General features: G+C 47.8%; 116 protein-coding genes, 1 tRNA gene and 1 pseudogene (2 of these 118 only partly in view). 85 read left to right on the top strand and 33 right to left on the bottom strand.

The window, feature by feature from the left end:
- Together CZ360_RS13575 and CZ360_RS13570 are read right to left on the bottom strand one after the other, a co-directional pair.
- A protein-coding gene (locus CZ360_RS13575; protein ID WP_143530265.1) for a hypothetical protein crosses the window boundary here: on the bottom strand, positions 1-880 show its 5' portion. Its footprint begins 191 nt before the window's first position; the window shows 880 of its 1,071 coding nt (coding positions 1-880); the start codon lies at positions 878-880; its stop codon lies off the left edge, out of view.
- Positions 881-1,092: 212 nt separating this feature from the next.
- Positions 1,093-1,440 (bottom strand): Hpt domain-containing protein, encoded by a 348-nt coding sequence (locus CZ360_RS13570; RefSeq protein ID WP_077534741.1) that lies wholly within the window; start codon positions 1,438-1,440, stop codon positions 1,093-1,095.
- Positions 1,441-2,054: 614 nt separating this feature from the next.
- Here CZ360_RS13570 and CZ360_RS13565 point away from each other — a divergent pair.
- The 7 genes from CZ360_RS13565 to CZ360_RS13535 all read left to right on the top strand — a co-directional run bounded on the left by CZ360_RS13565 (position 2,055) and on the right by CZ360_RS13535 (position 11,877).
- A complete protein-coding gene (locus CZ360_RS13565) occupies positions 2,055-3,689 on the top strand; it encodes an EAL domain-containing protein (RefSeq protein WP_159438312.1) in 1,635 nt (544 codons plus the stop codon).
- Positions 3,690-3,716: 27 nt separating this feature from the next.
- On the top strand, positions 3,717-4,358 hold the full coding sequence (locus CZ360_RS13560; RefSeq protein ID WP_077534739.1) for a DapH/DapD/GlmU-related protein: 642 nt from the start codon (positions 3,717-3,719) through the stop codon (positions 4,356-4,358).
- Between the two features lie 107 nt (positions 4,359-4,465).
- Positions 4,466-5,845 carry an MATE family efflux transporter gene (locus tag CZ360_RS13555; RefSeq protein WP_229408065.1) on the top strand — a complete coding sequence of 460 codons (1,380 nt, stop codon included), beginning with the start codon at positions 4,466-4,468 and terminating at the stop codon, positions 5,843-5,845.
- A gap of 98 nt (positions 5,846-5,943) precedes the next feature.
- Positions 5,944-7,608: a glycoside hydrolase family 32 protein gene (locus CZ360_RS13550; protein WP_229408064.1), complete on the top strand. Its 1,665-nt coding sequence runs from the start codon at positions 5,944-5,946 to the stop codon at positions 7,606-7,608.
- Positions 7,609-7,851: 243 nt separating this feature from the next.
- On the top strand, positions 7,852-9,576 hold the full coding sequence (locus CZ360_RS13545) for an ABC transporter ATP-binding protein (protein WP_077534861.1): 1,725 nt from the start codon (positions 7,852-7,854) through the stop codon (positions 9,574-9,576).
- Between the two features lie 72 nt (positions 9,577-9,648).
- Complete coding sequence (locus tag CZ360_RS13540; RefSeq protein WP_229408075.1) at positions 9,649-11,409, top strand: ABC transporter ATP-binding protein; 1,761 nt, start codon at positions 9,649-9,651, stop codon at positions 11,407-11,409.
- Positions 11,410-11,430: 21 nt separating this feature from the next.
- A complete protein-coding gene (locus CZ360_RS13535) occupies positions 11,431-11,877 on the top strand; it encodes a hypothetical protein (RefSeq protein WP_077534737.1) in 447 nt (148 codons plus the stop codon).
- A 37-nt stretch (positions 11,878-11,914) separates the two neighbouring features.
- Here the strand turns inward: CZ360_RS13535 and yaaA are convergent, their stop codons facing one another.
- The 15 genes from yaaA to CZ360_RS13460 all read right to left on the bottom strand — a co-directional run bounded on the left by yaaA (position 11,915) and on the right by CZ360_RS13460 (position 22,452).
- Positions 11,915-12,661, bottom strand: coding sequence for a peroxide stress protein YaaA (gene yaaA, locus CZ360_RS13530; RefSeq protein ID WP_159438311.1), 747 nt, complete (start codon positions 12,659-12,661; stop codon positions 11,915-11,917).
- Positions 12,662-12,764: 103 nt separating this feature from the next.
- The gene (locus tag CZ360_RS13525) at positions 12,765-13,007 is read right to left on the bottom strand and encodes a hypothetical protein (protein WP_229408063.1); all 243 of its coding nucleotides are present in this window, start codon (positions 13,005-13,007) and stop codon (positions 12,765-12,767) included.
- Between the two features lie 76 nt (positions 13,008-13,083).
- Positions 13,084-14,616, bottom strand: coding sequence for an oligosaccharide flippase family protein (locus CZ360_RS13520; protein WP_077534735.1), 1,533 nt, complete (start codon positions 14,614-14,616; stop codon positions 13,084-13,086).
- Positions 14,617-14,770: 154 nt separating this feature from the next.
- The gene (nadA, locus tag CZ360_RS13515) at positions 14,771-15,685 is read right to left on the bottom strand and encodes a quinolinate synthase NadA (protein ID WP_077534734.1); all 915 of its coding nucleotides are present in this window, start codon (positions 15,683-15,685) and stop codon (positions 14,771-14,773) included.
- 99 nt (positions 15,686-15,784) lie between these two features.
- A complete protein-coding gene (locus CZ360_RS13510; RefSeq protein WP_077534733.1) occupies positions 15,785-16,366 on the bottom strand; it encodes a zf-HC2 domain-containing protein in 582 nt (193 codons plus the stop codon).
- Positions 16,366-16,848: an RNA polymerase sigma factor gene (locus tag CZ360_RS13505; protein WP_077534732.1), complete on the bottom strand. Its 483-nt coding sequence runs from the start codon at positions 16,846-16,848 to the stop codon at positions 16,366-16,368. Before CZ360_RS13505 ends, CZ360_RS13510 begins: the two co-directional genes overlap by 1 nt.
- 148 nt (positions 16,849-16,996) lie before the next feature.
- Positions 16,997-17,431 (bottom strand): RrF2 family transcriptional regulator, encoded by a 435-nt coding sequence (locus CZ360_RS13500; protein ID WP_077534731.1) that lies wholly within the window; start codon positions 17,429-17,431, stop codon positions 16,997-16,999.
- Positions 17,428-18,321 carry a 4Fe-4S binding protein gene (locus CZ360_RS13495; RefSeq protein ID WP_077534730.1) on the bottom strand — a complete coding sequence of 298 codons (894 nt, stop codon included), beginning with the start codon at positions 18,319-18,321 and terminating at the stop codon, positions 17,428-17,430. Before CZ360_RS13495 ends, CZ360_RS13500 begins: the two co-directional genes overlap by 4 nt.
- Positions 18,314-18,460 carry a CD1871A family CXXC motif-containing protein gene (locus tag CZ360_RS14280; protein WP_077534729.1) on the bottom strand — a complete coding sequence of 49 codons (147 nt, stop codon included), beginning with the start codon at positions 18,458-18,460 and terminating at the stop codon, positions 18,314-18,316. Before CZ360_RS14280 ends, CZ360_RS13495 begins: the two co-directional genes overlap by 8 nt.
- Positions 18,457-19,011 (bottom strand): TlpA family protein disulfide reductase, encoded by a 555-nt coding sequence (locus CZ360_RS13485; RefSeq protein ID WP_077534728.1) that lies wholly within the window; start codon positions 19,009-19,011, stop codon positions 18,457-18,459. The genes CZ360_RS14280 and CZ360_RS13485 overlap by 4 nt, the downstream gene beginning before the upstream one ends.
- Positions 19,012-19,148: 137 nt before the next feature.
- Complete coding sequence (locus CZ360_RS13480) at positions 19,149-19,853, bottom strand: phosphoesterase (protein WP_205411128.1); 705 nt, start codon at positions 19,851-19,853, stop codon at positions 19,149-19,151.
- A complete protein-coding gene (locus tag CZ360_RS13475; protein WP_077534727.1) occupies positions 19,850-20,185 on the bottom strand; it encodes a DRTGG domain-containing protein in 336 nt (111 codons plus the stop codon). Before CZ360_RS13475 ends, CZ360_RS13480 begins: the two co-directional genes overlap by 4 nt.
- A gap of 11 nt (positions 20,186-20,196) precedes the next feature.
- Positions 20,197-21,534, bottom strand: coding sequence for a [Fe-Fe] hydrogenase large subunit C-terminal domain-containing protein (locus tag CZ360_RS13470; protein ID WP_077534726.1), 1,338 nt, complete (start codon positions 21,532-21,534; stop codon positions 20,197-20,199).
- 38 nt (positions 21,535-21,572) lie between these two features.
- Positions 21,573-21,998, bottom strand: a complete 426-nt coding sequence (locus tag CZ360_RS13465; protein ID WP_077534725.1) for an ATP-binding protein — start codon at positions 21,996-21,998, stop codon at positions 21,573-21,575.
- A gap of 115 nt (positions 21,999-22,113) precedes the next feature.
- Positions 22,114-22,452 carry a DRTGG domain-containing protein gene (locus CZ360_RS13460; RefSeq protein WP_077534724.1) on the bottom strand — a complete coding sequence of 113 codons (339 nt, stop codon included), beginning with the start codon at positions 22,450-22,452 and terminating at the stop codon, positions 22,114-22,116.
- Positions 22,453-22,887: 435 nt separating this feature from the next.
- Between CZ360_RS13460 and nuoE the strand changes: the two genes are divergently transcribed.
- The 7 genes from nuoE (at position 22,888) to CZ360_RS13425 (ending at position 29,888) form a co-directional block, all read left to right on the top strand.
- A complete protein-coding gene (gene nuoE, locus CZ360_RS13455) occupies positions 22,888-23,385 on the top strand; it encodes an NADH-quinone oxidoreductase subunit NuoE (protein WP_077534723.1) in 498 nt (165 codons plus the stop codon).
- Positions 23,386-23,426: 41 nt separating this feature from the next.
- The gene (locus CZ360_RS13450; protein WP_456085456.1) at positions 23,427-23,981 is read left to right on the top strand and encodes an ATP-binding protein; all 555 of its coding nucleotides are present in this window, start codon (positions 23,427-23,429) and stop codon (positions 23,979-23,981) included.
- Positions 23,982-24,116: 135 nt separating this feature from the next.
- The gene (locus tag CZ360_RS13445; protein WP_077534721.1) at positions 24,117-24,488 is read left to right on the top strand and encodes a (2Fe-2S) ferredoxin domain-containing protein; all 372 of its coding nucleotides are present in this window, start codon (positions 24,117-24,119) and stop codon (positions 24,486-24,488) included.
- 12 nt (positions 24,489-24,500) lie between these two features.
- On the top strand, positions 24,501-26,294 hold the full coding sequence (gene nuoF, locus CZ360_RS13440) for an NADH-quinone oxidoreductase subunit NuoF (protein ID WP_456085455.1): 1,794 nt from the start codon (positions 24,501-24,503) through the stop codon (positions 26,292-26,294).
- A gap of 12 nt (positions 26,295-26,306) precedes the next feature.
- The gene (locus CZ360_RS13435; protein ID WP_077534719.1) at positions 26,307-28,049 is read left to right on the top strand and encodes an NADH-dependent [FeFe] hydrogenase, group A6; all 1,743 of its coding nucleotides are present in this window, start codon (positions 26,307-26,309) and stop codon (positions 28,047-28,049) included.
- Between the two features lie 325 nt (positions 28,050-28,374).
- Positions 28,375-29,220 (top strand): putative RNA methyltransferase, encoded by an 846-nt coding sequence (locus tag CZ360_RS13430; protein ID WP_077534857.1) that lies wholly within the window; start codon positions 28,375-28,377, stop codon positions 29,218-29,220.
- The gene (locus CZ360_RS13425) at positions 29,217-29,888 is read left to right on the top strand and encodes a uracil-DNA glycosylase (RefSeq protein WP_077534718.1); all 672 of its coding nucleotides are present in this window, start codon (positions 29,217-29,219) and stop codon (positions 29,886-29,888) included. The genes CZ360_RS13430 and CZ360_RS13425 overlap by 4 nt, the downstream gene beginning before the upstream one ends.
- Positions 29,889-29,964: 76 nt before the next feature.
- On the opposite strand, the gene CZ360_RS13420 is transcribed toward CZ360_RS13425, so the two are convergent.
- Positions 29,965-30,780: a transporter substrate-binding domain-containing protein gene (locus CZ360_RS13420; protein WP_077534717.1), complete on the bottom strand. Its 816-nt coding sequence runs from the start codon at positions 30,778-30,780 to the stop codon at positions 29,965-29,967.
- Positions 30,781-30,995: 215 nt separating this feature from the next.
- Here CZ360_RS13420 and CZ360_RS13415 point away from each other — a divergent pair, with 215 nt between their 5' ends.
- Positions 30,996-33,608, top strand: coding sequence for a cation-translocating P-type ATPase (locus tag CZ360_RS13415; protein ID WP_077534716.1), 2,613 nt, complete (start codon positions 30,996-30,998; stop codon positions 33,606-33,608).
- Positions 33,609-33,615: 7 nt separating this feature from the next.
- Positions 33,616-34,857 (top strand): transglutaminase domain-containing protein, encoded by a 1,242-nt coding sequence (locus CZ360_RS13410; RefSeq protein WP_077534715.1) that lies wholly within the window; start codon positions 33,616-33,618, stop codon positions 34,855-34,857.
- A 54-nt stretch (positions 34,858-34,911) separates the two neighbouring features.
- Here CZ360_RS13410 and CZ360_RS13405 read toward each other — a convergent pair whose 3' ends face one another.
- Positions 34,912-35,544, bottom strand: coding sequence for an HAD family hydrolase (locus tag CZ360_RS13405; protein ID WP_159438310.1), 633 nt, complete (start codon positions 35,542-35,544; stop codon positions 34,912-34,914).
- A 250-nt stretch (positions 35,545-35,794) separates the two neighbouring features.
- Here CZ360_RS13405 and CZ360_RS13400 point away from each other — a divergent pair, with 250 nt between their 5' ends.
- The 3 genes from CZ360_RS13400 to CZ360_RS13395 are packed head-to-tail and all read left to right on the top strand — an operon-like array spanning position 35,795 to position 37,609.
- Positions 35,795-36,895: a coiled-coil domain-containing protein gene (locus tag CZ360_RS13400; protein WP_077534713.1), complete on the top strand. Its 1,101-nt coding sequence runs from the start codon at positions 35,795-35,797 to the stop codon at positions 36,893-36,895.
- 16 nt (positions 36,896-36,911) lie between these two features.
- Positions 36,912-37,046, top strand: a complete 135-nt coding sequence (locus CZ360_RS14300; RefSeq protein WP_267872688.1) for a hypothetical protein — start codon at positions 36,912-36,914, stop codon at positions 37,044-37,046.
- Between the two features lie 2 nt (positions 37,047-37,048).
- A complete protein-coding gene (locus CZ360_RS13395) occupies positions 37,049-37,609 on the top strand; it encodes a FumA C-terminus/TtdB family hydratase beta subunit (RefSeq protein WP_077534712.1) in 561 nt (186 codons plus the stop codon).
- Between the two features lie 132 nt (positions 37,610-37,741).
- On the opposite strand, the gene tnpA is transcribed toward CZ360_RS13395, so the two are convergent.
- Positions 37,742-38,203 (bottom strand): IS200/IS605 family transposase, encoded by a 462-nt coding sequence (gene tnpA / locus CZ360_RS13390; protein WP_077532218.1) that lies wholly within the window; start codon positions 38,201-38,203, stop codon positions 37,742-37,744.
- Between the two features lie 293 nt (positions 38,204-38,496).
- Between tnpA and CZ360_RS13385 the strand changes: the two genes are divergently transcribed.
- From CZ360_RS13385 to CZ360_RS13365, 5 genes are all read left to right on the top strand, one after another.
- Positions 38,497-39,372, top strand: a complete 876-nt coding sequence (locus CZ360_RS13385; protein WP_077534711.1) for a MurR/RpiR family transcriptional regulator — start codon at positions 38,497-38,499, stop codon at positions 39,370-39,372.
- Complete coding sequence (locus CZ360_RS13380; protein ID WP_077534710.1) at positions 39,326-40,591, top strand: BaiN/RdsA family NAD(P)/FAD-dependent oxidoreductase; 1,266 nt, start codon at positions 39,326-39,328, stop codon at positions 40,589-40,591. Before CZ360_RS13385 ends, CZ360_RS13380 begins: the two co-directional genes overlap by 47 nt.
- 185 nt (positions 40,592-40,776) lie before the next feature.
- A complete protein-coding gene (gene cmk / locus CZ360_RS13375; protein ID WP_077534709.1) occupies positions 40,777-41,448 on the top strand; it encodes a (d)CMP kinase in 672 nt (223 codons plus the stop codon).
- Positions 41,449-41,472: 24 nt separating this feature from the next.
- The gene (locus tag CZ360_RS13370) at positions 41,473-42,087 is read left to right on the top strand and encodes a lysophospholipid acyltransferase family protein (protein ID WP_229408072.1); all 615 of its coding nucleotides are present in this window, start codon (positions 41,473-41,475) and stop codon (positions 42,085-42,087) included.
- Entirely contained in the window at positions 42,084-44,114 is a 2,031-nt protein-coding gene (locus CZ360_RS13365) for a bifunctional 4-hydroxy-3-methylbut-2-enyl diphosphate reductase/30S ribosomal protein S1 (protein WP_077534707.1), read from the top strand. Before CZ360_RS13370 ends, CZ360_RS13365 begins: the two co-directional genes overlap by 4 nt.
- A gap of 40 nt (positions 44,115-44,154) precedes the next feature.
- Here CZ360_RS13365 and CZ360_RS13360 read toward each other — a convergent pair whose 3' ends face one another.
- Positions 44,155-44,712, bottom strand: coding sequence for a DUF4364 family protein (locus CZ360_RS13360; RefSeq protein ID WP_077534706.1), 558 nt, complete (start codon positions 44,710-44,712; stop codon positions 44,155-44,157).
- A gap of 139 nt (positions 44,713-44,851) precedes the next feature.
- Complete coding sequence (locus tag CZ360_RS13355) at positions 44,852-45,394, bottom strand: DUF3592 domain-containing protein (protein ID WP_077534705.1); 543 nt, start codon at positions 45,392-45,394, stop codon at positions 44,852-44,854.
- Between the two features lie 144 nt (positions 45,395-45,538).
- Between CZ360_RS13355 and CZ360_RS13350 the strand changes: the two genes are divergently transcribed.
- Positions 45,539-46,819 carry a hemolysin family protein gene (locus CZ360_RS13350; protein WP_407656985.1) on the top strand — a complete coding sequence of 427 codons (1,281 nt, stop codon included), beginning with the start codon at positions 45,539-45,541 and terminating at the stop codon, positions 46,817-46,819.
- A gap of 82 nt (positions 46,820-46,901) precedes the next feature.
- Here the strand turns inward: CZ360_RS13350 and CZ360_RS13345 are convergent, their stop codons facing one another.
- The gene (locus CZ360_RS13345; protein ID WP_143530260.1) at positions 46,902-47,108 is read right to left on the bottom strand and encodes a hypothetical protein; all 207 of its coding nucleotides are present in this window, start codon (positions 47,106-47,108) and stop codon (positions 46,902-46,904) included.
- Between the two features lie 127 nt (positions 47,109-47,235).
- On the opposite strand from CZ360_RS13345, the gene CZ360_RS13340 reads away from it, so the two are divergent.
- The 7 genes from CZ360_RS13340 (at position 47,236) to CZ360_RS13310 (ending at position 54,413) form a co-directional block, all read left to right on the top strand.
- Positions 47,236-48,408, top strand: coding sequence for a bifunctional 2-C-methyl-D-erythritol 4-phosphate cytidylyltransferase/2-C-methyl-D-erythritol 2,4-cyclodiphosphate synthase (locus tag CZ360_RS13340; RefSeq protein ID WP_077534703.1), 1,173 nt, complete (start codon positions 47,236-47,238; stop codon positions 48,406-48,408).
- Positions 48,409-48,505: 97 nt separating this feature from the next.
- Entirely contained in the window at positions 48,506-48,712 is a 207-nt protein-coding gene (locus tag CZ360_RS13335; RefSeq protein ID WP_077534702.1) for a putative Se/S carrier protein, read from the top strand.
- 20 nt (positions 48,713-48,732) lie between these two features.
- Positions 48,733-49,890: an aminotransferase class V-fold PLP-dependent enzyme gene (locus tag CZ360_RS13330; protein WP_324612714.1), complete on the top strand. Its 1,158-nt coding sequence runs from the start codon at positions 48,733-48,735 to the stop codon at positions 49,888-49,890.
- A 93-nt stretch (positions 49,891-49,983) separates the two neighbouring features.
- Complete coding sequence (cdaA, locus tag CZ360_RS13325; RefSeq protein ID WP_077534700.1) at positions 49,984-50,841, top strand: diadenylate cyclase CdaA; 858 nt, start codon at positions 49,984-49,986, stop codon at positions 50,839-50,841.
- The gene (locus CZ360_RS13320) at positions 50,838-52,115 is read left to right on the top strand and encodes a CdaR family protein (protein ID WP_077534699.1); all 1,278 of its coding nucleotides are present in this window, start codon (positions 50,838-50,840) and stop codon (positions 52,113-52,115) included. Before cdaA ends, CZ360_RS13320 begins: the two co-directional genes overlap by 4 nt.
- Before the next feature lie 118 nt (positions 52,116-52,233).
- Positions 52,234-53,823, top strand: coding sequence for an NAD(P)/FAD-dependent oxidoreductase (locus CZ360_RS13315; protein WP_077534855.1), 1,590 nt, complete (start codon positions 52,234-52,236; stop codon positions 53,821-53,823).
- 83 nt (positions 53,824-53,906) lie between these two features.
- Entirely contained in the window at positions 53,907-54,413 is a 507-nt protein-coding gene (locus CZ360_RS13310; protein ID WP_077534698.1) for a hypothetical protein, read from the top strand.
- 61 nt (positions 54,414-54,474) lie between these two features.
- Here CZ360_RS13310 and uxaC read toward each other — a convergent pair whose 3' ends face one another.
- A complete protein-coding gene (gene uxaC / locus CZ360_RS13305) occupies positions 54,475-55,878 on the bottom strand; it encodes a glucuronate isomerase (protein ID WP_077534854.1) in 1,404 nt (467 codons plus the stop codon).
- Between the two features lie 257 nt (positions 55,879-56,135).
- On the opposite strand from uxaC, the gene CZ360_RS13300 reads away from it, so the two are divergent.
- The 4 genes from CZ360_RS13300 (at position 56,136) to CZ360_RS13285 (ending at position 62,226) form a co-directional block, all read left to right on the top strand.
- The gene (locus CZ360_RS13300) at positions 56,136-56,996 is read left to right on the top strand and encodes a shikimate dehydrogenase (protein ID WP_077534697.1); all 861 of its coding nucleotides are present in this window, start codon (positions 56,136-56,138) and stop codon (positions 56,994-56,996) included.
- 116 nt (positions 56,997-57,112) lie between these two features.
- A complete protein-coding gene (locus CZ360_RS13295; RefSeq protein WP_077534696.1) occupies positions 57,113-59,476 on the top strand; it encodes an ATP-dependent helicase in 2,364 nt (787 codons plus the stop codon).
- 327 nt (positions 59,477-59,803) lie between these two features.
- Positions 59,804-61,102 carry an MATE family efflux transporter gene (locus CZ360_RS13290; RefSeq protein ID WP_077534853.1) on the top strand — a complete coding sequence of 433 codons (1,299 nt, stop codon included), beginning with the start codon at positions 59,804-59,806 and terminating at the stop codon, positions 61,100-61,102.
- 68 nt (positions 61,103-61,170) lie between these two features.
- Complete coding sequence (locus CZ360_RS13285; RefSeq protein WP_077534695.1) at positions 61,171-62,226, top strand: Rv1352/Rv1906c domain-containing protein; 1,056 nt, start codon at positions 61,171-61,173, stop codon at positions 62,224-62,226.
- 80 nt (positions 62,227-62,306) lie between these two features.
- Here the strand turns inward: CZ360_RS13285 and CZ360_RS13280 are convergent, their stop codons facing one another.
- On the bottom strand, positions 62,307-63,119 hold the full coding sequence (locus CZ360_RS13280; protein ID WP_205411127.1) for a hypothetical protein: 813 nt from the start codon (positions 63,117-63,119) through the stop codon (positions 62,307-62,309).
- Positions 63,120-63,304: 185 nt separating this feature from the next.
- On the bottom strand, positions 63,305-64,471 hold the full coding sequence (locus tag CZ360_RS13275; RefSeq protein WP_077534694.1) for a zinc ribbon domain-containing protein: 1,167 nt from the start codon (positions 64,469-64,471) through the stop codon (positions 63,305-63,307).
- A 392-nt stretch (positions 64,472-64,863) separates the two neighbouring features.
- Here CZ360_RS13275 and CZ360_RS13270 point away from each other — a divergent pair, with 392 nt between their 5' ends.
- From CZ360_RS13270 to CZ360_RS13260, 3 genes are all read left to right on the top strand, one after another.
- The gene (locus tag CZ360_RS13270) at positions 64,864-65,733 is read left to right on the top strand and encodes a sigma-E processing peptidase SpoIIGA (protein ID WP_077534693.1); all 870 of its coding nucleotides are present in this window, start codon (positions 64,864-64,866) and stop codon (positions 65,731-65,733) included.
- Positions 65,734-65,749: 16 nt separating this feature from the next.
- Positions 65,750-66,463 carry an RNA polymerase sporulation sigma factor SigE gene (sigE, locus tag CZ360_RS13265; protein ID WP_077534692.1) on the top strand — a complete coding sequence of 238 codons (714 nt, stop codon included), beginning with the start codon at positions 65,750-65,752 and terminating at the stop codon, positions 66,461-66,463.
- An 84-nt stretch (positions 66,464-66,547) separates the two neighbouring features.
- Positions 66,548-66,623, top strand: a tRNA-Thr gene (locus tag CZ360_RS13260).
- 207 nt (positions 66,624-66,830) lie between these two features.
- Here the strand turns inward: CZ360_RS13260 and CZ360_RS13255 are convergent.
- Both CZ360_RS13255 and CZ360_RS13250 read right to left on the bottom strand, forming a co-directional pair.
- Entirely contained in the window at positions 66,831-68,357 is a 1,527-nt protein-coding gene (locus CZ360_RS13255) for a response regulator (RefSeq protein WP_077534691.1), read from the bottom strand.
- A gap of 13 nt (positions 68,358-68,370) precedes the next feature.
- Positions 68,371-70,155 (bottom strand): sensor histidine kinase, encoded by a 1,785-nt coding sequence (locus CZ360_RS13250; protein ID WP_159438309.1) that lies wholly within the window; start codon positions 70,153-70,155, stop codon positions 68,371-68,373.
- A gap of 187 nt (positions 70,156-70,342) precedes the next feature.
- Here CZ360_RS13250 and CZ360_RS13245 point away from each other — a divergent pair, with 187 nt between their 5' ends.
- The 7 genes from CZ360_RS13245 to CZ360_RS13215 all read left to right on the top strand — a co-directional run bounded on the left by CZ360_RS13245 (position 70,343) and on the right by CZ360_RS13215 (position 78,490).
- Positions 70,343-71,656: an ABC transporter substrate-binding protein gene (locus CZ360_RS13245; RefSeq protein WP_077534689.1), complete on the top strand. Its 1,314-nt coding sequence runs from the start codon at positions 70,343-70,345 to the stop codon at positions 71,654-71,656.
- A gap of 59 nt (positions 71,657-71,715) precedes the next feature.
- Positions 71,716-72,591, top strand: a complete 876-nt coding sequence (locus CZ360_RS13240) for a carbohydrate ABC transporter permease (RefSeq protein ID WP_077534688.1) — start codon at positions 71,716-71,718, stop codon at positions 72,589-72,591.
- Positions 72,588-73,412, top strand: a complete 825-nt coding sequence (locus CZ360_RS13235) for a carbohydrate ABC transporter permease (RefSeq protein ID WP_077534687.1) — start codon at positions 72,588-72,590, stop codon at positions 73,410-73,412. Before CZ360_RS13240 ends, CZ360_RS13235 begins: the two co-directional genes overlap by 4 nt.
- Before the next feature lie 22 nt (positions 73,413-73,434).
- Positions 73,435-75,339, top strand: coding sequence for an alpha-galactosidase (locus tag CZ360_RS13230; RefSeq protein ID WP_077534686.1), 1,905 nt, complete (start codon positions 73,435-73,437; stop codon positions 75,337-75,339).
- Positions 75,340-75,411: 72 nt separating this feature from the next.
- Entirely contained in the window at positions 75,412-76,341 is a 930-nt protein-coding gene (locus tag CZ360_RS13225) for a dihydrodipicolinate synthase family protein (protein WP_077534685.1), read from the top strand.
- Positions 76,313-77,347: a zinc-dependent alcohol dehydrogenase gene (locus CZ360_RS13220; RefSeq protein WP_159438308.1), complete on the top strand. Its 1,035-nt coding sequence runs from the start codon at positions 76,313-76,315 to the stop codon at positions 77,345-77,347. The genes CZ360_RS13225 and CZ360_RS13220 overlap by 29 nt, the downstream gene beginning before the upstream one ends.
- 24 nt (positions 77,348-77,371) lie before the next feature.
- Positions 77,372-78,490, top strand: coding sequence for a mandelate racemase/muconate lactonizing enzyme family protein (locus tag CZ360_RS13215; RefSeq protein ID WP_077534683.1), 1,119 nt, complete (start codon positions 77,372-77,374; stop codon positions 78,488-78,490).
- Positions 78,491-78,719: 229 nt separating this feature from the next.
- Here CZ360_RS13215 and CZ360_RS13210 read toward each other — a convergent pair whose 3' ends face one another.
- On the bottom strand, positions 78,720-78,947 hold the full coding sequence (locus CZ360_RS13210; protein ID WP_077534682.1) for a hypothetical protein: 228 nt from the start codon (positions 78,945-78,947) through the stop codon (positions 78,720-78,722).
- 240 nt (positions 78,948-79,187) lie between these two features.
- Here CZ360_RS13210 and CZ360_RS13205 point away from each other — a divergent pair, with 240 nt between their 5' ends.
- The 23 genes from CZ360_RS13205 to CZ360_RS13100 all read left to right on the top strand — a co-directional run bounded on the left by CZ360_RS13205 (position 79,188) and on the right by CZ360_RS13100 (position 98,729).
- Positions 79,188-79,910 (top strand): LytR/AlgR family response regulator transcription factor, encoded by a 723-nt coding sequence (locus CZ360_RS13205; protein WP_077534681.1) that lies wholly within the window; start codon positions 79,188-79,190, stop codon positions 79,908-79,910.
- A gap of 271 nt (positions 79,911-80,181) precedes the next feature.
- Complete coding sequence (gene putP, locus CZ360_RS13200) at positions 80,182-81,717, top strand: sodium/proline symporter PutP (RefSeq protein WP_077534680.1); 1,536 nt, start codon at positions 80,182-80,184, stop codon at positions 81,715-81,717.
- A 150-nt stretch (positions 81,718-81,867) separates the two neighbouring features.
- Positions 81,868-82,530 (top strand): lysoplasmalogenase family protein, encoded by a 663-nt coding sequence (locus CZ360_RS13195; protein WP_077534679.1) that lies wholly within the window; start codon positions 81,868-81,870, stop codon positions 82,528-82,530.
- A gap of 52 nt (positions 82,531-82,582) precedes the next feature.
- Complete coding sequence (locus CZ360_RS13190) at positions 82,583-83,950, top strand: aldehyde dehydrogenase (RefSeq protein WP_077534678.1); 1,368 nt, start codon at positions 82,583-82,585, stop codon at positions 83,948-83,950.
- A 30-nt stretch (positions 83,951-83,980) separates the two neighbouring features.
- Positions 83,981-84,136, top strand: coding sequence for a hypothetical protein (locus tag CZ360_RS14125; protein WP_159438307.1), 156 nt, complete (start codon positions 83,981-83,983; stop codon positions 84,134-84,136).
- Positions 84,137-84,222: 86 nt separating this feature from the next.
- A complete protein-coding gene (locus CZ360_RS13185) occupies positions 84,223-85,230 on the top strand; it encodes an aldo/keto reductase (protein WP_077534851.1) in 1,008 nt (335 codons plus the stop codon).
- 27 nt (positions 85,231-85,257) lie between these two features.
- The gene (locus tag CZ360_RS13180) at positions 85,258-85,542 is read left to right on the top strand and encodes a hypothetical protein (RefSeq protein WP_229408062.1); all 285 of its coding nucleotides are present in this window, start codon (positions 85,258-85,260) and stop codon (positions 85,540-85,542) included.
- Between the two features lie 12 nt (positions 85,543-85,554).
- Entirely contained in the window at positions 85,555-86,235 is a 681-nt protein-coding gene (locus CZ360_RS13175; protein WP_077534677.1) for an HD domain-containing protein, read from the top strand.
- A 299-nt stretch (positions 86,236-86,534) separates the two neighbouring features.
- Positions 86,535-86,855, top strand: coding sequence for a hypothetical protein (locus CZ360_RS13170; protein WP_077534676.1), 321 nt, complete (start codon positions 86,535-86,537; stop codon positions 86,853-86,855).
- Between the two features lie 18 nt (positions 86,856-86,873).
- A complete protein-coding gene (locus CZ360_RS13165; RefSeq protein WP_077534675.1) occupies positions 86,874-87,917 on the top strand; it encodes a V-type ATPase subunit in 1,044 nt (347 codons plus the stop codon).
- Positions 87,918-87,940: 23 nt separating this feature from the next.
- Entirely contained in the window at positions 87,941-89,887 is a 1,947-nt protein-coding gene (locus tag CZ360_RS13160) for a V-type ATP synthase subunit I (RefSeq protein WP_077534674.1), read from the top strand.
- A gap of 59 nt (positions 89,888-89,946) precedes the next feature.
- A complete protein-coding gene (locus CZ360_RS13155) occupies positions 89,947-90,378 on the top strand; it encodes an ATP synthase subunit C (RefSeq protein WP_077534673.1) in 432 nt (143 codons plus the stop codon).
- A gap of 165 nt (positions 90,379-90,543) precedes the next feature.
- On the top strand, positions 90,544-90,852 hold the full coding sequence (locus tag CZ360_RS13150; RefSeq protein WP_077534849.1) for a V-type ATP synthase subunit F: 309 nt from the start codon (positions 90,544-90,546) through the stop codon (positions 90,850-90,852).
- A gap of 33 nt (positions 90,853-90,885) precedes the next feature.
- Positions 90,886-91,485 carry a V-type ATP synthase subunit E gene (locus CZ360_RS13145; RefSeq protein WP_077534672.1) on the top strand — a complete coding sequence of 200 codons (600 nt, stop codon included), beginning with the start codon at positions 90,886-90,888 and terminating at the stop codon, positions 91,483-91,485.
- Positions 91,486-91,511: 26 nt separating this feature from the next.
- Positions 91,512-93,263, top strand: coding sequence for a V-type ATP synthase subunit A (locus CZ360_RS13140; protein WP_077534671.1), 1,752 nt, complete (start codon positions 91,512-91,514; stop codon positions 93,261-93,263).
- 113 nt (positions 93,264-93,376) lie between these two features.
- Complete coding sequence (locus tag CZ360_RS13135) at positions 93,377-94,786, top strand: V-type ATP synthase subunit B (protein WP_077534848.1); 1,410 nt, start codon at positions 93,377-93,379, stop codon at positions 94,784-94,786.
- 120 nt (positions 94,787-94,906) lie between these two features.
- Complete coding sequence (locus CZ360_RS13130; RefSeq protein ID WP_077534670.1) at positions 94,907-95,527, top strand: V-type ATP synthase subunit D; 621 nt, start codon at positions 94,907-94,909, stop codon at positions 95,525-95,527.
- Positions 95,528-95,701: 174 nt separating this feature from the next.
- Positions 95,702-96,022, top strand: coding sequence for a cell division protein SepF (gene sepF, locus CZ360_RS13125; protein ID WP_159438306.1), 321 nt, complete (start codon positions 95,702-95,704; stop codon positions 96,020-96,022).
- A gap of 173 nt (positions 96,023-96,195) precedes the next feature.
- Positions 96,196-97,665, top strand: a complete 1,470-nt coding sequence (locus CZ360_RS13120; protein WP_077534668.1) for a polysaccharide deacetylase family protein — start codon at positions 96,196-96,198, stop codon at positions 97,663-97,665.
- Between the two features lie 91 nt (positions 97,666-97,756).
- Positions 97,757-97,996: a hypothetical protein gene (locus CZ360_RS13115; RefSeq protein WP_143530258.1), complete on the top strand. Its 240-nt coding sequence runs from the start codon at positions 97,757-97,759 to the stop codon at positions 97,994-97,996.
- Between the two features lie 180 nt (positions 97,997-98,176).
- Positions 98,177-98,356: a spore coat associated protein CotJA gene (locus tag CZ360_RS13110; protein ID WP_077534666.1), complete on the top strand. Its 180-nt coding sequence runs from the start codon at positions 98,177-98,179 to the stop codon at positions 98,354-98,356.
- Positions 98,346-98,600: a spore coat protein CotJB gene (locus CZ360_RS13105; RefSeq protein WP_077534665.1), complete on the top strand. Its 255-nt coding sequence runs from the start codon at positions 98,346-98,348 to the stop codon at positions 98,598-98,600. Before CZ360_RS13110 ends, CZ360_RS13105 begins: the two co-directional genes overlap by 11 nt.
- A gap of 3 nt (positions 98,601-98,603) precedes the next feature.
- Positions 98,604-98,729, top strand: coding sequence for a manganese catalase family protein (locus CZ360_RS13100; RefSeq protein ID WP_077534664.1), 126 nt, complete (start codon positions 98,604-98,606; stop codon positions 98,727-98,729).
- On the opposite strand, the gene CZ360_RS13095 is transcribed toward CZ360_RS13100, so the two are convergent.
- The 3 genes from CZ360_RS13095 to CZ360_RS13085 all read right to left on the bottom strand — a co-directional run bounded on the left by CZ360_RS13095 (position 98,714) and on the right by CZ360_RS13085 (position 101,335).
- The gene (locus tag CZ360_RS13095; RefSeq protein WP_229408069.1) at positions 98,714-100,105 is read right to left on the bottom strand and encodes a recombinase family protein; all 1,392 of its coding nucleotides are present in this window, start codon (positions 100,103-100,105) and stop codon (positions 98,714-98,716) included. The genes CZ360_RS13100 and CZ360_RS13095 overlap by 16 nt on opposite strands.
- A gap of 119 nt (positions 100,106-100,224) precedes the next feature.
- Positions 100,225-100,947, bottom strand: a complete 723-nt coding sequence (locus CZ360_RS13090) for an ImmA/IrrE family metallo-endopeptidase (protein WP_077534662.1) — start codon at positions 100,945-100,947, stop codon at positions 100,225-100,227.
- Complete coding sequence (locus tag CZ360_RS13085; RefSeq protein WP_159438304.1) at positions 100,940-101,335, bottom strand: helix-turn-helix domain-containing protein; 396 nt, start codon at positions 101,333-101,335, stop codon at positions 100,940-100,942. Before CZ360_RS13085 ends, CZ360_RS13090 begins: the two co-directional genes overlap by 8 nt.
- 385 nt (positions 101,336-101,720) lie before the next feature.
- Between CZ360_RS13085 and CZ360_RS13080 the strand changes: the two genes are divergently transcribed.
- The 14 genes and pseudogenes from CZ360_RS13080 to spoIVA all read left to right on the top strand — a co-directional run bounded on the left by CZ360_RS13080 (position 101,721) and on the right by spoIVA (position 112,320).
- Complete coding sequence (locus CZ360_RS13080; protein WP_077534660.1) at positions 101,721-101,969, top strand: hypothetical protein; 249 nt, start codon at positions 101,721-101,723, stop codon at positions 101,967-101,969.
- Complete coding sequence (locus tag CZ360_RS13075; protein ID WP_077534659.1) at positions 101,966-102,148, top strand: hypothetical protein; 183 nt, start codon at positions 101,966-101,968, stop codon at positions 102,146-102,148. The genes CZ360_RS13080 and CZ360_RS13075 overlap by 4 nt, the downstream gene beginning before the upstream one ends.
- A gap of 180 nt (positions 102,149-102,328) precedes the next feature.
- Positions 102,329-102,499: a hypothetical protein gene (locus CZ360_RS14120; RefSeq protein WP_159438303.1), complete on the top strand. Its 171-nt coding sequence runs from the start codon at positions 102,329-102,331 to the stop codon at positions 102,497-102,499.
- A gap of 104 nt (positions 102,500-102,603) precedes the next feature.
- Positions 102,604-102,999 (top strand): DUF1492 domain-containing protein, encoded by a 396-nt coding sequence (locus tag CZ360_RS13070; protein ID WP_159438302.1) that lies wholly within the window; start codon positions 102,604-102,606, stop codon positions 102,997-102,999.
- A 96-nt stretch (positions 103,000-103,095) separates the two neighbouring features.
- Entirely contained in the window at positions 103,096-104,496 is a 1,401-nt protein-coding gene (locus CZ360_RS13065; protein ID WP_077534657.1) for a BppU family phage baseplate upper protein, read from the top strand.
- An 83-nt stretch (positions 104,497-104,579) separates the two neighbouring features.
- The gene (locus CZ360_RS13060; protein WP_077534656.1) at positions 104,580-104,987 is read left to right on the top strand and encodes a hypothetical protein; all 408 of its coding nucleotides are present in this window, start codon (positions 104,580-104,582) and stop codon (positions 104,985-104,987) included.
- Positions 104,956-105,264 carry a hypothetical protein gene (locus tag CZ360_RS13055; protein WP_077534655.1) on the top strand — a complete coding sequence of 103 codons (309 nt, stop codon included), beginning with the start codon at positions 104,956-104,958 and terminating at the stop codon, positions 105,262-105,264. Before CZ360_RS13060 ends, CZ360_RS13055 begins: the two co-directional genes overlap by 32 nt.
- A gap of 17 nt (positions 105,265-105,281) precedes the next feature.
- Positions 105,282-105,542, top strand: a complete 261-nt coding sequence (locus CZ360_RS13050; protein WP_077534654.1) for a phage holin — start codon at positions 105,282-105,284, stop codon at positions 105,540-105,542.
- A gap of 3 nt (positions 105,543-105,545) precedes the next feature.
- Positions 105,546-106,529 (top strand): peptidoglycan recognition protein family protein, encoded by a 984-nt coding sequence (locus CZ360_RS13045; protein WP_077534653.1) that lies wholly within the window; start codon positions 105,546-105,548, stop codon positions 106,527-106,529.
- A gap of 118 nt (positions 106,530-106,647) precedes the next feature.
- A complete protein-coding gene (locus tag CZ360_RS13040) occupies positions 106,648-107,568 on the top strand; it encodes a hypothetical protein (protein WP_077534652.1) in 921 nt (306 codons plus the stop codon).
- Between the two features lie 173 nt (positions 107,569-107,741).
- Positions 107,742-108,266: pseudogene (locus CZ360_RS13035) on the top strand (manganese catalase family protein); the annotation flags it as partial.
- A 130-nt stretch (positions 108,267-108,396) separates the two neighbouring features.
- On the top strand, positions 108,397-109,023 hold the full coding sequence (locus CZ360_RS13030; protein ID WP_077534650.1) for a lactate utilization protein: 627 nt from the start codon (positions 108,397-108,399) through the stop codon (positions 109,021-109,023).
- Positions 109,024-109,236: 213 nt separating this feature from the next.
- Positions 109,237-110,772, top strand: a complete 1,536-nt coding sequence (locus CZ360_RS13025; protein WP_077534649.1) for a DUF3794 and LysM peptidoglycan-binding domain-containing protein — start codon at positions 109,237-109,239, stop codon at positions 110,770-110,772.
- A 72-nt stretch (positions 110,773-110,844) separates the two neighbouring features.
- Positions 110,845-112,320, top strand: a complete 1,476-nt coding sequence (spoIVA, locus tag CZ360_RS13020) for a stage IV sporulation protein A (protein ID WP_077534847.1) — start codon at positions 110,845-110,847, stop codon at positions 112,318-112,320.
- Between the two features lie 466 nt (positions 112,321-112,786).
- Here the strand turns inward: spoIVA and CZ360_RS13015 are convergent, their stop codons facing one another.
- Positions 112,787-113,134, bottom strand: a complete 348-nt coding sequence (locus CZ360_RS13015) for a TIGR04076 family protein (protein WP_077534648.1) — start codon at positions 113,132-113,134, stop codon at positions 112,787-112,789.
- Between the two features lie 437 nt (positions 113,135-113,571).
- On the opposite strand from CZ360_RS13015, the gene CZ360_RS13010 reads away from it, so the two are divergent.
- Together CZ360_RS13010 and CZ360_RS13005 are read left to right on the top strand one after the other, a co-directional pair.
- A complete protein-coding gene (locus tag CZ360_RS13010) occupies positions 113,572-114,585 on the top strand; it encodes a zinc-dependent alcohol dehydrogenase (RefSeq protein WP_143530257.1) in 1,014 nt (337 codons plus the stop codon).
- Positions 114,586-114,598: 13 nt separating this feature from the next.
- On the top strand, positions 114,599-115,013 hold the start of the coding sequence (locus CZ360_RS13005; RefSeq protein WP_077534646.1) for a sugar phosphate isomerase/epimerase family protein. It continues 428 nt past the right edge of the window; 415 of the gene's 843 nt are visible here — the first part of the coding sequence; it begins with the start codon at positions 114,599-114,601; its stop codon lies beyond the right edge, outside the window.

Here is a 115,013-nt window from a genome sequence, read left to right as displayed (position 1 = left end):
CATCCCCGCCGTTATTCATGATCGTTTGGACTTCCAGAGCGATGCCGTCCGCAGCAACGGAAATGACCACAGCATGCTGGCTTTCGTCATAGGATACATCCCAATCAAATTCGTCTCCGCTGAATCCGGATTCCATTGCTGTTTTGACGATGGTCAACAGAGAGGTGACAGCGGAATTATCCGTTACGGGCTCATCCGGCTCATCTGCCGGCTCGCTGCTTTCAGGCGGATCGGGTTCCTCTTCTTCCAATTCAACTGTGACAGAAATTGGGTCTGACTTCACAGTACCGTCTGCAGACTGAGCATAGACCTGAGTAGTCCCTTCTCCCATTGCCGAAATGGTATACCACAAGGCACCTGCGGTTTTCGTTCCGGTGCTGATTGTGCAGACCGACTCATCTTCACTGACAAAGATAACGGCTCCGTCATCGAAGGAATTGGGCTTCACCTTGACCCAATTTTCGTTGCTGTCGCCGATCTCAGAAAACATAACAGGGGAAGGATCCTCCCAGTTAAGTGATTCAATGGTGTCGGAAGAGGAACCGACGAGGACTCCGAGTACTGTGCCGACAATACCAAGGCCCAAAATTGCCGCGACGACAATCAATGCGATCTGCCAGCCCTTGAGCTTCTGTTTTGGCGGTATAGGCGCACCCGGCTGTGAATACTGCGGATATCCGTTTGGCTGCTGACCGGCCTGGTTCCAGCTTCCTTGATTCCAGCCGTTTGGCGTCGGATTTGGGTTTGGACTTTGCGGCGCTCCATACTGATAGGGGCTCGCTCCCGATTCAAAGGTGTTCTGGCTGGATTCTGCGGCACTTTGCCCGCAGTTTGGACAGAATTTTCCGTTAAATTCTACTCCGCATTTTGTACATTTCACTGAATAATCCCCCTTTGTCATGTGTGATTGCCTGTTGAATATGCAGGGCTTATTTTACGTTGCTTTCATCGTAACATGAAGGCAGGGGATTTTCAAGGTGCTTTTTGAATGTTCTAACAAAGTTATGAAAGAAATTGTCGGACTTTGTAGCTTTTGCCCAGAACCAGTTCCCAAAATAAAAACAGGCTGGTTTCCAGCCTGTTTTTTTGAGCTCAGCGAATTACCTGCATGATCTTTTCATATGCTTCGGAAACAGATGGTATAAGCTGCTTTGCGCGTGCAAGATCATTGCTGCGCAATGCCTCAACCTGTTTGCAAATTGCAGTAAATAATTTTTTAAAGGATAGATTTCCGGAGACCCCTTTCAATGTATGGGCGGCCCGGAATGCATCTTCACAATTTTCGTTTTTTAACGCCGTTTGGAGATCGATAAAGCTTTGGTCAGCCGGAAACTTTTTTAGCATCCGCTCTAATAGATCTTCGTTATCCATAAATCGATGCAGCGCGTCTTCCAGATCCACCCCGGCGGAAATAAGCGCTTCTTTGTATTCTGTCGTCAAATGAATACCTTCTTTCTATGATTCCTTTTTGTCATATTGAACGGGATAAACAGAGGCCAAAAGCGTATTATTTATTCTGTAATTCTACGTTTCATTGTGAGTTTTTATATCATTTTAACTATAGCATAATTTTCCGGTTTGAGTCAATGACGAAACAGTAAATTCTCAGCATAACTTTTGTAAGAATATTTTCGACAATTTTTCCAAAGCTGGTGTCGTATACTGTAACTGATTACTGCGTGCCAATCATTTGATATGTTTATGGAAATATGTGGAAGTATTTTCTTGACGTGAAATAAGATATTTTGTATAATATACTCGTATATATCTTAGTTTTTCATGCAAAAATAAGGATCTCTGATTGTAGGAAAAAAACATCCGATACCGGGTGTTTTCTTTTACTTTACCAGAGAACGAAATCTTAAACGATTTCGTTCGGTACCGGAGGAGCAACAGTTTATATCCTCCGGTCTATGGCTATTGTGAATGTACTCAATTGTGAGAGCGCACCTGATGATAACCACATACAGCCGGACAGACCGAATGGCGGGAAAATGCTTTCCAACGGGAGGCAGAACACCAGCAGCAAGGCCAATAGAAAAGGAGGGCTGTATATGGAAGCATTCCAGGCGTTAGAGGCTTCATTTGGATCAATGCCTGTTGCCTTTACGGTCATTAAGGTAATACAGGACGAGAACGGACATACGGTTGACCTGAAATTCCGGTATCTTAACCAGGCTTTTGCAGATTTATACGGAAGAGTCAAGGAGGATCTTTTAGGAGCCTGCTTTTATGAGCTTTTCCCCCTAGAAGGGAAACAATGGCTCTCCTTGTTTGCCGCGGCCGCTTTTCAGGGAAAGAAGGATTCCCTGCATCAGTACAGCAGTGAATTGAAACGGCATCTGTTTCTTACCTGTTATCCGTGGAACGAAACAGGATATTGCGCTTGTCTGATCTTTGACGAAACAGAGTTAGTTGTTACCCAGAAGGAACTGGAATATACGAATTATCATGACCTGATGACCCGGCTTCGAAACCGGAACTGTTTTTTATCATACTGTGAGGATTTTCAGCAGCATCCAAAATGGTCTCTTGGCGCCGCGTTCCTGGATATGAACGGGCTGAAAGAGATGAATGACCGGTATGGACATGAATACGGAGACAGTAAAATTATAGAGCTGGCCTGTCTGATGAGGAGTCATTTTGAAGATGAATTGCTGTTCCGGATCAGCGGGGATGAATTTGTAGTCCTGTCTGAAAACTGTCAGGAAGCAGCATTTTTGAGCAAGGCCAGGGCGTTTCAGCAAAAATTGGCTGCGCAGGAAAATTGTCTGGCGTCCTGTGGATATGTCTGGGAAGAAAACCCTGTTTCTGCGGAAGCGCTGATCAGACGGGCCGACCAGTTGATGTATCAGGATAAACAACAATATTATCTGCATTCTCGAGTTTTTTCCGGTTCGCGGCCGAAACTGCTGCGCTCCTTGCTGGCCGATCTGGAGGCGGGAAATTATCTGATGTATCTTCAGCCTAAGGTGGATTTGAAAGCAAACCAGATTTGCGGTGCAGAGGTTTTGACCCGGTATCGGAGTACAGACGGAAACGTGATGCTACCGGCCGCTTTCCTAAAGCCTTTGGAGCAGAACCACTTGGTTTCCTATTTGGATTTTTATATGTTTGAGACTGCCTGCAAATGGCTTTCCGCATGGGAAGGGAAGGACAAAATCCTCCCGTTTCGTTTGACGGTGAGCTGTTCTATGGATACGCTGTCTGTCCTAGATCTGGCTGAACGTCTGGAAAAAATTCGGAAACGCTATCAGGTGTCTCCCTCGCTGCTAAGCATTGAAATTGCAAAGCCCCGAGATATGATGAAAAGGGAGCAGGCAGTAAGACATCTGGAGCTGCTTAGAAAGCTTCATTATTCGGTTGAGCTGGGCGGCTTTGGAGACCGGCATACGCCGGCTGAAGCATTGGCATGTCCGGCACTGCAGGATGTGAGGCTTTCACCGGCATTGACAGGCGGGGCAGCCGAATCGCGGCGAATGAAGATCCTTTTAGATGGAATGATCAGTGACTGTCACAAAATGGGTCTGCGTTGCCTGGCAGAAGGGATTGAAACAAAGGGGCAGCACGAATTGGTACTTTCTTTGGGGGCAGACTATGCGCAGGGGAATTATTATGCAGAGCCAATGACGGCGGCAGAGTTTGAGGACTGGAGTCAGTCCTGCCCTCAAATATGCTGTCTGGAATAATACACATTACAGAGGAGCTAAAGATTTATGTTGTTAAAAGAACAAATGAAACAGGGACTGTTATATTGCGAGTTCGGCCATGCTTCCGCAGAGGATCAAGCATACGAAAAGCTGATTGAGCATCAGAGGGTTCACTGCAAAGAAATGATGTTTGACTATAATCAGACCAGGCCGTCCGATACGGAGAAGAAGCAGGCGATTTTACGGGAACTGCTTGCAGAAGCAGGAGAGCATATCTGGATTGAATCGCCATGTAATATGGCATATGGCTGTAATACCCATATCGGGGAAAACTTTTATGCGAATTTCAACCTGGTGATTGTGGATGACGTAGAGGTCTTTATCGGGGATAATGTGATGTGCGGGCCAAATGTGACATTGAGTGTCACAGGCCATCCGGTGTATGGGGAATTCCGGCGGAACGGCACCCAGTTTTCTCTGCCGATTCGAATTGGGAACGACGTGTGGATTGGGTCAAATGTTGTAGTTTTGCCGGGCGTGACAATTGGGAATAATGTTGTGATTGGTGCCGGAAGCGTTGTAACAAAGGATATTCCGGATAATGTTGTGGCGTTTGGAGCACCCTGCCGGGTGATTCGGGAAATCACAGATTATGACAAGGAATATTACCGGAAGGGCTGTCCGATTAATCCGGATTTTGACAAATAATTTCTCCCCGCAGGCCAGGCTTGCGGGGCTTTTTTTGCCTCTTGCAAACGGGACAGAAGGTTGTTATAATAACTTTTATGACAAGAATAATTGGGAGGGCTCAGAAGGTGCGTGGAAATCGGAACCAACAGGACATAAATGGAATTACAGAGGGCGTAATTTGGAAACAGCTCCTCAGCTTTTTCTTTCCCATTGTATTAGGGACTTTTTTTCAGCAGCTTTATAACACGGTAGATGCTGTAATTGTTGGAAACTTTGTCGGCAAAGAGGCGCTTGCGGCTGTGGGTGGTGCAACCGGTGCGATTATCAACCTGTTGGTTGGCTTCTTCGTTGGGCTTTCCTCGGGAGCAACAGTTATCATTTCCCAGTTTTACGGCGCGGGCAGACGTGGAGAAACCAGTGATGCGGTACATACTGCAATGGCATTGTCTATTGTGGGCGGGATTTTTTTTACCATTGTTGGCATCGTATTTTCCCCGTGGGCATTGCAGGCTATGGGAACACCGGAGGACATCATGCAGCCATCGGTGCTCTATATCCGCGTTTACTTTGGCGGGATGCTCTTCTCGATGCTCTATAATATAGGCTCAGGAATACTTCGTGCGGTTGGGGATTCAAAACGGCCGTTATACTTTTTGATTGTCTGCTGCGTGGCGAACCTGCTGCTGGACTTGCTGTTTGTGGCGGTTTTCCATTGGGGCGTGTTGGGCGCCGCGCTTGCGACAACGCTGTCCCAGGCCATCAGTGCAGTGCTGATTATGGTTTCGCTGCTGCGTACTTCAGAGATTTACCGGGTCACAATCCGCAAAATCCGGTTCCATTATCAGATTTTAAAGGACATGATCCGAATCGGTTTCCCATCTGGACTGCAGTCGGTTATGTACAATATTTCCAATATTATTCTTCAGTCCGTCATCAACCAGTTCGGCACCGACGCGATCGCTGCATGGACGGCATTTGGAAAGATCGATGGAATTTTCTGGATGATCATGGGTGCGTTCGGCGTATCGATTACCACCTTTGCAGGACAGAATTTTGGCGCGAAAAAATACGACCGGATTCATAAAAGCGTCCGGGTATGCCTGGTGATGGCATTTCTGACCGCCGCAGTGATGAGTGTGGTGGTATTGGGCTTCGGGCAGTATATTTACCGCTTGTTTACCCCGGATCCCGCTGTGATTTCTTATGGCGTAGGCATGATGAAGGTCATCGCACCGTTTTATTTCACCTATGTTTGTACCGAGGTGCTGGCCGGCGCCGTCCGCGGAACCGGGGATGCCTTGATTCCAACGCTGATCACCTGTGTCGGAGTATGTGTGCTGAGGATTGTTTGGGTATTTGCAGTAGTGCCCTTCTCCCATAATATCCAGACGGTAATTGTCAGCTATCCAATTGCCTGGGCAATTAGTTCGATCATGTTTATTATCTATTATCTCCATGGCGGCTGGCTGCGGAGGAGAATCCGGAAAGCGGAATCAGGCTCATAAATCACCAAACCTTTCGAAGATTTTGCATTGTTTGTTTGCGCAAAACCGGCTATAATAAAAAATGGCCGAGCTGAAAAGAACGAAGGAGGATAACAGAGATGCGGTTTGATTCGGATATTTATCGTATGCTGGAGCTGTTTGCAATATCAGAGGAGGGACAGGAAGGAGAAGTCTGCCTGACCGACCCGGATGGAAACCGGTTGACAGAACCGGCCGGACAGGGATATCACCGGTGGATCAGGCTGCCGCTCCGGGAACAGGCCGGCTATCGGCTGGAATTGACCGGTTGCAGGGCGGAACTGATTTATTTAAGCGAATGTGACGATATATTGGACAAGGGGATAGCCTACCTGAATGATGCGGTTCCGGGGGAAAAGCTAAGCCGGGAAAATCTTGGCGGCTGGTATGATACCCCTTACCGGGAGCAATACCATTTTAACCCTTATTATGGCTGGATTAACGACCCGAACGGCCTTTGCTATTTCAAAGGTTATTATCATCTGTATTATCAGTATAACCCGTTTGGACAGAAGTGGGACAACATGTATTGGGGACACGCTGCCAGCAAGGATCTTCTCCATTGGGTACATCTGCCCGTATGCCTAGAACCGCAGGAGGAGCTTCGGGGGAACAGCCAGGCAAAAGGCGGTGCGTTTTCGGGCAGCGCGGTTGTAAAAGGAGATGAAATCTTCTTTTACCTGACCAGGCATTTCGGCCCGTTGGAGGACGGGGCAGACACAATAGAATACCAAACGTTTACCCGCAGCCGGGACAGCATCCATTTTGAACCGGAAGAAATAATTGTTCAACGTCCTAATCCGGAGGTATCTTATCATTTCCGTGACCCGAAGCTGTTTTTCGATGGCGGAAAATGGAACATGGTATTGGGATCTGCTGTAAGCGGCGCGCCTGCGTTGATAAACTTTACGTCCGAGGATGGAATCCATCACTGGGAATACCAGGGCCCCATCCTGACGGACACCCGGGGCGGAATAGAAACCATTGAATGTCCGGACTTTTTTGAGCTGGATGGGAAATATGTAGCGGTTGGAGACTTGATGTGGTACCATGACTCTTACGGCCGTTACCAGCCGCTTTGGTATTACCTCGGTGAATACCAGGAGGGACAGCTGCAGGTTGAGCAGGATCGGCTTTTGGATTTTGGTACCAATTTTTATGCGGTACAGTCCTTTGTTCATGACGGACGGCGGATTGCTATCGGCTGGGTATCCGATTTTTACGGCGAGCATAAAATAGCCGAACACGGCGCATATGGCAGTATGGCCCTTCCCAGGGAACTGCACGTCAAGGACGGGAAGCTCTATCAAACTCCCGTTAAGGAGGTATATACGCTGAAGGGAGCTTTGCTTGCCGCCGCGCCCAAACAGAATTTATCATTGGAGACCCTGCCAGGAAACCGTTATTTTGTAACAATGCGTTTGGACGGACAAACCGATTTTGATCTGCTCCTTGCCAAAACAGACGAAGCTTCCATCCGGCTGATGTGCCGCAGTGGAATCACGGAGATCAAGACGGAGGGTGTTCCAACCCAGTCTGTCCGTTTCCCGGCCGAAGTGGAATGCGTCCGGACAATAGAAATCTTTGTAGACCGCAGGACAATTGAGGTGTATCTCAATGACGGGGAAGCGGTTGGGACTAAGGTATTCTATTCGGAGGAAAAGGAAGGCTGCTTTAAGGCTGTTTTTGACCATCCGGAACTGGTTTCAACACTGGAGGTTTATCAGATGAAGTCCATCTGGTAACCGTAAAATATCACCGTAACAGTCTATCCGATCTTGGATATGCTGTTACGGTTTTTTGCATTTGATGAATGAGTTGAAGCGGCAGAAAGCATAAGCCAAACAGTCCGGTCAATGATAAGACTAGATGAACTGTTCTGACAAACTGCACCTGTCTCAGGACAGGCTTTCCTCTTGCGAAACAGCTCATATTGCGATATACTGGAAAAGGCAACCATTTGAATGGTTGGAAAAGGAGAAAGACGAATGACCAAATTATTGAGGTATTTAAAGGACTACCGGAAGGAAAGCATCCTCAGTCCGCTCTTTAAATTACTGGAAGCATCGTTTGAATTGTTCGTGCCGTTGGTCATGGCAAAAATAATTGACGTCGGAATCCCAAATCAGGATGTTTCCTATATCGTGAAAATGTGTCTGCTTATGGTACTGCTGGGTGTGGTTGGGCTGGTCTGCTCGCTTACGGCACAGTACTATGCGGCGAAGGCGGCCGTAGGCTTTGCGGCTTCCGTCCGGAGAGATTTGTTCGGCCATATCCAGAGGTTTTCCTATTCGGAGCTGGACACCATTGGCACTTCTACCCTGATGACCCGAATGACCAGCGATATCAACCAGGTACAGAATGGGGTGAATATGTTTTTGCGCCTCTTTATGCGCTCTCCGTTTATTGTGTTTGGTGCAATGGTAATGGCGTTTACCATTGATGTGCAGTCCGCTTCCGTCTTTGCGGTCACGATTCCGGTGCTGTTAATTGTGGTGTTTGCAGTACTGCTCATCAGTATTCCGCTTTATAAAAAGGTTCAGTCAAGACTGGATCGGGTACTGATGATGACAAGGGAAAATCTGGTTGGAGCCAGGGTGATCCGTGCCTTCAACAAGGAAGAGGATGAAATCAGTCAATATGAAAACGCGGGCAATGAGCTCAAGGGCGTTCAGCTGTTTGTAGGACGGATTTCTGCGCTGCTGAATCCGGTGACCTATGTAATGATTAATGTAGCGATTGTGGCGCTGATCTGGGTCGGAGGAATCCGGGTAAACCTGGGGTCAATCTCGCAGGGGGATGTGGTGGCCCTGATTAACTATATGTCCCAGATTTTGATCGAGCTGGTAAAGCTGGCGAATCTTATTATCACCCTGACCAAAGCGATTGCCTGCGGAAATCGGATACAGGGGATTTTTGATACAAAATCAGGGATGGCAGAAGGCAGCCGGGAACCAGTACAGGTACAGCGGACGAATAAAGTGGTGGAATTTGACCATGTTGGGTTTGCTTATCAGGGCGCGCAGGAGGAATCCTTGTCAGGCATCCATTTCACAGCGCTGCGGGGACAAACCATCGGAATTATCGGTGGGACGGGCGCGGGTAAAAGCTCGCTGGTCAATCTGATCGCGAGGTTTTATGACGCGACCTCCGGTCGGGTGCTGGTGGACGGCGTGGACGTAAAGGATTATCCATTTCATCAGCTTCGCGGTAAAATCGGGATGGTTCCGCAGAAAGCGGTCTTGTTCCAGGGCACGATTGCTGAAAATCTGCGCTGGGGAAAACGGGACGCAACGGAAGCAGAAATGTACCGGGCTCTTGAGACCGCGCAGGCAAGGGATTTTGTAGAGGCTAAGGAGAAAGGGCTGCAAACTGAGGTGCAGCAAGGCGGAAAGAATTTTTCCGGCGGCCAGAAGCAAAGGCTTACCATTGCGCGCGCAGTGATCCGGAATCCGGAAATCCTGATTTTGGATGACAGTGCCTCCGCGCTTGACTATGCGACGGACGCTCGTTTAAGAAAAGCGATCCGTAGGATGGATCCGGATATTACAGTATTCCTTGTGTCCCAGCGCGCGGCTACGATCCAGTATGCGGACCAGATTATTGTGCTGGATGACGGTGAGATGGCGGGACTGGGCACTCATCAGGAACTGCTGGAGCATTGCGAGGTTTACCAGGAAATCTACTATTCGCAGTTCCCGAAGGAGGCATGAGCGTGCATCGGCAATATGACCGGGCCGGGACTGGCTCGGGATTGAAAAGAAAGGAACACCTTGTTGAAAGGTGTGGTGATTACTGTGAAAAGCAATTCCGTTTCTAAGGGCACCATTCGGAAGGTGTTGGAATATATCAAAAAATATTGGGTGCTGCTGGGATTATCGGTTTTGTTTGCGGCGGTTACCGTTGTCCTCACCTTGTATGCGCCGATTCTGATCGGGGATGCGGTGGATGAGATTATCGGAAAAGGAAACGTGGATTTTGAAGCGCTCAAGAAAATTATAGCCGAGATTGTGATTGTCGTGGCCATCACAGCGGCTGCGCAGTGGGTCATGAACACCTGTAACAACCGAATTACCTATCAGGTGGTAAAGGATATCCGCAGCAAGGCGTTCCAAAAGCTGGAAATACTTCCCTTAAAATATATTGACAGCCATCAGTACGGCGACTTAATCAGCAGGGTCATCGCTGATGTCGACCAATTTTCCGACGGATTGCTCATGGGGTTTACCCAGTTTTTCACCGGCGTGATGACCATTATCGGGACGCTTTTTATCATGCTGTTTATCAACTATAAAATCGCGCTGGTTGTTATTCTGCTGACCCCGCTTTCTCTGTTTGTCGCCAACTTTGTCGCTAAAAAAACCTATTCTATGTTTCATCTCCAGTCCATAACGCGGGGAGAAATTACCGCGCTGATTGACGAGATGGTTGGGAATCAGAAGGTGGTCAAGGCATTCGGATATGAGGATCAGGCCATGGAGCGGGTAGAGGAAGTCAATGAGCGGCTGCGCAAATGCGGCCTTCGCGCGACCTTTTTCTCCTCTGTCACCAATCCCTCCACGCGGTTTATCAACGGCCTTGTCTACACCGGAGTTGGGCTGGTGGGCGCTATTTCGGTTATGTCCGGCGGCTTGAGCGTCGGGAAGCTGACCAGCTTTTTGAGCTATGCAAATCAGTACACCAAGCCCTTTAATGAGATTTCCGGCGTTGTCACAGAGCTGCAGAACGCGCTGGCCTCGGCGGCGCGAGTGTTTGAACTGATTGATGAGCCGCCCCAGGCGCCGGACGCGCCGGACGCGCGCCGTCTGGAAGAGGCGGACGGAACGGTTGGCCTGGAAAACGTATATTTTTCCTATCAGCCTCATCGTCCGTTGATCGAGGATTTAAACCTGTCCGTCCGTCCGGGGCAGCGGGTTGCAATTGTCGGCCCGACCGGATGCGGAAAAACTACGATTATTAATCTCCTGATGCGCTTTTATGATGTTGACCGGGGCAGAATCTGCGTTTCTGGGACGGACATCCGGGATATTACCCGGAAAAGCCTGCGGGAGAATTATGGGATGGTGCTTCAGGAAACCTGGCTGAAAACCGGAACAATCCGCGAGAATATTACCTTTGGGAAACCGGATGCTACAGAGGAAGAGGTGGTCGCGGCGGCCAAGGCTTCTCATGCGCACAGCTTTATTAAACGGCTGCCGAACGGATACGATACTCTGATTTCCGAGGACGGCGGCAGCTTATCGCAGGGGCAGAAGCAGCTTTTGTGTATCACCCGTGTGATGCTCTGTCTGCCGCCTATGCTGATATTGGATGAGGCGACTTCCTCAATCGACACCCGGACGGAGATTCGGATTCAGAAAGCATTTGCAAAGATGATGCAGGGACGAACCAGCTTTATTGTTGCGCACCGTCTGTCCACTATCCAAGAGGCGGATGTAATCCTGGTTATGCGCGACGGAAAAATTATCGAGCAGGGAACCCATGAAGAGCTGCTTCAGAAAAAGGGTTTTTATGCCGAGCTGTACAACAGCCAGTTTGCGGTTTAGAGAAAAGGGGAGAGACCGGATATGCCGGAAAAATTGTCAGATATCTTTGTAAAACAGCATGGGATATATGAAAATCATGAGAAGATCGAAACCGGGGAGCTGAGATTCCGGCTCTGCGGGCCGGACGGGAGCTCTTATATCCGATGCGAAAATCCGGGTGATGAGCTCTGGGAAAACAGCCACTGCCATCAAACTATTCAGGAAATGGTAATTGTACAGTCGGGCAGGATTATCTTTGCGGAATACCGAGACGGCCGGGCTTGCTTTCGGGAGCTGTCGGCAGGAGAATATGCGCTCACGGTTCCGTTTGTTCCTCATAATATCTGCATGGAGGCGGAAGCGGTCATCCATACAGTCAAGTTTGGCGACTGTTCGCAGAACGACTGGATTCCATCGCCGGAGCTTGATGAGGCAACAAGGCTGTTGTCCTATCAGGAGGCGAGGGCATTTTGCCTGGAAAATAAATAGAAAAACTCTGTTAGGCTTTCCCTAACAGAGTTTTTGATCAATCCTGTTTCAAAAAAACATATCTGTTATCAGTAGAAAGGCTGTCCTGGAACGAATAGCCATTGCGATGAAACGTTTTCAGCTCCTCCGGATTATGGAGCCGGTTACGTACGATAAAATCCGCCATTTCACCCCGGGACATTTTAGCCTCCGTCGACAGGGTGCAAAGCTTTCCTTTCCGCCAGATGACAAAATCGCAGGTAAGAAATCGGTTGTGGGGAAGAAGATATGAACGTACCAGCTTGGCATATTCTGCTGAGGCTAGATTCACTACGGTATCATCCTGCTGGTAAAGGGCGCGGTAAACCCGGTCGTTCCAAAAGGAATACAGGCTTTTCCCATAGGGCTTGATTTTACAGAGAAACTCCAGACGATAGGGCTTCATCTCGTCCAATGGACGAAGCAGGCCATAAAATGCGCTCAAAATCCGTAGGTGCTCTGCCGCAAAGGCAAAATCTCCGGCGTTCCATTCGCTGTAGGAGATATGCTGGTAGGCTAGTCCTCTGTAAGAAAGGAGAGCGGCTGTCCCGGGCTTAGCTTGGGAGAATTCCTGATGGTAGGAATAGGCTTTTAATGCCAGCGCGGGATTGATCCTCAAAAGGCTTTCCAGTTCCCAGGGGGAATATTGCTGAATCCATTGGTTCAGCTGCCGCGCCTGCTCTAAAAACCGAGGGACAGACAGTGGCTGGGACGGGATCTGTGTGCCGGACACCATCTGTTTTGCCGGCGAAAGAATTGCGATCATGCTGATTCCTCCAGACTGAGGTTGAGATTTATTATAAGAATACCATATCTTCTGTTTCAGAACAATAGTAAAAGACCGCCGTCCTGCCGGACAGCGGCCTTTTTTATTTGTGTTTTCTTTTCTTTTCAGACTGTAATTGGTTAGGCTGGTCATTTTCCGGCTTTGGAATCGGGTAAAGCTCGGTATAGGCTTCCGCTTCCGCTTCTGAGACAGGCGGTGTTGGAATCAAACCGGTACACTCGGTAGCGCTTGCAATGTCATCCAGATCAAAGTAAACATCCTCCACACTTTGCAGAGATTGCGGGTCGACTGGTATTTTTTTCTTTCCCTCATATGGGTATGGCATAATCGTCAGCTCCTCATTTTTCTTGGTAACTGTATTATGCCCGGATTTTTGCCGGCTTAATCCGATTGCTCAAAAATCAGCGAACCAAGGACGCGAACCATTTTAAGTCCTCTTTTTTAAGACAGGAAAACAAAAATAGAAATAAAACGTAGCAGCCAATTAAAAAAAGGACGCGCACCAGCAGCAGGTCAGGAAAATGGGCGTTCGTCCAGGAATCCGGGAACCAGAGAATTCCACAGGTTAGCGCGGTGCAGACAACGCACAGCAAGGGCTTGAGCACGATCTCCTTGACCGATATCCGCAGGCTGGTAATCTTCACCAGCCTGCCGAGGCTGAGGGAAAAATTGAGCACCTCAGATACCATGACAGTCATTACATATCCCTTGATTCCGAATACCGGAAGCAGGAAATATACCATACAGACACTGGCAAAGGAATCGATGACATTATATTTCATCGACTGGTACTGTTCCCCCAGCCCCTTTAGCATTCCGTCCACAATGGTATCCATATACATGATCAGTACCAACGGGGAGAAGAGCTTGACATAAAAGGCAACCTCGCTGCTCTGGTAAAAGGTCATGCCCAGTGACTCGGAAAAGTAGAAGAGTACGCCCATTACGCAGACGGCAAACAGAAAGCTGAGCTTCAATACCCGGGTGACAATCCAGTGTATCCGAACACGGTCATCCTGAACCTGACATTCGGTCAGCTCAGGGATGAGCAGCTCCGCAAGGGCGGTCAGCAGGGCGGCGGGATAAAGGACGAGCGGCAGTACCATTCCGTGGACTGTCCCATAGGCGGTGAAGGCCTGCTCCTGGGAAGCGCCCCATTTTTTCAGTCCGCGCGGAATCAGAATATTTTGCAGGGTGGACAGTGCGGAACGCGCATAGGCGCTCAGTGCAATTGGAATAGCGATTTTAAACATCCTTTTCTGTATTCCTTTTGCTTTTTTGTCGTCGGTCTTTCGCTTTTTCTGGTCATGCAGAACACAGAGAAACAGAAACAGGCAGGCGATCGCCTCCGCTAAGCAGGATCCTGCAACCATGGCAATACAGCCGTATTCCAGGCCCTTTGGGAGCAGAAGGCGCAGTCCGGTGATCGTGATGACAATCATCACAAACTGGTCGGCAATCTGGATCAGTGCGCACCGGTTTGCCTTGCGTACAGCGGTCAGGTATCCGCCTGCTACGGCAGATATGGCAATAAAAGGAAGTCCGATTGGGAGGATACGCAGGGAGGACACGGTTTGCGGATCATCCAGCCAGACCGTACCGATCCATTCCGCGCCGAAATAGAGGAGTACCGCAGTGGCAAGGCTAAACAGGACGGCATATCCCAAACAGGATTTGAGCGCCTTGCGCACCCCTGTCCGGTTATCCTTTCCCAGTTCCTCCGAGACAAGGCGGGTGGCGGTAAATTTGATTCCGGATGTCGCGAGGGTGATTGCCAACGCATAGACGGACATAATGAGCTGATAAATGCCAATTCCGACCGAACCGATCTTCCGGAATAAATATGCTGAAAAAATAACTCCCGCAGTGCGGATCAGCAATGCGGTCGCTGTCATAAGAATCATATTGTAGAATAATGCTTTTCCCTTTTTCATGCCATACACCTATTTCCTTCCGATAGAGTATATGCCGGTGAAAAAGGGAATAGTATTTTTTTAGCCTGGGACGCAGTATGGAATGGCAGTACTGCCGCATTCCATAAAAGCAGAAAAAAGGCTGCCGGTATTCCGGCAGCCTTTTGGTTTATCTTTATGCTTCTCCAAGACGGATCATTTCGTCGATGGTGCGTTTTGCTTTAAGGCGGATGTCCTCGTCCAGCTCAATCACCGCGCCGCCTTTGCCCAGCATCGCATGATACACATCCGCTAGGGTAGTGATCCTCATATCCGGACAGATCAGCCGTTTAGACAGCAGATAATAGTTACAGTCCGGCTTTTCAAGCTTCAGGGTGTCGACAATGCTTGTCTCCGTTCCGATCACACAATCCTCTTCGGAGCTGCGGGCATAAGACAGAATATCCGCGGTAGAACCGACCAGGTCAGCGTGGCGCAGCACCTCGGCAGGAAGCTCGGGGTGCATCAGCACCTTAGCATTAGGATGGGCTTTTTTGGCGGCAAGGCAATCCTCTTCGCTGACGCTGTTATGTACCGGGCAATAGCCGTCCCACAGCAGAATGTTCTTGTCTGGAAGATTTTGTTTGACATAGGAGCCCAGATTTTTATCAGGAATAAAAAGGATATTCTTTTCCTTTATCTTTCCAACGATTTTCAGTGCGCTGGATGAGGTGACGCAAACGTCGCAAACAGCTTTCAGGCTTGCTGTAGTATTGACATATGCGACGACCTTATAGTCCGGGTGTTCTTCTTTAAATTGCAGCACCCGCTCCGGCGTGATTTGCTCCGCCATCGGACAGGCAGCGTTTTCAACCGGAAGGATAACAGTTTTTTCCGGGGACAGCATCTTGACAGTTTCGGCCATAAACCTGACGCCGCACATGATCACGGTCTTGGCCGCAATATCCTTTGCGGCGACGGATAGGAAATAAGAGTCACCCTTACAGTCGGCGATTTCCAGAATGTCCGGGGACTGGTAGCTGTGTGCTAAAATGGCGATATCTTTTTCTTGTTTAAGCTTTAATATTTTGTCCTGCAATGTCCTTAACATCAAATCGAACCTTTCTGTTATCCCATATTTCTATTTTCCTTATTGTACCATGCCCCCCTATGGAAAGTCAATTTATAAAACATAGAAAAGCAGTAGGGATTACGGCCTGTTTTTGTGTTTCAGGACGAATTTGCGGATTAGTCCGCCGGTCAGGTTGCCAACCAGCGCCAGTATAGTATAGGGAATCACATAGATCCATGCGGAGGAATTATAATAAATCCAGATGGTGGGCAGGAAAAGTGCAGCGATTAAAAGCGGATAAAGCCACTGGATTCCGGCCAGCAGTCCGAACAGGAAGGCGGTCAGAAAACAGAAGGCCGGGATGAGGAGCAGCAGGGCAAACATTCCGCTCCCTGTATCGACAATTAGAAGCGGGAACAGATAGAAGGTTATTACGGTCAGGAGCAGTGCGGTGATGATCCCGATGTACAGCCCTTTCCGATAGGATTTTTCCCGGAATGACCTTAAAAACGAGCTGAATTCCATCACCTTTTTTTCCTCCTCTGTTTGGCCTTTCCTCTCAGGAATAATCAGATCGTTGGTGAGCTTCTGCAGTTCCTTTTGGCAGGCCGGACAGGTGTGCAGGTGTTCCTCAACCGCCTGGCGGCTTTCTTTGCTGCATACGTTGTCATAATATAGGGGCAGTAAATCCCGGATGATTCCGCAGGGATATTCATTCATTATGGGTTTTCTCCTTTCAACTGGTCAAGAAGGGTGGTTTTTGCCCGATGGTAGGTTACCCGTGCCCAGCTTTCTGTTTTCTGGAACAGGCGGCTGATCTCGGAAAAGGAAAGCTCCCCGAAAACGCGCAATAGAAATACTTCTTTGTAAGGCTCTTTAAGCTGATGGATCAGCGCATGGAGCTGCGCTGAGGTCTCACGGTCATAAAACCGGGCGGAAAAGTCATCCTGAGCTTGTTCTGCCGAAATTGTCCTTTGTTCCTTTTTCTGCTTGCGCCAATAGGAATAGCAGAGGTTTTTTGCGATTTGGCACAGCCATGTCCGTACAGTGCAGTCTCCCCGGAATTCAGAAAAGGAATTGAACGCCTTTAAGAAGGTTTCCTGGGAAATCTCTTCTGCAAGGTGCTCGTTCCGGCACAGGGAATACGCAAAGCGGTACACAGTGAGGTAATATTCCAGATATACGGATTCAAAATCCACCATCCTTTCACCGCCTTTCTATTTATATGACGCAATAAATCCGGATTCGTTACAGCGCCGGAGAATTTTTTATTTCCGTTAGCTCTATCATAGCACAGGAGAAGGGCTGGGACAATAAAAAGGCAGGCGATTAACACCTGCTTTTTTATGTTTATTCCTCCCTAGCAGAATCCGAATTCCGAAAGATCTGCCGGTCAATATCAGCCAATGTAATTTGTTCCAGCCGGCTGAGACAATCCTGGTTCAGCCGGGCGTAGATACCGTCCATAATCTGCGCCATTCCGGAGGCAACCAGACAGTCCTTGTCCTCGCTGCCGGAGTGCCAGGAAGCGGAAACAAACTGAGCATCCACCGCCTCTGCTATTTGACGCAGGGTGATGGACTGGACATTACCCTCAAAATGATACCCCCCGTCAATCCCTTCCTTGGTAGAAATCAATCCTGCGCGTTTAAGCTGGGACATCACCTTCCGGATACGGGCCGGGTTGGTACAGATATTTTCTGCCAGCATTTCGCTGGAGAGGGTAGTGGCTTTATGATTGAGATATACCAGGGCATGCACTGCCAGAGAAAACGCTCCTGTCATAATTGTTCCTCCTTGTGTTGATCCTCTTTCCGGTTTAATTGAAAGGCGGTGCAGACTGCGCCATGCGGGCAGGCTTTTTTGCAGTCGCCGCAGCGGATGCATTCCGGACTGTTGGGCGTCCGGTAAACCGGGATGTCAAGCTTGCAGGCCTTCTGACATTTTCCGCACTTTGTACATTTGGATTTGTCGATCTGAAACCGGTGAAATGCAATCGGGTTGAACAATCCGTAAATCGCACCCAAGGGACAGAGGTACCGGCAGAACGGACGGTATACCAAAATGGAAAGCAGGATTAATACCACCAGAATGACTATTTTCCAGGTGAACAGCCATCCCAGCACGCTTTGAAGCGCCGGATTGGCACTGATCAGCGGAATTCCCCCAAAGAGGGTGCCGGATGGACAGATATATTTACAGAACCAGGGCTGCCCTTGACCGACAATATCCAGAACCGTCAGAGGCAGTACAATCACAAAACCGACCAAAATTCCATACTTCAGGTATTTCAGCCATCGATCACCGGGCAGCTTTTTCGGTTTGCGGACAAAGGGGATTTTATACAGCAGATCCTGTATAAGTCCGAAAGGACAGAGCCAGCCGCAGACAAAACGGCCGAATACCGCGCCCACAAGCATTAAAAATCCCGCAACATAAAAAGCAAATTTATAATCCTTGCTGCCGATGACAGCTTGAAAGGAGCCGATGGGACAGGAGCCTAAAGCGCCGGGACAGGAATAGCAGTTGAGTCCGGGCAGGCAAAGCTTTTTGCCGGCGCCCTTGTAAATATTTCCTTTGACAAAGCCGGCGGCGTAACCGTTTGTCAGGGCGGTAAAACAGAATTGGATACAGGTTCGGAGATTCCTCCTGAAAAAAGAAAAGAGCTTACCCAAGACCAATACACTCCATACAAATATTAATCGCCTTACGGAATACCGTTTCAATCTCTCCGCGCCATACGCCAAGGCAGAGAAAAAGGACAGCGAAAGCTATGATTAGCAGGGCGGCCCTGTTATGCTTGAGAAAACTCACGATTTCACCTCCGCAAGCCTTTCATCCAGGATGCTGACCCACTTTTCCTTGCTTAGAGAACCAGAAAATGCGCTGCCTACCTGGTTTCCCTCACTGTCCACAAAAAAGGTGGTTGGAACAGCGGAAATCTGGGAAAGGATGCCGAGCAGGTCGCCTGAAGGAAGGAGGTGGAGATAATCCGCGCCGGTGCTGGAAACAATTTGCCTGGCTGTTTCTACCTGACCCGAATCGAGTGATCCATCGGACTGTAGGGTATCGGATACTAACCCAATGATCTGGACGCCTTTTCCTTGATACTCGCCTGCTAGTTCTCCCAGGCCGGGCATTTCCTGAATACAGGGGCCGCAGAAGGTGGCCCACACATTTACCATGGTCAGGTCGTAACCCGATAGGATATCCTGGCTTACAGTATTTCCCTCCAGGTCTTTGGCGGTAAAGCTGCTCAAAAGCGCGGCTTTTGTTTCCGTCTTATTAGCTGCTGATCCTCCGCATGAGGAAAACAACAGCATGATGGCTGTTAACGCGGCTAGGATTGTTACTTTCTTTTTCATAGTCTCCTCCGAACTGTAATTTTATTTGTTTCAGTTTTATGCTGTAATTATAACGAATGCAGTTAGGACTGTCAAGAAAATTTATCAAATACAAAAAATCACGAACAGGCAAAATTTCTGTTCGTGATCTGATTATATTATTGTATTGAAGCAAGCCCTTTTAAAGTGTCTATGACAGCACGGATCGATTTTTCTGGAACCTCTAGAAACCGTTCTCGTTCCGAGATGTGCTCCAGATAATGCGCGTCAGAATCTGTAATGACCCGTCCGGCGAATCCACATTCATAGGGCGGGTTTTTCACCTCAATGCAGGGAAAGTGGTAATCCTCCGGAATGAATCCGAGATTTGCAATGATGGAATAGGAGGATTTGTCTACATGAGCGGGAATAGCAAAGCCTCCGTAATCCGGGAGCAGCTTTAAAAGCCGGTCAATGCTTAGATTCGCCGCATTGATCAGCAGCTTATCCAGATGTCCGGTAATCTCGTCGTTTTCATCCATGATAAGCTGATCGCCAAAAATAGCCGGTTGATTTTGGATATCCGGCAGCAGGTCATAGAGATACCGTCCAAATTTCAGGCAAGCCTCGAATTCATAGAAAAGGCACAGGATATGGACTTCCTCCATAGTACAGACCTCGATTGCCGGGATGACGAGGAGAGAAGTACCCGCCGCCACCTTCCGTACTGCTTCAATATTCTCTGCCGAATTGTGGTCGGAGAGCGCAATGACGTCCAGCTCTTTAAGCAGGCTCATATTGACAATATTGTTCGGCGTCATATCATTGTCCCCACATGGCGACAGGCAGGAATGCAGATGCAAATCATAGTAAAGCTTCATCATAAGGAACAGATATCCGCAATTTTGCGGGACAGTTCAAAGGTTGGCAGCTCACTTTTGAGCACACAGACATCCTGTTCTTTCGCTTTCTGTATGCTTTCCTCATCCAGTCCCATGTTTTCGGACAGGATAATGCAGGCCACGTCCGCCAGCACAGCTACCGCCACGGCGTTGATATTTCCCATAACTGTGATCCAGGCGTCGTCTGCTTTGGCGCGCCCCATCACGATGCTCAGCAGATCACAGCAGTAAACGCCATGGATTTCCCGTTCTGCGGCTTCTCCCTCTGTCACCATTTCCAAATTAAGCTGTTTTGCCAGTTCCAGCACAGTCATCGTAAATACTCCTATTCTTCTTTCTTTTTCTCCGCATCACTTGCTTCAGCCTCCCGGTAAGCCTGCGGGATTGAAACATTCAGCCGGTGGATGTTATCCATCAGCGACGCAACATTTTCGCGGAATTTAAAGACGCAGTCATCTACTGAGGCAAATCCCCTGACGACGTCCTCAGCCAGCGCTTTGCAGCTCGGCGCTCCGCAGGAGCCGCAGTCCAGCCCGGGAAGGGAAGCCTCAATCCTTTCCATCTCGTTCATCTTGTTCAGCGCAACGCTGAAGTTCGCGTCCAATTCCATTACCGGCGTAAATTCCAGAGGTTCGTCCCATGGCATTTCAGGCGGCATATCCTTTAAATGATTCAGGGAAACCGGCAGGTATTTGCGCAGGCGTTTAAGCTTGGTGCGGGCAATATACGGATTCTCGACGTTGAGCACTCCGCCTACGCAGCCGCCGTTACAGGCATTGAGCTCGATAAAATCAAGATTTGTGAATTTTTCGTCCTCCAGATCCTCCAAAACCCGAATAACATTTTCAATCCCATCTGCCGCGAGGTAGTTGTCGTTGAGCAGCGCCGAGGATTCACCAGCGCTGGAGGCCCAGGCGACTCCCATTTTTCCGGAATCAGACAGCCCTTCCCGGTAACGGTCATGATCCATATATTTGAGCAGCTTCGGATAAACCTCGCTGACGGCCAGGACGGCTGAAATTTCGCTTTTTGCTGTGCCGAGCGGCATCTTGGCCGCCGTCACCTTGGCAGGGCAGGGCGAAATAAAAATCGCGCCGATTTTTTCGGCCGGAAGCCCTGTCTTTTCCATTGCTTCCTTTTTTGCCAGCCGTGCCGCTAATTCTACCGGCGCGTTTAAATCCAGGATATTGTCAATCAGACTCGGAAAACGCACCCGGATCAGCCGGGTGACCGCCGGACAGGCGGAGCTGATCAGAGGCCTGGGACAATCCGTCTGATGCAGGATTCTCCTGGTTGCGTCGGAAATAAGCTCCGCGGCCTTTGATACCTCATAGACTGAATCGAAGCCCAGGTCGAGCAGCGCGCTTAAGACGATATCGACATCGTCAAGGTTGTTAAACTGCCCATAAAAAGAGGGCGCTGGAAGCGCGATGGTATATTCATAGTTGTCAATTACGGACAAGGGGTCATAAATTGCTTTTTTGGCATGATGCGGACAGACCCGAATACATTCTCCGCAGTCAATGCATCGCTCTGAAATGATTTTTGCTTTTCCATTCCGTACGCGGATTGCTTCTGTCGGGCAGCGCTTGATGCAGTTGATGCATCCCTTGCACTTGTCGCGGTCGAGCGTTACAGAGTGGAAAAACTCTTTCTGCTTCATAGGAGAGCGCCTCCTTTCTGTCAAAATAATAATCAGGATTACTGGATATAAACAGTCATAGAAACGGTGGTACCTACACCGACCGTTGAATCAATTGTCATTTCATCACTGTATTTTTTCATGTTGGGCAGACCCATCCCGGCTCCAAAGCCGAGACTGCGCACCTCGTCAGGGGCGGTGGAGTACCCTTCCTGCATAGCCTTTTCCACATCCGCAATTCCTTTGCCGTGGTCGCGCAGCACCATGGTGACGTGCTCCGGCGAGATTTCAACGTCAATCACGCCGCCCTCGGCATGGATGACCATATTGATTTCCCCCTCATAGAGGGCAATTGCCACTTTTCGGATGACGTCGGGCGGGACGCCGAGCTTCCGGAGACTTTTTTTCACGCTGGCAGAGGCCTCGCCTGCACGGGTGAAATCCTCTCCGTCAACCTCGTAGGACAATTTAATGAGGTTTTCCATTTTTATGTATCAGGCTCTCTCTTTTATGAATCGGAGAAAGCCGTCTCCTTTCCAATTATGTTCATTGCCGGGCTGGGTGTTATGCCGGCTGAGATAATATGAAAGAACAGAGGGATTAGCCGCGCAATCCCTTTTCCCATAAAAGGCCGCAGGCGGTAAACATCCGAAGGCCGGTGGACATCAGGGCGATGTCACGTTCCTGTGCCAGCTCGATAATGTCGTTGTCCGGACGTTTCCCGCGGACAAAAACGATACAGCGGATATCCATCATGTCAGCAGTACGTACAACCTGCGGGTTTACCAGACCGGTCAGCAAAACGGACTGATCCTTGACAAATGCGAGCACGTCGCTCATCATATCAGACCCGCAGGCAGTATGGATTTCCTGATCCATCAGCTCGTCGCCAAAAATAACCTCTGCTTCTAAAATGGTTTTCAAATCTTGGATTGTCATAAATATCCCTCCATATTACCAATCAGAATATTGGAAAATTAACCAAAACAGTATGTTTTTTCCTTTGCTTTTTTCATTCCAATCCAGGGGTAACAGCCATATCAAAAATAATATGGGCTTCGTGTAATTTTTCCAATTAAGTACAGATGTGGTATATTAGTATTTGTATTATATCACTATGTTGATTCAAACGGCAACAGCACTTTCCATTTTTTCTCAAGGATTTGTTTTTTTTGTTTGATTTTTACAAAAAAAGCTGGTTTGTTTATACTTTAACAACATAGATTTTGAAGCTGGAAAATGATATAATAAATTGTATCTGAATACCTGGATTTTGTAATAATTCCGGGCGGAAGTGAACCAGTCAGATTGGCTCTGCTGTTTGAGGTGAGGAGAACGGCGGGGCGGCGATATTATTTTAAGGAGGTATATAGTATGGCTGAAAAAAAGGGAACAGTACCTTTTCGCGGGACTCCTGAGCAGGAAGCTCAGTTGATGCAGGTCATCGAGGAACATAAAGCGGACAAAGGTGCGTTGATGCCGGTCATGCAAAAAGCGCAGGACATTTACGGCTATCTTCCTATTGAAGTTCAGACTATGATTGCGAAGGGATTGGGAGTATCACTGGAAGAGGTTTACGGCGTTGCTACTTTCTATTCCCAGTTCTCATTGTATCCGAAAGGGCAGTATAAAATTTCAGTATGTCTTGGCACCGCTTGCTATGTAAAGGGCGCGGGCGACGTGTTTGACAAGCTGGTGCAGAAGCTGGGGATCAAGAGCGGGGAATGTACTCCGGACGGAAAATTCTCGCTGGAGGCTTGCCGCTGCATCGGTGCGTGTGGTTTGGCTCCGGTTATGATGATCAACGATGATGTATACGGTAAGCTGACACCGGACGAAATTGATGGAATTATCGAGAAATACAACGGCTAATTCCTGAGCCGAACAGGTGATCTGCCTGAAAGGGGTTTATCATGCAGGAATTATCTTTGAATATACTGGATATCGCGCAGAATTCCATTCGTGCCAACGCCAGTTTAATCACAATTGAGATTATTCGGTCTGTTATTGACAATAAAATGACAATCACAATTGAGGATAACGGCTGCGGGATGAGCAAGGAAAAAGTCGAGCAGGTAATCAATCCCTTCTTTACCACCAGGACGACGCGTCCTGTCGGACTGGGCGTACCGTTTTTTAAGATGTCGGCTGAGATGACCGGCGGTACATTCCGGATTGAGAGCGAGGAGGGCGTAGGAACCAAGGTGATTGCCACCTATGTGCTGGATCATATTGATCTGATGCCGTTGGGGGATATGGCGTCTACCATGGTTACACTGATCTCAGTGAATCCTGAGATAGATTTTATATACCGCTACCGGTATAATGACGCTGAATTTACACTCGATACCAGAGAGGTAAAGCAGATATTGGAAGGTTTGCCTGTTAATTCGCCTGACGTGCTGGTCTTTATCAAGAGCTTTATTGAGGAAAACACGCTCCAGGCAGAACAGCAGGAACTTAAATAAGGTGGTGCGGAAGTTTGAAAGCAGACTTCCGAGGGTTTACTTTCAAACACACGTTTTGCGCTCTTGAAGCCGGATGGGACGGCTTTAGCCTGATTTTTCAGGGCGGCGCAATTCCTAGAAAGGAATGAATAGTTAATGAAAAGCTTAGCAGAATTAAAAGCAATTCGCGATAAAATGCAGACTTCTGTCAATGTCCGCGACAGTGCGGATGATAATATCCGTGTTGTTGTCGGGATGGCTACCTGTGGAATCGCGGCTGGTGCAAGGCCGGTTCTCAATGCCTTTACCGAAGAGGTTGCAAAAAGAGGATTAAATAATGTTATGGTAACACAGACCGGATGCATTGGTATCTGCCAGTATGAACCGGTTGTGGAGGTTTATACCAATGACGGCAGCAAAACTACATATGTAAAAATGACTGCTGAAAAGGTTGCAAGAGTGGTAAGCGATCACCTTGTCAACGGCAATGTTGTCGAAGAATATACCATCGGCGCAGTAGCGAAATAATAAGGGAGGTAAATGCTAATGTATCGTTCTCATGTACTGGTGTGCGGTGGTACAGGTTGTACCTCTTCAGGCAGTGAACAGTTGGTTTCCGCTTTAGAGCAGGAAATTGCAAAACAGGGGCTCTCTGAAGAAGTTAAGGTTGTAAAAACCGGATGCTTTGGACTTTGCGCGTTAGGCCCGATCATGATTGTATATCCGGAAGGCTCTTTCTATTCAATGGTAAAGCCGGAAGATATCCCGGAAATTGTTTCCGAGCATCTCTTGAAGGGGCGTATTGTAAAACGTCTGCTGTATTCTGAAACAGTAGCGGATGACACCGTAAAATCTCTGAATGAGACAGATTTCTATAAAAAACAGCATCGTGTCGCACTGAGGAACTGCGGCGTGATTAACCCGGAAAATATCGAAGAGTACATCGGGTTTGACGGCTATCAGGCTCTGGGCAAGGTGCTGACCGAGATGACACCGGAACAGGTTATCCAGACTATTAAAGACAGCGGCCTGCGCGGACGCGGGGGCGGCGGGTTCCCGACCGGCCTGAAATGGTCCTTTGCGGCTGCAAATGACGCGGATCAGAAATATGTCTGCTGTAATGCTGACGAAGGTGACCCGGGCGCGTTCATGGATCGTTCGATCCTGGAAGGTGACCCGCATGTTCTGATTGAAGCAATGACAATCGCAGGGTATGCAATCGGCGCTTCCCAGGGTTATGTTTATATCCGTGCGGAATATCCGATCGCTGTAAAACGTCTGCAGATTGCAATTGACCAGGCACGCGAATACGGCCTGCTCGGTAAAAATATCTTTGATTCTGGATTTGATTTTGACATGGAACTGCGTCTGGGTGCAGGCGCGTTTGTATGCGGGGAAGAAACTGCGCTGATGACCTCGATTGAAGGCCATCGCGGCGAACCGCGTCCTCGTCCTCCGTTCCCGGCTGTTAAGGGTTTGTTCGGCAAGCCGACAGTCCTCAACAATGTTGAAACCTATGCGAATATTCCGCGGATTATCCTCAACGGCGCGGATTGGTTCTCCTCCATGGGTACTGAAAAATCCAAGGGAACCAAAGTATTTGCACTGGGCGGAAAAATCCACAATACCGGGCTTGTTGAAGTTCCGATGGGAACGACCCTGCGCGAGATCATTGAAGAAATCGGCGGCGGCATCCCGAACGGCAAGAAATTTAAAGCGGCTCAGACCGGCGGTCCTTCCGGCGGATGTATCCCGGCTGACCTGATCGATACCAAGATCGACTATGACAACCTGATTGCAATCGGCTCTATGATGGGCTCCGGCGGGCTGATTGTCATGGACGAGGACACCTGTATGGTTGACATCGCGAAATTCTTCCTGGAATTCACCGTTGATGAGTCCTGCGGGAAATGTACCCCATGCCGTGTCGGTACAAAACGGATGTATGAAATGCTGGATAAGATCTCCAAGGGAAATGCAACCTTAGAGGATCTGGACAAACTGGAAGAGCTTTGCTATTTCATTAAAGCAAACTCTCTGTGCGGTCTGGGTCAGACAGCTCCGAACCCGGTTCTCTCTACTTTGAAATATTTCCGTCACGAATATGAAGCGCACATTGTTGACAAGACCTGTCCTGCCGGCGTCTGCAAAGGCCTGGTACGTTACAGCATCGACGCTGAAAAATGTAAGGGCTGTACTCTTTGCGCGAGAGTATGTCCGGTTGGTGCAATCGAAGGGACAGTGAAGAACCCGCATGTGATCCATACGGATAAATGTATCAAGTGCGGCGCTTGTATGGAAAAATGCCGCTTCGGCGCAATCACGAAAAAGTAGGAGGGCACCAGAATGGATAAAGTAACTTTAAAGATCAACGGCATGTCAGTCAGTGTGCCGAAGGATTATACAATTTTACAGGCTGCCCATGAAGCTGGAATTGAGATTCCGACTCTCTGCTACCTGAAAGATATCAACGAGATCGGCGCCTGCCGTATGTGCGTTGTAGAAGTCAAGGGTGCGAGAAGCATGGCTGCGGCTTGTGTACACCCGGTTTCTGAGGGGATGGAGGTTGTCACAAACTCTCCTGCAATTCAGAAAGCAAGAAAAACCAACCTTGAATTGGTTCTGTCCACCCATGAAAGAAAATGCCTGTCCTGCGTGCGCAGCGGAGACTGCGAGCTGCAGAGACTGTGTAAAGAATATGGCGTAGACGACGAAAAGAAATATGAGGGCGCAAACGAACATTATGACGTTGATGATTCCGCGCCTCATATGTACCGTGATAACAACAGATGCATCCTTTGCCGCCGTTGTGTTGCCGCATGTAAAAACAACCAGGGTGTTGCGGTGATTGGCCCGAACGACAGAGGCCAGGCAACCCATATTGGCTGCGCGTTTGAAGCACCTTTAGGGGAAACCAACTGCGTTAACTGCGGACAGTGTATCACCGTCTGCCCGACCGGCGCATTGGGTGAAAAGGATAACACGGAAGAAGTATTCGCGGCAATCGCTGATCCGGCCAAACACGTCGTTGTTCAGACAGCTCCGTCTGTACGTGTTGCGCTGGGTGAAGCGTTTGGCCTGCCGGTAGGCACCAATGTAGAAGGCAAGATGGCTGCTGCACTGCGCCGCCTTGGTTTTGACAAGGTCTTTGATACCGACTTTGCGGCTGACCTGACTATTATGGAAGAAGCGACCGAATTCCTTGATCGTTTCAAAAATGGCGGAACACTGCCGATCATTACTTCATGTTCTCCGGGATGGGTAAAATTCTGTGAGCATTTCTTCCCGGATTTCATTCCGAATCTGTCCTCCTGCAAATCTCCGCAGCAAATGTTTGGCGCTGTGACCAAAACCTTCTATGCTGAGAAAATGGGAATCGATCCAAAGGACATCGTCTGTGTCAGCGTTATGCCGTGTACTGCTAAGAAATTTGAAATCGGCCGTGAAGATCAGAGCGCTGCCGGTGTTCCGGATGTTGATATTGCAATTACCACCAGAGAACTGGCGCGTATGATTAAACGTGCTGGCTTGATCTTTGATATGCTGCCGGACGAAGGATTTGACGATCCGCTCGGAGAATCCACGGGCGCTGGCGTAATCTTTGGCGCGACCGGCGGTGTTATGGAAGCTGCGCTGAGAACTGCAGTCGAAACCTTAACCGGCGAAGAACTCGGAAAGCTGGAATTCAATGACGTTCGCGGCACCAAGGGAATCAAGGAAGCTTCTTATAAAATTGGCGATATTGAAGTCAAGGTTGCGGTTTGCTCTGGTTTGGCAAACGCGAAGAAACTGCTGACTGATATCCAGGAAGGGAAAGCGAACTACCACTTTATCGAAGTAATGGCATGCCCAGGCGGTTGTGTCAATGGTGGTGGACAGCCGATCCAGCCTGCGTCCCTGAGAAACTTTGTTGATATCCGTGAGGTTAGAGCCAAGACCATCTATGAATTGGATGCGAGCATGCCTCTGAGAAAATCTCATGACAACCCGTCTGTTCAGAAGCTCTATAAAGAATATCTGGGCGAACCGGGCAGCCATAAGGCGCATGAAATTCTTCACACTTCTTATGTAAAACGCGATCTGTACTAATCAGACTGGTTACACGTAAAACCCCCAAAGAGGAGATCCTCTTTGGGGGTTTTACCGTTTGGAAGATTTATGGTATAATAACGTTAAACAGCTCTCGGAACGAATTCTTTCATGCCTTGCGGCACCGCCGTTTTTATCACGGCGGCTTTATGAAATAATAGGGCAGCAGGCATGTTTGCCTCAGAGGGTTTTCTTTGCCGGCAAAGGATGCGGCAGGCGTTTGGTAACGCCGGAATCAGAAAACGTCTCATGGACGGACATAATGGAACCGTCCGGAGATAGCGGTATAAAAATAGAACGGAAAAACAATCAGAAAGGAACAACGATGGAACTAATTTGTCCGGTTTGCCATAAACCATTACGGATAGAAGAAAAACGGCTTGTCTGCCAAAACCATCACAGCTTTGACCGGGCAAAGAGCGGTTATGTCAATCTGCTGTTATCCAATGGCAAACACTCCAAGCTGCCGGGCGACAATAAGCTGATGGTCAACGCCAGGCGGGATTTTTTGCAAAAAGGATATTACCAGCCATTGGCTGAAGCTCTCTGCAATGAAGCGGCGCGCTGCTGCCAGGAGGCCGGATGGAAAACCCCCGATATCCTGGATGCAGGCTGCGGGGAGGGCTATTATACGAATGCGGTTTATCAGGCTCTGTCCTCCTTGACAAAGCCGAGGATGGTTGGAATTGACATTTCAAAATTTGCGCTGAACGCAGCCGCTAAGAAAAACCATGAAGCGGAATTTTTGGTAGGCAGCGTATTTCACCTGCCTGTTGCCGATTCCGCCTGCGACCTGCTGTTTAATTTATTCGCGCCTTATTGCGGAGAAGAATTTCTGCGGGTGCTTAAAAAGGATGGGATCATGGTCATGGTGATTCCTTCCCGGAAACACCTTTGGGAGTTGAAGGAATTGGTCTACGATTCACCGTATGAAAACGAAGTCAGGGACTATAAGCTTTCGGGATTTCAGTTGCTTAGGGTAAGGAGACTTGCGGAACAAATCACCTTAACCAGTCGGGAAGACATTCAAAATTTATTTATGATGACGCCCTATTATTATAAAACGTCGGAGGAGAACTCCAGACGCCTGCAGGGGTGCGGCCGTTTGACAACCAGAATAGAGTTTGAGATACTGGTGTATCAAAAGGATGGAAAGGAAACAACAACATGATAGCATTTGGCAATGAATGGGACGCGCTGTTAAAGGACGAGTTTGAGAAGGATTACTACAAAAAGCTGCACCGCTTTTTAGCACACGAATACCATACCCGTACTATTTATCCGGATATGTATGATATTTTTAATGCTTTAAAATATACTTCCTTTTCGGATGTGAAGGCCGTGATTTTGGGACAGGACCCTTACCATGGCCGGGGACAGGCGCACGGATTGTGCTTTTCAGTCAAAAAGGGAATTGCACAGCCGCCGTCCCTAAAGAATATTTTCCAGGAAATACGGGATGATCTCGGAATACGGATGTCAGATGAAAACGGAGAGTTGACCGCCTGGACAAAACAGGGAGTATTGCTGCTGAATACGGTTTTGACAGTCCGGGCAGGACAGGCCAACAGCCATAAAGGGATTGGCTGGGAGATTTTTACCGATCATATTATCCGCCTGTTGAATGACCGGGAAGACCCGATTGTATTCCTGCTGTGGGGCGCCAATGCCAGATCCAAAACAGCGCTTCTCACCAATCCGGCTCATAAAATTCTGACCTGTGCCCACCCCAGTCCCTTTTCGGCCGGCAACGGCTTTTTTGGCTGCCGCCATTTTTCAAAAGCAAATACATTTTTGCAGTCGGCAGGGAAGGAACCCATCGACTGGGCCATCGAATAATAGGAATAAGCGGTGTACATTGATTCAATGTACACCGCTTATTCTATGATGAAAGCTTTTAAGAAATTATCAGGAATCACTCACCCTTGGCGAGGTAATAGTTTGCAACAACAGAGTCCATAACAATTGCGTCAACACGGCCTGTTTTCAGTTCATTCAGGCAGGCTACGTTATCAGCAAGCTCTACTGTTTCCGCATCAATTCCGGAAGCGTTGTAAGCGTCCACCGCGCTGGATTCTTTCTGCATAGCGATCTTCTTTCCGTTCAGATCTGCTGCAGATTTGATATCAGAATCTTTCGGAACAACAATTGCTTGGACATTTTCCATATAAGCTTCGGTAAAGCTCATCGCTTCCAGACGCTCGTCTGTAATTGTCAGGCCGTTCCATAAAACGTCAACTTTTCCGGTAGAAAGCTCCGCTTCCTTGTTCGACCAGGTAATCGGCTGAATCTGGAGCTTTTTGCCCATTTTTCCTTCAATGACCGCCTTTGCCAGGTCAATGTCGAACCCGACAACCTCGTCGCCATCTTTAAAGCCCATCGGCGCGAAGTTTACATCGCATCCGAGAACAATGGTATCTTTGTCATAAACCGCTGCAGTTTCCGGTATAAAGGTCTTTTCTTCCGGCACATAGATGGTGTCAGAGCCAAACCACTCGGTCGCAATTTCACCGGCTGTTCCGTCTGCAATACACTCGTCCAGTGCAATCTGGATCATATCGCGCAGCGCAGTGTTATCCTTAGCGGTTGCAATTCCATAAAGCTCGTCTGCCAGGGATTCGTCCAGAATATGTAAATCCGCGTTGGTCAGATTCGTTTTTCCGCATCCGCCAAACAGGGAAGCCGCTAAAAATCCAGCCAGCATAACCGAAACTAATTTTTTCATCTTCATTATGAATATCCTCCTTGCTTTCCATCCCGTATTTTGTTGTATTATCACACTACTATATCAAATTACATGGGACTATTACATTTTACATGGTAAAGCAATAAAATGCAATAGGTAAATCAAAGTTTTTTAAATTTTTTCCCTATTTAAATCAAGCATATTGGCTGGACAGCCCGAATAAATTGATAATAACAAGGAAGAGAAAGGACGGAGAGCGGTTGAAATTATTGGATGTACTCATGGATAAAAAGCCGGATTCAAAGCCGCAGAAGGGGTTGAGCTCCGAGCAGGCTGCACGGCTTTTGGAGGAAGGCGGGAAAAACCAGCTAAAACAGAAGAAGGCGGTTAGCCCGGTTCGGATTTTTGCGAACCAATATAAGGACATCCTTACGATGATCCTGCTAATCTCAACGGGAATTTCTTTATTTTTGCAGGAGTATGTGGAGGCAATCACCATTGCGGCAATTGTCCTGATGAACGGGATTTTAGGATTTATCCAGGAATATCGGACAGAGCGGACGCTGGAAGCTTTGCGGAAGATGGCGGCGCCCACTGCGAGAGCATACCGGGACGGGGAAATACAGGTTATTCCGGCAGATGAAATTGTACCGGGCGACGTGGTGCTGCTGGAGGCGGGAGACCGTGTCTGCGCCGACCTGTGCATAACGGAATGCTTCGGTCTGAGCGCTGACGAATCGATCCTGACAGGGGAATCCAATCCTGTAAACAAGAAAACATGCCGGCGGACAGTGACAGAGAATATCCTCAACTGCGAGGATATGATGTATATGGGGACAACGATCACCCAGGGTCATGGGGAAGCGGAGGTGTTCGCCACCGGGATGGACACTCAGATGGGCAAGATCGCCGGAATGCTTCACCAGATTGAGGAGGAAGAAACCCAACTGCAGAAAAAGCTTGCCCAGCTTGGAAAATATATCGCAATCGGATGTCTGATTATCTGCGTGATTGTTTCTGTCACAGGAATTCTGCGCGGAGAGAACCCGCTCGATATGCTGATTGTCGGGGTATCGCTTGCGGTTGCCGCCGTGCCGGAGGGTCTGCCGGCTATCGTTACCATTGCACTCGCATTGGCGGTAGGCCGGATGGTGAAGCAGAAGGCGCTGGTGCGGAAGCTCCATTCCGTAGAGACGCTGGGCTGCACCAATGTAATCTGTTCCGATAAGACCGGAACGCTGACCCAAAACAGGATGACTGTGACAAAAATCAGTACTGCGAACGGGATGCAGGAAGTGACAAAGAAGCTCCATTTTTCGGCTGGAACAGCCGAACACCAAGCGGCTCTGTGCTGTGCGCTCTGCAATAATGCAGTGCTGAACAACGGAGAGCTGTATGGAGAGCCGACGGAAAACGCGCTGATGTTTTTTGCCGACCGGTGCGGAACGCCGCTGAAACAGCTCCTGCGCGAATACCGCAGGGTTTCGGAAAATCCGTTTGACAGCAAACGGAAATGCATGTCGGTTGTCACACAGGATATGGCAGGGAACCGGGTTCTGTGGGTCAAGGGTGCGTTTGATATTATGGCGGAGAAATGCACCCATCTGCTGACAGGGGAAGGGGAGAAGCTGCTCTCTGTCAGTTGGAGAAAACGGATATCAGAGGCGAACGACCAGATGGCGCGCAATGCCCTGCGTGTCATCTGCCTTGCCTACAAACGTCTGGGAACAGGAGCGGCTCCAAAGGAGGAAGACCTGGTTCTAATCGGGCTTGCCGGGATGATTGACCCGCCCCGGCCGGAGGTGAAAAAGGCGGTAAACCAGTGCAGCCGCGCTGGAATTAAGACTGTGATGATCACCGGGGACCACAGGCTGACAGCCTGCGCTGTGGCAAAGGAGATCGGCATCTATCGGGACGGTGATACGGTGCTGGACGGGAAACAGCTTGAGGCTATGTCGGAGGAGGAACTGGAACGGGAAGCGGAGAGCACGACGGTTTTTGCGCGCGTCAGCCCGAAGCACAAGCTCTCTATTGTCAATGCCCTGCAAAAGAAGGGCAACGTGGTTGCTATGACCGGGGACGGGGTAAATGACGCTCCGGCGGTAAAGCAGGCGGACATCGGGGTCAGCATGGGAATCACCGGGACAGACGTGACCAAGGAGGCCTCCGATCTGATCCTGCTGGACGATAACTTTGCGACGCTGGTAAACGCTGTCCGGGAGGGCCGGGCGATCTATGCCAATATCCGGAAGTTTATCCGTTACCTGCTCTCCTGCAATATCGGAGAAGTGATCACGATGTTTTTGGGTATGCTGATGGGAATGCCGGTGGTATTGCTGCCCATCCAGATATTGCTGATTAATCTCGTAACAGACGGCCTGCCCGCCATTGCGCTGGGACTGGAGCCGCCGGATAAAAATACCATGAACGTCCGTCCGCGGAAGAAAAATGACGGGGTGTTCTCAGACGGACTCCTCTCCAAAATCATCTTCAGGGGAATCTTTATCGGCCTTTCCACTCTTGCCTCTTTCGTCACTCTTCTGAACATGAGCGGCGGGGACGTCACAACGGCGAGAACCGGCGCTTACTTTACGCTGGTAGTGACGCAGCTTATCAATGTGTTCGAGTGTAAAAGCGAGCATACCAGCATTTTTGGAATTCATCCACTAAATAATAAAAAGCTGATCGGAGCCGCGTTGGTGTCTTTGACGATTTTGCTTGCTACTATCTACATCGCCCCTTTACAAATCGTACTAAATACAGTATCATTACAGAGAAGCTATCTTTGCATTTTGCTTGGATATTGCTTAATTCCTACTTTAATGACAACGTTAAGTTTTGCCGTAAGGAGAAAACCGAAGGGAAAACGGTGATGATAGAATGAAAAAACGGATCGGGACAGTGCTGATCGCCTTTGTTCTGCTCTTGGGCGTTTTGCAATATGAGGAGAGCGCCAAAGAAAACAGCAATGTCTTGAAGGCGTTTTATGCTGCGTTTGAAGGCCCGTACCATGTTGGCAACAGGGAATATATGGACGTGGCGAAGCAGGCGGAATCGGATCAAAGCTATGAGGCGCTGCCCAAACGGCTTCGGAAGGCTTACCGCCAGCTGGATGAATATGTCTATAAATTTTATGACGATATCGATGATATCGTCATTCCAAAGGATGACTTCCGCATGGTGCTGGAATATTACCGCGCGGATCATCCGCAGGCGTTCTGGCTCAGCAGCGCTTATCGTTATCAGTATGATGAAAAAACGGATAACCTCAGCCGGGCTACCCTCTTTTTTACCTATGAGGATCCTGAAAGCAAATCGTCCCGCAGCTATACCCAGCGCAGGGTAGAGGAAATGTGCCGGGAGCTGGACGAGGCGGCTGACCGGATTTTGGAGGGAATTACCGAGGAGATGAGCGAATATGAGAAGGTACTCTACCTCCATGATTACCTGGCTGAAAACGTGGCATATGACGCGTCGTCTCCAAACCAGCATGACGCCTATGGCGCGTTGGTGGAGAAAAAGGCGGTCTGCGACGGATATGCCCTGGGAATGCAGTATCTCCTGCTGAAGGCTGGAATGGATTGCCGGATTGTCTATGGTGACGACCGGGAAGATAACGCGGAGCATCATGCGTGGAATGTAGTCCGGGTGGATGGAGAGTATTACCACCTCGACGTCACCTGGGATGTCCCGCCGGCCGGAACAACGCAGCCGATCTATGCCAATTTTTTGGTCAGCACCGAGGAGATCAAAAAGCGCCATATTATCTTTTCTCCGATTTCCGGTGCTGATGATGGTGAAGAATCCATCTATCCGCCGGTTCCTGACTGTACGGATGACAGCTTAAGCTATTATCAGAATATGGGGCTCTATGTTTCTGACCTGACGGATGAAAGTATTGCGGCGATCCTGTTAAAAGCGAATGCGGCGCTGATTTCCGGAGATAAGCAGGTGCAGTTCCAGTTTGCCTCCCAGACAGACCTGCAGGAGTTTATCCGTGAGGCGAGGGAGAATGTCCCTCGTGTAGCAAGGGGATTCCCTTATAGCTGTGACCAGTATCAGACGGAGATTGTCACCTGCGTGGAGGACAATATTTTGATCCTCCAGTATGATTATAGCTAAAAATAAATATGAAAAAGCACGGAAGGCCCTGGTTGCCTATTCCGTGCTTTCTTCCTATCCGATGAGTTCTGTGACAGCGCTGTAAAGCTGGCCGGCATGGGTAACTACCCGGTCAGACCCGGCCATTTCTTCCGGATTATAGCCATACGCACAGCCGATAAAGGGTATTTTGTTTTCCCGCGCGGCTTCCTGGTCAAACACCCGGTCGCCGACCATAACCGCCTTTTCCGGCTTTATTCTTTGAAGCAGGAGATCCAGAGTCTGCGTTTTGAGCATTCCGGGCAGAAGCGGCTGGATTTCGTCTACCAGGTCGATTAATCCGATAGTTGTGAGGACAAGGCGGATATACCGTTCGGAGGAGTTAGAGCAGATTGCAAGCCGGTAGCCGGCGCTGCGGAGCTGTTCCATGCTCTCTCTAGCACCATCAAAAGCGCGCCCGTTTTCCTTCATCAGTTTGTCCTCATAAGAGGATTCCAGGGAAAGAAAACGCTGATGGAGTATTTCATCCCCGTCAGGAAGGTAGAGCCTGACATAGTCCGCGGGCCTCGCGCCAAACTGCGCACAGATATCCTCGTCCGTAAAATGGAAAACACCGAGCTCGGCAAGCGCGCGCCGGACTGCCTCTACGGCATAAAGCCTTGTCTGATTGAGCGTTCCGTCCAGGTCAAAGATTACAAGTTTGTTCATATTTGTGACGATTCCTTTCGTGTGATATAGCAGGGATACGGCAATTTGTGGCCTGATGCTGGGAATTCTTGCGGTTAAAGGATTAAGCCGTATTCCTTTGTTTTTACAATTGTAACATATTTTCGTCAGAAAACCAAAGTTTTTCTGATGGGAATACTTGAAATTAACCCCAAAAAGCTTTATACTAGAATTAACTAAAATATTTTTGCGGCAGAAATGCGTTCTGTCCAGTAGGTCGGGAGGAAACAGCATGGAAATGAAATCTTTTAAAACCGCAGCGTTCGGTGGTTTTGACAAACAGGATGTTTTGGATGCTTTTGAAGAGTTAAGCCATGAATATAAAGTGGAAAAAGAAGAGATGCAGCGCACAATCAACCAGTTGAAAACCAAGAAGTTTGAGGCAACCACTCAATTGGAAAAAATGAAAGCGGGCGAGCAGGAAAAAAATGATCTGATCGGAAAGCTGCAGCTATTGATTAAAAAACAGAATGCCGATAACGATAAACTAAAACAGCTCAATATTGTGGTGGAACGCCATGCAAAAGAGCTAAAAGCGCAGAATGAGGAGCTGGAAAAACGGTTGCAGGAATTTGAAAGCAAATCTGCGCATGAGTCCGACCGGCTGAAAAAGTTTGATGAATCCGGCTATACCGCAGAACGGATCTTGTCGGAAGCAAACGCGCGAAGTGCTTCCACACTGGCCGAAGCCAATAACCGAGCCTCGATGATCCTGACCGAAGCCGCTAAGAAAGCGTCTGCGAATATTGCGCAGTCTACCAAACGGGCGGAGGAGATCATTGCAAAGGCAGAGGAAGAGGCTGAAAAGCTGAAGCTGGCTGCACAGGATTATAACCATCAGGCGAAAAAACGGATTAACGACCAGGAAGCTGAATTGGCGGAAAAGGAAAAACGTACCATGATTCGTTCCGGGGAGATTATCCGCGAAGCGAACGAGCGAGCCGATGAAATCCTGAAAACCGCCAAAACCAGAGCTGATAAAGCGAATGAGGAATATAACCGTTTCAGCCGTCAGCTTGAAAATATGAAGCTGTCCATTATTGAGGTGATGCAGCAGATACATAGTCAGGTCGATGGACTGGAAAAGAAAATGCCGGAATCCCTTCAGGTGGACGATGTTTTGCAGACTGAAGTAAAACAGGATGAATTTTTAACTGACCAGCTATTCAAGGAACAGATGGTTAAAGAAGGAATTCTAACGGAAGCGGATTTAGAAGATACACCGGAACCACCGGCAGACCAAACGGCAGAGGCTGCCCCAAAATATGATACGCCGGAAAAATCCTTGGAAGAGCTGTTCCCGGAAAAACCGGACGCGGGCTTTTTTCGCTAAGCCGCAACGACCTGTCATGAGCGAGGAGATCGCTTTACCGGAAATAGAGGATGACAGCAGCGGCGAGCTGTTGGAAGCATATCAGAAAAAAATTCAGCATGCGAACGCTTTGCTGGACGATATTTATGAAAAAATCAGGAGCTTGCAGTAAACATGGCAACTTATCATCTGGAGGCAGCCGAATTAAAACAGGCTGCGCCGACTTTGAGAACCTTTGACCGAGTGTATTTGAGCGGAACCGTTTATACAGCGCGGGACGCAGCGCATAAAAAGATGGCGGCCCTCATCAGGGAGGGAAAACCGCTTCCGTTCCCGCTGGAGGGTGCAACTATTTATTATGCGGGGCCGACTCCCTCGCCGGATCACCTTCCGATTGGTTCCTGTGGCCCGACCACATCCGGCAGGATGGATGTCTATGCGCCCGAGCTGATGGACTTAGGCCTTTGCGGGATGATCGGAAAGGGAGAAAGAAAACCCCCGGTGATCGATGCGGTTGTACGCAACCAGGGCGTATATTTTTGTGCAGTAGGCGGTGCAGGAGCGCTGGCCTGCCAGTCAATTACTTCCTGCGAGGTCATTGCATTTGAAGAATTAGGCTGTGAATCTGTCAAAAAATTGACCTTGAAGGAATTTCCTTTGATTGTCGCTATTGATTGTGAAGGAACGGATATCTTTCAGGAAGGGCCGAGAAAATACCTGGAGCAAAAATCATAACCACCCGTCAAACGGGTGGTTTGCTCGCCCCTATAAGGGGCAGATACCGACCAGCGCCTAAAGACGCTGGCTTTCTCTTTGTTCAAGCCTATTGCCTTTGCCGCTTTTGCCGCCCCTTAAAGGGCGTTCGTACTACCTGCTACCCTTAAAAGGGTCTTCATACTCTTTTACACTCAATTTATCCAGTGCTATATCGTGCTTTTCCTGTTCCTCTATGTATTTCCGTATGGTTGCCTCATTGAGTCCTACTGTACTTACATAGTACCCCTCTGCCCAGAAATGTCTGTTCCCATACTTATACTTTAGATTTGCATGTTTATCAAACATCATCAACGCACTTTTTCCTTTCAAGTATCCCATGAAACTTGACACACTTATTTTTGGTGGTATACTTAAAAGCAGATGTACATGGTCAGGCATCATATTTCCTTCCAGTATTTCTACTCCTTTGTATTTACACAGTGTTCTTATGATTTTCTGCAAATCCACTCTATACTGTCCGTATATCGCTTTTCTTCGGTATTTCGGTATGAACACTATGTGGTACTTACACATCCATTTTGTGTGTGATAAACTGTTTGTTTTATTTGCCATTAAAATCACCTTTCTTTTTTTGCAATAAGCTTGAACATCTTATTGTACCACGAAAGGTGATTTTTTTGGTTTAACCTTTTGTTTCCCACCCGCATAGCGGGTGGTTTTCTGTTTCGTGCCGCTGGCACTCAACCGTCTAAAGACACTAATAAAAACAGAAATCAGGCTGATCCATCCAGATCAGCCTGATTTCTTTCTTTTTGAATAATTTTTACTTTGGACTTGCATTTTTTTGCAAAACAGGCTACAATATTTTTAATAGAAAATCTATCGGAAGGGTAAGGGCTTATCTGATGAAGAATGACATTCTCTATGAAATTGCTCAGCGAATGGATTCGTTGTCAAAGGGACAAAAGCGGATCGCAACCTATATTTTAAACCACTATGACAAAGCGGCGTTTATGACGGCTTCCAAGCTCGGCACCATCGTGGGCGTCAGCGAATCTACTGTGGTGCGGTTTGCGTTTGAGCTGGGATATGACGGATATCCGAAGCTGCAGCGTCAGCTCCAGGAGATGATCCGCAACCGCCTGACAGCGGTACAGAGGATTGAGGTTGCCAGCGAACAGCTCGGTTCGGAAGAAATTCTCGATAAAGTGTTAAACCTTGACATTGAAAAAATCCGCCGTACCCTGGAGGAAACCTCCCGGGATGACTTTAACGGTGCGGTACAGTCCATTGTAAGGGCGCGGTCAATCTATATCATCGGAGCGCGGAGCGCCGCCACCCTTGCAAGCTTTATCGCCTTTTACTTTCATCTGATTTTTGAAAATGTGCGCCTGGTGCAGACCACCAGCGCGAGCGAGATGTTTGAACAGATCCTTCGGATCGGTGAGGAGGACATCATCATCGGGATCAGCTTCCCGCGTTATTCTAAAAAGACGGTGAAGGCTTTGAATTATGCACACAGCCGGAATGCAAGGGTCATTGCAATTACAGACAGTATTTCTTCTCCTCTGGTGAAGGAATCCGACTATTTCCTGCAGGCCAGGAGCGATATGGCTTCCTTTGTAGACTCCCTTGTGGCACCCCTCAGCTTGATCAACGCGCTGATTATGGCGGTGGGCCTGCAAAAACAGGAGGAGCTCAAGCACACCTTTGATAAGCTGGAGGAAATCTGGGATGAGTATGATGTCTATGAGAAAGCAGAGGCAGACAATGCCGAGTGACGTCATTGTAATCGGCGGCGGTGCGGCTGGAATGATGGCCGCGCACGCAGCCGCGCTATATGGGAAACAGGTTCTTCTGCTCGAAAAAAATAACCGGTTAGGCAAAAAAATTCTGATTACCGGAAAGGGCCGATGCAATATCACAAACCGATGCGATACAGATACCTTTATCCGAAATGTTCCGCAGAACGGCCGGTTTTTGTACAGCGCAGTCAATCAATTGACGCCGGAGGAAACCATCTCCTATTTTGAAAACAGCGGACTTTCGGTGAAAACAGAACGCGGAAACCGGGTTTTTCCGGTTTCAGACCGTGCAGGCGATGTTGCGGACGTACTGGAACGGAACATTCGGGAATGCGGTGTGGAAATTCGTCCGGAGCGGGTAACGCGCATCCTGACCGAGGGCGGCGCAGCCAGAGGGGTAGAATGCGAGAGCGGCGAGCGGTATTTGGCCTCTTCAGTCATTCTGGCTACCGGAGGTCTGTCTTATCCCCGAACCGGCTCTACCGGAGACGGCTACCGGCTTGCGGAAAACTTAGGACATCGCGTGACGGAATTGAAACCGTCTCTGATCCCGATTGTAACAGAGGAAGTCTGGTGCAAAAAGGCGCAGGGACTCTCTCTGAAGAATGTGACACTGAGCCTTGTAGACCGGCGGGACGAAAAAGTGCTGTACTCTGAACTGGGGGAGATGCTCTTTACCCATTTTGGGGTGTCGGGCCCGCTTGTTCTGAGTGCTTCTTCCCATCTTCGCCGGATGGAGCCGGGAAGATACCTGCTTCGGATTGACCTGAAACCCGGCCTGAGTGAGAAACAGCTGGACGCACGGATTCTGCGCGATTTCTCCGAGCAGGCGAATAAGGATTTTGGTAATAGTCTGGGAAAGCTGCTGCCCAAAAAGCTGATTCCTGTTATAGTCCGGCTTTCTGAAATTCCGTATGATCAGAAAGTGAACCAGATTACCCGGGAAATGAGGGGCAGGCTTTGCGGACTGATAAAAAACCTCACATTGACCGTCTCGGGATTTCGTCCGATCGAGGAAGCGATTATTACTTCGGGCGGAGTGGACGTGAAAGAGATCAGTCCGAAAACTATGGAATCCAGGCTGGTAAAGGGCTTGTTTTTCGCCGGGGAAGTGATCGATGTGGACGCTTATACAGGCGGTTTCAATCTGCAGATTGCTTTTTCTACCGGATATACGGCCGGAATAAACTGCTGAATAAAGGGAAAACAACGGATGCATATCAATATTTTGACTCCGCTGATTCCGATTTCGTTCTATTTTCGTCGTATTTGGGGATTTTCCGGCGAAGCGGCTTTACAAATTTTCAAAAACGGTGTAAAATAGTTTTATCTGTAGGATTTCAGTCCAAATTTAAAATCCTGCATAAAGGAGAAGAAAGTATGCGAGCAATTGCTATCGACGGGCCGGCAGGGGCCGGGAAAAGTACGATTGCCAGAAAGACAGCCCAGGAGCTGGGATTTATTTATGTGGATACAGGCGCGCTTTACCGCACCATCGGATATGCGGTGAATCATTTTGGCCTCTCAACGAAAAAGGCGGGCGAGGTTGTTTCCGCTTTGGATCGCATCCATGTTGAGCTGAAATTTATTGACGGGGAACAGAGGGTGTTTCTAAACGGGGAGGATGTTTCCGACTTGATCCGTTCGCCGGAGGTGTCGATGTTTGCCTCCGAGGTGTCGGCAATTCCAAAGGTTCGGGAGTTTTTGTTTGATTTGCAGCAGGATTTGGCAAACCATCATGATGTGATTATGGATGGACGGGATATCGGAACGGTTGTCCTGCCAAATGCTGATTTGAAAATTTTTCTGACAGCAACGGCGGAGGACCGCGCGAAACGCCGTTACCAGCAGTTCTTGGAATCCGGGACGGTGGTTGATTTCGACCGGTTGCTGGAAGAGATTAAGCAGCGTGACTATAATGATTCCCATCGTGAGATTGCGCCTCTGCGGCAGGCGGAGGACGCGCTTTTGATTGATACGACAGGAAATACGCTGGAGGAGTCCATTGACCTGCTTCAGAAAATTATCCGGAACCGGTTGGGACTGGAATAGGAGAGGCGAAAAAACGTGAGCAAGATGACTAAATTTTATCGCTTCGCCAAAGGGGTGTGCAATGCCGCAATGTCAGTTTGGTTCCATATTGAGGTATATGGAATCGAAAATCTGCCCACGGAGGGCGGCTATATTGTGGTTTCCAATCACCGCACCTATCTTGATCCGGTGCTGGTTGGAATCAGGATGAAACGGCAGGTAAACTTTATGGCGAAGGCGGAGCTGTTTTCCAATAAGCTGCTCGGGCCGATTATCAGAAAGCTGGGCGCTTTCCCGGTTTCCAGGGGAACGGGAGATACTTCCGCCATCGATAAGGCGGTTGATACGGTAAAAAGCGGGGATGTGCTTTTCCTCTTCCCGGAGGGAACGCGTTCCAAAACAGGAGAGATTATGCGGTTCAAATCCGGAGCGATTGTGGTTGCCTCCCAGACGGGGGCGGATATTGTTCCGACTGCGATCTACTTTTCTGACTGCGCGAAGTTCCGAAGTAAGGTGATTGTCCGTTACGGAGCACCGATCCGGAATGAAACGCTGCAGATTGACCTGAAAAAGCCCCGGACAATAAAAACAGCGAGCAATCTGGTGCGGGATGCCGTCTGTGAGCTTTGGGAAGAATCCAAGCGGCAGGCTCAGGGATGACAAGAATTTCTGTAGCAAAGACGGCCGGCTTCTGTTTTGGGGTAAACCGCGCGGTAGACATGGTGTACCATTTGGCAGAGCAAACCAGCGGGGTAAAAACCCTGGGGCCGATCATCCACAATCCCCAGCTTGTGGACGACCTGAAAGAAAAAGGTGTTGCTATTCTGGCTGTACCGTCGGAGGCAAAGTCGGGGGATACTGTCGTGATCCGTTCGCACGGGGTCGGACAGCAGGTCTATGATGAGCTGGAAGGGAAGGATATCCACCTTGTGGATGCAACCTGTCCGTTTGTCGCAAAGATCCATAAAATTGTTGCGCAGCGTTCCGCACAGGGGGAGGCTGTCATTATTGCGGGAGATAAAAATCATCCCGAGGTGTTAGGCATTCAGGGTCACTGCCAGGGCGAATGCTATGTGATTAAAGACGAGCAGGAACTGGAAGAAACCCTTAAAAAGATCAAAAAACAGGCGATTTTGGTTGCTCAGACAACTTTTCACGCGAATTTATGGAGAAAGTGCGTAGAAATTGCAAAAAAACTATGTACAAATATCGTTTTTTTTGATACAATATGTAATGCGACTAATGAACGTCAAGCCGAGGCAGTTTTGCTGGCAAAGCAAAACGAGCTGATGATTGTGATTGGCGGGAAGGAAAGCTCCAATACAAAAAAGCTTCAGCAGGTCTGTTCCGACTATGCTGAAACCTATTTGATTGAAACCGCGGCGGAGCTGGACAACCTGCCACTATCCGGTCATTCATCGATTGGCGTTACTGCCGGTGCGTCGACTCCGGCTTATATCATTAAGGAGGTTCTTAAAACCATGAGTGAAATGTTAAACAAACAAGAAGGAGAACTGGACTTTGCTACCTTATTTGAACAATCCTTGGAATCTGAGAAATTGTATAGCGGTAAAAGGGTAAAAGGGATTGTTACGATGGTGGCTCCAAATGAAGTCCATGTCGATATCGGCGCAAAGCAGGCGGGCATTGTCCCGGCTGATGAGCTGACGGACGACCCGAATCAGACAACCTCTGACGTGGTATCAAAGGGCGACGAAATCGAGCTGGTTGTACTTAAAGTAAATGATCAGGAAGGCATTGTTACGCTGAGCAAAAAACGCTGTGACGCGGCTGCAGGCTTTGAAGAAATCAAAAAAGCGCTGGAGGAAGGTACAGTACTGTCTGGTACTGTTGTCAATGTTGTCAAGGGCGGCGTCCTGGTGCTGTCCAACCATACCAAGGTATTTATTCCTGCTTCCCAGGTTTCCAACAAACGTGTGGAGGACTTGAATACCCTGCTTAAAACAGAGGTGCAGTTCAAGATTCTGGAAGTAAACGAACGCCGCGGAAGAGCTCTTGGCTCTGTTCGTGCTGTTCTGGAAGCTGACAAGAAGGAAAAAGAAGACAAGTTCTGGTCTGAGGTTGAAGTTGGCAAAATCTATAAGGGCGAGGTGAAATCGCTGACCTCTTACGGCGCGTTTGTTGACCTCGGCGGCGTAGATGGAATGATCCATATCACCGAGCTTTCCTGGACTAAGATCAAACATCCTTCTGAAATCGTCAATGTCGGCGATATCGTAGAGGTTTATGTCAAGGATCTAGACCCGGAAAAACGCAGAATTTCTCTGGGCTACAAAAAATCCGAAGATAATCCATGGGAAATCTTTAAACGTGATTACCATGTAGATGATGTCGTAAAAGTAAAAATTGTTTCCTTCACCAATTACGGTGCGTTCGCCACTATTATCCCGGGCATTGATGGGTTAATACATATTTCCCAGATTGCCAACCAGAGAGTGGAAAAGATTGCGGACATCCTTGAAATTGGCCAGGAAGTAGAAGCAAAGATTATCGATATCAATTTTGATGCAAAACGTGTCAGCCTTTCTATGCGGGCACTTCTGCCGGAAGAAGACCAGAAGATCACCAAAGAAAACGAGAGCGATGTGGTCTATTCTTCTGAGGACGGCGTGATTTCTGAAGAAATTGCGGCTGAAATTGAAGCGGCTGAAAGCAGTGAGGAATAAGAAAAACAAAAAGCCAGATGGATTTTCCCATCTGGCTTTTTTATTTGGTTAAAAAATCAATGATTTGGGCATAAAAGGCGGCAGGGTTTTGAAGCATTTTTTCCTGAACCCGTTCCGCCTGCGTCTGATCGGGGACGAACAGCTTGAGGTTTAACAGGTCAATGTCTGTATCGTGCATAATAATTTGGACACTATAACCGTTATGATGCGGTTCAATCAGAATTTCATTTTCCCGTTCGTTCTTTTTCCGGTGCATAAGCTGTTGTGCCGCATTGCTTACATGCTCTCGGACGGAAAGCGGAATGGTATGTTCCAGGGCCTTCGCCGCTTCAATCCCAAAGTCATCGAGCTGATAACAGGCTTCTCCGTCCCGGTCAATGAGTGTTGCCTGCTTTTCACTGAGAAGCTCCGAGAGTGCGGCTGATAGGGTAAAATAGTTGACCAGGTGGTTTTCCTGGAACAATCTGGAAAGATCGTTTTTTGACATTGGTTCGGGTACTGCGTTAAGGATACAGCAGAGCAGGATGCGCACCTCATGAATATCCTGGAACCCTTCCGGCGGGACGCCGGCAGCCAAGGGACTGGGAATATGATTCATTGTGATCACCGCGCTTTGTTACAGCAAAGCTTCCTTTCTTCTTTTTTACTCTTGTTCCGCATTCTTTTTCGAGAATATGCTGCGTACTGTCTGATAGATTCCGACTACAATAAACAGGAGCGGAATTACGATCCAAAAGCTAAGAGACGCTACCGCTTCCTGAATGGAGAAACCACCGGCCTGTAAGGTATATAATACCGACTCCTATCACCGTGAAAAGGATGCCGATTCCAATACTGACCACCTTTTCTGGAAAACGTTTTAAATAACCAAATGTGGTTAACGCGCCATAAGCGATAAAAAGCGGGACGAATGTAAAGAGAATCCCCATCAAGATTAGGAAGCTGTTTTGATTGCTCCCAACAATAACCGCCTCTTCCGGATTTTTCGGATTGTATTTGATTGTTTTGACACTGCCCGGCTCTGGGATAGAACCAACGCCATAATCCGTTGAGACGGTATATTCCTGATAGTTCAGTACATAGGAGTAGGTCAACCGGTATGTGGTACCGTCCTCATCACTGGAATAGATGCTGTAATCGGTAAAATACCCATCAATCGTATCATAGCTTTTGGTGATCTGGTTCTGATGCACCGCACCGCTGATGCCGAAAAACAGCATACAGATTCCGGCCGCAGTACAGACCGTGATTAAAAAAAATGTTATGACTTTTCCATTCATAATATGATAACCCCTTGGATTGTTTCAAATATTAATTTTAGTATACTGGGCATGACGAAACTTGTCAACCAAAGGCGGCGGCTCTGTCTTGACAATACATCTGAATTTTGTTACAATTAATACCAAATTTATGCTTAAAGGAGCGTGTTTATTTTGGGCGATGTGCCGCCGCTTATATTTGTGCTGTTGGTCTTTTTGATTGCAATGTCCGCCTTCTTTTCCGGAACGGAAACTGCGTTTGCAACTGTTAACCGGATTCGGATGAAGAACATTGCTGCTGCCGGAAATAAAAAGGCAGAAAAAGTCATTCGCATAGCGGAAGAATATGACCGTGCCCTCTCTGCAATTTTAATTGGGAACAATATTGTAAATATTGCTTCCGCCTCGATCGGTACGGTGATTTTTACTACATGGTTTGGTTCTTCCGGGGCAGGGATATCCACCATTGTCATGACAATTCTTGTCCTGATGTTTGGTGAAATTCTCCCGAAATCTTATGCGAAACAACATGCTGAGCAACTGGCGTTAAAGGTAGTACATCTGTTGGACTTTTTTATCAAGCTTTTCTCTCCTTTCATATTCCTGTTCCTCAAGCTGACCAGCCTGGTTTCCAAAAAGGGAGAGATCCCGCCGTCTGTTACAGAGCAGGAGCTCAAATACATCATTGAAGAGAGTGAAAACGAAGGGGTGCTGGAACAGCAGGAAAGCGAACTGGTTCAGTCTGCCCTTGATTTTGATGAAATTACCGTTGAAGAAGTCCTGACACCTCGTGTCGACGTGGTAGCGGTAGAGGAGCATGAGAACGCTGAGACCGTAAAAGAGCTGTTCTTTGAGGAAGGCTACTCCAGGCTGCCGGTTTACAGCGGGAGTATCGACCATGTCATTGGGATTGTGCATAATAAAGACTTCATGAAGGCATACATTGAAAACAAAGAGGTCAGGCTGACTGATATTATGCAGGATACCGTCTATGTGCCGCCGAAAAAGTTTATTTCTGAGCTGATGAAGGAACTGCAGCGGCTGAAATCCCACATGGCGGTTGTCACAGACCAGTATGGGGGAACAATCGGGATTATCACGTTGGAGGATATTATCGAAGAGCTGGTCGGAGAAATCTGGGATGAAAGCGATGAGGAAGAGGTTGAATTTACTCAGCTTTCTGAAAATTGCTATCAGGTATCCGGCGATCTTGACCCGGAGGATTTCTTTGATGAGATCGGCTATGATTATTCTGAAGCTGAAATAGAAGAAATTTCAAATTCCTTTGCAGGCTGGGCTCTGGAAACCTTTGAACGGATTCCAGAGCCGGGAGATCGGTTCTCTTACCGCAGCCTTGAGATTACAGTCAAAGAGGTAACAGACCAGCGGATTGTTTCGTTGGAGGTTATCATCCATCCAGAGAAAAAAGAAAACGAAGAAAATTAGAAAATTGGAAATAAAAGGAACGTTGTTCATGAAAATTGAACAACGTTTTTTTGTATATTTTGTAACATTTTCCTTTGACAAATCAAATGATATATGGTATTATTTGATAAAGTAATAAATGACTTCTGAAAAAACTGATAAATTCGCCTGAAAAATGGCCGGAAATGGGTTCAGCTTGGGCTTTTATTTCTGATTTAATGATTGCTAACCATCCATATTTTCTTTCTTCTTTGAAAAAGAGCTCTGTATACTCTGGTATGCAGAGCTCTTTTTCATCCTGTTTTTTCATTGTGGCTTTTGTTTTGGCTGCGCAGGAACAAAACATGATTTGTAGGATGAATCTTTCAAACGGATCTTTTCTTTTCTGAAACTTTATGATAACATAAGGATAAAAGAACTATAAGGAGGACGCGGACATGCTTCGTGTATCGGTGATTATTGTAGCGGCTGGAAACGCTGCCCGAATGGGCGGAGTACGGAAGCCCTTTCTGCAGCTTGGCGGAATCCCTGTGATAGAACACAGTGTCAGAACGTTTTATAAAATCGGGCAGGTGCGGGAAATTATTGTAGTGGCGCGCAAGGATGAAATCCCACGCATGAAATTTGCTCTTCGTGAATATAATAGAATGATTCCGCTGAAGATTGTTGCAGGCGGGGAGACACGTCAGGAATCGGTGGCAAATGGAATCCTGGTTTGCGATGCGGGAAGCACCCATTTGGCAATTCATGACGCGGCGCGTCCTCTGCTGGAGGAAAAGGATGTCCTTAAGGTGTTTCAGGACGCCAAAAAGTACCGTGCGGCAACTCTGGGAGTTATGACTAAGGATACAGTTAAGGTTGTCCGGGAAGGCTGGATTTGCGATACGCCGGAACGGAGCGAGCTGTTCTTGACCCAGACGCCGCAGGTGTTTGAACATGCCCTTTATCTGAAAGGGATGGTCTATGCAAAAGAGCACCGGCTGGATTTTACAGACGATTGCCAGCTTATGGAGGCGATTGGCGTCCCGGTTTATATGACCCAGGGGAGCTACAGCAATATCAAGCTGACTACGCCGGAAGACCTTGCGGTAGCGCAGGCGCTGCTGGCAGAAAGAGAAGGGAAGTGGAGCCAGGTGAGGATTGGCCATGGATATGATGTGCATCGGTTGGTTGAGGGGAGAAAACTGATCCTTGGCGGGGTGGAAATCTCCCATACGGTTGGCCTGCTGGGCCATTCGGACGCGGATGTGCTGGTTCATGCTGTAATGGACGCGCTGCTGGGCGCGGCTGCATTGGGTGATATCGGGACGCATTTTCCGGACAGCGATCCGGCTTATGCAGGCGCTGACAGCCTAAAGCTGCTGGAATATGTCTGCGCATTGCTGGCCAAAAAGGGATATCGGATTGGAAATATTGACGCGACGGTTATTGCACAGAAGCCAAAGCTCGCTGCTTTCATTCCGGACATGAGAAAAAATATTGCAATTGCCTGCAAGGTTGGAATAGAAGCGGTGAACATTAAGGCAACCACCGAGGAAAAGCTTGGTTTTACAGGGGAAGAACGCGGTATTTCGGCTCATGCGGTTGCACTGCTGGAGCCGTCGAGATAAAAGCAAGGAAAAGGATGATGCACCAAATTTCCGGAAATTCCATAGGATAGCAGGGGGATCGCTCCCTCTATTATGATATGGAAAGGTGACTGGGAAAATGGGTGAATGCTATCTCAGCTTAGTGTCACTCACATATGCATACAAGGCAAAGGACAGTTTAAGAAGACGAGGAATCAAAAGCCGGATCGTTTATACGCCGAGCTCGGTGAAGTCAAATGGCTGTGGTTATTCTGTCGCGGCCAGCACAGATTACCAAACTGCGGCGCAGATCCTACGTCAAGATGGAATTCAGATTCTAAACTAAATCCTATTGCCTGAGGTGAGATGATGATATATCTGGACAATGCAGCCACAACCTTTCCAAAACCGCAAAATGTCGTCAAAAGTGTGGTAGAAGCAATTAAAATTTATGGTGGGAATCCTGGGAGAAGTGGGCATAGCCTGTCTATGAGGACTTCAGAACAAATTTTCCACGTCCGGGAAGCGGTCGGGGAATTTTTCGGAGTAAGTCCTGAGCGGGTGGTGTTCACTTCTAACTGTTCCCATGCTCTGAACATGGCTATTAAGGGCGTGATGGCGTCCGGCGGACACATTATCACCTCAACGCTGGAGCACAATTCAGTGATGCGGCCCCTGTTTGCGATGAAGCGCAAGGGGATCATCGATTATGACTGTGCGATGGTATATGAAGGGGATTTAGAGGCAACGCTCAAGAGCTTTGCCTCCCTAATCCGTCCGAATACAAAGGCAATTGTCTGTACGCACGCTTCCAATGTCACAGGGCTGATTCTGCCGGTTAAGGAATTGGGAGAGCTCTGCCGCCAGGCGGGGCTTACCTTTATTGTAGACGGCGCTCAGTCGGCGGGAGTACTGCCGGTTAATCTCCAGGAAATGAAGATCGACATTTTCTGTACTGCCGGACATAAGGGACTTTACGGCACTACAGGGACAGGGCTGATGCTGCTTGGCAGTGATCTTGAGATGGATACCATCATGGAGGGCGGGACAGGAAGCGCCTCCTCTTTGCCGCAGCAGCCGGATTTTCTGCCGGATCGTTTCGAAAGCGGAACCATCAATACAGTGGGGATCCTTTCTGTCGGCGCCGGGCTTCACTATGTCTCCGGAATCGGGATTTCGAGAATCTACGAGCATGAATTCGGACTATGCCGCTATTTTTATGAACAGGCTGCTTCCATACCGCAAATCAAGACCTATCATTATTATTTTGAGAAGGGTCGTTTTGCGCCGATTGTCCTGTTCAATGTCGGCAATATGCCGTCCTTCGATGTGGTAGCTGCATTGAACGCCAGAGGAATTTGCGTAAGAGGCGGACTGCACTGCGCTCCATCCTCCCATCGGACGCTGAACACCGAGCAGGGCGGCGCGGTGCGTGTTTCGCCGTCTGCCTTTAATACAAAGCGTGATATGATGAATTTGCTAAGGGAATTAAAACAAATTGCAAAATATTCTGATAAAACTTGAATTTATTCCCTATCCTTGATAGAATAGTGAATAAGGGAAGATTTTAATTTTGACGCCATGGATTGATGGAAAGAAAATAAAGGATGTTTTCAAATGCAAGTAATACAGAGCTTTTTTGATGCAGTATACAGTGTCATGAAGGGTTTTACCGTTTTTGACCTGCTTGATATTGCGTTGATCTCCTATATTGTGTATAAAGCGTTTAAGATTGTACGGGAAACGCGGGCGGAGCAGCTTTTAAAAGGCATATTGCTGCTCTGTCTGGCGTTTTTTGTCGCGAAAATTTTCCGTCTCAAAACAATGGAATTTTTGTTCACGAACCTCTTCCAGATTGGTATCCTGGCCTTGATTGTCCTGTTCCAGCCGGAGCTTCGGAGGGTATTGGAGCGCGTGGGGCGGACCAAGGTATCCCGGGTGTTCGGGACAGAAGGCTCGGACAAGCATGCCGGGGAATGGGAACGGGTGATCCCGATTATTGTAGAGTCGGTGCAGCGCCTTTCTAAAAATACAACCGGAGCTTTGATTGTGATTGAACGCCAGACTAAGCTGGGCGAACAGATTGCCACCGGGGTGGAAATTAATGCGAAGCCCAGTGTAGAGTTGTTTGGGAATATTTTCTTTGTCAATACGCCGCTTCATGACGGGGCCGTTATCATGCGAAATGCCAGGATCCTGGCGGCGGCATGTTTCCTGCCCAAACCGCAGAAGGAGGAGCTGATCGCAACACACCTGGGTTCCCGGCACCGTGCTGCGATTGGGATCAGCGAGGTTTCTGACTCGATTACTATTGTAGTGTCGGAAGAGACTGGAACTGTTTCTGTTGCGGAGAACGGTGAGCTGCAGCGTGGATTTACCAGTGAACGCCTGGCGACCTATCTGCGGGACAAGCTGGTGCCGAAGGTAGACAAGGACAGCAAAAAACACACTTTCCTGAAAGGAAAGAAGAAATGAAAAAGATAAATTTTGATTTCAGCAGATTATTTGAAAACAGTAAATTTCTCAAAATCTGTTCTGTGATTGTAGCGGTTGCGGCCTGGTTTGCAGTGACAACCCTGGTGAGCAACGACGCGGTATCGACAATTAAGGATGTATCAATTTCCACCGATTTGACTGGAACCGCCGCGGAAACAAACGGACTGAGTATTGTGAGCCTTTCGGATGAAACGGTTGATGTGCGGATCACAGGGAAATCCTATCAGATCGGGTTGCTGGAGAAAGAAGATTTTCAGGCGAAGCTGGATTTATCTGAGGTAACCCAGCCCGGACGGTATGAACTGGATGTACAGGTGGAAATGCCGGGTAATTCTAATAATGTAGAATATGAGATTTCCAGGGTGAAGCCGGAAAAGGTGACGGTGGAATTTGACCGCCTGGTTGATTCAACATTGACGCCGGAGGCTTATGTGCCGAATGCTACTGCACCGGCTGGCTGCTTCCTGGAGCAGGCGATGGTATCGCCCAGTGAAATCCCGATTTCCGGGCCGGAATCAGTGATTCAGAAGATCAAAACCGTTCGGGTTGTCAATGAAGATAAAGTGGAGCTGAAAACCTCCCAATCGCTGGACGGAACACTTCAGCTTCTGGATGAGAACGGACATGAGATTGATATGTCACAGCTTACTGTACAGACCGAAGGATATAAGATCACCGTCCCGGTTTACAAGCAGGTTGAAGTACCGCTTACCTTTGATTATATCAATGTACCGGACGGAATTGACATTTCAAAAATTTCCTATGAAATGTCTCAGGAAAAGCTGGTAATCGGCGTTCCGGTGGATGCGGCTGCGGATGTGAAATCAATTTCACTGGGAGAAATTGATTTCAGAAAAATCGACGTCGGGTCGGTATTTAATTTTGACGTATCTCTGCTGGCCGGATACATCAATATTGACGGGGTTGATGAAGTGACGGTTTCTTTCCCCTCGGAGGGAATGGACTATGCCAAGATTTCCTGTGACAATATTGTACTGAAAAATGTTCCGGCTAAATATGATGTAAAGCTGCTGACAACCAAGCTGTCCGGCATTAAATTTGTCGGGGAGGCAAGCGTTGTGGAAAAGCTGAGCCCATCAGACGTAGTGGCAACGGTAGACTTCTCCAATGTCTCGCTTTCTGCTGGGGAAAAGCGGGTTCCGGTGAAGATCACCCTGTCAGGCGAGCAGCAGGCATGGGCGGTTGGTGTAGATTACTCCGTTCTGGTTAAGGTTTCTGCAAAGGATTCATAAGAAAAGCAAACAGGCGGCATGCAGTGTGCCGCCTGTTTTTGTGAAAGGGAAAATCTGGATCAGACAGATTTTCCATGATTTATCGAAAGGACGCCTCTGGAAAGGAATAAGGATTCATATGGCAGTTTTAGTAGCAAATATTATTACCGGCCTGGACGAGCCGGAGCAGGAAGTAATCCGGAAAGGGATTAAAAAGCTGGGAATTGCAAAGCGTCTGATAATTGGGGCGGACATCCACAAAAAATCATTGGACGCGCGCAACAGAAATCGAATTGCTTTTGTCTCCTCCGTTCTGTTTCAGCTTGATCTGGATGAAAGGCAGTTCTGTGAGCGAATGGGGGATCATGACATCCTTTACCGAGAGGAGTTAACCCCCTCTTTTCCGCATGGTGATCAGGTTTTAAATGCTCCGATTGTCGTGGTTGGGTTTGGCCCGGCTGGGCTGTTCTGCGCCTATACGCTGGCAAAAGAGGGTTACCATCCGATTGTGCTGGAACGCGGATATGACGTAGACCATAGAGTGAACGCAGTGGAACGCTTCTGGAAAGAGGGCGTCCTTGACCCTGAATGTAACGTCCAGTTTGGGGAAGGGGGTGCGGGAACCTTTTCCGATGGAAAGCTGACCACCCGGATTTCCGATGACCGCTGCCAGTATATCCTGGAGCAGTTTGTCAATTTTGGCGCGCCGGAAGAAATTGCGGTAAAGGCAAAGCCCCATATCGGGACGGACAAGCTGCGCGGAGTGATCCGGAACATGCGGCTGGAGATTGAACGGCTGGGCGGAGAGGTTCGGTTCGGGCAGAAGCTGGAGAAGGTTCACCGGACAAACGGCCGGATTGCCGGAATCACGGTAAACGGACAAAAGATGGCGGCTGGAGCCTTGGTGGCGGCACTGGGCCACAGCGCGCGGGATACCTTTTCCATGCTTCATGACGAGGGCGTCTGGATGGAACCAAAAAGCTTTTCAGTCGGGATGCGGATTGAGCACCTGCAAAGCAGCATTGACTCTGCGCTTTATGGAAACCTTGCGGGGCATCCGTCCCTGCCGGTGGGGGAATATCAGCTTTCCTACCGGGAAAATGGGCGCGGGGTGTATACCTTTTGTATGTGTCCGGGTGGTGTTGTGGTACCGTCCTCTTCATCGGAAGGCTCAGTTGTGACCAATGGAATGAGCGAATACAGCCGGGATGGCAGAAATGCAAATTCCGCACTGGTTGTCTCTGTTTCCCCAGAAGATTTTGGAACACATCCCCTGGACGGCGTCCGTTTCCAGAAAAGCCTGGAGGAAAAGGCATTTCAGCTCGGCGGAGCGGACTACTGTGCAATCGGAACGACTGCCGGCGATTTCCTCAAAGGGAGAAACCGGTTTCGGCTCAAGCGGGTAGAACCCAGCTATGCGCTTGGCGTGACGCCCTGCCGTCCGGAGGAACTCTTTCCGGCCTTTGTAACTGATATGATGAAAAAGGGTCTGCTGCGCTTTGACAGAAAGCTGAGAGGCTTCGCCGCCGAGGACAGTGTTTTGACCGGGGTGGAAACAAGAACCTCTTCTCCGCTGCGGATTGTCCGGGATTCTGAAACGCTGATGAGCCGGTCGTTGGACGGGCTCTATCCCTGCGGAGAAGGCGCCGGGTATGCCGGCGGGATTATGAGCGCCGCGGTGGACGGCGTCAGGGTCGCTCAGAAAATCATCTCGGTTTACCGGCCATAAAGCCGGAACCGATTTTAATCGGACAGCATAGCATGGTAGTGAGCCGATATCCGGCTCACTGCCATTTTTTCGGAGGAACGGCTATGAAGCTTGGAATCGTGATCCGGTCAGGCAGTTGTCAAAAGGAAAAAATATTAAGCGCATTTCAGCTCATGGAGCATTGTGGGATCGAGCCCTATTTCTGCGTTGTCGGCATGGAAGAGGCCGGGAAGCTCTTTTCTCCCTCAGCCAGGCCTGTGCTTCCGGTTTGGGTTTGCTGCCATGACCTGCTCAGCAACCAGGATGTTCTGGTTCCAATGGGACGGCATGGCCTCCGCGCCGCGCGCCTAAAACGGTATGCAAAACGCGGAAAGCCGATTTGGTTCCGGGATATGCTGTTAACCAACCAGTACATAAAGGGAACTGCCGTCCTGCGCTTTCTGCATCAGGTCGGTTGTGACCGCTACCTCGTTCTGGGTGGGACTTATGAATTTGAACAGAATGCACATTGCCTTCTTTGGAATCTGGAGCAGTTTGCCCCGGACTCTGAGGATTCAGTGAGAAAAGCAGAAGGCGTGCTCTGCGATTTCTGCTATTTTACTGAATCCTGAAACTGCCTTGAAAAAGAAAGCCGGCAGGCCCTGCGGCCTGCCGGCTTTTCTGGTATTTGATTTAGAATCCAAAGTATCGCAGGGCATTGTAATAGCAGATATCCTGTACCATTGCGCCAAGGGCGGGGAGATCGTCCGGATATTTTCCGTCCTCGACCCACCTGCCGATCACATCGCAGAGAATCCGCCGGAAATATTCATGGCGGGTATAGGACAGGAAGCTGCGTGAATCGGTGAGCATTCCGACAAAATTCCCCAAAACACCGCCATTGGCAAGATCAGTAAGCTGCTTGCGCATTCCGTATTCGTGATCATTGAACCACCAGGGACAGCCGAGCTGCAGCTTTCCGGCTGTTTCCGGTCCCTGGAAACAGCCGATGATGGTGGAGATCATGTCGTTGTCGTTGGGATTGAGGGAATATACAATTGTCTTGGGGAGCGCCCTGTCGGAGTCCAGCGCGTTCAAAAACGGGGCGAGCCCGTCCGCGCAGTGTCCCGGCGCGATGGAATCGAATCCGGTATCCGGGCCCAAGGTTTTGTAATAGCGGTCATTGCAGTTTCGGGCCGCGCCGTAATGGAGCTGCATTACAATACCGCGCTTTGCATATTCCTTACCCAAAAAGAGAAGGAGGGCGGTCTGATAGGCTTCGATTTCTTCTGTTGTCAGGCCCGCGCCCCCGATACGTTTCTGATAGATGGCTTCGACCTCTTCGCGGGAAGCAGGCCGATAGACCACCGCGTCCAGTCCATGGTCGGAAACCCTGCACCCCAGTTCCTGGAAGAAGTCAAGCCGGGCTGAGAGCGCGTGGCAGACTCCGTCAAAGGAACGGGTGGAAATTTTGCTTTTTTCTGCAAGCTTCTCTAGATAATCAGAAAAATCGGACTTCCCGATATTGACAGCCCGGTCAGGACGGAACGCCGGGTAGACGGCAACAGGGAAGGTCGGGTCAGACGCAATTTCCTGGTGGTATTCCAGAGAATCGATGGGATCGTCGGTTGTGCAGATAACCTTAACGTTTGCACGGGTGATCATCTTGCGGACGCTCAGCCCGGAGCGGAGCGCCTGATTGCACCTTGTCCAAATTTCCTCCGCGTTTTCTCCATTGAGCGGGAAATGGACGTCAAAATAGCGCTGAAGCTCAAGATGCGTCCAGTGGTAGAGCGGGTTGCCGATCAGTTTGGGCAGGGTGTTTGCCCACATCTGGAATTTTTCCCGGTCGGACGAGTCTGCTCCGGTAATCTGATCCTCCGGCACACCGTTCGCGCGGATCGTCCGCCATTTATAGTGGTCGCCGCCCAGCCATACCTGGGTAATAGTATCAAATGTACGGTCTTTCGCAATCTCTGCCGGATTGATGTGGCAGTGGTAATCAATGATCGGCATCTGTTCCGCATAGTCGTGATAGAGCGTTTTTGCCGTATCGTTGGACAGCATAAAATCCTGATCCATAAATGCTTTTTTCATAATCATGCATACAGCTTTCGCCGGGGCGAAAGCACTCCTTTCCCGAGGGATGATAGCTGTTATTCCTGCTGTGGCGGTATTCTTCTAGGTTGATTATACCTCTTTTTCGGGAATGAAACAAGTAGAACTCCGGCAAGGTTGACAAGAAAAATGAAAGAAGATAGAATAAAAGAAAAACAGGCGCGGAAAATTGCCCGCGCTGCATTCAATAGAATAGAAAGGAACCTCCCGTAGCTGGCAGGGAGATGGTGGTTTAGATGGGAAGTTGGATAACGGGAAAAACAGCCCTGCTGGGACTGTTTGGCTCGCCGGTAGAGCACAGTGTTTCCCCGGTAATGCATAATACGGCGTTTGAGGCACTGGGACTGGATTTCGCATATCTTGCGTTTGAGATTGGAACGGATGACGCCGGAAAAGCGATTGAGGCGCTTAGAACCTTCCGGATGCGCGGTGCAAACGTCACAATGCCCTTAAAGGCGGCGGTCGTTCCTTATCTGGACAAATTGACTCCAGCGGCGAAGCTGATCGGCGCCGTGAACACGATTGTCAATGATAACGGCGTCCTAACCGGGCATATTACCGATGGGGAAGGATACATGATGTCGGTAAGAGACGCAGGACTTGACCCGGCCGGAAAAAAGATGACTCTAGCTGGGGCAGGCGGCGCTGCAAAAGCAATCTGTGTACAGGCGGCGCTGGACGGGGTGAAAGAGCTATCGGTCTTTAACCGCGACCGGGAAAAGGCAGAGAAGCTAGCGGAGCTGATAAACCGGAATACTGACTGCCGGGCAAAGGCGTTTGGCCTGGACGAGAAGGAAGCCCTGCGCCGGGAGCTTGCAGAAAGCTGCCTGTTTGCCAATGCGACCCGCGTCGGTATGGCGCAGATGGAGGGACAGAGCGTAATTCCGGAAACGGATTTCTTTCATTCGGGGCTGGCGGTAACCGACGCGATCTATGAGCCGGAAAAAACAAGATTACTTCAGATGGCGGAAGCGGCCGGATGCCGGACGCTGAACGGGCTGGGGATGGTGCTGTTCCAAGGGGCGGCAGCCTTCCGGCTTTGGACAGGCCGGGAGATGCCGGTAGAATTAGTCAGAAAAAAGCTTTTCCAGAAGTAAGAAAAAAGCAGGGTTTGGAAATACCCTGCTTTTTGTTTTTGATTTAGCACTTTCTTTCACCGGGGATTTATGTTAAAATAGTAACTTGGAACGAATAGAAAGGAAACGGAAAATCCATGGTAGGAAAAGAGTTTTTAGCTCTGAAACGGAGAATTTTGGAGCAGGAATACAGTCGCTTAAACGATTGTCAGAGACAGGCGGTTTATCAGGTGAACGGGCCGCTGCTGATCCTTGCAGGCGCGGGCAGCGGAAAAACGACGGTTCTGGTTAACCGGATCGGGCATCTGCTGGAATTCGGAAACGCCTGGTTTGACGAGGCGATGCCGTATGGAATCACGGATGATGATTTTAATTTTTTGGAGGGCTATGCAGGCGGAAAGCGGGAAAACAGGGAACGGATGGTATCCCTGATCTCCTCGCCAACGGTAAGGCCCTGGAACGTGCTGGCGATTACCTTTACCAATAAAGCGGCGAATGAGCTGAAGGAACGGCTGATTAACCGTTTGGGAGAACCGGGCGCCGACGTGCGTTCCGGAACCTTCCACTCGATCTGTGTGCGGATTCTGCGCAGGGAGATCGGCGCTTTGGGATATACCTCATCCTTCACCATCTATGATACGGACGACAGCATCCGCGTCCTCAAGGACTGTATTGCGGATCTTGGCGTAAGCGATAAGATGTTCCCGCCGAAAAGCTGTCTGGGCGAGATCAGCCGCAGGAAGGACAGTATGCAGTCTCCGCAGGAATTTTTAGCAGAATCGGAATCGGATTTCCGGCTGAAAACAATTGCAACTATTTACCAGCAGTACCAGAAACGGCTCAAAGCCTCCAACGCGGTGGATTTTGACGATATTATCCTTTTGACGGTGCAGCTTTTTGAACAGTATCCGGACGTGCTGGAGCATTATCAGAACCTGTTCAAATACATATTGGTGGACGAATATCAGGACACCAACCAGCTTCAGTACCGGCTGGTAAGCCTGCTGTCCCATCGGCATCAGAACCTCTGTGTTGTCGGGGACGACGATCAGAGCATCTACCGGTTCCGCGGCGCTACCATTGAAAATATCCTGAGCTTTGAGCATCAGTTTGCCAATGCGGTTGTGATTCGTCTGGAGCAGAACTACCGTTCTACCCAGAATATCCTGGACGCGGCGAACGCGGTCATCAGGCACAATATGGGGCGGAAGGGCAAAAATCTCTGGACGCAGAACGGGTCAGGCGCAAAAGTAACCCTGTTCCGTGGACGGGACGATTATGAAGAAAGCCGCTTTATTACTGATATGATCCAGGACAATGTGCAGGCTGGCCGGCATTTTTCCGACCATGCCATCCTCTACCGGATGAACGCACAGTCAAACCAGATTGAGCGCAGCTTAATCAAGAGCGGGATCGACTATAAAATTGTCGGCGGAACAAAATTCTTTGAACGGAAAGAAATTAAAGATGTCCTTGCCTATTTGCAGGTGATTAATAACCATTCGGACAGCGTACGGCTGAAGCGAATCATCAACGAGCCGAAGCGTGGGATTGGCGGCAGTACGGTCAAAGCAGTGGAAGGAATTTCCCTTCAGACCGGGATCAGCATGTTTGAGATCATGCGTACAGCCGACACCTACGGCGTGCTGTCAAAAAAGGCAAAGGCTCTGCAGCAGTTTGTTGAGATGATTGAGGGTCTGACGGAGCTCGCCTTGACGCTTCCGCTGGATGAGCTGCTGGACGAGCTGATGGGCGAAACCGGTTACCGGATCGCGCTGACGGCACAGGGCGTAGAAGGCCAGGTGCGGCTGGAAAACATTGAAGAGCTGAAAACCAACCTGGTCAAATACAGTGAGGAAAACGGCGATGAAGCAACGCTGTCCGGTTTCTTGGAAGAGGTTTCCCTGTATACAGACCTCGACAGCATGAACGCATCGGACGACAAGGTGATTCTGATGACGATCCATTCCGCCAAAGGGCTGGAATTCCCGATTGTGTTCCTGATCGGGATGGAGGACGGGATTTTCCCGAGCTACAATTCTTTGCAGAGCCAGGAGGAACTGGAGGAAGAACGCAGGCTTGCCTATGTGGGCATCACCCGCGCGAAGGAGCAGCTCTACCTGACCAATGCGGGACAGAGGATGATGTTCGGGAACACCTCACGAAACCTCCCGTCCCGGTTTTTGAAGGAATTGCCGGAAGAGGTGCTCGAATACAAGGATAATACCATCCGCTCCTTCCAGACAGCAATGCAGCAGACAGCGCCAAAACGCCCGGCTGCGGCCAGGCCGGCGGCAGCGGGGCTGGCCGGATTTGGAACCAAGCGGGAGACAGTTTCGGTTGACTTCGCGCCGGGGGATACTGTCCGGCACAAGGTGTTTGGAACAGGGATGGTGCTTTCCATGACGCCGATGGGGAATGACACATTGATTGAAGTGGCCTTTGATAAGGTCGGGACAAAAAAAATTATGGCTAATTTTGCAAAGCTGGCAAAGCTTTAAGATCCTTACAGAACCACTCAGCAGACCTTCTGGAAGCGGGAAGGAGGCAACGGTGGTTCTGTTTTTTGTTGTGAATATGCTCAAAAAAGGGCGAAAAACTTCTCTCAGGTTCCAACAGCTTTATTCCTTTACTATTCTGAATGAACTGTGATATAATTGGCTTAATGCGTTCTTAATATAACCGGTTTTTCTGTTCTCGGGTCAACGCAGATAAGCAGTATGCCATTTGCTGCCAAACTTTGTTAAGAGGGGGAAGAAACAGTGAGCAAAACAGCTTTACAAAAATCTGAAAGCAAACAATTTTACCGTTCTGTGTTCACTTTAGTAATGCCAATGGCATTACAGAACCTGATTAATACGGCGGTGACTTCTGCGGACGTTATCATGCTTGGAAAAGTAAGTGAAACAGTCCTGTCGGCGGCCTCACTTGCAAATCAGGTCTATTTTATTATGACGTTGATCATGTTCGGTCTAACCTCCGGAGCAGCGGTATTGACCGCTCAGTATTGGGGAAAACAGGACACCCGCACCATTGAAAAGGTGATGGGGATCACCATGCGGATTTCCATCTGCGTAGGATTGTTGTTCTTCGTGATCGTAACGGTGTTCCCGCGGTATGCAATGCTGGTGTTTACATCAGAGGAGCCGGTGATCCAGGAGGGGATCAAGTACTTACGCTCGGTAGGTATTTCCTATCTGTTTTCATCTGTTACCATTATCTACCTGAATATCATGCGAAGCGTCGAGCGGGTTGTGATTTCAACTGTTATTTACCTGGTATCATTGATTGTCAATATCATCGTAAACTCACTGCTCATTTTTGGACTGCTTGGTTTTCCAAAGCTCGGGATCATCGGCGCCGGGATCGGAACGAGCGTGGCGAGGGCAGTGGAGCTTTGTATTACGATTGTCTACGCGAAGCGGTTTAACACTACCATACGATGGCGGTTCAGGGACTTGTTTGTCAAGGATCATCTGTTGTTCGGAGATTTTCTGCGCTATTCCATCCCCGTTACGCTCAACGAGCTGTTCTGGGGCCTGGGAAGCTCCATGAACTCGGTAATTATCGGGCACTTGGGAAGCGCGGCAGTGGCGGCAAACTCTGTTGCGCAGGTGACGAGACAGCTTGCCATGGTAGTCGCTTTTGGGATTGCGAACGCGACTGCGATCATGCTCGGCAAGCAGATTGGCGCCGGGCAGACAGAGCAGGCGGAACAGAATTCAAAACGCTTTATCAAAATTACGCTTATCTTTTCACTCATTGGCGCTGCAATTATTCAGATTGTGCGCCCGATTGCGATGGCAAACCTTACGCTCAGTCCGGAAGCGCAGGGCTACCTGTCCATGATGATGTTCGTCATGACCTATTTCTGCATTGCGCAGGCATTTAATACAACGGTTGTTGTTGGAATTTTCCGGGCCGGCGGTGATACCAAATTCGGACTGTTAATGGATGTGAGCACCATGTGGGGCTGCTCGCTTCTGATCGGGGCTTTGGCTGCCTTTGTATTCCATTGGCCGCTCACGGTAGTCTATGTGATTTTAATGATTGACGAGGTGCTGAAGGTACCGATGTCCATCTGGCGCTACCGAAAGAAATACTGGCTGAAAGATGTTACTCGGTAAAGTTTTGGATTGAAATTACAATTCCTGTATGTTATACTAAAGTCAAATAGGTGGAAGGGGTATGCTTCATGATTTGTCGAAATTGCGGGCAGGAATTTGACGGGAATTTTTGTCCGGAGTGCGGAATGCCGGCTCCGCAGCCGAGTCCGGAACCGGTCATTACACAGGACGAACCGGCACAGCCGGATTTGAGCGACGGATACGCCAATAATACTGCTTCACAGCCGACGCCGGATGTGGAACAGCCGTTTCAGCCGTCGTCTCCAGGAGTGTCATTGGGAAATAATCCACCGCAGCAGCCTTATTATCAGAATAATATGCAAGGATATCAAAATGCTCCCGGACAGCCAGGATGGAATAATCAGCCGCAGCCAGGACAGCCCTGGAACAACGGCCCTATGGGACAGCCGCCCAAGAAAAAACATACCGGTTTGATCATTGGCTGTGTGATCGGCGGCGTGGTTTTAATTGTTGTGATTCTGTTCATTCTGATTTTCAGTGTTACTAACGGAATCAGAAATGCTGTCTCAAGCGGGGATATGGGTGGCGATACAGCCTATTCGCAGAGCTTGCCGGAGGAGGACGATATCTCTTCTGAGCCGGAACAGCCTGCCGCCTTGTCTCAGCCGTCGGATGACGAGCTCCAATATTATTCCTCCGGGGAGTATTTGGTGGGAACTGACCTGCCTGCCGGAGAATATCTCGTTATTTCTGAGAGCGAATGGGGCAGTTATCTGGAGGTCCGCAATGACACCAACTGGATGGAAATTGACGATGAATTTATCACAAACGACAGCTTTGACAACCGTACCTTTGTGGCGGTGGAAGACGGAACTTACCTGCAGCTGAGAGACTGCAAAGCGGTTCTTGCGAGTGAAGCGCCCGCCTTTTCAGGAGAGAATGGCTATCCTGAAGGCACTTACCGTGTCGGCATTGATATTCCGGCCGGAACGTATACTGTTTCACAGCTTGACCCGGATTTCTCGGGTTACTATGAAATCCGAAATAACATCTCCAACAGCATCAGCAATATCCTTGAAAATGATAACTTTGAGGGTGAAGCTACGATTACCGTGACAGACGGGCAGTATTTGACGCTTAGCCTCTCTGAAATCAAGCCTTAAAATGAAAAATATTCGATAAAGAAAATCCCTGCGGATCATCCGCAGGGATTTTCTTACTTGAGTATGTTGTCATATCCCAGTTAGTCGCAATCACAAATATCTTCTTCGTCACAGTCTTCTTCGTTCAAACGGGGAGGAAAGAACTCGTTGACTGGGAACTTAATCCGTTTAAATAATTCGCACGGATCGTCGTTAGTCTGTACGCATTCTTTGTCAGGAATGCTGAAATCATAGACCGGGATCATCATCTGAACGGTGCGTTCCAAAGAGACGATTGAGAAGACGCCTAATGTTACTTCAACAATACGGGATGTTTCCATCGGGCAGAAACAGCCGTCAAACTTCCCGGCCACAGAAATCGGCACATTGATCGCGCAGTCTCTCGGTGGGCAGCAATCCAGCATTCTGCAGGACAGACAGATCGGCTGCACTACCTGTACGGTAGCGCGGGGGGTAACATCCTTTCCATAAGTACAGGACGGGTTGCAGGAGCAGGTCTGATCCGATGTAAAGACATTGACGTTTCCTTCACTGCCGTAAAGAATGACCTTTTTAGTGAACACCGCCAACCCGTCGACAGCGGTTGGTGTCAAGCAGGGCATCTGGAATACATCCAGTTGTACTGCAAAATAGAATGTCATGTCAACGGAATAAAATCCCTTATTAAAGGGAACAGATTCTACATCCATTAAAACGTCGACGACCTGTACGCCGCGGCATTTTACATTGGTTGCTTCCTCAATTTTAGCCTGTGCGGTATCTGGGAAATAAACCCGTAAGTGGTCGATGCAATCCTTGTCTGAACAGGAATCGTAGATTCTGCCAGCATTTACGCATACCGCTTCTTTAAAGTTTCCGCAATTTCCCTGAGCAGCAAAATTATTATCGGGCATATGAATCCTCCTAGTAATGTATTAAGCGTTTGGCTTTATTACATACTATGAAAAAACTGAGATTTGGTGCACTTTTTCAAAGAAATTATAAAAATATATCTTTTCTCAGGAATAATTGCCGGAAAGCAAACGGGGGAAGATGGCTCTCTGTTTTAGATATGGAGTTGGGAAATAAAACACCTGCTTTATAAATAAAAATCGGAAGTATTCAGCGCAAAGAACAATACTGATAGAATAAATACCAATAAATAAGCTCCGCACAGCATGAGAATCTCCCGCTTTATTTTCGGGGTAGCTGCCAGTCTATAATATTTGCCGTTAATTAACTGCAGTTTAGGGGGATCTGCAGAGGGCATGAATAAGAAACGCCGTTTTTCATAGTACCAGAACAGAAGGACAGTGCCGGGAGCGCTTACCAGTACAGAAGAAATTGTGTTCACGATAAGGTCGTAGGACGTATAGCCAATCGCCAAGCTCTGATTTAAAATGAGAGGGAACTGAATAATCGAACCGATCAGGAACATGACATATCCGGCCGGATGCAGCCGATAAAACAGGAAGGCTTGAATCAGCGTATAGATGAGCTCTAGGATGAAAATACCAATTGATATCTTAAGAAGAACTGCATCCTGTGCATCGGAACGCTGGATTGCGCCGAAATAGGAATAACATGTCAGACAAGTAACAATAATTGACAATATCGCGCTGATTATCATAACGACCCGATGGAATTTAAGATAATCCATAGGGCAGAACCGGGCTTTGAGCCATACTGTCTTTTCATAATATTCTTGTGGAAATACATTGGTGACCGGCCAGTAGGGAAAGGCATTTGGCTGTGTCGTGTAGGCTGAGCTGTAATTTGCCTGTGATGAATAAGATGACGATGATACTGCCGGATGATATGAAGATACAGACTGGTCAGATGAGATCTGCTGCATCCGAGAAGACGCGGCGGCTGTCTCGTCTGACTGAACACTTTTTTTCGGCGCAGAAATAGATGATTGGATTGAACCATCTGTAAAAACCGAGGCTGTTTGTATATTTTTCTTTGGTTCCGGAGTCTGACGCTCCATTCCCGCTAAAATTTCAGCCAGCAGGCGGTCAGCTTCACTGCCTGCAGTCTCCGATGCAGGTGGTGTCTGCTGGCCGGAACCGGACTGCTGCTTTTTCTGTTCCAGGATTGCCCGTTTATAAGCAGGATAATCTGTTTCAAATAGCTGCTTGAGATTATCCTGGTGATGAGGAGGTGAAGCCTGATCCTCTATTTGGATATCCTCCAGTTTAAACCCACATTCGGGACAGAAACGAAAAGAGGACTTATAGCCGCATCTTGGACAATATCGTTCCATAAAAAGATCTCCTTCTGCCTGACGCTTACGCTGAAGTTCCGATATGCTCTGCCACATGCAGTTGAAAACAAAGGATTGCGCTTTGTATACTGTTTTGTTAAAGCAGAATCTTCTTCGTCAGCAATCGACACATTTTGTTAGTATTAGAATATCACAATAACCAAGAGCCGTCAATTATCATTTTTGGGATATTTTGACAAATGGGAAGGATTCAAACATAAAATTTAATAATCCTCTGTATTGAACAAAAAAATGGGCGGCATCTTTTTGAAGGTCTATCAGGAGATTTAGGCTGCAGCAAAATATGATAAATTTCGCTTCCATACTTTGACATATTTTATCTTTTTTGAGAGCTACAATAGAATCAGAATCCAAAAAAGGATTGAAGCGTGATGACCATTTATTTGGACGTACTAATTGTAATGAATATTTTCATTACATATTTTTTATTGCTGTCCTGCGATTTGATTTTGCATAAAAAAGGGAAACAAATCCGCCTGATATTCGGTGCGTTAGTTGGGGGAATCAGCTCGCTGGTGATCCTGTTTCCGCCGCTTCCGGCCGTGATCCTGCTGCTGGAAAAGCTGTTGATTTCCTTTGCCATTACTATGATCGCCTTTGGGCTGCGTCCATGGAAGCTGCTGCTAAAACGGACTGCGGCATTTTATATCATCAGCTTTCTGTATGCGGGCTTTATGTCCGCACTGTGGTTTTTCGTCACACCGGCTGGCATGCAGTACCGTAATGGAGTTGCCTATTTCCATGTTTCGGCAGTTGTATTGGTACTGTCTACCGTAATTGTTTACCTCCTTCTGTCTGTAGCTGCTCATTTTTTCCGCCGAACGCCTAAAAAGGAAGAGGTTCTGTCCGTTCGTCTGGAATGTGACGGAAGAGAAACAGTAGTCGAAGCGTTTGTCGATACCGGAAACCAGCTCAGGGATCTGATGAGCGGCCTTCCGGTGGCTATCTGTGAAATATCAGCGCTGAAGGGAATGATCCCGGAAGAGATATCCTGCGCGCTGGAGGAAAAACAGATCGAAAAAATTAAGAACGAACGATGGAAAAAAAGGGTGCGAATCCTGCCTATGAACGCTGTCACTGGAGCAGGGACGTTAGCGGGCTTTAAACCGGATCGAGTTATCATTGAACAGGAGCATGAAAAACAAAAAGAAGTGAATCTTTTAATTGCCGTTACAAACCGCCCGCTTTCGGATGGAGATTTCCATATGCTGGTTGGAACATCACTGCTAGAATTTGAGTAAGAAAGGTCAGAAAACCATGCCGTTGATCAATTTGCTTAAGAAGCTTTATTCCCGTATGATGGGACTTTATAAAAGAAAAGGATGGATTCATTATATTAACGGTCCGCAGACATTGCCGGCGCCGTTGGGAAGGGAAGAGGAACAGGCAATTTTTGAAAAGCTGAAAACCGAACCTCAGTATGCAAAGGATATGCTCATTGTACATAATTTGAGACTGGTAGTTTATATTGCCAAGAAATTCGAATCAACCGGTATTAATGTGGAGGATTTGATTTCGATTGGGACTATCGGCTTGATTAAAGCGGTTAATACCTTTTCGCCGGAGAAAAAAATTAAGCTGGCGACCTATGCCTCCCGATGTATCGAAAATGAAATATTAATGTTTTTGAGGAAAAATACCCAGTGCAAAAATGATATTTCCATTGATGAGCCGCTTAATATCGATTGGGATGGAAATGAACTGCTGCTGTCAGATATTTTGGGCACAGATAATGACAGCATCAACCGCGATATTGAGCTGGAAGTGGAAAAGGATCTGCTGAAAAGCTGTATTTCCAGGCTGGATGACCGGGAACGTCAAATTATGGAAATGCGTTTTGGCCTGCATGGGGGAAAAGAAATGACTCAAAAAGAGGTTGCCGATACTATTGGAATTTCCCAATCATATATCTCCCGTCTGGAAAAACGGATTATCCGTCATCTGAAGCAGGAATTAGAAAGCGTGATATAGGTAAATAGTCAAGGGGAAAGATCGATTTTTCCATCTTCCCCCTTGACTATTTTCTTTTATTAAGGTATAATAATATGCGTCCTTGCTGGTGTAGCTCAGTTGGTAGAGCAGCGCATTCGTAATGCGCAGGTCACGTGTTCGAGTCACGCCACCAGCTCCAGACTGAGTCTGGACGCAGTTTGCGTTCGGACTCTTTTCTTTTGTTGTAGTATAAAGCGCCTGCGTTGAGAACGGGTCTCTTTTTTTAATAAAAGCCCAGTGGCTGATTGCCGCAGACTTTTCTAATTCTCTATTACAAAGAAAAATGCTTTCATTTCTTTGCTTTTAAGAAATGAAAGCATTTTTTTCTTGATTTAGCAAAGACAGGTTAGTTATTTGGCTGTTTTTGCTTATATTCTGAAGGAGCGGTTTTATAATACTGCTTAAAATATCTGCTGAAGTAATGCTGATCCTGGTAACCAACCAATTCGGCGATAATTTTAATATCCATCTCCGGATGAGCATCCATGAGCTGGGCTGCTTTACACATCCGCATTTGAATTAAATACTGAATGGGAGACTGTTTACCATATTTTTTAAAAACACGCGAAATATAGGAAGCGCTGAAATGGAAGGCTTCAGCCAGGGCTTCTACGGTAAGTGGCTGTTCTAAATGTTTTTCAATATATTGCTTGATCTTTTGATAGAGTTCCATTCCACTGTGTCCTTCGGACAAAGGCTCTATAACCCATTCGAGAATCAGTTTGAACAGGTGCTGGTAAAATTCGGTTTCTGTGAGACAGGATGCAAAAAGTGACTGGATGGCCGTCATGATTTCATGCTCCGATGCAGTACAGGCATTATGCCCGGCTAGAAAGATGAACAGGCTGCGAATTTGATCTAAGAATTCCTGCTGTGTTAATTTATCTTTCCGCCACTGCATCAGCAGCGATTTCCAGTCCTTTTCAAGCTGTTCGACCTGTCCTGATTTTATCCGCAGGAGAAACCTTTCAAAGATAGAATCCATCCGTGGCGGGACAGAGTGGACTGCTGTGGGCTGAAAAAGCCATTCTTGAGAAAAAAACGGAATTAGACAACTGGCGACGCTGTCATAAAGCTGATAGAGGCTTGACCGCATCTGCGCCAGTGAAACCAATTTTGGATATTCACAGAGGCTGACCGGAAGGGGATGGAAAGCGTCCGGACTATTCAGGTACTGAAATAGATCCTTTCTCAACAGTGGGCAGCTTCCCTCTACCACTAATGCATGATAGCTAAATTCTTTGATCTCCTCTAACCACCAGCTTTGGCTGGCTGAAAAATAGTTGGTCAGCCAGGGAGATACCAGTGAAGCTTCCCAGAATGCGCCTGTGTGTCCATAAGCCAAGGCTTCTGATTCTTTAGTATAGAGATTGCCGGTCTTGATGAGCAAAACAGAAAACAACTCCAGGCAATTGTCCTTTTCCTGCGGCAGGCTTCCTGACAATGCGAGATGGATTTTTTCTTTTGTAGTCTGGTAGAAACGCTCTGAAAGCTTCCGGCAAAGCTTTTCAGTGGTAGTGAGCAATTTTTCAAGGTTAACCGGCTTTAGAAGATAATCTGAAACATGGTAGCGTATCGCCTGCTGTGCATATTCAAATTCCTCATATCCACTGATAATCACCATCAGAATATCCGGATATTCTTCATAAATTTTTTCCGCAAGCTGTAACCCGTTCATCACGGGCATTCGGACGTCCGTAAACAGAATATCAGGGGGAGATTGGCGGATGAGATCAAAGGCGTCCTCTCCATTGGCTGCAAAGGCGGAAACCTCAAGAGGCAGGGGAAGTTCCTGGATTTTAGAGATGAGATGGTTTAGGATAATCGTTTCGTCTTCCACTACCATCACCCGGTATCTTCTTTCTTCGGGCATGGAATATCCTCCTTTACTGTGTATTATCCGGTGGAATATTCAGGATTAACCCGCCGATGGTAACGATGGAGCCCCTCTCCGGGAGATTCTCAATCCTGAAAACGGCCTCGTTCTGATATAGGATTTTCAACCGGTAGAAAATATTAAGCAGGCCGGTCCGGTCACTTCCTTTTTGCACAAACTGGATGGATTCCTCAGAGATTTTCTGCTCCAGCCAATCCAGCGTTTCCCGGCTGAATCCTACTCCATTATCGGAAACAGAAAGCCTCCATCGGCCATTATCGACCCAGCCCTTTATGACTACTTCCCACGGGGGACGGATATCAAACGCATATTTGAAACAATTTTCAATGATAGGCTGAATCACTAGCTTGGGGACATAAATATCCAGCATATCATCCATGACCTGAATTGAAATTTGCAGTTGTTCTGGATAACGGCATTTCATCAGCACAAGATATTGGTTTAGATAATCGAGCTCTGCGGACATGGTGACCGGCTTGGTGCTGCCATTGACAATATAGCGCAGCATTGCGGTAAGACTTTCACACATTTTAACAATTTCCGGCTGATGGTTGTTATCTGCCAGAATACTGATGGTAGTTACAGTGTTATATAGGAAATGCGGGTTCATCTGTGCCTGCAGCGCCAGCATCTGCGCCTGTATTTCATGTGAGCGGATGGAAACAATATCATCTAGAGAGTGTTCCAGACGTTCTACCATCTCAAAATAAGAGCTATAGAGAAGTTCCAGTTCACTTGAATGGGGCTTATCATCCAAAATAGGCTGCTCCGAAAGCGCAACCAGATTTAAATGAGCAATGGAGTCCCGAATTTTTTTGATTGGGATGGTGAGATGACGAGCAATCAGAAAGGTTACTATTAAGGTAATCAGTAAAACCCCGATTCCGATTAGAATCATTTGATTTCTAAACCGGGTTACCGAATCCAGTAGACTGCGTTCTGATTCACAGACAGCTACCGTCCAATTTGTAATACCGGATTTGGAAAAGGAGAGGATTTCTTTCTCCTGCTGTTTCAGGGAAAGTGTTCCGGAGGTATTCTTTTCCTGGCTGATCAACTGCTGATATAAGCTGACTGAATCCGGATTTTCAGGCTCCAGAGGATAAATTAGTTCTCCCGATTCATCAAACACATATGCTTGAATACTAGAAGAGGAGAGCGCATCTAGAATCATATTTTCAAAAATCTGGTAATACTGCTGTACTTCAATGACACTGTTATAGGGGGTGTTAAAAAAGGATTCACTGAAAGCGCGGGAAAGGGAAATCACCTGATAGCCTGCATGATTGCGATGGATGCCGGTGACCTGTTTTTGCCCTTCCAGAGCCAGGCAGTCCTCGAACCAGTCTTCGGGATATATTTCGCGGTAATCCTGGGTGGTAATATCAAAGATACGGCCATATTGAATTAAGGTGTTTTCAGTGCCGAACAGGTTAACCTGATAGTTCATGGTCGGATAGGAAGAAAAAAGAAGATGAAACAGGTCGGTGCGAAACTGCGGTTTGTTAAAATTGCTGGGATCAGACTGAAAAAATGCCTCTTTCACACCTTCAGAGGAGATGATTCTTCTGGACTCTTCATCCATTCGCTTAATTTCTGAATCAAGAGATAGACTGATGCTGGAAGAAATCGCTTGAAGAGACTCTGCGGCCCGGCGCTCCAGGATATCGGCTGTATAAAAATAGAAGGCAAGCGCGATGCCGACAACGGTAAAGAGAATAATACTGGCATAGCAGAGGAAGAGCTGCGAACGGATGGAACGAACCTGCTTCATAATCATCACCTTCTTCGAATGATTTTATCTTAAAATAAATATATCACCTTTCTTTCTAATTGACAATGGTTCAGTTTTCTCCACCGAAAAGGGGAAGGAATCTGTATTTTGTTTTTTTATGGATTCTGATATGATGAATGTATCAGAAAAAACGTAAATACCGTTAAAAAATTGGAGGTAATGACCAATGAAAGCAAACAAAGCCTTTTGCGCAGTGCTGAGCATCCTGACAGCTGCCGGGATTTTGTCATCCTGCGGCACTTCTAATGGGGACGGGGATACCAGTCAGGGCGGAAACAACAAAAAGGGTGTGACATTGTCCTATGCGGCGTCCAGAACATGGGTGAACCGCAACAGTACGGTAGATGATGAATTGAATCAAAAATTTACCGATGAAACTGGAAATCAGATTGACTTTCAGATCAGCCCGGATGACCAGTACGCAAATGTCCTTCAGACAAAGCTGAGTACCGGCGAGGTTCCGGATATTTTTATGACAGGATCCGGAGTTGGGGCTCAGATTTATAAGCCGGACAAATATTTCGCTGATCTCTCCGATCAGGAATGGGTGAACCGCTATGCTGATTATGCGAAAAAGATCACCCAGATTGACGGAAAAACAGTGGGATTTATGACCTGGTGTGTAGACGGCTATGCCATTCTCTATAATCCGGAAACCTACGCGAAATATAATCTTTCGGTTCCGACTAATTATGCGGAATTCGAGCAGGTTTGCAAAACTCTGATGGACAATGGAATTACTCCTGTATATGAAACCGGGAAAGAATTATGGCACTGGGCTGCGTTTTTTGGACAGGTGGGCCCGCTTGCCTGCAAAAACTATGATGGTGATCTTTATGCTGACTTAAACAGTAATAAGGTGAAATTCGCTGATATTCCGGAGCTGGAAGAGTATCTCGCGGACATGAAGAAGGCATATGATGCCGGATATCTTGGGGAAAACAGCCTTTCCAACACTTGGGATTCCGCTTATGAAGCCATGGCCAGCGGAAAGTATGCAGGGATTTTGGTTTATGAATCCTGGCAGACAGAGTTAGCTGAAAAGTATCCGGACTGCGGCGCGGAAAACTGGGAAATGTATCCGGTTCCTTTCGCGGGAAATAACATGTATTCTCCGAGTGCCAGTGCTATTATGAGAGTTGCCTATAAGGATTCTGAACGTTTGGATGTGGTGAAAGAGTTCTTTGATTTTCTGGCTGAACCGGAAAACCTGCAGCTCTACTATGATAATAACCCCGCTTTGCAGCCGAATCCCTCCTTCTCAGACATTGCCGCGCGGCCGACGAAGGGCGGAGAAACCTTTGTCGCCAATGCAGCCGGAGGTGCAGGAGAGGACATCAACTCGTCTATTTTATACTGGAATGATCAGCTTGCCGGATCTGGCATTCAGGAGATGCTGATGGGCACAAAAACACCAATTGAGGTGCTTCAGGCTCTTGATGCAGACCGTCAGAAAATGTTTGATGCAACTGAAGAATAGTCGTCATACTGCCGGATCATTATTGACCCGGCAGTATCCAGTTAAGGGGATGAGGTTCTATGAACTATAATAAAATTTACAGCAAATGGTTTTGGGTACCGGCTTTTGCAATATTCTTCATCCTGTTTTTGCTGCCGAGCATTCTGGGGGTTTTCTTTTCCTTTACCAACTGGAATTCAATGAGCGAATCTCTAAAATGGGTTGGGTTGGAAAATTATAAGAAGATATTCGAAAGCGGTTCATCAATACGTCCGTTTGCAAATACAATCTTTTTTGCCGTAATGACATCAGTCCTGAAAGGCGGCTTCGGGCTTTTGCTGGCTCTTGCCCTAAACCGCAGGGTGTATGGGCGCAATGCCCTGCGAACCTTGTTTTTCCTGCCGATGGTTCTTTCCAACGTGATCGTGGGTTTAGTGTTCCAACAGATTTATCATCCGACAACCGGTGTGCTCAACCAGTTTCTGAATTTGCTTGGGATGGGTTCGCTGGCTCATGGATGGATTATTGAACCGGGACTTGTGATGTGGTCCTGCGTCGCGGTAGAGGTCTGGAAAGCTTCCGGGTTTAATATGGTAATTTTTTTGGCTGGACTGCAGTCTGTGCCAACCGATTTGTATGAGGCCTGCGACATGGACGGGGGAAGCGCATGGCAGAAATTCATCAAGGTAACGCTTCCTTTTATTATGCCGTCTGTAGTAATCAATATGCTGCTGAATGTTATTTCGGGACTGAAGGTATTTGACGTGATCTATACCCTGACAAACGGCGGCCCCGGCAAAATGTCTGAGGTAGTGGAAATTGTGATTTTGAACGAATTCGCCATTGGAAATTATGGCTATGGTACGGCTTACAGCACGTTAATGTTTGTGGTACTGATTATTATTTCGGTCAGCGTGATTAAGAGATATGCGGCAATAGGGGGAGATTCAGTATGATCAGACAAAAAAGGATTGCCAATCTGTTGTTGACCTTGCTACTGTGGATCTTAGTGTTGTTGATTGTTGTTCCAATGGCAATGATTGTGCTCAATTCGGTCAAAAGCGTCAATGAATCGGCGGTCATGAGCTTGGAATTGCCGACCTCAATCCATACGGAGAATTTCACACAGGTGCTGGCAGATAAAAAGATCTTCCGTTCCTTTTTCAACAGTATCTTTTTGAGTGTGGCATCAGCGACGCTGTCTATGCTATTGTCAGCTCTTGCGGCGTTTACCCTGGCACGCAACCGTACTAAGGGAAACCGGATCATCTATATCGTCTTTCTGCTTGGCTTGGTCGTGCCGGTCAACTATATCATGACTGTGAGAGTGCTGCAGACCCTACAGTTGATTAACACCTATCTGGGAGCTATTCTGCTGTATACGGCGCAGTTTATTCCGTTTACCGTATTTATCTATTACGGGTTTATTCTGGATACGCCAAAAACCCTGGACGAAGCCGCGTTAATTGATGGGTGCGGAAGCGTCAGAATGTTCTTTAAGGTGATTTTTCCTCTTCTAAAGCCGGTAACCTCAACGGCGATGGTGCTCAATCTTTTGAATTGCTGGAACGACTTTATTGTCCCGCTGTATTTTTTAAATTCATCGCAGAAGTGGGGCATGGTTATGATGATGTATAATTACTTCAGCAAATATGTCAGCTCCTGGAACCTGGTATGCGCGGCAATGCTGGTGAACGTTCTCCCGATCGTAATTATTTATATTGCGGGACAAAAGTATCTCGTTTCCGGAATGACTGCCGGAGCGGTGAAAGGATAATTTTAGAAAAGAGGGTGTAGCGATGAAGCTGTTTTATATCATACATATCGACGGAAAAGAATATCGGGGCACGGTAGAAAACGCCAAAAGTGAAACAAAAGGGACTCTGTGCTGTTCGGAATATGAAATTTTAATTGATGAAGGAATCAGTGCGGCTCTTTGCGAAGAAAAAGAGGAGAGGCTTCAAGCCTCCAAATGCTGGATTGTAGTCCGGAACCGCTCTAAAAAGACGGTGAGAATCAGCAAATTGAGTGTCGGGATATGTACCGAGCCAATGAAGGGGACGCTGCATTATTTCAGCTCAAGCTGGGGAAAAGAGTTTGTTCCGCATGATATCCCGATTCCGGAGCAATTTGGAATCGGAACGCTGATGGGAAGGTCATCGCAGGAATATTCCCCGTGGATTGGGCTGGAAAGCGGCCGGGAAAACTACAGCCTGGCGCTGGGCTGGTCGGGAAACTGGAGCTGTGATCTCAAAAATAGAGAAGGTGTTTTGGAACTGGCTGTTGGAATCCAGGAAGAGGGCTTTTTCAGCGATCTCCAGCCAAAAAGGGATTTTTCCGGAGCGCCGGTATACCTTGCGTATTCGGCAAAGAGTCTGGATGAGGCGAGCCGGTTTACTCGGAATTATTTTATAAAGTACAGCAGTGTAATCAAAGCAGAGCAGGTTGACGCACTCCCTGTGACCTACAATACATGGTGGTGCTATGAGGACCGGTTCATTAATGAGGCGGTCTGTGTAGAAAATGCAGGCTATGCCGCAGAAGCCGGTATTACCAACTTTGTACTGGATGCCGGCTGGTTCGGGCTTCCCAACCCGGAATTTAACTGGTTTGGAAAGCGCGGGGACTGGGAGACAGAGAATACAATAGATTTCCCTTCCGGCCTTGTACAGCTCGGTAAGGCGGTAACTGAATCGGGTATTGCCTTTGGAATCTGGTGCGAAATTGAAGGAATCGGCGAGAGAGCGGAGCTCCATCAATCACATCCGGAGCTGGTCGCACGCAGGGATGGAAAATCGTTAGGGTATCTCTGTATGGCGAACCCCGCTACAAGAAAATGGGCCATGAAGGTAATTGACCGGTTGGTAATGCAATATCAGGCAAGATGGATCAAATTTGATTTTAATGTATCGCCGGGCCTTGGATGCGATGACGCCTCGCATGGTCACGGCGCGGGAGACGGACTCTATTGGCATTATCAGGGCTATTATCAATTCTTAAGGGATGTCCGCCAGAAATATCCGAATCTCTGGATTGAAAACTGCGGGAGCGGCGGAATGCGGAATGATCTGGGCATTTTATCCTGTGCGCATTTTGCTTACATGTCGGATCACGACTATGTTGACAACCACTTCCAATGCTTATGGGGAGCGGCTTCCTTCATCCATCCGGCGCTTTGCTATCAGTTTACCCAATCCGAATGTATCAGCGACCATAACGGGATCTTTGATCCGATCGGGGATGATATTGCGGCGACGAAGCTCGATTTTTATCTCCGGGCAAGTTTGCTGTCTACCTGCGGATTTTCCTATCGTTTTAAAAACTGGAAACCGGAATGGCTGGAGCGGCTGAAGCATTACGTGGCGTTCTTCCGGAAATTTTCCAAAAAATATATTCTTTTGGGAGATATGTACCGCCTCACCGGCCAAGCGCTGCGGGGAGGAAAAGGCGACCGTTGGCAGGCTTACCAATATCTAGCGGAGGATGATACTGCTTATGTTTTTGTATTCCGGCTAAAAGGCGGGGAGCAAAAAAGAACGATTTTTCTGCAGGGGCTGCAGGAGGAACGCTTGTATGATATTACCTTTGAGGACTGTGAATATCGGATCACGAGGACTGGAAAATCCTTTATGGAAGACGGCATCGATTTTTCCGATCTGCCGGAAGAGGGTTCTGAGATTCTGAAGGTAAAACCGGGAATCTAACCGAAAAAACAGTAGACCTGGTATATTGTACCAGATGAATGACGATTTGTTAGCGTAAAAGGAGAAAAATTTGTGAACCAGTTAGAATCGTTAAAAGGTCCGGTAGCCGTGACGGCTACACCGGTCATAGAGGATGGCCGACCGGATTTCGCGGAACTGCAAAGGCAGACAGAGTGGCTCTGCGGGAAAGAAATCACCGCTCTATTTCCGTGTTCCTCAACGGGGGAATTTGTCCGTTTCCAATTTTCGGAAAAAGCAGAGATCCTTCGGGTGACTGCGCAGGCGGCTCAAGGGCATAAAAAACTGATTGCGGGGATATGCGGTGCAAGTGCGGGAGAATCAGAGGATTTGCTTGAAAGGGCGAAAGAATATGAATATGACGCCTGTGTTATTTGCCCGCCCTACTATTACCCTCAATCGCAGGAGGACATCGTTGGATTTTACCGGGAGATAGCTGACCGGGCAGAGGGAATGAAGCTGATCCTGTATCATGTCCCGTTTTTTACCTCAGGCCTGTCCCTGGATACTATTTGCCGATTAATGGAGCGTGAAGAAATAGTCGGGATCAAAGATTCTTCAGCGAACTTAAAACAGATGACGCAGTTGAATGGCATGAAATCGAATGGCTTTTTAGTTTATACGGGGACGGACGACTGTCTTCTGCCGGCGCTTGTTTCAGGATGTGACGGCAGCATGACGGCGCTGGCCGGTATCATCCCGGAATGGGTAAGCGGGGTATATCAGGCGTTTAGGGAAAATGATCTTCAGGCTGGACAAAAGAGACAGAGAAGTGTTTTGCCCTTGCTGCGTCTGGCAGATTCTCTGCCGTTTCCACTTGGATATAAGCTGCTGGCTAAAATCAGGGGACTGAAAATAGGAGTACCATTCCAAACCGTTTCTGATTCGCAGCTTCAGGCGGTGGAAGAAAGGATGCGTCAGGAGCTGCGAGAGCTGACACAGGGAGGATATGTCGATGAAGGCAGTGGTTTGGAAGAGCTATAACCAGCTTGTTTATTCAGACGTGCAGGAACCCCAGTGTACAGACGGCAGTGTAAAAATTAAAGTGATGAGTGCGGGGGTTTGTGCAACCGATGTCCATGTAATCAGCGGAAATTTTGACAATGGAAAGCCTCCGCATATTTTAGGACACGAAATATGTGGTGAGATTGTAGAAATCGGAAAGAATGTCCGAAGTGTTCAGGCCGGAGACCGGGTGGTCGTTGAAACCGCAGTTGGATGCGGACAATGCGTATACTGCCGTACCGGCAACAAGCATCTTTGTATAAACGGCGGTGAAATTGGTTTTCCGCCATTTGCCGGCGGATATGCGCAGTATGTTGCAGCACCGGAAAACTGTGTTCGCAGGATTCCGGAGACCATCAGCAATGATGCCGGTGCAATTCTGGAAGCGGTGGCATGCCCGGCAGGCGCTGTCTATCGGATTGGGCTGAAACCGGACGATACGGTTCTGATCCAGGGCGCGGGAATTGCCGGCTTATCCTTTGTGCAGACAGCTAGAGCATTTGGCGTTAAAAAAGTGATTGTTGCCGCGAGGAATGAGACACGGCTTGATTTTGCCAGGAAATTTGGCGCTGATATTACAATCAACACCAAAAAGGAAAATCTAACTGAACGAGTTCAGGAGGAAACCGGTGGAAGGGGAGCCGATTTGTCAATTGAGGCAGCCGGCGCGCCGGCTACAATCGAACAGGCAATCAAGCTGGTAAAAAAGAACGGTAAGGTAATCCTGTACGGGATTCCGGATGATACTGCGGAAGTCTCTTTCCCGGTCAAAGAAATGATCATGAACCAGATTACGGCTTACGGGGTAACGAACAATGAATTAGTTTGGGAGCCGTTGATTGATTTGGTGGCCGCAGGCAGGATTCAGGTTAATGAGATGGTGACCCATTGCTTTCCGCTAAGGGAACTGGATGAGGCGGTAGAATTGCTGAAACGACATCCGGATGATTTAATTAAAGCCGTCGTACATCCATGGGAAATATAATGAAGCTAGAAGGAGAGAAACAAGATGAAGATAACTGATGTGGAGGCAATCATCGTCAGACAGCCGGAAATTTCCTTGATTGGGGACGGAACACAGGATTCCGTAATTATCCTGGTGCATACAGATGAAGGAATTACCGGGATAGCCGAGGTGGATTCAGCTCCGTTTTTGGTGAAAGCTGCAATTGAAATGCCGGATTCCCACAGCGCGTGCAGGGGATTAAAGAACATCCTGTTAGGAGAAAATCCTCTCGACATTGAACGGCTGTGGAACAAAATGTATCATTATAGCTATTATCAGGGACGCGGCGGGGTTGTGATGCATGCAATCAGCGGAATTGATATGGCTTTGTGGGATATTATGGGGAAAGCGCTCCATCGGCCTGTTTCTCAACTAATCGGCGGAAGCTGCCGGGAAAAGATACCGGCATATATCAGTATCCTGATGCCCGAAACCGAGGAGGAAGTGAAAAAGCTGGTTGATTACCATATGGTGCAGGGCTATTCCGGCATTAAATTTGGATGGGGTTCTTTGGGACAGGATCCGAAAAGGGATATTGCATTGATTCGGGCGGCGAGAGAAGCCTTGGGATCTGAGAAAAAGCTGATGATTGACATTGCAATGGGTTGGGATGACTACAAAATAGCGCTCAATACCTGTCATGCCTTTGAAGAATACAATGTTTTTTGGGTAGAAGAACCGTTTTGTGTGGAACGCAAGGCGGATTTCAGCAAACTGCGCAGCGAGACTGCACTGAATATTACCGCCGGGGAAGAGCTGTGCCATGTCGATGAATTTGACACATATATTCGGGAGGGCTGCGTTGATATTCTCCAGCCCGATATGAGCCGCTGCGGCGGGTTGACGGCGGCGAGGAAAATAAGAGATTTGGCTTGCAGATCCGGCATCCCTATCATTCCGCATAACTTTAAAAGCGGGCTGTTAATGTCTGCTACCCTGCAGTTTATCGCCGCTTTGCCAAACGCACTATATTTGGAATATTGCGGACAGGAAACAGTGCTGAGCCGGCAGCTTATTGCGGAACCGATTCAGGTAAAAGACGGGTGGGTATCTATTCCTGATTCACCGGGATTCGGCGTAGAATTGAATTGGGAGACTGTAGAGAAATACCGCGTGTCCTGAATGGCGGTAATTTTTGGTGGGTTTAGAACATGATTACAATAAAAAACAGAAGGCAAGATTCGCCTTCTGTTTTTTATTTCGGGTAACCTGTTGTGGCAATAGATATATTTCCTGCCGCTTGGTACAGATGACAAGGATACACAGTAGTATTTCGAAATGCTGGTAAATAATTTCTGTATTGTGGTTACCTGTTTGGAAACCGGTCAATGATGTCGGTTATGAATTGATGTTATATAGCCTCTTCAATCGCGCTCAGCAGATCCACGACATCCAACTGCGTTTGATTACAATGGCAAACAAACTGATCCGCCTTTTCTTGATCGAGGAATACGTCAGAGACACAAGTGATCTTTTCTTTTACATCTCCCTGATTGAAATACACATTTACTCCAAATGCGGTATAATGTCCAAGATACTGATCCCAAAGTGACTCTTTAACAACCTGATAATTGATCATATTTCTTCTCCTATGCTGATAAATTTAAAGTGATGAACTGTGTACTATTTTTCATCTGTTATTGCTGGATATTATAGCATACCTGTAAATTTTAAAAAGTAGTTTTTTGAAATTGTCATAATTTCTGATGAAATTAACAGGAAAATTTTACCAAGATTTTATTTTGTCTAAATATGGGACTTTTCTTTTTTCTGACAATCAATTATAATATATTTTGGGAATCGGAAAGGAAGTTTTAGGATGCGGATTGCTATTTGTGATGATAATCCCATTGACCGGGAAATTATTATTCATTTATTACAGAAATATTTTACAGAGAAGTCGATCGACTACGAAGCGGTACAATACGAGAATGGTATCAAGCTGATCAGTGAAATTGAAGCCGGGACTTGGTATGATATCGTTTTCCTTGATATTTACATGAATGACGTTTTGGGAATTGACGTAGCCTGTAAGCTCAGAGGATTGAAATATTATGGGCATATTGTCTTTCTAACCGCCTCCCCGGAATTTGCGGTGGATAGCTATGACGTCGGTGCGGCCGGCTACCTGCTCAAGCCGCATAGCTTTGAAAAATTGGGTATGGTACTGGACAGGCTGACTCATGGGATGAATGCAAGCGCATATCAGATAAAGCGGCACTCAAAAATTATTCAGATACCGAAAAACGAGATTTTATTTGTAGAAAGCAATAATTCAAAGTGTATCCTCCATGCTCAGGATGGAGAAGATTATGTGATCTATAAACGCCTTGATGTAATTGAAGAAGAATTGGACGACGAACGCTTTCTGAGATGCCATCAGAGCTATCTGGTTAATATGGATCATATTAGTCAGGTTGACAAGCAATTTATTTTGATGACAGGGGAGGCTGTCCTAATTCGCCAACGGGATTTGAAGGCGATGCGTCAGACCTATCTGGATTATATGGCCGGAAAAACGCAAAGGATGTCGGGCAGCTAAATATCGGACAAAAATGACTGTTCATACTTTGGAGGACAAAGACATGTAATTTTAATGTTGACTTGACAGCCTTGGTATGCCTTTTTGTATATCAAGGTTTTTTATGGTTCTGAATTGCCGGAGCTCTTGAACGTAAAAGAGAGGTTTCCGGTCAGAATAATCGGACGGAGAAACATTTTTATTCTGTATTGCAGTCTGTTTTTTCTTGTGGTATACTGTGAATAACGTTGCCGCAGATTTTGGCAAAAATACAGAAAAGAGAGGACTATTTATGACGACAGAACAAATTTGTATGATGGCTGCGATCGCCGTTTATTTGATTGGCATGATCGTGGTCGGGCTGCTTTGCACTAAGCGGAACAATACAGTCGATGATTTCTATCTGGGTGGGAGAAAGCTCGGGCCGCTGGTCACAGCAATGAGTGCAGAAGCCTCTGATATGAGTAGCTGGCTTTTGATGGGCTTGCCGGGGCTTGCTTACCTCAGCGGAATTGCGGATGCCGGATGGACGGCAATCGGCTTGGCAGTTGGCACCTATATCAACTGGCTGGTAGTGGCTAAACGAATCCGTCGGTATACTCAGGTAGCGGGAAACTCCATCACGATTCCAGATTTCTTTTCCAACCGTTACCGGGATTCAAGCAGGCTGCTGATGTGTATCTCCGCGCTGATTATCCTGATCTTCTTCGTACCTTATACCGCTTCCGGGTTTGCTGCCTGCGGGAAGCTCTTCGCGAGTCTGTTCGGGGTAGACTACATGGTTGCCATGATCATCAGTGCTGTAGTAATCGTTGGCTATACCACCCTGGGCGGTTTCCTGGCTGCTTCCACAACGGACTTTATCCAGAGCATTGTCATGTCGATTGCGCTGCTGATTGTCATCGGCTTTGGCGTCAGTGTTGCCGGAGGACTGGATGCAGTGACCGAAAACGCGAAAGCGCTGCCTGGTTACCTGACAATGTTTGAAACCCATAACGTGGCTGAAAACACAGCGGAGCCCTACGGCCTGCTAAAGATTGTCTCCATGATGGCATGGGGGCTTGGCTATTTCGGAATGCCGCATATTCTGCTGCGGTTTATGGCGATTGAAGATGAAAAGAAGCTGAAGCTATCTCGTAGGATCGCTTCTATCTGGGTTGTAATTTCCCTGGGGGTTGCGGTGTTGATCGGCGTTGTCGGTTTAACCATGAGCAAGGTCGGTGCACTGGAGACTTTGACCGGCTCCAATTCAGAAACAATTATCGTGAAGGTCGCTGATCTTTTAAGCCGGCACGGGGTTTTGGCCGCGCTGGTGGCAGGCGTGATCCTTGCCGGAATCCTGGCTTCCACTATGTCCACTGCGGACTCTCAGCTTTTGGCTGCTTCCTCCAGCATGTCGCAGAATATCTTAAATGGTGTATTTAAGATCAATATGAGCAGTAAAACTACAATGATTGTTGCACGGGCTACCTTGATCGGAATTGCAGTTGTGGCCGCATTTATTGCGAAGGATCCGGACAGCTCTGTGTTTCAGATTGTTTCCTTTGCGTGGGCGGGCTTCGGCGCTTCTTTTGGCCCGGTTATGCTGTTTGCACTGTTCTGGAAACGTTCTAACCGATGGGGCGCGCTTGCCGGGATGCTGTCAGGCGGCGTCATGGTATTTGTCTGGAAATTCCTGATTGCCCCGCTGGGCGGCGTATGGGGGATTTATGAGCTGCTTCCGGCCTTTTTGGTGGCGTGCATCTTTATTGTAGCGGTCAGCTTGCTGACCGGTAAGCCGTCAAAAGAAATTACCGACGAATTTGAACAGGTTCAGGCAATGAAATAAAGGCTCTTTACATAAAGTGAACCAGGGAAAGGATTTCTCTTTCCCTGGTTTTTCTAATTTGCAGTTTTTTCGAGGAAAAACACTTTCCTTACTTAGAAAAATCGTGTACAATAGAGAAAAGATTATTGAATCGGAAATGAGGTGCCCTATATGCTGGCTGTTGTCCTGATCCTGTACGCAGTTGTTTTTGGAATGCTGATTGCTACCTGCTACCATCCGAAATGGAAAAGCCGCCATGTGCTGGTAAAAACGATCCAGAGCCTGGGCTTTATCTGGATTGCGACCATTGCCTCCTATTACAGCCGGGACTTTGGGTTTTATTTCAGTATGCTGCCGGGATTTGTACTCTGCCTCTGCGGGGATATCAGCCTTGCTTTCAATGACCGGAAGCCGTCTGACCGTACCTTTTTAATCGGCGTCGGCTCCTTCCTAATAGGGCATATCCTCTTTTTAACAGCATTTTACCGGATTGCATCCTTCTCCTGGACAGATTTGATTTTCCCGGTACTGATGGTAGGGGTGTCCTACCTGCTCACCAGGATGAAAAAGATGGATGTTCAGAACATGCTGCCCTGTGTTTTGATCTACTCTTTCTTTGTCTCCGCTCTTTGCGGAAAGGGCGCGCAGATTGCTATGACAAGCCTGTCCAACCAGGCGATTCTGCTGGGGGTAGGGTCATTTTTGTTCCTGGTGTCTGATATGATTATCCTGTTTTTGTTTTTCTACCAGACCAAATATGTTTCCGGGAAATTTTGGAATCTGCTGACCTATTACGGAGGGCTGCTTTGCCTGGCGTTGAGTATCCTCTATTAAAGAGAAGGCTGAGGACGTTCCCGGCCTGGCAATTTCACAGAAGGAAGGATTACTGAGGGATATGAAGGATTTGATGGATAGGCAGAATACTTTTTTTCGTGAGAACCGGACTAAGCCGGAGAAATTTCGGCGCGAAGCGCTGTCCCGCCTTCTCCGCGCGGTGGAGGAAAGGGAGAATGAAATTTACGCGGCGCTTTTTGAGGATTTGCATAAGTCGGAATATGAGGCTTATTTGACGGAGATTCAGATGGTGAAGCAGGAAATCAAAACCTCGTTAAAGCATCTGCACAGATGGATGAAACCGAAGCGGGTAGGAACGCCGATCACTCATTTCCCTTCCTCCAGCCGTATTTACCGAGAGCCGTTTGGCAGCGTTTTGATCCTCTCACCCTGGAACTATCCGTTCCAGCTCTGCATGGTTCCGCTTGTCGGGGCGATAGCAGGAGGGAACTGCGCTGTGGTCAAGCCCTCACGCAGCAGCCCCCATGTAGCAGAGGTGATTCATAAAATTATTTCCGAAGCGTTTTCGGAAGAATATATTGCCTGCGTGTCCGAATCGATTTCTTATGACGAGCTGCTCGGACAAAGATATGACCTGATTTTCTTTACTGGAAGCGAACGGGTCGGAAAAATCGTCATGGAAGCCGCTAGCCGGCATGTAACGCCGGTTGTACTGGAGCTAGGAGGAAAAAGCCCCTGTATTGTAGACAGGACAGCTCCGCTTGATTTGGCGGCCAAACGGATTGCCTGGGGGAAATTTTTGAATGCCGGACAAACCTGTGTGGCGCCGGATTATGTTTTGGTGGATCGAACGGTGGAGAAAGCGTTCCTGGAAAAGCTGAAGGAGCAGATCAAAGCGCTTTATGGGGAAGCGCTCGAAAATCCGGATTATCCAAAAATTATTAACCAGCATCATTTTAAACGGCTTAGCGATTATATTGATACCTGTACGGATTGTTGGGGCGGAAAGACTAATCCGAATTCCCGGCAGATCGAGCCTACGATCTTTTTCCGCGCGTCGTTTGACGATCCAATTATGCAGGAAGAAATTTTCGGGCCGATCCTGCCTGTCATTGCTTACCGAGACCGGAACGAAATGATCGATACGGTCAAACGGCGTCCAAAGCCATTGGCGCTGTACCTGTTCAGTACGGACAAACTGTTTACAGAACAGGTGATGAGCGAGATTTCCTTTGGCGGGGGATGTATCAATGATACGGTGATGCATCTGGCAAACCACCATCTGCCGTTCGGCGGGGTAGGCGGCAGCGGTATGGGCGGCTATCATGGAGGCTACAGCTTTGAAACCTTTACCCATGCAAAGGGTATCCTGGTCGGAAAGCCCTATCTTGATCTGCCGTTTCGGTACCCGCCTTACCGGGAAGACCAGCTCCGCTGGGTGAAAAGGCTGACAAAATAGAAGGATAAAGTTGATAAAGGGGAAATCGGAATGTATCATCCGGAAAATCTGCCGAAAGTCTCAGAACGAGATTTGGCTATGAGCACTTGGCTGAAAATTTGGATTGAAATGGGATATACGGAGAACCAGATCACCTTGCTGCTGCAGGAATATTTTGGGGAAAACTGGAAGGATCTCCTGGCATAGGGCTGAGAAGTAAGGAATATGCGCACAACCGAATCGGATTTTGCAAGAAAGGAAGCCTTTGCGGCCGCAAAGGTATGGTCAGAAAGATGAACTATGTGACATTGGGAAGAACCGGACTTCAGGTCAACAAAAATGGATTTGGCGCGCTGCCGGTTCAAAGGGTATCCATGGACGAAGCAAAGAAGCTGCTGCGGAAGGCTTATGAAAATGGTATCCGTTTCTTTGATACCGCACGGGCTTATTCGGACAGCGAGGAAAAAATAGGCGAGGCATTGCAGGATGTTCGGGACAGGATCGTAATTACAACCAAAACGATGTCCACCACTGTGGACGGATTCTGGAAAGACCTGGAGACCAGCCTAACGCTTTTGAAAACGGATTATATTGATATCTATCAGTTCCACAACCCATCGTTTTGTCCGGTGCCGGAAGACGGTTCCGGCCTTTATGAGGCAATGGCGGAAGCCAAGAAACAGGGAAAGATTCGTTTTATCGGAATTACAAACCATCGTGCGCCGGTCGCGAAGGAAGCGGTACAATCCGGACTGTATGATACGCTCCAATTCCCATTCAGCTACCTGGCCGGAAAACCTGACCTGGAGCTGGTACGGCTATGCAGGAACAGAAATGTGGGCTTTATCGCGATGAAGGCCCTATCCGGCGGACTGATTAGGCGCTCTGACGCTGCCTATGCCTATCTGAATCAATTTGACAATGTTCTCCCGATCTGGGGAATACAGCGCGAATCAGAGCTGGACGAATTTCTTTACTATCAGGACAACATCCCCTGCATGACAGAGGAGCTAGAGGAATTTATCCGGCAGGAACGGGAAGACCTATCAGGGGATTTCTGCCGGGGATGCGGCTACTGCCTCCCATGTCCCGCGCGGATTGATATCCCAACCTGCGCCAGGATGTCGCTGCTGCTGCGCCGCGCGCCGTCCGAGCGCTTCCTGTCGCAGGACGGTCAGGCAAAGATGAAGCGGATAGAGGACTGTGTCCACTGCAACCATTGCGTCAGCCATTGTCCTTATCAGCTCAATACACCGGAGCTGCTGCAGAAGAATCTGGAGGATTACCGCACGTTCCTTTGATTTTGTCGAATTGGGGGGTAATTTGCAATGTCAGTGAATGAAAGAATGGACAGGCTTCTTGCGAAAGCCAGAAAGGAACCGGATGTGAAAGACGCCCTGCTTAAAACACAGGCGGAGCGCGAGCCTATGGAAGCCTTTTGCCGCTTGGCAGGGGAATACGGATATCCGGTTTTACCCGGAGAGCTGCTTGCGGCAGGCGAGGAATATTGCAGCAATCTGCATAAAAGTGTCAATGGCGGAGCAACTTATCCATTAGACGGCTGGGACGATTTATTGGAACTGTTTTATGCGGCTTTGCGGCTGATACCATAGGAGGAATCTGGATTGAGAGAAGAAAAACGCCTTCCCGTGACTTTTGAAGAGGTCCGGAAATCAGAAGAAATCAAGGTATACATTGAACGGGCAGACCAGTCGCTGCGTGCAATTGGGTTTACAGAGCATTCCTTTGCTCATGTGATGAAATGCGCGGTAACGGCAAGTGGGCTGCTTCAGAAGCTTGGCTACAGCGAACGGGAATGTGATCTTGTAAAAATTGCTGGATATATGCATGATATCGGCAATGTGATTAACCGATGCGACCACGCGCAGAGCGGCGCGATTATGGCGTTCCGGATTCTTGACAAAATGGGGATGCCGGTAGAGGATATCGCCTTGGTTATAACGGCAATCGGCAATCATGACGAGGGAACTGCCTTTCCGGTCAATGCGGTGGCTGCCGCCCTGATCCTTGCGGATAAAACCGATGTGCGCCGTACCAGGGTACGGAACAGCGACCTTGCGACCTTTGATATCCACGACCGTGTGAACTTTGCGGTTGAGGAATCTGAGACAATCTTTGACGCTGAGGAAAAAACATTTACGTTAAAGCTCAGGATTGATACCTCTATCTGCGCGGTTATGGACTACTTTGAAATTTTCTTAAACAGGATGCTGCTGTGCCGAAAAGCCGCAGAGTTTTTGGGATTGGTTTTTAAATTGGAAATTAATGGTCTGGTATTGCTATAAAGTAATTTTGGGTCAGAAAAGTCAAGAGGGAAAACAGAGAAATTATGAATAAAATTTCGGTATAATTCACAATTTGTTCAAATTATCTATCATTTTTGCGCCTATTATGATATACTGTTAAGAAATATGAATAGATGATAGTTCATGGAAACTCTCTGATGATCATAACCCACATTGAGACTAGATTTTAAAAAACCATGAGTCGTGTCCGTTATCAAGGAGAGCAGGCCCAAGCGGGTCTGTTCTCCTGTCTTTTGGAACAGCTTTTGATTACATTTTGGGAAGGAGTCGATCAGCGCATGAAGGAATTATTTGATAAAATCATGTCGATTGACCAACAGGCCAACCAACGCCTCAAGGAAGCAGTCAAGCAGAAAGAGGAGGAAGCCCTGCGGGTAGCTGAACAGAAACAACAACTGGAGCGGGAGATGGAGGCAAAGGCAAAATCCTATCTTGCGAAGCTAGAGGCTTCTGAGCAGCAGGCCGCGGATGAAGTGAAATCGGAGATCGATCAGAAGGCGGAGGAAGAACGGAAGCGCCTGGAAAAAATTTACCGGGGGAACCGGGAAGAATGGGTATCGTCAGTAGTCCTGTCGGTGCTGAAAGCTTCCGAAAAATGATAGTCAGGCGGGATCATAATGGCAAACACCAATGCTTATAATGCAGTGCTGGCAAAAGCACGCGCAATGTATGGGAAACATATCACACCAGAGCAGTATCAGGAAATGCTGCGGTGCAGGACAGTACAGGACGTAGCGGCATATCTGAAAGCGCAGACGCACTACAGCGAAACGCTCAGCAATATTGCGGAACACAATATTCATCGCGGACAGTTGGAAAATATGCTGAGACGGGCTGCGTTTGAGCAATATGGGAAGCTTTATCATTATCTTCCCCTGACAAGGAACAGCTTGTTTCAGGTTGTCATTATGGAGGAGGAGATCAGGGAAATTCTGAGAATGGTTTTGCTGCTGAAGGCTGGAAATCCGCAGACCTTTATTATCGATCTTCCGGGCTACCTGATTCAGCGCTCTGAGGTGGATATGATGGCTGTGGCAAAGGCGACAAAGTTTGACGAACTGGTCTTTGCGCTGCGGGACAGCGGCTATGCGGCAATTCTCCGCCGGTTTGCGCCTTCTGATGCAAACGGACGGATTGATTATATTGGCTGTGAACATGCCTTTTATGAATACTTTTTCAGCCAGACCTTTGCCATGGTTGAGCAAAATTACAAGGGGCAGGAAAAGACAGACCTGCTCGACCTGCTCAGGATCAATGTTGAGCTGATTAACCTGGAGCATATTTTTCGCTGTAAACGGTATCTGAAGGCCTCGCAGGAAGAGATTGTCAAAAGCCTGTATCCCTATTATTACAAGATTCACGCGGAGCAGATCCGGGAAATGGTAGAGGCAAAGGACGCGGCCGCGCTCAGTGAAATGCTTGCCAAAACCAAATATCAGAGCAGGTTTGATCCGGGCGAGCTCCCGAATATTGAAGACTATACAAAGCGGTATTATTATTCCCTGTGCAGGCGTTACCTGCATTTTTCTACCCATGTTTCTGTGGTATTCTACGCATATTACCACTTGAACCGGGTGGAAATGGATAATATTTTTCATATCATTGAAGGAATCCGTTATCAAATTCCGGAAAATGAGATCAGGGAATTAATCATAAATTAAGTCGCACAGAGGCGGTGAACGGAATGTCAATTGAAAAGATGAGTCTAGTGCATCTTGTCGGTACGCTGGATTCTTTGGATGCGGCGCTGGTTCGATGCTGTAACAGCGGCATATTCCATGTAGAGCAGCCGGGCCGGGTCGCCAAAGGGATGGGATTTTCTCCCTTGAGGGAGGAGAATCCCTATGCAGATATTCTCCAGCTTGTAACCGAGGTAATGGGAAGCTTGATATTGGAACCCGATTACCACGATTATTCCAGTTTGGAGATGGACGATGGGCAGGTCAGGGAGTATCTGCTGAAAATCAAGCAGGAGCTGGTGGAAATCCGGCAGCACAAATCTGAATTGAAGGAGCGGCTGACTGACCACCGCCAGGCATTGGCGCAGGTACAGCACCTAAACGGACTGAATATCCGCTTTACGGATTTGGTTGATTCCCAAAACTCCAAGGCACGGTTTGGAAAGTTGCCGGCAGACAGCTTTATGAAGCTGGAATATTTTTCTGACCGGGATTTTTTCTTCTTTGATTTTGACCATGACGACGATTATTATTGGGGCTTTTATTTGGCGCCCAATACGGAAATTGAAAAGATCGACCAGCTTTTTGCCTCTCTCTATTTTGAGCGGATCGATATCTCGGAATATGCGCATGAAACGCCGCAGGCTGCGATTGAGGCGCTTCAAACCCAAATTCAAATTGAAGAAGAGGCAATCGAGCGATGCCGGAGTGAAATCAAGGCGCTCAGGGAGAAGAATCAGGTGCTGGTTTACCAGATATATTCCAAGATTAAAATGCTGCACGATACCTTTGCTTACCGTCGCTATGCGGCCTGTTCGGGAAAACGGTTTTATCTGGAGGGATTTGTCCCGACAAGGAAGGCGAAGGAGTTTGTCTCTTTGTTTGACGATTTAACCCAGGTGCTTTGCGAGCAGGAGCAGGTAAAGCGGGAAATGAACGTGGAGCCGCCGGTCAAGCTGCGTACCAACCGGTTTTTCCAGCCGTTTGAAATGTTTGTCACCATGTACGGTCTGCCGGGTTACTATGATTTTAATCCGACGAGTTTTATTGGTTTTATTTATGTATTGCTGTTCGGTATCATGTTCGGGGACTTTGGACAGGGAATCTGCGTAATCCTGGCAGGAATCCTGATGTGGAAATGGAAAAAGATGATGCTCGGGCGCGCGTTGATGCGCTGCGGTATCGCGAGCATGCTTTTTGGGCTTCTGTACGGTTCCTGCTTTGGGATTGAGGGCTGCTTTAAACCGCTTTTCTCAGCAATTGGCCTAGGAAATATCTTCCCGCTGGATGTTCTGGATTCCAATACCTCAACAATGCTTTTGATCCTGTCGCTGGTGGTTGGGATTATCATAGTGGCTGCCGCGATTCTAATTAATATTGTCATCGGCCTGAAGAAAAAGGAATACGGCAAGGCGCTGTTTTCTCAGAATGGAATTGCCGGCCTAGTATTTTATCTTGGCGTAATTATTGCGGCTGTACTAATGCTGCTGTTAAATGTCAATCTCTTTAACCCGGTCTTTATCATCGTGGTGATTGTTCTGCCGCTGGTGCTGATGTTCTTCCATGAGCCGTTGGGCGAAATGGTGAAGAACCGGCGCAGGAAGAGGGCGGAAAAGGAGAAGTTCAGTGTGGTTGACGCTTCGTTTGAGATGTTTGACATCCTGCTGAGCTACTGCACGAATACCCTTTCGTTTTTGAGAATCGGCGGCTTTATCCTGAGCCATGCCGCACTGATGCTGGTAGTAATGACCTTTGCGCATATGGCGGGAACAATTGGAAGCCCGATTGTCATTGTCTTTGGCAATATCTTTGTCATGGCGCTGGAGGGGTTGATTGTCGGTATCCAGGTTCTGAGGCTGATCTATTATGAAACCTTCAGCCGGTTTTATGAGAGCAGCGGGAAACCGTTTGAGCCGGTGAAAATAAACTTTAAAAACGAAGGGAATTCTTAAGCTTGTTGCGGGCGGCAGCCTGTAATGATATAGAACACTTATCTTAGGAGGGTTTTGTCATGTTATTGTATCTGTTACTGCCTTTATTAGCAATCGCGTTGCTGATGGCCCCGTTGGTTCCGGTATATGCTGGAATTACGACCGGGAAGAAAGCGAAGCATGCCATTTGGTTTAATTTATGTGCGTTCTTTGGTTTGGTTCTTTTAATGGTTATCCTGCCAATCGGAGGCTTTGTCTCTGCGGCGGAAGCGGCAGAGGGAGTCGCCGGCGCGCTGTCAACCGGCGATGGGATTAAATATTTAGGCGCCGCCTTGGCGACCGGATTATCCTGTATTGGTGCGGGAATCGCGGTAGGGAACGCGGCTCCGGCGGCAATCGGCGCGTGCAGCGAGGATCCGAAAGCATTCGGTAAAGCAATGATCTTTGTTGTAATGGGTGAAGGGATTGCCATTTACGGGTTGGTTATTTCCTTCATGATTCTGTTTACCTAATCAGGATATTACCAAATTCAGATGGGGCTGCGTTTGAAGGAACACCCTTCAAACAGAGGCTTGGCAGCTTGCGCCGTCGGGAAGGCGAACGTTTTGCTGCGGGGACGGCTTCAATTCCACAGGAAAGGAAGTGCTTCCGCCTGGGCGGAAGCCGCGGCTATCAAGATGAAATTTTTCTGTATCAGTGATAATATCGATACCCAGATGGGAATGCGTCTGGCCGGAATCGAGGGAGTTGTCGTGCATGAGGCCGATGAGGTGCATCGGGCGGTAGAGACCGCGCTTCAGGATCAGGAGATCGGTATTATTCTCGTTTCGGAAAAGCTTGTAAAGCTTTGTTATACTTATATTTATGATCTGAAGCTGAGTTTGAAACGGCCTTTGATTGTAGAAATCCCAGACCGTCACGGGAATACAAATATCAGCGAGAATATCGCGAATTATGTGCGGGATGCAATTGGAATTGAGCTTTAGCTTTTCGCTGTTTCATAAAGGGGAATCAACAAGATGAGTTATAGTCGGGATAAGCTGGCTGCTTTTGAGCAGGCGGTCGAACAGGAAGCTGAACAGAAGATCAAACAGCTTCAGGAAGAGGCAAAAGCATACCGGGAACAGGAGCTTGAAAAAGCAAAGGGTGAAGAATATGCAAAGATGTTTGACTATATGCAGGAGCAGGTTCAGGTGATCAAGAACCGTCAAAAGCAGGCTGTTACAAAATATGACCTGGAGGTTCGGCGCGGGCTGGTAAAGTACCGCAACCAACTGACTGACAAGATATTTGACGAGGCGAAAGAGAAACTGACTGAGTTTTCTCATACAGAGGAATACGCCGGTTATCTGCTGGAACAGGTCGAGGCTGCGATGGAGGAATTTCCTTTTGACACAGCAACAGTCCTGCTGAAAAAAGAGGACTTGACACTGGCGGACAGCCTGAAAAAGCAGCTTTCTGGAAAAATAGAGGTAGAAGAAGATTCGGGTAACCGCCTGGGTGGATTTATACTGTTCAACAAGGAACACGGTGTCCTGACGGACAAAACCTTTGCGGCTGTATTGGAAGAACAGAAACAGGGCTTTTACAGCACCTGCGGACTGACGATTCAGTATTAAAACGCGTCGGATGGGAGTGGAAATCATTGGCAAATGTAATCTATTCGATTAACGGCCCTGTTGTCAAGGTGCGTGATACCAAAGACTTCTCGATGCTGGAAATGGTATATGTCGGCCATCAGAAAATTATTGGCGAGATCATTTCTGTGACAGAACAGGAAACCACAATCCAGGTTTACGAGAGTACAACAGGCTTAAGACCGGGAGAGCCGGTGTATTCAACCGGTTCACCGCTCTGTGCGACTCTGGGCCCGGGCATCCTGTCGAATATCTTTGACGGAATTGAACGGCCGCTGAGAAATATGGCCGAAAATGAAGGCGCATTCATCGGAATTGGTTCTGATATTCCCGCACTGGATCAGCAGAAAAAATATGACGTTACCATTACGGTAAAGCCAGGTGACCGGTTAAAGGGCGGCGAGATATACGCAACCTGTCCCGAAACGGGGCTGATTACCCATAAATGTATGCTTTCTCCTCTTTTGAGCGGGGAGGTCGTCCGTGTGGCGGAAAACGGCGCTTATACCGTGAACGATGTTGTTGCGGTAATTCGTGACGATACGGGTAAGGAAACGGAACTGACTCTCTGCCAGAGATGGCCGATCCGTACCCCGCGTCCGGTGAAGGAACGTCTGCCGATCAGCCGCCCGCTGATTACCGGGCAGAGAATTATCGACGCGATGTTCCCGATTGCTAAGGGGGGCACTGCGGCGATTCCGGGCGGATTTGGGACTGGGAAAACCATGACTCAGCATCAGCTTGCAAAATGGTGCGACGCGGATATTATCGTCTATATCGGCTGTGGAGAACGGGGCAACGAGATGACCCAGGTGCTGGAGGAATTTTCCGATCTGGTCGACCCGCGCACCGGAAAAGCGCTGACCGACCGTACCACTTTGATTGCCAACACCTCAAACATGCCGGTTGCGGCGCGCGAGGCGTCAATTTACACTGGGATCACATTGGCGGAATATTACCGGGATATGGGATATCATGTAGCAATCATGGCGGATTCCACCTCGCGCTGGGCGGAGGCGCTGCGTGAGATTTCCGGCCGTCTGGAGGAGATGCCTGCGGAGGAAGGCTTTCCGGCTTATCTGCCGTCTCGTCTGTCTGCGTTCTATGAACGGGCGGGATATATGATTACCTTGAATGGAAGCGAGGGTTCGGTCACGATTATTGGGGCAGTCTCGCCGCAGGGCGCGGACTTTTCCGAACCGGTTACTCAGAATACCAAGCGGTTTGTCCGCTGTTTCTGGGCGCTCGACAAGGCATTGGCCTATGCCAGACACTATCCGGCAATAAACTGGATGACCAGCTACAGCGAGTATGACGATGATTTTGCAGCGTTTTACAGGCAGGAGATCGGGCCTGATTTTATTCCGATGAAGCAGCGTATGACCGCGCTCCTTGCTGAAGAAGCGAACCTGATGGAAATTGTGAAGCTGATCGGCGCGGACGTCCTGCCGGACGACCAAAAGCTGGTGATCGAGATTGCCAAAGTAATTCGCGTTGGATTTTTACAGCAGAATGCTTTCCACAAGGATGACACCTATGTGCCGCTTGAAAAACAGAGCCGCATGATGAAGGTGATCCTCTATTTATACGATCGGGCTGCCGAATTGGTGAGCCGGAATATCCCGCTTTCTAATATCATTTCTACCGGGATTTTTGACAAGCTGAACCGGATGAAATACGATATCCCGAACGATGACCTCGGCAAATTTGACGAGTATTACCGGGAGATTGACGAGATGATAAAACAGAGCGACCGCTAGCATACGGCCCGATGGGGCTGCTTGGCACTGTGCCTTCTGGCGCACAGGAGTTCAAAGCCGGGCGGATTTTCGAGAAAGCTCGGTTTCAGAAAGGAATGGAGTTATATATGGCGATTTCATTGCAATATAAAGGCCTGAACGAAATCAACGGCTCCCTGATCGTGTTGGACCATGTGCCGGACGCTTCGTTTGACGAGTTGGTTGAGCTGAAAACTGACAATGGGGCAACGCGCCTGGGGCGTATTGTAGAAATTGACGGGGAACGCGTTGTCGTTCAGGTGTTTGAGGGAACCAATAACCTATCCCTAACCAATACCACCACAAAATTCACCGGAAAACCAATGGAACTGCCGTTGTCGAGGGAGCTGCTTGGCAGGATTTTTAACGGCGCAGGGAAACCGATCGACGGGCTGGGCGACGTTTATCCTGACACATTTGCGGATATTAACGGAAAACCGATCAACCCGGTATCCCGTATTTATCCCAGGAACTATATCCGGACTGGTATTTCATCTATCGATGCGCTGATGACCCTGATTCGGGGACAGAAGCTGCCGATTTTTTCCGATTCCGGACTGAGTCACAACAAGCTCGCCGCACAGATTGTGCGCCAGGCAAGAATTGCGGATGAGTCCGGCCAGGGGTTCGGGATTGTATTTGCCGCGATGGGCGTTACCAATGATGTGGCGGATTATTTTAAAGCGCGGTTTGAGGAGAGCGGGGTTTTGGAACGGGTTGTTATGTTCATGAACCTTTCCAATGATCCGATTATTGAGCGTATTTTGACTCCGCGTTGTGCGCTGACAGTAGCGGAATACCTTGCTTTTCAGCACGACATGCATATTCTTGTGATCTTGACCGATATGACCTCCTATGCAGAGGCAGTGCGTGAATTTTCTTCCTCCAAAGGAGAAATCCCGGGAAGGAAGGGCTATCCGGGCTATCTGTATTCCGATCTGGCTTCTTTATATGAGCGAGCGGGCGTTATCCAGGGCTCTAAGGGCTCTGTCACCCAGATCCCGATTCTCACAATGCCAAACGGCGATATTACCCACCCGATTCCAGACCTGACGGGCTATATTACTGAAGGACAGATTGTACTGGACAAGGGGCTTGCGCAGGCAGGAATTTATCCGCCGGTGTCCATTCTTCCTTCCTTATCCCGTTTGATGAAGGACGGCATTGGGGAAGGCTATACGAGAAAGGATCACCAGTCGGTTGCAAACCAACTCTTTGCATGCTATGCAAAGGTGAGCGATGCGCGCGCCCTGGCGTCGGTTATCGGGGAAGAGGAGCTCTCTCCGGTTGACAAATCCTATCTGGAATTTGGCCGCCAGTTTGAGCAGCATTTCATTAACCAGGGGGAAAACGAAGACCGCTCCATTGACCAAACACTGGATTTGGGCTGGGATTTGCTGTGCTTGCTGCCGAAAGAGGAACTGGATCGTGTTGATACAGAGCTGCTGTTCCAATTCTACGATTCCAGCCGGTCTGAACGGTTCCGGAAACGGAAACGGTATTAATCGGGTTCTGTCAATGGGCAGGGAGAGGAAAGCCTTTGCTAATTGATTGGTACTATAGCCGAGGAGGATGGACGGCCGCAGTAAATACAGTACCCGGTATTCAGAAAGGAATGACGTGATATGGCAATGCCGGTTTTCCCGACAAAGGGAAACCTGATTAACACAAAGAAATCCCTGAGCTTGGCTAAGCTTGGCTTTGACCTGATGGACCGGAAACGAAATATCCTGATCCGTGAAATGGTTTCTTTGGTGGATAAAGCAAAATCAATCCGCGGTGAGATTGAGTCGACCTATGCGCAGGCCTATAAGGCCTTGCAGTCGGCAAATATTACGATGGGTGTTATTGATAATATTGCGAATGGGATCGATGTGGAAACAGGCGTGCACATCACATATCGCAGCGTGATGGGGGTAGAAATCCCTAAAGTGTCGCTGCAAAGCACCCTTTCTGCGAAAGCGTATGGCTTTATGGATACAAACTCCCAATTTGATTTGGCCTATGCGAGCCTTGAAAAGGCAAAGGAGCTGACCGTTGTACTCGCAGAGGTGGAAAACAGTGTCTGCAGGCTGGCAAATGAGATCAAAAAAACACAGCGGCGTGCGAATGCGCTTCATAACATTATCATTCCGCAGTTTGAGGATACGATCAAAATGATCTCCGAATCTCTGGAAGAAAAGGAGCGGGAGGAGTTCAGCCGCCTGAAGGTAATCAAGAAACAAAAAGGGCGTGCAATGCAGTAATGAGGAGAGTAGGTGCTTTGCCTGCTCTTTTTTTGTACAAAAATCGTCATGATTTGCAAAGAAAGTGTGAATAATAGCGTCTTTGCTTGAATTTTCCAGACAAGATCGGTATAATATAAGTAGATTGTTCGATAATAAACCCATGAAAAGAAATAATATTAGGAAGGGGATATGATGATGAACTTGGCAAGGGATTATGAAACCGCGGATATCTCAGTTCATCAGCCTGCAAAATCGTTTCAGATTATTACAATGGAACCTTCACAACTGGCAGATGCAGTCACAATAGCAGATTATTTGAGAGACGGAAAATGCATTGCGCTGAATACCGAGACAATCAGCCCGGATTTAGAAGCGCGGATGCTTGATTTTCTGCGCGGATTTTCCTATGTACGCAACTGTGCTGTAGTGAGAGCTTCGTCAGAGCTTATTTTCCTGGCGCCGTATTCAATTGTTTTGGAATATGACGCTGATGATGAGCTTAGGGAAGAGTAAAAAGGTTAACAAATAGATTAGGAAAGCATGACGATTTTGTTACAACTTCCCGAAGTCCATTACAATGCTCTGGGGAATGGTGACAAAATCGTTTTTTCCTTGCTATTGCAGGTCATCTTTGTTATAATCTGAGACAAATAAATTTGTCGAAATATGAAAGATGATGAAAAACGATGAAAGCTTTTGATTATGAAAAGGATCGGGAAGCGCTTGTCCGGCGCAGGAAGAAACGCAGGCTTGCGGTGGTTCTGTGGGGATGTGCGTTGGCAATGCTGTGCGCACTGGGCCTGATCCTGGTCTGGATGACGGGAATCCATCTGGGATCGGCCAGAAGGGTTGCTCCCCCAGCAATGAAACCGGCTGTCCAAATCGCAAATTTCCGTTTTAACCGTACGCCCAAGGCACAGGGGGAGGCGGAATCCCTGGTAAAGTTTGCGGACGGTGAAGTGCTGGGTGCGCGCTATCCCAAAATGGAGGATGAAACCCTTGACACCCTGATGAAGGAGGATGCGCAGTCGCTGATCGATGCGATTGAAGGCTCTTACCAGCAGAACCCGGATCATAAGACCGTTATCACGATGGATTATGATATCATCCCCTGCGGTTCGTATGTCAGTGTAGTCTATCACGTGATTCAGGACTTTTCGGACGGGGCGCAGCAGCAGCATCAGGTGAAAACATTTTTATATGACGCGAAAGCAAACCAACGGCTGACAAACCAGGATGTTTTCGGGGAGAATTATCCCAAGTTCGTCTCACAGTATGTGCGGCAGTATTTCGGCAGTCAGGACGGGATTAGGGAACAGGTAGATTCCGAGGCCTTCCAGAGCGCGACCGATCCGGATTGGGAGAACTTTTCACATGTCAGCTACACCAGAGACGGCGTGACCATTTACTTTGACGCGGGACGGTTAAGCGATGTGTCTACCGGGGTATTAAGCGTTACTATCCCGGCGAAGGAAATTTACCAGCAGATGAAGCTGAATGTTACAGGCTATACTAAGGAATACACCCTGCCTGATGATGTTGATCCCAGCAAGCCGATGATTGCGCTGACCTTTGACGACGGGCCGTATTCTCCGGTTGGAAATCGGATTCTGGATGCGCTGGAGCAGGTAGGCGGAAGGGCAACCTTTTTCTATCTGGGCAACCGGGTCAATGACGAAACCTCGGACGTGATCAAGCGAGCCTACGGACTCCATTGTGAAATAGGAAGTCATTCCTACGACCATTCAAATTTGACGAAGCTGAGCGGGGACGATATCAATTCCCAGTTAAGCAAAACAGATAAAAAGCTGAAAAAGATGATCGGTATTCCTGCTGACGTGATCCGTCCGCCGTATGGGGCGGTGAACGACCTGGTGAAAAAAACGGTTTCAAAACCAATTGTCACCTGGTCGCTTGATACCTTGGACTGGAAAACCAAAAACAAAGACAGTATTGAGAAAAAAATTCTGGAGCATGTAGAGGATGGAGACATTATCCTGATGCATGAGCTTTACACCTCAACCGCGGAAGCGTGTGAGAGCGTCATCCCGAAGCTTGCAAAGGAGTACCAGCTTGTGACTGTAAAGGAGCTTTTAACTGCACGGGGCTTTAAGCTGGAGAACGGGAAAATATATTATCACGGTATTAAGAAATAAACTGGAAAAGGCAATGGGTGTCCATTGTCTTTTCTTTTGTTATTGACGATGAAAAAAAATATGGTAAGATAGAAGAAAGAGATAGAAAGGAATGATAGGAGTGGAAATACCGAGCTTGGAATATTTTGTAAACCATAATATTTACAGTGGAAGCAAGGGAAAATTCAATTTCAAAATTTTTCCCGGTGACAGCGAAATGGCCGTGAAAGTATGGACAGGCCCTTTTTGCCTCGACTGTTCTGAAGTGGATGAAGAAAAATGCTTCCCGATTTCGGATGATGGATACCGGCAGATGGTTGCCTGGGTGGAGGAAATGTCCCAAAAAGACTAAAAAAGACAGAAAAACCGTCCTCGATTGAGGACGGTTTTTTGCGTCTGGAAGGGGATTAGCACGATTTTTGCAGAACTTTTTCAGGATTGGAATCATATCGTATAGGGAAAGGATTCTATCCTTGAATATAAATTCCCTTTTCTCCCCTGCAATAACCTTGAGTGAAAGGAAGAATGAAGAATGAATGAACGTTTGACCGATAACGTTCAGCTTGACAGCCTTCCGTTGGCCATGGCATATGTCCCATGGCAGAAGTGGCGGGATATTTATTCCTCCGACGTTGCGCTGCAGCGTGGGACGCTTTTTGCTGAACTAGACAAACCGTTTATTGGACAGGAGGCCGTCTGCGATGAACAATAGAAAAGCACTGCTCAAACGGCTTCAGGTCTGCGACTTTGTACTGACAGAAGTTGCGTTATTTTTAGACACCCATCCGACGGATCAGGATGCGCTGGCATGCTATCAGAAATATCTGATCTTAAAGAGAGAGACCTTGACAGAATATACCAAGAGATTTGGCACGATTAACAGAGATGAGCTGCATAGCAGTGACCGGTGGGACTGGGTAGACCAACCATGGCCATGGGACAATAGTGAGGTGTAAATAATGTGGAGCTATGAAAAACGACTAGAATATCCGGTGGATATCAAAACCCCGAACCCGGCAATGGCAAAGGTGATTATTTCGCAGTTAGGCGGGCCTGATTGCAAAATCGATCAGGACAGGCGGTAATAAAGAGTTAAGGTTTGTTGCTGCCGGTCAAACACAATCCTTTCCACAAAGGATGTGAGAAGCTGGTTTTTTATCCGGACGGGCAATGAGCTTTGCAGCAAGCTGCGAAATGAAATGCTTTGCAGGACGGGAGCAGGAGCATGGGTTCGTTGCGGTTCCTGCTGTTCCCAAAGTGCGAGCTGGTGTTCGACCTGCCGCTTCGTGCGGCTGTATTCCTCCAGCGTATCTATTCCGGACAGGTAAGCCTGCTTTGCCTTTTTCAGCTTAGCCTGCAGGGCGTCTCGCTGCTGGAAAAACGCTGATAGAGCTTTGAAATGAGAATTGGACGCATTAGGCTGGTAATGGAAGGAGAGCGGCGCGTACAGCTCCATAAGATGGTTTAAAATTAACTGTCCGGCCTTCTGCTCAGAAAGATAATGGGAGGTGTTGCAAAGTCCCCGGGCGTAATTGCAGCACTGGTATCCGTGGTTGGACGGAATATAGGATAACGCTCCTCCGCAGCTCCCGCAGCGGAGCAGACCGTGCAGGAGGGAATCGGAGGCGACCGGCTGACGGGCATGTGAAGGTTTCGGGAAGGAGAGCGACAAAAGCTGCTGCGCCTCCTTCCAAAGGGATTCACTGATTAACGGCGGATGCATACCGTCCAGCACGACCGCTTCATGCTGTTCTCCGTCTTTCCACCGAAGCTTTCCGAGATAGGTCGGATTAGCGAGGATATAGCGGACGGAACGGCTGGTAAACGGCTTTGCACGGGTGGTTTGTATCCCGGCACGGTTGAGGTGTTCTGCAATCCCAGGAAGCGATTCGCCGCCGCAGAACAGCTCAAAAATCAACAGAACTACAGGTGCGGTCTGCGGATCGGGACAGAACTCCCCATGCTCCATCCTGTAACCAAAGGGCGGAGAGGAAATGGGCTTTCCGCGTGTAATTGCCTCTTTCATCCCGCGCTGTACCTCCTCCGCGAGATTGACACTGTAGTATTCATCCATCGCTTCGATTAACGCCTCAATCAGGATGGAGGTTTTATCATCTCCAAGATTTTCGGTAATCGAGACAACATCGATTCCAAGCTGTTTGCGAAGCATGGACTTATAGACGATGCTGTCCTGCCGGTTGCGTGCGAACCGGCTGAATTTCCAGAGCAGGATCACGTCGAATGGCTTTGGCTTTTGCCGGGCGGCAAGGAGCATCCGGTTAAAGCCGGCGCGTTTTTCTACATGCTTTCCGCTGATCCCTTCGTCCGTATAAATATACTCCTCCGGAAGATCAAGCCCATGCAGCCCGGCGTATTTTCGGATTTCCCTGAGCTGGCTGTCAGGTGACAATTCGGTCTGTTCTTCCGTACTGACCCGGATATATGCGGCGGCAACTTTCATTTTCTCCAACCCTTTCCAGAAATAAAAAGCCATCGCACCTTCCATGGCGAAGGTACGACAGCAGTATCGTTTATTATCATATATACGCCTTCCGTTGGAGAATATGTCAGAAAAACCGGTTATATTCCGCCGTAAAGCCAACGCTGTTCTGCTTTGGCAAAAGCCCGCTCCCATTCGTCTAGAGTGTTTTCAGTTCTGCTGCCATCCGTTTTTCTGGTTCGGCGTGTTTCCTGTTTGGAGAGAACTGGCTTTCTGGGCGGCTGTTTGTCGGTAAGCTGTCCGTTCTCCTGTTCAAACAGGTACAGATGGAATAGCTCATCAACCTGGATGTAAAGCTCTTTTTGCACATAATACTCATCAGAAGCCCTGTTTTCCAGGCTGGCCTGCGCCATTGGCCCGCTAACGCCGAAAACCTTGACATAGCCGTCCGCAGTAGACAGGTGAAGCTGCTTTGCCAGAGGAATTGGACAGAGCAGATTGCGGGCAAAGCAATTGGCTTCTTTGTCCGTCTGAGGGGTATCCTCATCATGGAGCAGGATATAATGTCCCAGCTCATGCGCAATGGTAAAACGGATCGTACAGATATCCTTATGATGGTTGTACAGGACAAACGCCCGTTTTCCCCGCCGTATTGTTAGGCCGTACTCGCTTGGCAGAACCTCTTCCAGTTCTTCAGCGCTAAGGCAAAAGCGCCGTGCGAAGCAGTCATAATTGATTAAGGTAATATTGGGAATCGATGCCGCAATCTGCAGCAGGTCAATCCGTCTTGTAATCGATTCGCTGCGAATCAAAAGCTGATAGGCTGCATTGGTGGCAAGACGATAGTCAGGCTTCCTATTCATCCTCTGAAAAATCCTCCTGGAACATCACTTTTGCCATTTCCAGCAGTTTTTTCCGATTTTCAGGCGACATTTTTTTAGCGGCGCGGTTTAAGATGACAATCTCTTCCAGCTCCGGCTCCTCCTCAGGCTCGTCAGCCGAAAGCTGACGGCTTTCAATCAAATCTGATTTCTGGATTCCAAAATAACGGGCCAGCATTTCAATTTTTTCGATTCGCGGATACTTATTGCCGTTCACCCAGTCGCAAAAGGTTGAATAGCAAATCCCCAGATCCTCACATATTTGTTTTCTGTCCTTTTGATGAAGCCGCATGTAATAATTCAGATTTTGGGACATAATCTCCCTGTTGCCGTAATCGTCCATTGCAATCACCATGCCCTTGCATCGCAAAGGGCTCCCTTTCTTTAAGAAATAAAAACAAAGCGTATTTTTATGCTGGCTGTCTTTTAAAAAGCATGACTATATAACGAAAAGCTTTGTTTTTTCTATTATACCCTAAAAGCGTTAAAAAATCAAATATTTTTTTATTATTTACGCTTTTGGGGTTGACATATCGCTTATAGCGTAATATAATAAGGCTGTGAAAAGAAAAAATTGGTATTAAGCGTATTTTAGACAAAAAATTTGAAAAGTATATTTCAGTTGGAAGGTGAGAAAAGATAGTTTAATTCACAAATACGCTTTAAGCGTATAAACGGTTAATGGAATGAGTCAGTCTGCTTTTTCATATGATAGGGTGGGGTGATATAAAGTGCCGGGTAAACAGGAGCATCACATGAGAATAATTGGCAAAATTCAGGATCAAGAACAGGAACTACAAATCTATGTTCAGGATGAAGCTGGAAATTGGGAATGGAGCAGCATGCTTTCCAAGGAAGAATGGACGCAGCAGATTTTCCGGAATATAAAACGATATCTTGATTTGCCGCTGAATGATAAACAGGTTTGGCAATATTTATCAGAGGATGCTTCAGATGACCCTACGGCACAGATTCAGAAAGAGGAAAGGAAGAAAAATGGATGAATACCGAGGTAGAACAGCAGCTTTGCCAGATGATTTTTTGTTGGCTGGTATTCGGCGGGCTTTTATGCTTTCTGCTGGATATATTAGCAGGATATTTACATAAACGCGCCGAAAAATCCTCTGAAAAGGATCGGCTTAATGAACCGGTTAAAACGGTATCCCGTATATACAAACTGTAAGGCAGTCGAGATAGTACTGCGCCGTGCTCTAGGAGATACCTGGAAAGTTTTTCCGGAATAACTGCTATTCCGAAAAATAATACTATATTTTTGCGCGGAGGTATCCCGCATGACCTTTGCGCATAGGATGGTATCAAGCATGGACTCTTTATCTAGAACAGGAAGCGGGATGAATGAAAAATGGTTGCAAATAAGAATGTAAAAATGGTGTATGAAGAAAACGATCCAATGGCCTGGCTGAAACGGATCAACGAGGGACTTCAAGCAGGACGTTATAGCGGGGTAAAAGGCGCCCAGGTCCGGGTCGTCCCGAATTATATGAAGAAAAGGGGAAGAGGAAGCAAAGGATGAGGCCTTGCTTGACCCAATTCATCATAATAAAAAAGGCAGGCGTATTGAAAACGCCTGCCTTTTTTATATCAAACAGAGAAATAAAAGAACAGGAAGTGGTTTGTTTGACTGAAGAAAGAAAACGGAAATTTTTGCAGCAGTATCGACTATTAGACCAGGATATCAGGAGAAAAAAGGCGGAGTGCGATATTTGGAAAGATCGCATCCAATATCTTTCGTGGGCTCAGGATTCCGGCACAATACAAGGAACTGCAACGGAGACAATGAATCGGATTCGGAGCTTGGAGGAGGAATTGAATCAGGAAACAGAAAAATTGGTTTTACTCCGGGAAGAAATTAGAAGTAAAATCCATTCTGTTAAGGACGATACTCTGCGCCTGCTGCTGGAATATCATTATATCGACGGCTTAACACTGGAAAAAATTTCCGGAAAGATGAACTATTCCTATGTCCATGTATGCCGTCTGCACAAGCAGGCGCTGAGCAAAATGATGTTATAGAATGATTGGCCCGCTCTATGCTAAACTTTAACTGGAAGTTAATGGTCTTTTTGTTTTTCGCGGGAAGGATAGAAAAAACAAAAGGATGAAAGCAAAATGAAAATTATTAATGACATTAAGCTGAATTTGTCTGGGGATAATTCTGTCGTCAAGGTCATGGCCAAGCAGTATGATCAAAACAGCAGGTTCATTCAATGTTCATTTTATCATGAGGGCATAGCTTATGAGCTGCCAAAACAGACGGCAGTCCGCGTGATTCTCAAAAAACCGGACGGAAAGCTTATTATGGCAGACGCAGCAACGGAGGAAAATACAGCAAGCTTTGAGCTGACAGCACAGATGCTGGCCACTGCGGGCAGAGCGAACTGTGAGGTTCAGCTTTACCAAGAGGAAACCATGCTGAGCACCTCCACGTTTCCTGTCATTATTTTCCCAGTTACTTACGACGAGGGAGAGATCGAAAGTACTGCGGAGTATCAAAGCTTTGTTAATGCGCTCAATACCTTTGACAGTCTGGAAAATGAAACAAAGGAAGCTATTTCAGCAGCCAATCATGCTGCCGAAACGGTTGCCGGGGCAGTGTCCCAGGCAGAGACTCAGGCCGCTTACGCAAAAACCCAGGGTGATTATGCCAAGGGAGAGTATGAACGCCTTAAGGATGTGGATTTTTCTGGAATGCAGGCGGAAATTGGCACTTTACAGACAGATGTATCGGAGCTGCAAACCAGCATTTATGACATGTCTGCCGATTTGACCGGGCTGCAGGAAGAGCTTATGACAGCACAAAACGGTATTGAGGCGGTTTCGGCCACAAAAGGCCAGCCAAATGGACTGGCAAGCTTGGATGAAGCTGGAAAGCTTGTTCAGACGGCTGGGCTGGCAACCTTAGATTCGAATAATCAATTGATACAAAGAACAGGCCTGGCAACCTTGGGAACGGACGGGAAGCTGGAAGCGGGGCAGGTGCCGAAGCAATATCCAAATGGAATCTGGTTTGCCGAAAACGGAAATAACGAGTTTCCGGGACTGTCCTATAACGGGACAGCGCTCTGGCTGGGAGGCAGCGCGCTTTCAGGCCCACGTCATACCGGCGCGACTACGATTTCAGCAGGCGGCAGGGATACGGCATATGTGGCGGTATTTCCAGAGGAAGGAGACGGAACAAGCTATCCGGTCTGGCATAAAGGAATGACCTTCAAAAGCCTGTGGGACGGTTCATGGAGCAGCGGAACAATTACTGTTCCGGGAATACAGGATTACAATATGTTCCGGATTGGGATGGAAGGACAGGGAACGGTAATCACCGCCTACCGTTGGGGAAGCCATCTGAGAGGAATCGGCGGATATGTGTCGTCAGCGGGGAACAAGCTTGCGTATTTGTTTACCGCAACGTTAAGCGAAAACACCTTAACATGGATAAATTGCGTTGACATCTATATCAATAATTCATCAACCGTTGATCCGTTAACAGTTACGACGATTTACGGAATATTATAGCATAGCTAAATCGGAGATTTAGCTCAGGGAGTTGCCCTTTTCAGCCAAAAATCGGGCAATTACGCGGAAAGGAAAAATGAAACATGCAGATACAGGTAACAAACGGATACATCACAGGGTATGCGGCCATAGGCGGCTTCCCGGACGGGATCGAGGTAAGCGGGGAATTGATTGATTCCCTGGAGGCAGACAAAATAGGCTGTTACCGCTATGAGAACGGGCAGGCTGTGTTTGATGAGGAAAAGTACATGGAAGTACAGGAAGCCGGCCTGCTCGGAGGCTTGCGGGCCAGGCGCGAGGCGGAATGCTTCCCGGTCATCAACCGGGGGCAGCTCTGGTATGACAGGCTGACGGAGGGACAGAAATCCGAGCTGTCCGCCTGGTACCAGGCATGGCTGGATGTGACCGAGACAAAGGAAGCGCCGGAGAAGCCGGAATTTTTACAGGAGGACAAGCCGGATGGATACACCAATCACACGGGCGGAGCATGAGGAGTTCCGGCGGAATATGGAGAATGAGCACAAGCGGCTCAGCAAAAGGATTGACAGCCTGGAATCCGCCACGAAGCAGATTGGAAGCCTGGTAGTCTTAGTCGAGCGGTTAGCCGTAAGCATGGAGAGCATGGCAAAGGAACAGAAGGAGCAAAATGAGAAGCTGGAAAAACTGGAGGGCCGGGACGGTGAGCTGTGGAGAAAGGTGACGGGGTATGTTATTACCGCAGTGATCGGAATCGTGCTGGGCTTTGTGTTCCGGCATATTGGAATGTAGAAAGGAGATAGGTACATATGAGCATCAACTGGAAGGTAAGGCTAAGGAACAAAACGTTCTGGCTGTCATTGATCCCGGCGGCGCTGCTGCTGGTTCAGGTAGTGGCGGCAGTGTTCGGGTATACCCTGGATCTGGGGGATTTGGGCAATAAGCTGTTAGCGGTTGTAAACGCTTTGTTTGCGGTGCTGTCTGTCCTGGGAGTAGTAACCGACCCTACTACAAAGGGCGTGTCAGACAGCGCGCAGGCTTTGTCTTATGAGGAACCAAAGGAGGACTAAACCATGAGTAACAGTAAATTAGTATCATACACCAAAATTTCCCCTAACAAAAACCCGAGGAAAAATTCAACCTATAACCCTTCAGGGAAGATCACGAAAATCACAATCCATCATATGGCAGGAAATCTTTCCTTGGAAACCTGCGGGAATGTGTTCCAGACCAGGGAAGCCAGCGCCAATTACGGGATTGATTCCAATGGCAGGGTTGGGATGTATGCAGAAGAAAATTACCGTTCCTGGGCTTCGAGCGACCGTTCCAATGACTATAAGGCGGTCACGATTGAGGCAGCCAATGACGGGAACGCGGATACAGACTGGCATGTATCAGACAAGGCGCTTGCAAAGCTGATTGATCTGTGTGTGGATATCTGCGAACGGAACGGGATCAAGAAGCTCAATTATACCGGAGACAGCAAGGGAAACCTTACCCGGCACAATATGTTTGCAGCAACGACCTGTCCGGGGCCGTACCTGCAAAGCAAATTCCCGTATATCGCGGAGGAGGTCAACAAGCGGCTGGGGAACAGCGAACCTGAAAAGGAACCGGCTGAGAGCAGGAAGATTGACGTAACCTACAGGGCGCGCGCAAATGGGCGCTGGCTGCCGGAGGTAAAGAACCTGAACGATTATGCTGGTAACAAGGGAGAAGCTATCACCGACATAGCAATCAAGGTAAATGCCGGAAAAGTGAAATATCGGGTACATACAAAAGGACGCTGGCTGCCGTGGGTGACTGGATACGATATGAAGGACAACAAGAACGGATATGCGGGCAACAAGACGCCAATAGACGGGGTGCAGGTATATTTCAGCACGCCGGACGATGTACGTCCATACCAACAGGCATATTACCGAGTGTCAGAGTTAAACAAAGGCTACTTTGCCTGGCAGGAGGATACCTCAACCAAAAACGGGATGGACGGTTATGCCGGGAATGCTGACGGTACTGCCATTGACAGATTTCAGATTCAGATTAAGGAAAGATAAAATAAATGTCCTCGGAGAAATCCGGGGACATTTTTAAAAGAAGAAAAGGATTACAAAAAACGCTTGCTTTTTATCAGCAATATTGTATAATATAATTAAAAAAAGTAGGTGGACTTTTATGAAAAAGACAAAACTGATGTTGGTAGTTATCGCTATGCTGATAGTAGTATTGTCCGGCTGTGGAACCTCTGCCCCCAGTACAACAGGCGGAAGCAATGAAAGCCAGCCCATTGAGTCGGAAGACGAAAACGGGGTGCCGGATTTTGTTCAGGCCATGTATGACGAGATGGGCGAGTTAACGGAAATGTATGGGTTATGTTATGAGATGGTAAAAGAACCTGCTTACCACCAAATGGATACGGCAGAACATAACTGGTGTTATTTTGAGTTTGAAACAGAGGAGTTTGGAACCCCATCTCCGTATGAAATTCAATTTTACAAAGATCGGGATATACAGAAAAAATCCTTTAAGATATCACTCATGGGTGACGCAACGAAGTGGTACAACAGAGAAGCGATAGATGCGGAGTGGACAGAAATTATTGCGGCGGCAGCGACTTGTGTAGAACCGGACGGTGATTTTAAAGAAATAAAAGAACAGGTCAGAAATATCGTAACCACACAGGAGGATGACAAGCATAGCGAGGTCTTTAAGTTTGGGGATTATACCATGGTGGTTACAAACCGAAGTTCCCGCAACAATTATTTATATGCTGTGCATGATGATGAATTCTGGGAGGAAATCAAACAAGAGGACTATGTACCTTTAAACCGGGAAAACTTGCTGAAGACAGAACCAAATGACCGTTACGGGCTGTTGGTTCAAATGGAAGGAACAGTAGAAGCATTTGAATTACCCGATACAAGTTATCATGCAGTTAAAGTCCGGGGAGATGATGGTTTTTTGTACAACATTTATTTTGATATGCGTTTTACCCCAATGACTTTCAAGGTAGGAGACCGGTATCGGTTCTTTGGAGCGTTAGACAACAGCGAAGAATTAACACAAAATATGCATTATTGTGAACCGATTGAATAAAGAAGAAAATTAATTACCGAAAAGAGTGCCAAATATTGGCACTCTTTTCTTAAGTAACAACAGGCAGAATTTCAGATAATCAGACTGATAAGGCATGTCGCCGGAGCTCTTAGATGTCAGGAGACCTTCGGAGAGCCTTTGCTGAAGGTCTCCTGTTATAGCATTTACTATCAGGAGGACCTCATGGAGAATTAGGCGCTTCGATGCGGTATCTCCACCAACGATACAGTATGCCTTATGGAGAAGTTCGCGGAACATTAACTGATATAGGTACGGAAGAGCTGGCGCATATGGAGATTATATCTGCGATCCTATTTCAACTGACACAGGGCATGAGTGAAAAGGAGATTAAAGCCAGTGGCTTTGATACTTACTTTGTAGACCATACTGCTGGAATTTATCCGCAGTTTGCCAGTGGGACTCCTTTCTCGGCTGAAACATTTGCTGTAACGGGCGACGCAATCGCTGATTTGAATGAGGACCTGGCAGCAGAACAAAAAGCAAGGCTGAGCTATGACAATATCCTGAGACTGGTAGATGATCCGGATGTACGCGATCCGATTAAATTTCTGAGAGAAAGAGAAATTGTCCATTTCCAGCGTTTCGGCGAAGCGCTTTCCATTGTTAATGAGCATTTGGACGCAAAGAATTTTTACGCCTTTAATCCGTCGTTTGACAAACCAAATCGCTGCCGGTAAAGAAAAGGGGATTTTCCCCTTTTCTTTCTCTGTTTTCGGCTGGAAAAGTATGATGTAGTATGATATAATAAGCTCATTAAATAGTTTGATTAACAAGTTAAACGATTGGAATTGATAGGAGGTAGGTCGAATGGAACGAAAAGAATTAATTGAGTTAACCATGAGGAATTTAAAAAGAAATAATATGGATGCAGTGTATGTCGCAAATAAAGAGGAATTGAAACAGACATTGAAACGCTACTTTAAGGAAGGGGATATGGTTACCTTTGGCGGTTCCATGACCTTAAAGGAAACGGGCGTTTATCATTATTTAAAAGAATTGGGCGAGGCTGGAACCATTGACTTTTTAGACCGGGACGTGGAAGGCGCGGATGTGCAGAGTATTTTCCGCAGCGCATTCAGCAGCGATGTTTATGTTACCAGCACCAATGCACTAACAAAGAATGGCTGGCTTTTTAATGTCGACGGAAACGGAAACCGTGTCGCGGCAATGATTTTTGGGCCGAAAAGTGTGGTTGTAATTGCAGGATATAATAAGATTGTAGAAACCAAAGAGGAAGCGGAAGAACGTGTTCGGAAGATTGCCGCTCCTAAAAATGCACAGAGGCTTCATCTTGACACGCCTTGTGCCAAAACCGGGGAATGTATGCATTGCATGTCAGACCAACGAATTTGCTGCTCCTATACCTTCCTTGGGAAGCAGCGGATCAAAAACCGTATTAAAGTAATTATTGTGGGTGAAGAATACGGCTATTAATCAGACAGATACATAGGAAAAAGCAGTAAGGCGTTAACGCCTTGCTGCTTTTTTATTGATAATTGATCGAAACAGCTCGGAGGGAGAGAGAATGGCAGGACTTTTGGCGGGAAACAGTTCTTTGCTTAGGATGTCTTTTTTCCTAGCATAAACCCTGTCTCTGCTGAATATAAATGAACTAAATCGTACCGGAAATGAAAGGGTTGGGGAGCAATGGATTATCAGATCAACACAGAAGAAATCACGATGAACGAACAAATAGCAAATATGATGGCGGAGCAGAGCATTGAGCTTGATTATATGCTTCCAGATTATTGTCCTGAAGTATTCAAGGTGCTGCGGGCACAGATGAAGCCTAATATCCTCTCAGAGCGGATTTCTGGAAACCGGCTGATGATTGACGGTGTGGCGGATATCACTGTGATTTATCTCAGTGAAAATAGCTGCAAGCTCAATCGCATTGAACAGAAGCAGGCATTTACCAAAACGGTGGAGCTGGGACAGGAATGCGATGGATGCTTTGTCTCGATCCGCGCCAAATGTGAAAGCTTTAGCTGCCGCGCACAGAATTCACGCCGCCTTGAAATGAGGGGCGCCATTGGGCTGGGGATCGCGGTTTATCAAAACCGGACTATTTCGGCAGTATGCGATTGCCCGGAATTGCAGATTCACCGGAAGCCTGTAACAGCCTGCGACCGTAAATTCTATGTCAGCAAGGAATTTACAATTAGGGAAGAACTGCGGGTAGGGGAATCCCGTCCGCCGATTCGGGAAATTGTCGATTATTCAGCAGAAGCAGAGTTTGGCGATTACAAGCTGCTCGCCAACAAGGTGATTTGCAAGGGTGAACTTCGCCTCCATACCATCTACCTGAGCGAGCAGGTCGAACAGCCGGAGCTGATGGAGCACAGCATCCCTTTAAGCCAGATTATGGACTGCGAGGGGGTAGACGAGGACGATATCTGCGCATGCCGGTTTGAGGTAGTAAAATACGACCTGGATCTTCAGATGGAGGAGGATGGAAAGTGTACTGCCTTTACAGTGGAAATCGGCGTCCGGGTTTACTGTGAAGCCGCTAAAAACCGGGACATTATGGCGGTGGATGACTGCTATTCGACCTCCTGTGAAATTGAAGCGGAAGCGGGAGAATGCACGGTTGAAGCCTTGCTGGGCGAACTGAAAAAATCTCATGTGCAGAAATGCCCGCTGCATTTAAATCAGGGAGCTGTCAGCCTGATTTATGATCTGAGCTGTCATGCAACCAATATCAGCTATCAGATGGATTCCGGCAGACTGATGGTGCTGTGCAGCCTGCAGGTAGGAATCCTTGCCGCTGATTCTGAGAATATGCCGATGTGGATTGAACAGGGAATTCCCTGCGAAATTGAAGTAAAGGATACAGATGTCGACTCAGCGCTTTCCTTTATTCCGCAGATTACAGTGAAAACGGCGGATTACCATATGATATCCACAGAAGAAATTGAACTCCGCGCGGAGCTGGAGGTTTATGGATTGCTGTACCGAAGAAGTACAGTCCGGATGATCACCGGCGTGACGGCAATGGAGGATATGCCCAAGGTTCGTGAAGACGACGCGGCGCTGCGGATTTATTTTGCGGACGAAAGGGAAAGCGTCTGGGATGTGGCAAAGCGGTATAATACCTCGGTAGCGGCCATTCTGGAGCAGAACGAAATTGACGATGAAACCCTCTCGGCCGGAGAGATGATTTTAATCCCGATTATGGATTAACGTGGAATGATTTCACGTTTCCATACGATAAGATAGCTGATCTGAATCAAAAGAAAAGTGGTGCAGTGTATGATGGAAAGTACAATTTATCAGGATATTGCCAGGAGAACGCAGGGCGATGTCTATGTAGGTGTGGTTGGGCCGGTGCGAACCGGAAAATCCACCTTTATCAAGAAATTTATGGAGACGGTTGTCATTCCGCATATTGACAGCGAATTCCGGAAGGAACGGGCAGTGGATGAACTGCCCCAGTCTGCCGCCGGAAGAACAATTATGACAACGGAGCCAAAATTTATCCCGGAAGAAGCAGTGACGATTGCTGTCGAAGAACACGCAAAGATCAACGTCCGGCTGATTGACTGCGTCGGCTATATTGTCCCAAGCTCGCTCGGATATATCGAAAACGAAATGCCGAGAATGGTTGTCACGCCCTGGTTTGATGAAGAGGTACCGTTTAATATGGCGGCAGAGGTTGGAACCCGAAAGGTGATTACCGAGCATTCAACGGTTGGGATTGTTGTCACAACGGACGGCAGCATCAGCGATATTCCCCGGGATGAGTATGCGGAGGCAGAGGATCGGGTGATTTCTGAGCTGAAGGAGATGAAAAAGCCGTTTGTCGTCCTCCTTAACTGCGTCAATCCGCAGTCCGAGGCTTCAAAGGAGCTTGCGGCTGATATGTCGCGTCAGTATGAGGTGCCGGTCGTCCCAATGAGCTGTGTTGATTTGACTGAATCGGATATTAAGCTATTGATGAAACAGATTCTTTATCAGTTCCCGGTAAAAGAGATTGCCTTCTCTATGCCAAAGTGGGTCAACACTCTTTCCAAAGACCACTGGCTGAAAACTGAGCTCTTTACCGGAATCCGCAATGCCGCCCGGCATGTGCAGGCGATTGAGGGAATCAGCAGCATGGCGATGCAGATTCAGGAATGCGATTCCGTAACCGTTTCGAGCGTTGATTCGATCAACCTGGGCACTGGAAGCGCAAAGCTGAGGGTACAGCTTAAGGAATCGTTGTTCTACCGCGTCCTGGAGGAGGAAACCGGACTTTCGATTGCCGGCGAATCCGGTTTGATGCCCATGCTCAAGGAGCTGGCAGCTATCCGGAAGGAATATGAAAAGTTTAAAGGCGCTCTGGAAGAGGTGGAGGCTACCGGATACGGGATTGTCATGCCGACCATGGATCAGCTTTCCCTGGAAGAGCCGGAAATTATGAAACAGGGCGGGCGATATGGGGTGCGCCTGCGTGCTAACGCGCCGTCAATTCACCTGATGAAGGCGAATATTACAACCGAGGTAAATCCGATTGTGGGCACAGAGAGCCAGTCGGAGGATCTGATCAACTATCTGCTTCAGGAATTTGAAGAGAGCCCGCAGAAGATCTGGGATTCCAATATCTTTGGCAAATCGCTTCACGAGCTGGTAAATGAAGGTCTGCACAACAAGCTTTACCGTATGCCGCCGGAAGCCAGGCTGAAGATGCAGGAAACCATTGAGCGAATCATCAATGAGGGCTGTAGCGGCCTGATCTGCATTATCTTATAGACAAAAACCATAAAAGGACAGGGAATCAGATCCCTGTCCTTTTTGCGTAGAAATTGATACGAGATGGGACAGGATGTATGAAAAACCGGGCAAAATAAAATTTTTTTAGTAACACAAATCTGCTCCCGCACATAGGATACAGTGTAATTCAATTAAGGAGGTTCTTCACTATGTGTGGAAACAATTGTTCATGGGTACTTATCATCATCTTACTGCTGGTTTGCTGCGGTGGCTGCGGATTTGGTAGCAACTTCAATAACGATGGTTGCGGCTGTGGTTGCGGCAACGGTTGTGGCTGCTAATTGCCCTTAATTTGCCTTGTTTCTTAAGTGAGAAACATTTTGTAAATAAAAACCGGCATGGTGAAAACCATGCCGGTTTTTATTGCATATGAGGAAAAAGCCACTAGACATGAACAACGAAAGCAAGTATGGCCGATTGCTTTGAGGAAAGCTTTATTCTGAAATCAATCAAAAAATTTCCCCTTATGGAAATTCTCATTTCCCAGCTCCTTGGCAGTCAGCTTGAACATTACACAGCCGTCGGGACAGACAATCACCTTGCTGTATTTGCCGTCTCCGCCGATATTCTCTAAATCCCCGCCGCTTCTGACAGCTTCCATAACCGGGAACATGACCATCATCACCTTAGAGCAGATGCCCTGTCCGTCCGCGTTGACCGGACAGCCGTAGGTGCAGGTATATTTATCCCCAATTTCCTCGCCGTTTCTGCAATATCGTTCTGTACGATCTCCGCGGAGAAATCCGATTACCTCAATTTCAAATTCATATTCTTCGTCATACCATTTTTTCATGCTGATATCCCTTCCTTTCTTTTGGAATCGGAGCTGGCTTTGCCTGCGGAATCATTACCATGTCAGTGAAGAAAGCCGCAATCGTTCCCCGGATTTGTTAAAAATAGTATAGCATATGATTGTGAACTTTTCTACCGGGAGTCGGCTCCGACGGAAGGAAACAGACCTTTCAATTAAGATAGTAAAAAGACCTCAGTATTCATATACCGAGGTCTTTTGGCTTTTTCATGGCTATAAATTTCTTTGGTCATGCGTACCTTGCGGCACGTTGTAAATAGAATATACGAATTACGTTATAAATTTGGACTGTTAATTGTGAAAGATGATTATGAATTATACTTTGAACTAATTGACGTTGTAATAAAAATTACTTATGCTTAAAAGCAAGAAAAAAGAGTTGTTTAAGAGCTGAAGTAGTATAAACTTTATAAAAAGAGGTGGTTGATATCCGGGCATTGCGTTTTTTAGGAAACGGGAGATCAGAAGTAACAGAAATAGAAAAACCCAATTTACAAGAAGGAATGATTCTTGTTCAGGTCATGTCCAGTGCTTTCTGTGGAAGTGAAAACAAAGCGTATTTTTCAGATAGTATTAATCTTGTAGCAGGTGTAAAGGGGCATGAGGCGGCCGGAATTGTAATTGATGAACAGAACACACAATTTCATATTGGGGATCATGTAGTAATTCAAATTATGGATGGATGTGGACAATGTTATTTTTGTAAAAAGGGTTTATATCAATTTTGTAGTTCTTTAAAATATAAATCTGGAACCCATGCACAATATATTGTCTTACCGGAAAAATGTGTAGTGGCTGCTCCTAAGGATATCCCTTTTGACATATTAGTTTTGCTGGGAGGAGATACAGTAGGAGTTGCATATCGTGCAGTGAAACAGATAGATGTATTAGAGAGAAAAACTGTCTTTGTTTCTGGTGGTGGACCGATTGGATTAGGTGTTACAACCTTGCTGCACTATCTGGGGTGTACTGTACTGGTAAGCGAGCCGTCAGCTTATCGACGCGATTACTTGATTAAACATGCTGGTGCAGCTAAAGTACTTGATCCTAAAAATGAATATTGGAAGGAACAGATATTAGATCTAACTGAAGGAATCGGCCCAGAATTTGTTTTTGAGTGTTCTGGAAATCCGGAAGCTCAAATACAAGCGTTAGAATTAGTTCGATGTCAAGGAACAGTAGTTTTTTGTGGAGAAAATTATAATGGTTTGAGTATTATTCCTAGCGTTCACATTATCCACAAGGAAGTAACTGTAAAGGGGGCTTTCTACTTTTCACCGGAAGACTTTTTGCAGATTATTCAGCTATACCGTAAGGGATTAGATGTATCCTCTTTAGTTAGTCATATTGTTCCGTTAGATCAAGCACCTAGAATGATGGAGCAGTTTACACAGGGAAGAACCGGAAAAGTTATTATTCATCCACAAGAATAGGAAGGAGCAAAATATGCGATTAGGAGCACCAATATTTCACCAAACAGGTGATCCAGAAAAATTTGTGAATGCTCATTTGACTAAAGGATATCGGGCGGCCTATTGTCCAGAACAACTGACAGTTAATGATACGGAAAAGATAAGGCAGTATCGGGAATCTTTGAAAAAAAACGACATCTTGTTGGCAGAGGTAGGGGCATGGTGTAATCCATTATCATCTGATCCAACGGAGGCTGAAAAAAATTTTCAGTTTACTGTAGAACGGTTAGCTTTAGCGGAAGAACTGCAAGCGAAAGCATGTGTCAATATCATTGGAACTAGTTATCCCAACAACTGGTATGGACCATGCAAAGCAAATTTTAGCGAGGACTTTTTTATTTATGCTGTTGAAGTTTCCCGTAAAATTATTGATGCGGTAAAACCTAAAC

Origin of the sequence: Massiliimalia massiliensis (assembly GCF_900155615.1) — a bacterium.
GTDB classification, from domain to species: Bacteria; Bacillota; Clostridia; order Oscillospirales; family Ruminococcaceae; genus Massiliimalia; species Massiliimalia massiliensis.
The sequence above is the reverse complement of the archived record's forward strand: the minus strand, read 5'-3'. Positions and strand labels throughout refer to the sequence as shown.

What these genes read in the sequence shown, in the direction of transcription:
- CZ360_RS13565 (WP_159438312.1), top strand. Translation starts at nt 2,055, where the DNA reads ATGGAAGCATTCCAGGCGTTAGAGGCTTCATTTGGATCAATGCCTGTT.
- CZ360_RS13560 (WP_077534739.1), top strand. Translation starts at nt 3,717, where the DNA reads ATGTTGTTAAAAGAACAAATGAAACAGGGACTGTTATATTGCGAGTTC.
- CZ360_RS13550 (WP_229408064.1), top strand. Translation starts at nt 5,944, where the DNA reads ATGCGGTTTGATTCGGATATTTATCGTATGCTGGAGCTGTTTGCAATA.
- CZ360_RS13545 (WP_077534861.1), top strand. Translation starts at nt 7,852, where the DNA reads ATGACCAAATTATTGAGGTATTTAAAGGACTACCGGAAGGAAAGCATC.
- CZ360_RS13535 (WP_077534737.1), top strand. Translation starts at nt 11,431, where the DNA reads ATGCCGGAAAAATTGTCAGATATCTTTGTAAAACAGCATGGGATATAT.
- yaaA (WP_159438311.1), bottom strand. Translation starts at nt 12,661, where the DNA reads ATGATCGCAATTCTTTCGCCGGCAAAACAGATGGTGTCCGGCACACAG.
- CZ360_RS13525 (WP_229408063.1), bottom strand. Translation starts at nt 13,007, where the DNA reads ATGCCATACCCATATGAGGGAAAGAAAAAAATACCAGTCGACCCGCAA.
- CZ360_RS13520 (WP_077534735.1), bottom strand. Translation starts at nt 14,616, where the DNA reads ATGAAAAAGGGAAAAGCATTATTCTACAATATGATTCTTATGACAGCG.
- nadA (WP_077534734.1), bottom strand. Translation starts at nt 15,685, where the DNA reads ATGTTAAGGACATTGCAGGACAAAATATTAAAGCTTAAACAAGAAAAA.
- CZ360_RS13510 (WP_077534733.1), bottom strand. Translation starts at nt 16,366, where the DNA reads ATGAATGAATATCCCTGCGGAATCATCCGGGATTTACTGCCCCTATAT.
- CZ360_RS13505 (WP_077534732.1), bottom strand. Translation starts at nt 16,848, where the DNA reads ATGGTGGATTTTGAATCCGTATATCTGGAATATTACCTCACTGTGTAC.
- CZ360_RS13500 (WP_077534731.1), bottom strand. Translation starts at nt 17,431, where the DNA reads ATGACAGGAGCGTTTTCTCTGGCAGTGCATGCCCTGGTATATCTCAAT.
- CZ360_RS13485 (WP_077534728.1), bottom strand. Translation starts at nt 19,011, where the DNA reads ATGAAAAAGAAAGTAACAATCCTAGCCGCGTTAACAGCCATCATGCTG.
- CZ360_RS13480 (WP_205411128.1), bottom strand. Translation starts at nt 19,853, where the DNA reads ATGATGAAGCTTTACTATGATTTGCATCTGCATTCCTGCCTGTCGCCA.
- CZ360_RS13475 (WP_077534727.1), bottom strand. Translation starts at nt 20,185, where the DNA reads ATGACTGTGCTGGAACTGGCAAAACAGCTTAATTTGGAAATGGTGACA.
- CZ360_RS13470 (WP_077534726.1), bottom strand. Translation starts at nt 21,534, where the DNA reads ATGAAGCAGAAAGAGTTTTTCCACTCTGTAACGCTCGACCGCGACAAG.
- CZ360_RS13465 (WP_077534725.1), bottom strand. Translation starts at nt 21,998, where the DNA reads ATGGAAAACCTCATTAAATTGTCCTACGAGGTTGACGGAGAGGATTTC.
- CZ360_RS13460 (WP_077534724.1), bottom strand. Translation starts at nt 22,452, where the DNA reads ATGACAATCCAAGATTTGAAAACCATTTTAGAAGCAGAGGTTATTTTT.
- nuoE (WP_077534723.1), top strand. Translation starts at nt 22,888, where the DNA reads ATGGCTGAAAAAAAGGGAACAGTACCTTTTCGCGGGACTCCTGAGCAG.
- CZ360_RS13450 (WP_456085456.1), top strand. Translation starts at nt 23,427, where the DNA reads ATGCAGGAATTATCTTTGAATATACTGGATATCGCGCAGAATTCCATT.
- CZ360_RS13445 (WP_077534721.1), top strand. Translation starts at nt 24,117, where the DNA reads ATGAAAAGCTTAGCAGAATTAAAAGCAATTCGCGATAAAATGCAGACT.
- nuoF (WP_456085455.1), top strand. Translation starts at nt 24,501, where the DNA reads ATGCTAATGTATCGTTCTCATGTACTGGTGTGCGGTGGTACAGGTTGT.
- CZ360_RS13435 (WP_077534719.1), top strand. Translation starts at nt 26,307, where the DNA reads ATGGATAAAGTAACTTTAAAGATCAACGGCATGTCAGTCAGTGTGCCG.
- CZ360_RS13430 (WP_077534857.1), top strand. Translation starts at nt 28,375, where the DNA reads ATGGAACTAATTTGTCCGGTTTGCCATAAACCATTACGGATAGAAGAA.
- CZ360_RS13425 (WP_077534718.1), top strand. Translation starts at nt 29,217, where the DNA reads ATGATAGCATTTGGCAATGAATGGGACGCGCTGTTAAAGGACGAGTTT.
- CZ360_RS13420 (WP_077534717.1), bottom strand. Translation starts at nt 30,780, where the DNA reads ATGAAGATGAAAAAATTAGTTTCGGTTATGCTGGCTGGATTTTTAGCG.
- CZ360_RS13410 (WP_077534715.1), top strand. Translation starts at nt 33,616, where the DNA reads ATGAAAAAACGGATCGGGACAGTGCTGATCGCCTTTGTTCTGCTCTTG.
- CZ360_RS13405 (WP_159438310.1), bottom strand. Translation starts at nt 35,544, where the DNA reads ATGAACAAACTTGTAATCTTTGACCTGGACGGAACGCTCAATCAGACA.
- CZ360_RS13400 (WP_077534713.1), top strand. Translation starts at nt 35,795, where the DNA reads ATGGAAATGAAATCTTTTAAAACCGCAGCGTTCGGTGGTTTTGACAAA.
- CZ360_RS14300 (WP_267872688.1), top strand. Translation starts at nt 36,912, where the DNA reads ATGAGCGAGGAGATCGCTTTACCGGAAATAGAGGATGACAGCAGCGGC.
- CZ360_RS13395 (WP_077534712.1), top strand. Translation starts at nt 37,049, where the DNA reads ATGGCAACTTATCATCTGGAGGCAGCCGAATTAAAACAGGCTGCGCCG.
- tnpA (WP_077532218.1), bottom strand. Translation starts at nt 38,203, where the DNA reads ATGGCAAATAAAACAAACAGTTTATCACACACAAAATGGATGTGTAAG.
- CZ360_RS13385 (WP_077534711.1), top strand. Translation starts at nt 38,497, where the DNA reads ATGAAGAATGACATTCTCTATGAAATTGCTCAGCGAATGGATTCGTTG.
- CZ360_RS13380 (WP_077534710.1), top strand. Translation starts at nt 39,326, where the DNA reads ATGAGTATGATGTCTATGAGAAAGCAGAGGCAGACAATGCCGAGTGAC.
- cmk (WP_077534709.1), top strand. Translation starts at nt 40,777, where the DNA reads ATGCGAGCAATTGCTATCGACGGGCCGGCAGGGGCCGGGAAAAGTACG.
- CZ360_RS13370 (WP_229408072.1), top strand. Translation starts at nt 41,473, where the DNA reads ATGACTAAATTTTATCGCTTCGCCAAAGGGGTGTGCAATGCCGCAATG.
- CZ360_RS13365 (WP_077534707.1), top strand. Translation starts at nt 42,084, where the DNA reads ATGACAAGAATTTCTGTAGCAAAGACGGCCGGCTTCTGTTTTGGGGTA.
- CZ360_RS13360 (WP_077534706.1), bottom strand. Translation starts at nt 44,712, where the DNA reads ATGAATCATATTCCCAGTCCCTTGGCTGCCGGCGTCCCGCCGGAAGGG.
- CZ360_RS13355 (WP_077534705.1), bottom strand. Translation starts at nt 45,394, where the DNA reads ATGAATGGAAAAGTCATAACATTTTTTTTAATCACGGTCTGTACTGCG.
- CZ360_RS13345 (WP_143530260.1), bottom strand. Translation starts at nt 47,108, where the DNA reads ATGAAAAAACAGGATGAAAAAGAGCTCTGCATACCAGAGTATACAGAG.
- CZ360_RS13340 (WP_077534703.1), top strand. Translation starts at nt 47,236, where the DNA reads ATGCTTCGTGTATCGGTGATTATTGTAGCGGCTGGAAACGCTGCCCGA.
- CZ360_RS13335 (WP_077534702.1), top strand. Translation starts at nt 48,506, where the DNA reads ATGGGTGAATGCTATCTCAGCTTAGTGTCACTCACATATGCATACAAG.
- CZ360_RS13330 (WP_324612714.1), top strand. Translation starts at nt 48,733, where the DNA reads ATGATGATATATCTGGACAATGCAGCCACAACCTTTCCAAAACCGCAA.
- cdaA (WP_077534700.1), top strand. Translation starts at nt 49,984, where the DNA reads ATGCAAGTAATACAGAGCTTTTTTGATGCAGTATACAGTGTCATGAAG.
- CZ360_RS13320 (WP_077534699.1), top strand. Translation starts at nt 50,838, where the DNA reads ATGAAAAAGATAAATTTTGATTTCAGCAGATTATTTGAAAACAGTAAA.
- CZ360_RS13315 (WP_077534855.1), top strand. Translation starts at nt 52,234, where the DNA reads ATGGCAGTTTTAGTAGCAAATATTATTACCGGCCTGGACGAGCCGGAG.
- CZ360_RS13310 (WP_077534698.1), top strand. Translation starts at nt 53,907, where the DNA reads ATGAAGCTTGGAATCGTGATCCGGTCAGGCAGTTGTCAAAAGGAAAAA.
- uxaC (WP_077534854.1), bottom strand. Translation starts at nt 55,878, where the DNA reads ATGAAAAAAGCATTTATGGATCAGGATTTTATGCTGTCCAACGATACG.
- CZ360_RS13300 (WP_077534697.1), top strand. Translation starts at nt 56,136, where the DNA reads ATGGGAAGTTGGATAACGGGAAAAACAGCCCTGCTGGGACTGTTTGGC.
- CZ360_RS13295 (WP_077534696.1), top strand. Translation starts at nt 57,113, where the DNA reads ATGGTAGGAAAAGAGTTTTTAGCTCTGAAACGGAGAATTTTGGAGCAG.
- CZ360_RS13290 (WP_077534853.1), top strand. Translation starts at nt 59,804, where the DNA reads ATGCCAATGGCATTACAGAACCTGATTAATACGGCGGTGACTTCTGCG.
- CZ360_RS13285 (WP_077534695.1), top strand. Translation starts at nt 61,171, where the DNA reads ATGATTTGTCGAAATTGCGGGCAGGAATTTGACGGGAATTTTTGTCCG.
- CZ360_RS13280 (WP_205411127.1), bottom strand. Translation starts at nt 63,119, where the DNA reads ATGCCCGATAATAATTTTGCTGCTCAGGGAAATTGCGGAAACTTTAAA.
- CZ360_RS13275 (WP_077534694.1), bottom strand. Translation starts at nt 64,471, where the DNA reads ATGGAACGATATTGTCCAAGATGCGGCTATAAGTCCTCTTTTCGTTTC.
- CZ360_RS13270 (WP_077534693.1), top strand. Translation starts at nt 64,864, where the DNA reads ATGACCATTTATTTGGACGTACTAATTGTAATGAATATTTTCATTACA.
- sigE (WP_077534692.1), top strand. Translation starts at nt 65,750, where the DNA reads ATGCCGTTGATCAATTTGCTTAAGAAGCTTTATTCCCGTATGATGGGA.
- CZ360_RS13255 (WP_077534691.1), bottom strand. Translation starts at nt 68,357, where the DNA reads ATGCCCGAAGAAAGAAGATACCGGGTGATGGTAGTGGAAGACGAAACG.
- CZ360_RS13250 (WP_159438309.1), bottom strand. Translation starts at nt 70,155, where the DNA reads ATGAAGCAGGTTCGTTCCATCCGTTCGCAGCTCTTCCTCTGCTATGCC.
- CZ360_RS13245 (WP_077534689.1), top strand. Translation starts at nt 70,343, where the DNA reads ATGAAAGCAAACAAAGCCTTTTGCGCAGTGCTGAGCATCCTGACAGCT.
- CZ360_RS13240 (WP_077534688.1), top strand. Translation starts at nt 71,716, where the DNA reads ATGAACTATAATAAAATTTACAGCAAATGGTTTTGGGTACCGGCTTTT.
- CZ360_RS13235 (WP_077534687.1), top strand. Translation starts at nt 72,588, where the DNA reads ATGATCAGACAAAAAAGGATTGCCAATCTGTTGTTGACCTTGCTACTG.
- CZ360_RS13230 (WP_077534686.1), top strand. Translation starts at nt 73,435, where the DNA reads ATGAAGCTGTTTTATATCATACATATCGACGGAAAAGAATATCGGGGC.
- CZ360_RS13220 (WP_159438308.1), top strand. Translation starts at nt 76,313, where the DNA reads ATGAAGGCAGTGGTTTGGAAGAGCTATAACCAGCTTGTTTATTCAGAC.
- CZ360_RS13215 (WP_077534683.1), top strand. Translation starts at nt 77,372, where the DNA reads ATGAAGATAACTGATGTGGAGGCAATCATCGTCAGACAGCCGGAAATT.
- CZ360_RS13210 (WP_077534682.1), bottom strand. Translation starts at nt 78,947, where the DNA reads ATGATCAATTATCAGGTTGTTAAAGAGTCACTTTGGGATCAGTATCTT.
- CZ360_RS13205 (WP_077534681.1), top strand. Translation starts at nt 79,188, where the DNA reads ATGCGGATTGCTATTTGTGATGATAATCCCATTGACCGGGAAATTATT.
- putP (WP_077534680.1), top strand. Translation starts at nt 80,182, where the DNA reads ATGACGACAGAACAAATTTGTATGATGGCTGCGATCGCCGTTTATTTG.
- CZ360_RS13195 (WP_077534679.1), top strand. Translation starts at nt 81,868, where the DNA reads ATGCTGGCTGTTGTCCTGATCCTGTACGCAGTTGTTTTTGGAATGCTG.
- CZ360_RS14125 (WP_159438307.1), top strand. Translation starts at nt 83,981, where the DNA reads ATGTATCATCCGGAAAATCTGCCGAAAGTCTCAGAACGAGATTTGGCT.
- CZ360_RS13185 (WP_077534851.1), top strand. Translation starts at nt 84,223, where the DNA reads ATGAACTATGTGACATTGGGAAGAACCGGACTTCAGGTCAACAAAAAT.
- CZ360_RS13180 (WP_229408062.1), top strand. Translation starts at nt 85,258, where the DNA reads ATGTCAGTGAATGAAAGAATGGACAGGCTTCTTGCGAAAGCCAGAAAG.
- CZ360_RS13170 (WP_077534676.1), top strand. Translation starts at nt 86,535, where the DNA reads ATGAAGGAATTATTTGATAAAATCATGTCGATTGACCAACAGGCCAAC.
- CZ360_RS13165 (WP_077534675.1), top strand. Translation starts at nt 86,874, where the DNA reads ATGGCAAACACCAATGCTTATAATGCAGTGCTGGCAAAAGCACGCGCA.
- CZ360_RS13160 (WP_077534674.1), top strand. Translation starts at nt 87,941, where the DNA reads ATGTCAATTGAAAAGATGAGTCTAGTGCATCTTGTCGGTACGCTGGAT.
- CZ360_RS13155 (WP_077534673.1), top strand. Translation starts at nt 89,947, where the DNA reads ATGTTATTGTATCTGTTACTGCCTTTATTAGCAATCGCGTTGCTGATG.
- CZ360_RS13150 (WP_077534849.1), top strand. Translation starts at nt 90,544, where the DNA reads ATGAAATTTTTCTGTATCAGTGATAATATCGATACCCAGATGGGAATG.
- CZ360_RS13145 (WP_077534672.1), top strand. Translation starts at nt 90,886, where the DNA reads ATGAGTTATAGTCGGGATAAGCTGGCTGCTTTTGAGCAGGCGGTCGAA.
- CZ360_RS13130 (WP_077534670.1), top strand. Translation starts at nt 94,907, where the DNA reads ATGGCAATGCCGGTTTTCCCGACAAAGGGAAACCTGATTAACACAAAG.
- sepF (WP_159438306.1), top strand. Translation starts at nt 95,702, where the DNA reads ATGATGAACTTGGCAAGGGATTATGAAACCGCGGATATCTCAGTTCAT.
- CZ360_RS13120 (WP_077534668.1), top strand. Translation starts at nt 96,196, where the DNA reads ATGAAAGCTTTTGATTATGAAAAGGATCGGGAAGCGCTTGTCCGGCGC.
- CZ360_RS13115 (WP_143530258.1), top strand. Translation starts at nt 97,757, where the DNA reads ATGATAGGAGTGGAAATACCGAGCTTGGAATATTTTGTAAACCATAAT.
- CZ360_RS13110 (WP_077534666.1), top strand. Translation starts at nt 98,177, where the DNA reads ATGAATGAACGTTTGACCGATAACGTTCAGCTTGACAGCCTTCCGTTG.
- CZ360_RS13105 (WP_077534665.1), top strand. Translation starts at nt 98,346, where the DNA reads ATGAACAATAGAAAAGCACTGCTCAAACGGCTTCAGGTCTGCGACTTT.
- CZ360_RS13100 (WP_077534664.1), top strand. Translation starts at nt 98,604, where the DNA reads ATGTGGAGCTATGAAAAACGACTAGAATATCCGGTGGATATCAAAACC.
- CZ360_RS13095 (WP_229408069.1), bottom strand. Translation starts at nt 100,105, where the DNA reads ATGAAAGTTGCCGCCGCATATATCCGGGTCAGTACGGAAGAACAGACC.
- CZ360_RS13090 (WP_077534662.1), bottom strand. Translation starts at nt 100,947, where the DNA reads ATGAATAGGAAGCCTGACTATCGTCTTGCCACCAATGCAGCCTATCAG.
- CZ360_RS13080 (WP_077534660.1), top strand. Translation starts at nt 101,721, where the DNA reads ATGAGAATAATTGGCAAAATTCAGGATCAAGAACAGGAACTACAAATC.
- CZ360_RS13075 (WP_077534659.1), top strand. Translation starts at nt 101,966, where the DNA reads ATGAATACCGAGGTAGAACAGCAGCTTTGCCAGATGATTTTTTGTTGG.
- CZ360_RS14120 (WP_159438303.1), top strand. Translation starts at nt 102,329, where the DNA reads ATGGTTGCAAATAAGAATGTAAAAATGGTGTATGAAGAAAACGATCCA.
- CZ360_RS13065 (WP_077534657.1), top strand. Translation starts at nt 103,096, where the DNA reads ATGAAAATTATTAATGACATTAAGCTGAATTTGTCTGGGGATAATTCT.
- CZ360_RS13060 (WP_077534656.1), top strand. Translation starts at nt 104,580, where the DNA reads ATGCAGATACAGGTAACAAACGGATACATCACAGGGTATGCGGCCATA.
- CZ360_RS13055 (WP_077534655.1), top strand. Translation starts at nt 104,956, where the DNA reads ATGGATACACCAATCACACGGGCGGAGCATGAGGAGTTCCGGCGGAAT.
- CZ360_RS13050 (WP_077534654.1), top strand. Translation starts at nt 105,282, where the DNA reads ATGAGCATCAACTGGAAGGTAAGGCTAAGGAACAAAACGTTCTGGCTG.
- CZ360_RS13045 (WP_077534653.1), top strand. Translation starts at nt 105,546, where the DNA reads ATGAGTAACAGTAAATTAGTATCATACACCAAAATTTCCCCTAACAAA.
- CZ360_RS13040 (WP_077534652.1), top strand. Translation starts at nt 106,648, where the DNA reads ATGAAAAAGACAAAACTGATGTTGGTAGTTATCGCTATGCTGATAGTA.
- CZ360_RS13030 (WP_077534650.1), top strand. Translation starts at nt 108,397, where the DNA reads ATGGAACGAAAAGAATTAATTGAGTTAACCATGAGGAATTTAAAAAGA.
- CZ360_RS13025 (WP_077534649.1), top strand. Translation starts at nt 109,237, where the DNA reads ATGGATTATCAGATCAACACAGAAGAAATCACGATGAACGAACAAATA.
- spoIVA (WP_077534847.1), top strand. Translation starts at nt 110,845, where the DNA reads ATGGAAAGTACAATTTATCAGGATATTGCCAGGAGAACGCAGGGCGAT.
- CZ360_RS13015 (WP_077534648.1), bottom strand. Translation starts at nt 113,134, where the DNA reads ATGAAAAAATGGTATGACGAAGAATATGAATTTGAAATTGAGGTAATC.